The 114851-nt window shown below is 64.7% G+C and carries 94 protein-coding genes, 1 tRNA gene and 4 pseudogenes (2 of these 99 cut by a window edge); 49 read left to right on the top strand and 50 right to left on the bottom strand.

Going from position 1 to position 114851, the window contains the following annotated elements; translation table 11 throughout:
- Both BCCGELA001_RS02625 and BCCGELA001_RS02620 read right to left on the bottom strand, forming a co-directional pair.
- Positions 1 to 2869 (bottom strand): annotated as a pseudogene (locus BCCGELA001_RS02625) (efflux RND transporter permease subunit); it reaches 241 nt to the left of the window's first position.
- Positions 2869 to 3972 (bottom strand): efflux RND transporter periplasmic adaptor subunit, encoded by a 1104-nt coding sequence (locus BCCGELA001_RS02620; RefSeq protein WP_060734559.1) that lies wholly within the window; start codon positions 3970 to 3972, stop codon positions 2869 to 2871. The pseudogene BCCGELA001_RS02625 and the gene BCCGELA001_RS02620 overlap by 1 nt, the downstream one beginning before the upstream one ends.
- A gap of 214 nt (positions 3973 to 4186) precedes the next feature.
- Here BCCGELA001_RS02620 and BCCGELA001_RS02615 point away from each other — a divergent pair, with 214 nt between their 5' ends.
- The 5 genes from BCCGELA001_RS02615 to BCCGELA001_RS02595 all read left to right on the top strand — a co-directional run bounded on the left by BCCGELA001_RS02615 (position 4187) and on the right by BCCGELA001_RS02595 (position 9620).
- Positions 4187 to 4765, top strand: a complete 579-nt coding sequence (locus tag BCCGELA001_RS02615; protein ID WP_008541914.1) for a TetR/AcrR family transcriptional regulator — start codon at positions 4187 to 4189, stop codon at positions 4763 to 4765.
- 32 nt (positions 4766 to 4797) lie between these two features.
- Positions 4798 to 5649 (top strand): alpha/beta fold hydrolase, encoded by an 852-nt coding sequence (locus BCCGELA001_RS02610; protein WP_060734558.1) that lies wholly within the window; start codon positions 4798 to 4800, stop codon positions 5647 to 5649.
- A 390-nt stretch (positions 5650 to 6039) separates the two neighbouring features.
- On the top strand, positions 6040 to 7017 hold the full coding sequence (locus tag BCCGELA001_RS02605; RefSeq protein ID WP_158511594.1) for an AfsR/SARP family transcriptional regulator: 978 nt from the start codon (positions 6040 to 6042) through the stop codon (positions 7015 to 7017).
- 149 nt (positions 7018 to 7166) lie between these two features.
- The gene (locus BCCGELA001_RS02600) at positions 7167 to 9176 is read left to right on the top strand and encodes a caspase family protein (RefSeq protein WP_060734556.1); all 2010 of its coding nucleotides are present in this window, start codon (positions 7167 to 7169) and stop codon (positions 9174 to 9176) included.
- A 105-nt stretch (positions 9177 to 9281) separates the two neighbouring features.
- A complete protein-coding gene (locus BCCGELA001_RS02595; RefSeq protein ID WP_008541895.1) occupies positions 9282 to 9620 on the top strand; it encodes a hypothetical protein in 339 nt (112 codons plus the stop codon).
- 75 nt (positions 9621 to 9695) lie between these two features.
- On the opposite strand, the gene BCCGELA001_RS02590 is transcribed toward BCCGELA001_RS02595, so the two are convergent.
- Positions 9696 to 9785, bottom strand: a tRNA-Ser gene (locus tag BCCGELA001_RS02590).
- A 206-nt stretch (positions 9786 to 9991) separates the two neighbouring features.
- Between BCCGELA001_RS02590 and BCCGELA001_RS02585 the strand changes: the two genes are divergently transcribed.
- Positions 9992 to 10333 (top strand): hypothetical protein, encoded by a 342-nt coding sequence (locus BCCGELA001_RS02585; RefSeq protein WP_008541894.1) that lies wholly within the window; start codon positions 9992 to 9994, stop codon positions 10331 to 10333.
- Between the two features lie 161 nt (positions 10334 to 10494).
- Here BCCGELA001_RS02585 and BCCGELA001_RS02580 read toward each other — a convergent pair whose 3' ends face one another.
- The 5 genes from BCCGELA001_RS02580 to BCCGELA001_RS02560 form a co-directional block, all read right to left on the bottom strand.
- Positions 10495 to 11958, bottom strand: a complete 1464-nt coding sequence (locus BCCGELA001_RS02580) for a trehalose-6-phosphate synthase (RefSeq protein ID WP_060734555.1) — start codon at positions 11956 to 11958, stop codon at positions 10495 to 10497.
- A 243-nt stretch (positions 11959 to 12201) separates the two neighbouring features.
- A complete protein-coding gene (gene otsB / locus BCCGELA001_RS02575; protein ID WP_008541892.1) occupies positions 12202 to 13020 on the bottom strand; it encodes a trehalose-phosphatase in 819 nt (272 codons plus the stop codon).
- A gap of 3 nt (positions 13021 to 13023) precedes the next feature.
- Positions 13024 to 14508: an MFS transporter gene (locus BCCGELA001_RS02570; RefSeq protein WP_008541891.1), complete on the bottom strand. Its 1485-nt coding sequence runs from the start codon at positions 14506 to 14508 to the stop codon at positions 13024 to 13026.
- Positions 14509 to 15008: 500 nt separating this feature from the next.
- Complete coding sequence (locus BCCGELA001_RS02565; RefSeq protein WP_060734554.1) at positions 15009 to 17042, bottom strand: methyl-accepting chemotaxis protein; 2034 nt, start codon at positions 17040 to 17042, stop codon at positions 15009 to 15011.
- Positions 17043 to 17296: 254 nt separating this feature from the next.
- On the bottom strand, positions 17297 to 19336 hold the full coding sequence (locus tag BCCGELA001_RS02560) for a methyl-accepting chemotaxis protein (RefSeq protein ID WP_060734553.1): 2040 nt from the start codon (positions 19334 to 19336) through the stop codon (positions 17297 to 17299).
- 329 nt (positions 19337 to 19665) lie between these two features.
- Here BCCGELA001_RS02560 and BCCGELA001_RS02555 point away from each other — a divergent pair, with 329 nt between their 5' ends.
- The 5 genes from BCCGELA001_RS02555 (at position 19666) to BCCGELA001_RS02535 (ending at position 25161) form a co-directional block, all read left to right on the top strand.
- Positions 19666 to 20151: a (2Fe-2S)-binding protein gene (locus tag BCCGELA001_RS02555; protein WP_008541877.1), complete on the top strand. Its 486-nt coding sequence runs from the start codon at positions 19666 to 19668 to the stop codon at positions 20149 to 20151.
- Positions 20152 to 20233: 82 nt separating this feature from the next.
- A complete protein-coding gene (locus BCCGELA001_RS02550; RefSeq protein ID WP_008541876.1) occupies positions 20234 to 22576 on the top strand; it encodes a xanthine dehydrogenase family protein molybdopterin-binding subunit in 2343 nt (780 codons plus the stop codon).
- Positions 22577 to 22591: 15 nt separating this feature from the next.
- On the top strand, positions 22592 to 23392 hold the full coding sequence (locus BCCGELA001_RS02545) for an FAD binding domain-containing protein (RefSeq protein WP_060734552.1): 801 nt from the start codon (positions 22592 to 22594) through the stop codon (positions 23390 to 23392).
- Positions 23393 to 23590: 198 nt separating this feature from the next.
- Positions 23591 to 24700: a CaiB/BaiF CoA transferase family protein gene (locus BCCGELA001_RS02540; RefSeq protein ID WP_008541824.1), complete on the top strand. Its 1110-nt coding sequence runs from the start codon at positions 23591 to 23593 to the stop codon at positions 24698 to 24700.
- 149 nt (positions 24701 to 24849) lie between these two features.
- Positions 24850 to 25161, top strand: a complete 312-nt coding sequence (locus BCCGELA001_RS02535) for a DUF1272 domain-containing protein (RefSeq protein WP_008541822.1) — start codon at positions 24850 to 24852, stop codon at positions 25159 to 25161.
- Positions 25162 to 25169: 8 nt separating this feature from the next.
- On the opposite strand, the gene BCCGELA001_RS02530 is transcribed toward BCCGELA001_RS02535, so the two are convergent.
- The 11 genes from BCCGELA001_RS02530 to BCCGELA001_RS02480 all read right to left on the bottom strand — a co-directional run bounded on the left by BCCGELA001_RS02530 (position 25170) and on the right by BCCGELA001_RS02480 (position 37758).
- Complete coding sequence (locus tag BCCGELA001_RS02530) at positions 25170 to 26213, bottom strand: uroporphyrinogen decarboxylase family protein (RefSeq protein ID WP_202815398.1); 1044 nt, start codon at positions 26211 to 26213, stop codon at positions 25170 to 25172.
- Positions 26214 to 26249: 36 nt separating this feature from the next.
- Positions 26250 to 27119, bottom strand: coding sequence for a fumarylacetoacetate hydrolase family protein (locus BCCGELA001_RS02525; protein ID WP_008541819.1), 870 nt, complete (start codon positions 27117 to 27119; stop codon positions 26250 to 26252).
- Between the two features lie 3 nt (positions 27120 to 27122).
- The gene (locus BCCGELA001_RS02520) at positions 27123 to 27788 is read right to left on the bottom strand and encodes a polysaccharide deacetylase family protein (protein ID WP_060734551.1); all 666 of its coding nucleotides are present in this window, start codon (positions 27786 to 27788) and stop codon (positions 27123 to 27125) included.
- A 3-nt stretch (positions 27789 to 27791) separates the two neighbouring features.
- Entirely contained in the window at positions 27792 to 28601 is an 810-nt protein-coding gene (locus BCCGELA001_RS02515) for an ABC transporter permease (RefSeq protein WP_060734550.1), read from the bottom strand.
- Positions 28602 to 28608: 7 nt separating this feature from the next.
- Complete coding sequence (locus BCCGELA001_RS02510; protein WP_060734549.1) at positions 28609 to 29415, bottom strand: ABC transporter ATP-binding protein; 807 nt, start codon at positions 29413 to 29415, stop codon at positions 28609 to 28611.
- A complete protein-coding gene (locus BCCGELA001_RS02505; protein WP_008541809.1) occupies positions 29394 to 30149 on the bottom strand; it encodes an ABC transporter permease in 756 nt (251 codons plus the stop codon). The genes BCCGELA001_RS02510 and BCCGELA001_RS02505 overlap by 22 nt, the downstream gene beginning before the upstream one ends.
- A gap of 5 nt (positions 30150 to 30154) precedes the next feature.
- A complete protein-coding gene (locus tag BCCGELA001_RS02500; protein WP_060734548.1) occupies positions 30155 to 31117 on the bottom strand; it encodes an ABC transporter substrate-binding protein in 963 nt (320 codons plus the stop codon).
- Positions 31118 to 31166: 49 nt separating this feature from the next.
- Positions 31167 to 31874, bottom strand: a complete 708-nt coding sequence (locus BCCGELA001_RS02495; protein WP_236840814.1) for a GntR family transcriptional regulator — start codon at positions 31872 to 31874, stop codon at positions 31167 to 31169.
- Between the two features lie 123 nt (positions 31875 to 31997).
- The gene (locus BCCGELA001_RS02490; protein WP_060734546.1) at positions 31998 to 32825 is read right to left on the bottom strand and encodes a hypothetical protein; all 828 of its coding nucleotides are present in this window, start codon (positions 32823 to 32825) and stop codon (positions 31998 to 32000) included.
- A 253-nt stretch (positions 32826 to 33078) separates the two neighbouring features.
- Complete coding sequence (locus BCCGELA001_RS02485; protein ID WP_060734545.1) at positions 33079 to 35526, bottom strand: adenylate/guanylate cyclase domain-containing protein; 2448 nt, start codon at positions 35524 to 35526, stop codon at positions 33079 to 33081.
- 177 nt (positions 35527 to 35703) lie between these two features.
- Positions 35704 to 37758 carry an AsmA family protein gene (locus BCCGELA001_RS02480; RefSeq protein ID WP_060737451.1) on the bottom strand — a complete coding sequence of 685 codons (2055 nt, stop codon included), beginning with the start codon at positions 37756 to 37758 and terminating at the stop codon, positions 35704 to 35706.
- Positions 37759 to 37991: 233 nt separating this feature from the next.
- On the opposite strand from BCCGELA001_RS02480, the gene BCCGELA001_RS02475 reads away from it, so the two are divergent.
- On the top strand, positions 37992 to 38666 hold the full coding sequence (locus tag BCCGELA001_RS02475) for a Crp/Fnr family transcriptional regulator (RefSeq protein ID WP_008541793.1): 675 nt from the start codon (positions 37992 to 37994) through the stop codon (positions 38664 to 38666).
- Positions 38667 to 38669: 3 nt separating this feature from the next.
- Here BCCGELA001_RS02475 and BCCGELA001_RS02470 read toward each other — a convergent pair whose 3' ends face one another.
- The 6 genes from BCCGELA001_RS02470 to BCCGELA001_RS02445 all read right to left on the bottom strand — a co-directional run bounded on the left by BCCGELA001_RS02470 (position 38670) and on the right by BCCGELA001_RS02445 (position 45923).
- The gene (locus BCCGELA001_RS02470; protein WP_063921132.1) at positions 38670 to 39017 is read right to left on the bottom strand and encodes a DUF5615 family PIN-like protein; all 348 of its coding nucleotides are present in this window, start codon (positions 39015 to 39017) and stop codon (positions 38670 to 38672) included.
- A 14-nt stretch (positions 39018 to 39031) separates the two neighbouring features.
- Entirely contained in the window at positions 39032 to 39271 is a 240-nt protein-coding gene (locus BCCGELA001_RS02465) for a DUF433 domain-containing protein (RefSeq protein WP_008541788.1), read from the bottom strand.
- A 67-nt stretch (positions 39272 to 39338) separates the two neighbouring features.
- The gene (locus tag BCCGELA001_RS02460; RefSeq protein ID WP_060734544.1) at positions 39339 to 42491 is read right to left on the bottom strand and encodes an efflux RND transporter permease subunit; all 3153 of its coding nucleotides are present in this window, start codon (positions 42489 to 42491) and stop codon (positions 39339 to 39341) included.
- Positions 42491 to 43420: an efflux RND transporter periplasmic adaptor subunit gene (locus tag BCCGELA001_RS02455; RefSeq protein ID WP_060734543.1), complete on the bottom strand. Its 930-nt coding sequence runs from the start codon at positions 43418 to 43420 to the stop codon at positions 42491 to 42493. Before BCCGELA001_RS02455 ends, BCCGELA001_RS02460 begins: the two co-directional genes overlap by 1 nt.
- A 158-nt stretch (positions 43421 to 43578) precedes the next feature.
- Positions 43579 to 44250, bottom strand: a complete 672-nt coding sequence (locus BCCGELA001_RS02450) for an OmpA family protein (RefSeq protein WP_060734542.1) — start codon at positions 44248 to 44250, stop codon at positions 43579 to 43581.
- Positions 44251 to 44396: 146 nt separating this feature from the next.
- Complete coding sequence (locus BCCGELA001_RS02445; RefSeq protein WP_060734541.1) at positions 44397 to 45923, bottom strand: caspase family protein; 1527 nt, start codon at positions 45921 to 45923, stop codon at positions 44397 to 44399.
- A 392-nt stretch (positions 45924 to 46315) separates the two neighbouring features.
- On the opposite strand from BCCGELA001_RS02445, the gene BCCGELA001_RS02440 reads away from it, so the two are divergent.
- Positions 46316 to 47122, top strand: coding sequence for an N-acyl homoserine lactonase family protein (locus BCCGELA001_RS02440; RefSeq protein ID WP_008541755.1), 807 nt, complete (start codon positions 46316 to 46318; stop codon positions 47120 to 47122).
- A 56-nt stretch (positions 47123 to 47178) separates the two neighbouring features.
- Here BCCGELA001_RS02440 and BCCGELA001_RS02435 read toward each other — a convergent pair whose 3' ends face one another.
- Complete coding sequence (locus BCCGELA001_RS02435) at positions 47179 to 47718, bottom strand: MarR family winged helix-turn-helix transcriptional regulator (protein ID WP_008541754.1); 540 nt, start codon at positions 47716 to 47718, stop codon at positions 47179 to 47181.
- A 109-nt stretch (positions 47719 to 47827) separates the two neighbouring features.
- Here BCCGELA001_RS02435 and BCCGELA001_RS02430 point away from each other — a divergent pair, with 109 nt between their 5' ends.
- The 5 genes from BCCGELA001_RS02430 to fahA all read left to right on the top strand — a co-directional run bounded on the left by BCCGELA001_RS02430 (position 47828) and on the right by fahA (position 53454).
- Entirely contained in the window at positions 47828 to 49441 is a 1614-nt protein-coding gene (locus tag BCCGELA001_RS02430; RefSeq protein WP_008541753.1) for an FAD-dependent oxidoreductase, read from the top strand.
- Positions 49442 to 49449: 8 nt separating this feature from the next.
- A complete protein-coding gene (locus tag BCCGELA001_RS02425; protein ID WP_008541752.1) occupies positions 49450 to 49674 on the top strand; it encodes a DUF2783 domain-containing protein in 225 nt (74 codons plus the stop codon).
- Positions 49675 to 49696: 22 nt separating this feature from the next.
- A complete protein-coding gene (locus BCCGELA001_RS02420; protein WP_060734540.1) occupies positions 49697 to 50653 on the top strand; it encodes an MBL fold metallo-hydrolase in 957 nt (318 codons plus the stop codon).
- A 2-nt stretch (positions 50654 to 50655) separates the two neighbouring features.
- Positions 50656 to 52002, top strand: coding sequence for a homogentisate 1,2-dioxygenase (gene hmgA, locus BCCGELA001_RS02415; RefSeq protein ID WP_060734539.1), 1347 nt, complete (start codon positions 50656 to 50658; stop codon positions 52000 to 52002).
- Between the two features lie 177 nt (positions 52003 to 52179).
- Positions 52180 to 53454, top strand: a complete 1275-nt coding sequence (gene fahA, locus BCCGELA001_RS02410; RefSeq protein WP_060734538.1) for a fumarylacetoacetase — start codon at positions 52180 to 52182, stop codon at positions 53452 to 53454.
- Between the two features lie 24 nt (positions 53455 to 53478).
- Here fahA and BCCGELA001_RS02405 read toward each other — a convergent pair whose 3' ends face one another.
- Together BCCGELA001_RS02405 and BCCGELA001_RS02400 are read right to left on the bottom strand one after the other, a co-directional pair.
- Positions 53479 to 54765: a Spy/CpxP family protein refolding chaperone gene (locus BCCGELA001_RS02405; RefSeq protein ID WP_083543489.1), complete on the bottom strand. Its 1287-nt coding sequence runs from the start codon at positions 54763 to 54765 to the stop codon at positions 53479 to 53481.
- Between the two features lie 155 nt (positions 54766 to 54920).
- Positions 54921 to 56012: a LysM peptidoglycan-binding domain-containing protein gene (locus BCCGELA001_RS02400; RefSeq protein WP_060734537.1), complete on the bottom strand. Its 1092-nt coding sequence runs from the start codon at positions 56010 to 56012 to the stop codon at positions 54921 to 54923.
- A 271-nt stretch (positions 56013 to 56283) separates the two neighbouring features.
- Here BCCGELA001_RS02400 and BCCGELA001_RS02395 point away from each other — a divergent pair, with 271 nt between their 5' ends.
- The 7 genes and pseudogenes from BCCGELA001_RS02395 to BCCGELA001_RS02365 all read left to right on the top strand — a co-directional run bounded on the left by BCCGELA001_RS02395 (position 56284) and on the right by BCCGELA001_RS02365 (position 65924).
- Positions 56284 to 58947, top strand: a complete 2664-nt coding sequence (locus tag BCCGELA001_RS02395) for a bifunctional diguanylate cyclase/phosphodiesterase (protein ID WP_060734536.1) — start codon at positions 56284 to 56286, stop codon at positions 58945 to 58947.
- 200 nt (positions 58948 to 59147) lie between these two features.
- Positions 59148 to 60107, top strand: a complete 960-nt coding sequence (locus tag BCCGELA001_RS02390; protein ID WP_008565224.1) for a helix-turn-helix transcriptional regulator — start codon at positions 59148 to 59150, stop codon at positions 60105 to 60107.
- A gap of 311 nt (positions 60108 to 60418) precedes the next feature.
- The gene (locus BCCGELA001_RS02385) at positions 60419 to 60736 is read left to right on the top strand and encodes a hypothetical protein (RefSeq protein ID WP_236840813.1); all 318 of its coding nucleotides are present in this window, start codon (positions 60419 to 60421) and stop codon (positions 60734 to 60736) included.
- Between the two features lie 107 nt (positions 60737 to 60843).
- Positions 60844 to 62061, top strand: coding sequence for an NAD(P)/FAD-dependent oxidoreductase (locus tag BCCGELA001_RS02380; protein ID WP_060734534.1), 1218 nt, complete (start codon positions 60844 to 60846; stop codon positions 62059 to 62061).
- A 66-nt stretch (positions 62062 to 62127) separates the two neighbouring features.
- Positions 62128 to 63171 (top strand): annotated as a pseudogene (locus BCCGELA001_RS02375) (HlyD family secretion protein).
- Complete coding sequence (locus BCCGELA001_RS02370) at positions 63168 to 64931, top strand: DHA2 family efflux MFS transporter permease subunit (RefSeq protein WP_083543283.1); 1764 nt, start codon at positions 63168 to 63170, stop codon at positions 64929 to 64931. Before BCCGELA001_RS02375 ends, BCCGELA001_RS02370 begins: the two are co-directional and overlap by 4 nt.
- A 36-nt stretch (positions 64932 to 64967) precedes the next feature.
- Positions 64968 to 65924, top strand: coding sequence for an MBL fold metallo-hydrolase (locus BCCGELA001_RS02365; protein ID WP_060734533.1), 957 nt, complete (start codon positions 64968 to 64970; stop codon positions 65922 to 65924).
- Positions 65925 to 66026: 102 nt separating this feature from the next.
- On the opposite strand, the gene BCCGELA001_RS39235 is transcribed toward BCCGELA001_RS02365, so the two are convergent.
- Entirely contained in the window at positions 66027 to 66149 is a 123-nt protein-coding gene (locus BCCGELA001_RS39235) for a hypothetical protein (protein WP_008565198.1), read from the bottom strand.
- Between the two features lie 83 nt (positions 66150 to 66232).
- On the bottom strand, positions 66233 to 66409 hold the full coding sequence (locus BCCGELA001_RS37805) for a hypothetical protein (RefSeq protein ID WP_008565197.1): 177 nt from the start codon (positions 66407 to 66409) through the stop codon (positions 66233 to 66235).
- Between the two features lie 144 nt (positions 66410 to 66553).
- On the opposite strand from BCCGELA001_RS37805, the gene BCCGELA001_RS37800 reads away from it, so the two are divergent.
- The 3 genes from BCCGELA001_RS37800 to BCCGELA001_RS02355 all read left to right on the top strand — a co-directional run bounded on the left by BCCGELA001_RS37800 (position 66554) and on the right by BCCGELA001_RS02355 (position 69252).
- Positions 66554 to 66691, top strand: a complete 138-nt coding sequence (locus BCCGELA001_RS37800) for a hypothetical protein (protein WP_158511593.1) — start codon at positions 66554 to 66556, stop codon at positions 66689 to 66691.
- A gap of 123 nt (positions 66692 to 66814) precedes the next feature.
- Entirely contained in the window at positions 66815 to 67930 is a 1116-nt protein-coding gene (locus BCCGELA001_RS02360; RefSeq protein ID WP_060734532.1) for a lactonase family protein, read from the top strand.
- A gap of 428 nt (positions 67931 to 68358) precedes the next feature.
- Entirely contained in the window at positions 68359 to 69252 is an 894-nt protein-coding gene (locus BCCGELA001_RS02355; protein WP_060737448.1) for an efflux RND transporter periplasmic adaptor subunit, read from the top strand.
- Positions 69253 to 69462: 210 nt separating this feature from the next.
- Here BCCGELA001_RS02355 and BCCGELA001_RS02350 read toward each other — a convergent pair whose 3' ends face one another.
- On the bottom strand, positions 69463 to 70311 hold the full coding sequence (locus BCCGELA001_RS02350; protein ID WP_008565188.1) for a caspase family protein: 849 nt from the start codon (positions 70309 to 70311) through the stop codon (positions 69463 to 69465).
- A gap of 448 nt (positions 70312 to 70759) precedes the next feature.
- On the opposite strand from BCCGELA001_RS02350, the gene BCCGELA001_RS02345 reads away from it, so the two are divergent.
- The 4 genes from BCCGELA001_RS02345 (at position 70760) to BCCGELA001_RS02330 (ending at position 76995) form a co-directional block, all read left to right on the top strand.
- A complete protein-coding gene (locus BCCGELA001_RS02345; protein ID WP_060734531.1) occupies positions 70760 to 72490 on the top strand; it encodes a hypothetical protein in 1731 nt (576 codons plus the stop codon).
- Between the two features lie 138 nt (positions 72491 to 72628).
- Complete coding sequence (locus BCCGELA001_RS02340; protein ID WP_008565183.1) at positions 72629 to 73360, top strand: thermonuclease family protein; 732 nt, start codon at positions 72629 to 72631, stop codon at positions 73358 to 73360.
- Positions 73361 to 73466: 106 nt separating this feature from the next.
- The gene (locus BCCGELA001_RS02335; protein ID WP_060734530.1) at positions 73467 to 74654 is read left to right on the top strand and encodes a pyridoxal-phosphate-dependent aminotransferase family protein; all 1188 of its coding nucleotides are present in this window, start codon (positions 73467 to 73469) and stop codon (positions 74652 to 74654) included.
- Between the two features lie 235 nt (positions 74655 to 74889).
- Positions 74890 to 76995, top strand: coding sequence for a S9 family peptidase (locus BCCGELA001_RS02330; RefSeq protein ID WP_060734529.1), 2106 nt, complete (start codon positions 74890 to 74892; stop codon positions 76993 to 76995).
- A 25-nt stretch (positions 76996 to 77020) separates the two neighbouring features.
- On the opposite strand, the gene BCCGELA001_RS02325 is transcribed toward BCCGELA001_RS02330, so the two are convergent.
- The 5 genes from BCCGELA001_RS02325 to BCCGELA001_RS02305 all read right to left on the bottom strand — a co-directional run bounded on the left by BCCGELA001_RS02325 (position 77021) and on the right by BCCGELA001_RS02305 (position 82251).
- Positions 77021 to 77740 carry a ribonuclease activity regulator RraA gene (locus BCCGELA001_RS02325; protein ID WP_060734528.1) on the bottom strand — a complete coding sequence of 240 codons (720 nt, stop codon included), beginning with the start codon at positions 77738 to 77740 and terminating at the stop codon, positions 77021 to 77023.
- 126 nt (positions 77741 to 77866) lie between these two features.
- On the bottom strand, positions 77867 to 79606 hold the full coding sequence (gene araD, locus BCCGELA001_RS02320) for an L-arabinonate dehydratase (RefSeq protein ID WP_060734527.1): 1740 nt from the start codon (positions 79604 to 79606) through the stop codon (positions 77867 to 77869).
- A complete protein-coding gene (locus BCCGELA001_RS02315; RefSeq protein ID WP_008565178.1) occupies positions 79603 to 80460 on the bottom strand; it encodes an ABC transporter permease in 858 nt (285 codons plus the stop codon). The genes araD and BCCGELA001_RS02315 overlap by 4 nt, the downstream gene beginning before the upstream one ends.
- A 10-nt stretch (positions 80461 to 80470) precedes the next feature.
- Positions 80471 to 81232 carry an ABC transporter ATP-binding protein gene (locus BCCGELA001_RS02310; protein WP_060734526.1) on the bottom strand — a complete coding sequence of 254 codons (762 nt, stop codon included), beginning with the start codon at positions 81230 to 81232 and terminating at the stop codon, positions 80471 to 80473.
- Complete coding sequence (locus BCCGELA001_RS02305; RefSeq protein WP_060734525.1) at positions 81232 to 82251, bottom strand: ABC transporter substrate-binding protein; 1020 nt, start codon at positions 82249 to 82251, stop codon at positions 81232 to 81234. Before BCCGELA001_RS02305 ends, BCCGELA001_RS02310 begins: the two co-directional genes overlap by 1 nt.
- A gap of 94 nt (positions 82252 to 82345) precedes the next feature.
- Between BCCGELA001_RS02305 and BCCGELA001_RS02300 the strand changes: the two genes are divergently transcribed.
- The 3 genes from BCCGELA001_RS02300 (at position 82346) to BCCGELA001_RS02290 (ending at position 87247) form a co-directional block, all read left to right on the top strand.
- Entirely contained in the window at positions 82346 to 83062 is a 717-nt protein-coding gene (locus BCCGELA001_RS02300) for a GntR family transcriptional regulator (RefSeq protein ID WP_060734524.1), read from the top strand.
- Positions 83063 to 83253: 191 nt separating this feature from the next.
- Positions 83254 to 83673, top strand: a complete 420-nt coding sequence (locus BCCGELA001_RS02295; RefSeq protein ID WP_008565149.1) for a response regulator — start codon at positions 83254 to 83256, stop codon at positions 83671 to 83673.
- Complete coding sequence (locus BCCGELA001_RS02290; RefSeq protein ID WP_008565147.1) at positions 83651 to 87247, top strand: PAS domain S-box protein; 3597 nt, start codon at positions 83651 to 83653, stop codon at positions 87245 to 87247. Before BCCGELA001_RS02295 ends, BCCGELA001_RS02290 begins: the two co-directional genes overlap by 23 nt.
- 90 nt (positions 87248 to 87337) lie before the next feature.
- Here BCCGELA001_RS02290 and BCCGELA001_RS02285 read toward each other — a convergent pair whose 3' ends face one another.
- Positions 87338 to 87973, bottom strand: a complete 636-nt coding sequence (locus tag BCCGELA001_RS02285; protein ID WP_008565145.1) for a response regulator transcription factor — start codon at positions 87971 to 87973, stop codon at positions 87338 to 87340.
- Between the two features lie 149 nt (positions 87974 to 88122).
- Here BCCGELA001_RS02285 and BCCGELA001_RS02280 point away from each other — a divergent pair, with 149 nt between their 5' ends.
- Positions 88123 to 88413: a hypothetical protein gene (locus BCCGELA001_RS02280; protein WP_060734523.1), complete on the top strand. Its 291-nt coding sequence runs from the start codon at positions 88123 to 88125 to the stop codon at positions 88411 to 88413.
- A gap of 52 nt (positions 88414 to 88465) precedes the next feature.
- Here the strand turns inward: BCCGELA001_RS02280 and BCCGELA001_RS02275 are convergent, their stop codons facing one another.
- The 7 genes and pseudogenes from BCCGELA001_RS02275 to BCCGELA001_RS02245 form a co-directional block, all read right to left on the bottom strand.
- Positions 88466 to 88969: a response regulator gene (locus tag BCCGELA001_RS02275; protein ID WP_008565133.1), complete on the bottom strand. Its 504-nt coding sequence runs from the start codon at positions 88967 to 88969 to the stop codon at positions 88466 to 88468.
- Between the two features lie 126 nt (positions 88970 to 89095).
- Positions 89096 to 89413, bottom strand: a complete 318-nt coding sequence (locus BCCGELA001_RS02270; protein ID WP_008565131.1) for a hypothetical protein — start codon at positions 89411 to 89413, stop codon at positions 89096 to 89098.
- A gap of 2 nt (positions 89414 to 89415) precedes the next feature.
- A complete protein-coding gene (locus tag BCCGELA001_RS02265; RefSeq protein WP_060734522.1) occupies positions 89416 to 90294 on the bottom strand; it encodes a CheR family methyltransferase in 879 nt (292 codons plus the stop codon).
- Positions 90295 to 90354: 60 nt separating this feature from the next.
- Positions 90355 to 90741 carry a response regulator gene (locus BCCGELA001_RS02260; RefSeq protein ID WP_027577509.1) on the bottom strand — a complete coding sequence of 129 codons (387 nt, stop codon included), beginning with the start codon at positions 90739 to 90741 and terminating at the stop codon, positions 90355 to 90357.
- Between the two features lie 33 nt (positions 90742 to 90774).
- Positions 90775 to 91248, bottom strand: coding sequence for a chemotaxis protein CheW (locus tag BCCGELA001_RS02255; protein ID WP_060734521.1), 474 nt, complete (start codon positions 91246 to 91248; stop codon positions 90775 to 90777).
- Positions 91249 to 91270: 22 nt separating this feature from the next.
- Positions 91271 to 94072 carry a hybrid sensor histidine kinase/response regulator gene (locus BCCGELA001_RS02250; protein ID WP_060734520.1) on the bottom strand — a complete coding sequence of 934 codons (2802 nt, stop codon included), beginning with the start codon at positions 94070 to 94072 and terminating at the stop codon, positions 91271 to 91273.
- 410 nt (positions 94073 to 94482) lie between these two features.
- Positions 94483 to 94904 (bottom strand): annotated as a pseudogene (locus BCCGELA001_RS02245) (response regulator).
- A gap of 867 nt (positions 94905 to 95771) precedes the next feature.
- Here BCCGELA001_RS02245 and BCCGELA001_RS02240 point away from each other — a divergent pair.
- From BCCGELA001_RS02240 to BCCGELA001_RS02230, 3 genes are all read left to right on the top strand, one after another.
- On the top strand, positions 95772 to 96470 hold the full coding sequence (locus BCCGELA001_RS02240; protein ID WP_236840812.1) for a Crp/Fnr family transcriptional regulator: 699 nt from the start codon (positions 95772 to 95774) through the stop codon (positions 96468 to 96470).
- Between the two features lie 150 nt (positions 96471 to 96620).
- Positions 96621 to 96998, top strand: a complete 378-nt coding sequence (locus BCCGELA001_RS02235) for an Hpt domain-containing protein (protein WP_008567226.1) — start codon at positions 96621 to 96623, stop codon at positions 96996 to 96998.
- 154 nt (positions 96999 to 97152) lie between these two features.
- Positions 97153 to 97401 (top strand): hypothetical protein, encoded by a 249-nt coding sequence (locus BCCGELA001_RS02230; RefSeq protein ID WP_060734518.1) that lies wholly within the window; start codon positions 97153 to 97155, stop codon positions 97399 to 97401.
- 49 nt (positions 97402 to 97450) lie between these two features.
- Here BCCGELA001_RS02230 and BCCGELA001_RS02225 read toward each other — a convergent pair whose 3' ends face one another.
- Positions 97451 to 98071: a helix-turn-helix domain-containing protein gene (locus BCCGELA001_RS02225; protein WP_008538718.1), complete on the bottom strand. Its 621-nt coding sequence runs from the start codon at positions 98069 to 98071 to the stop codon at positions 97451 to 97453.
- A gap of 334 nt (positions 98072 to 98405) precedes the next feature.
- Between BCCGELA001_RS02225 and BCCGELA001_RS02220 the strand changes: the two genes are divergently transcribed.
- Positions 98406 to 99569, top strand: coding sequence for a hypothetical protein (locus BCCGELA001_RS02220; RefSeq protein WP_060734517.1), 1164 nt, complete (start codon positions 98406 to 98408; stop codon positions 99567 to 99569).
- Between the two features lie 651 nt (positions 99570 to 100220).
- A complete protein-coding gene (locus BCCGELA001_RS02215) occupies positions 100221 to 101435 on the top strand; it encodes an EAL domain-containing response regulator (protein ID WP_060734516.1) in 1215 nt (404 codons plus the stop codon).
- A gap of 755 nt (positions 101436 to 102190) precedes the next feature.
- On the opposite strand, the gene BCCGELA001_RS02205 is transcribed toward BCCGELA001_RS02215, so the two are convergent.
- A complete protein-coding gene (locus BCCGELA001_RS02205; protein ID WP_060737447.1) occupies positions 102191 to 103051 on the bottom strand; it encodes a DMT family transporter in 861 nt (286 codons plus the stop codon).
- Positions 103052 to 103212: 161 nt separating this feature from the next.
- Here BCCGELA001_RS02205 and BCCGELA001_RS02200 point away from each other — a divergent pair, with 161 nt between their 5' ends.
- Positions 103213 to 104574 (top strand): aminotransferase-like domain-containing protein, encoded by a 1362-nt coding sequence (locus BCCGELA001_RS02200; protein ID WP_442855187.1) that lies wholly within the window; start codon positions 103213 to 103215, stop codon positions 104572 to 104574.
- Here BCCGELA001_RS02200 and BCCGELA001_RS02195 read toward each other — a convergent pair.
- The 4 genes from BCCGELA001_RS02195 to BCCGELA001_RS02180 form a co-directional block, all read right to left on the bottom strand.
- On the bottom strand, positions 104571 to 105185 hold the full coding sequence (locus BCCGELA001_RS02195; protein WP_008538747.1) for a GDYXXLXY domain-containing protein: 615 nt from the start codon (positions 105183 to 105185) through the stop codon (positions 104571 to 104573). The two genes, BCCGELA001_RS02200 and BCCGELA001_RS02195, sit on opposite strands and share 4 nt — an antisense overlap.
- The gene (locus BCCGELA001_RS02190; RefSeq protein WP_060734513.1) at positions 105182 to 106453 is read right to left on the bottom strand and encodes a DUF2157 domain-containing protein; all 1272 of its coding nucleotides are present in this window, start codon (positions 106451 to 106453) and stop codon (positions 105182 to 105184) included. The genes BCCGELA001_RS02195 and BCCGELA001_RS02190 overlap by 4 nt, the downstream gene beginning before the upstream one ends.
- Before the next feature lie 323 nt (positions 106454 to 106776).
- The gene (locus BCCGELA001_RS02185; RefSeq protein WP_008538760.1) at positions 106777 to 107292 is read right to left on the bottom strand and encodes a nuclear transport factor 2 family protein; all 516 of its coding nucleotides are present in this window, start codon (positions 107290 to 107292) and stop codon (positions 106777 to 106779) included.
- An 88-nt stretch (positions 107293 to 107380) separates the two neighbouring features.
- Positions 107381 to 108445, bottom strand: a complete 1065-nt coding sequence (locus BCCGELA001_RS02180) for an aldo/keto reductase (protein WP_144441099.1) — start codon at positions 108443 to 108445, stop codon at positions 107381 to 107383.
- An 88-nt stretch (positions 108446 to 108533) separates the two neighbouring features.
- On the opposite strand from BCCGELA001_RS02180, the gene BCCGELA001_RS02175 reads away from it, so the two are divergent.
- The 7 genes and pseudogenes from BCCGELA001_RS02175 to BCCGELA001_RS02145 form a co-directional block, all read left to right on the top strand.
- Entirely contained in the window at positions 108534 to 109436 is a 903-nt protein-coding gene (locus BCCGELA001_RS02175) for a LysR family transcriptional regulator (protein ID WP_008538773.1), read from the top strand.
- A 394-nt stretch (positions 109437 to 109830) separates the two neighbouring features.
- Entirely contained in the window at positions 109831 to 110511 is a 681-nt protein-coding gene (locus tag BCCGELA001_RS02170) for a hypothetical protein (protein WP_060734512.1), read from the top strand.
- 36 nt (positions 110512 to 110547) lie between these two features.
- A pseudogene (locus BCCGELA001_RS02165) lies at positions 110548 to 110883 on the top strand (LysR substrate-binding domain-containing protein); the annotation flags it as partial.
- A gap of 115 nt (positions 110884 to 110998) precedes the next feature.
- Positions 110999 to 111433, top strand: coding sequence for a MarR family winged helix-turn-helix transcriptional regulator (locus BCCGELA001_RS02160; protein WP_008538797.1), 435 nt, complete (start codon positions 110999 to 111001; stop codon positions 111431 to 111433).
- A gap of 75 nt (positions 111434 to 111508) precedes the next feature.
- On the top strand, positions 111509 to 112018 hold the full coding sequence (locus BCCGELA001_RS02155) for a (2Fe-2S)-binding protein (protein WP_008538798.1): 510 nt from the start codon (positions 111509 to 111511) through the stop codon (positions 112016 to 112018).
- Complete coding sequence (locus BCCGELA001_RS02150) at positions 112015 to 113001, top strand: FAD binding domain-containing protein (RefSeq protein ID WP_060734511.1); 987 nt, start codon at positions 112015 to 112017, stop codon at positions 112999 to 113001. Before BCCGELA001_RS02155 ends, BCCGELA001_RS02150 begins: the two co-directional genes overlap by 4 nt.
- Before the next feature lie 41 nt (positions 113002 to 113042).
- Positions 113043 to 114851: the 5' portion of a xanthine dehydrogenase family protein molybdopterin-binding subunit gene (locus BCCGELA001_RS02145; protein ID WP_202815408.1), read on the top strand. The gene runs 459 nt beyond the window's last position; 1809 of the gene's 2268 nt are visible here — the first part of the coding sequence; it begins with the start codon at positions 113043 to 113045; its stop codon lies beyond the right edge, outside the window.

The raw sequence follows: 114851 nt of genomic DNA, 5'->3' as shown, positions 1-114851 counted from the left end.
TGCGTTGCACCGTGGCCTCGATGATGGCGTGATAATCGTCAAGGCCGGCGGCTAAGTTCTCCTTGATCTGCTCGGTCAAAATCAGGGTGTTGCGCATCAGGATTCCCGCCAGTCCGATCAGGCCCAGGATCGCGTTGAACCCGAACGGTTGGTTGAAGAGGAGCAACATCGGCACGACGCCGACGAGGCCGAGTGGTCCCGTCAGCACGACCATCGCCATCGTCGAGAAGGATCGCACCTGCAGCATGATGACGATCAGCATGGCGGCAATCATGGCGGGAAAAATCGTCGCCAACGCGTCGTTGGCCTTGGTTGCTTCCTCGATCGATCCGCCCAGCTCGATACGATAGCCGGCCGGAAGGGAGGCGATCAGCGGCTGGAGGGCGGTCTTGATGTCCTTGGAAACCTCCGGAGGTTGGGTCGCCTCATTGATGTCAGAGCGAATGGTGACGACCGGCGTGCGATCGCGGCGCTTCATGATCGGCTCTTCGAGTCGGATTTCCGAATGACCGACTTGGTCGAGCGGAATCGCGCGGCCGTCCCTGCTCATCAATGAGAAATCCGCCAGACGCGATGGGTCAAGCCGCTCCCGGCCGGCGCTGCGCGCCACGATTGGGACATTGCGGATGTCCTCGCGAACCTGCGTGACGGTGATGCCGGTGAGCAGGAACTGGAGCTGGCGGCCCACCTCGGCCGGCGACAGGCCTATCAGGTTCAGCCGGTCCTGATCCGGGATGAAGCGGAGCACGGGCGTGCGATCGCCCCAATCCCGATTTGCCTGCCGCGCGTCGTGAACGCCGCGCATGACTTCAAGGGCCTTCTGAGAGATCGCATACAATTGGGCAGGATCCGGCCCCATGATCCGGAACTCCACCGGGAAAGGCGTATAAGGTCCGAATACGAGTTGAGTGACGCGCACATTGGCCTCGGGTGCGAGGCCCTGTGACACGGTCTGCCGGAGCCGGTGCTTCAAAGCCTCGCGCGCCTCCGCGTCAGGCGTCAGCACAACGATCTTCGCGAAGGCCGGATCGGGCAGCTCGGGCGCCATCGCGAAGAAGAAGCGGGGTGCACCCTGACCGACATAGCTCGTGATGATCTTGGCCTCGGGTTGATCGTGCAGCCAACCCTCGAGCTTCTCGACGGCGGCCGTCGTCGTCTCGATGCTGGTGCCTTCCGGCAGGCGAACTTCCACCAGCACTTCCGGGCGATCGGAGGTCGGGAAGAATTGCTGCTTGACCCCACCCATGCCGATAACGGAAAGCGCGAAGGCAACGGCGACGATGCTGCAGGTCAGGAACTTGTGGCGGACGGCGAAGGTGATGAGTCCTCGCAGGCGCCGATAGTTGGGCGTGCCATAGATCGCTTGGTGACCGCCCTCGACCGGCTTGATCGCGGGCAGCATCTTGACGCCAAGATAGGGCGTGAAGATCACCGCGACGATCCAGGAGACGATGAGGGCGAACCCGACGACCCAGAAGATGTTTCCGGCGTATTCCCCGGCCGTCGAGCGCGCGAATCCCACCGGCAGGAAGCCAGCGATCGTAACGAGCGTTCCGGACAGCATCGGCGCGGCGGTGTGGCTCCACGCATAGGCCGCGGCCGAGATGCGGTCCATGCCCTCTTCCATTTTCACCACCATCACCTCGATCGCGATGATGGCGTCGTCGACGAGGAGACCGAGCGCCAGAATCAAAGCGCCGAGCGTAATGCGGTCGAAGAACCGGCCGGTTTCGAGCATGATGAGGAATACGACGGCAAGCGTCAGGGGCACGGCCGCCGCGACGACGATGCCGACGCGCCAGCCGAGGCTCAGCAGGCTCACCAGCAGCACCACGCCGAGCGCCATCGCAAACTTCATCATGAACTCGTCGACCGCCGAGGTGATGTTGACGGCCTGATCGCTGACCTTGGCCAGGCTCATCCCGAGCGGCAATGTTCCGGCGATCGCTGCGGACCTCTCCTCCAGTGCCTTGCCGAGGGCCAGGCCATTCCAGCCTTCCTGCATCACCGCCGCGAGCATGATGGTGGGCTCGCCCTGGTGCCTGATGATGTAGGTGGGCGGATCCTCGTAGCCGCGGCGGACCTCGGCAATGTCGGCCAGCTTCAGCGTCCGCCCGGCGGCGACGATCGGCGTGTCGGCAATCGCCTGGACGCTGTCATAGGCGCCATCGACCCGGATGAAGACCTGCGGTCCCTTGGTGTCGATCGATCCTGCCGGGGTCAACGTGTTCTGCCGCTGCAAGGCGGCAACGATATCCGTTGCCGCTACGCCGAGGGTCGCCAGCTTGGCATAGGAAAACTCGACGAAGATCTGTTCCGGACGCTCGCCGAGGATGTTGATCTTCTTGACGCCGGACACATGGAGGAGGTCCTGACGGATGGTCTCGGCTTGCCTGGCGAGTTCGCGCATCGGCATGCCCTTGGCCTTGAGGGCATAAAGGGCGAAGCTCACGTCTGAATATTCGTCGTTGACGAAGGGACCGAGCACGCCGGAGGGCAGCTTGCGGGCTTCATCTCCGAGCTTCTTGCGAGCCTGATAAAACTCCTCCTGCACGATCGAGGGCGGCGTGCTGTCCTTCAGCGTCACCGTCATGTAAGCATAACCGGGCCGCGTCGTCGTCTCCACCCGATCGTACCAGGTCAGTTCCTGAATCCGCTTCTCCAGGGGTTCGGCGACCTGGTCCTGGATCTCGCGTGCCGTCGCGCCTGGCCAAACCGTCGTGACCGTGAGCGTCTTGATGGTGAAGGATGGGTCCTCGGCCCGACCGAGCTTGAGGAAGGCGTAAGCACCCGCGGCAGCCAACAGCAGGATGAAGAACAGGGTGACGGCCCGCTCGCGAACGGCGAGGGCGGAAAGATTGAAGCTCATCACTTGCCCCTGCTTTCCGACGCGGTCCTGACGCGAGCACCTTCGTGCAGAAGATGAGCGCCGAGGGAAACAATCTGGTCACCGGAGTTCGATCCGGAGATAACGGCCGTCTCGCTGGTCACGCGCAGCAGCTTGACGGGCTGCAAGCGTACGGTCGAGGTCGCGCCGTCGAAGACCCAGACGCCTGTCGATCTGCCGTCATCGAGCACGGCACCCAGCGGCACTTGGACATCCGGCTGACTGTCCTGGCTTGCAAGCCGAATGGTCACCGTCGCGCCGAGTGGTGCAGCCGCGGCGTCGCCATCGAGCACGTAGCGGGCCTCATAGGTGCGGGTCTGGGGATCGGCGGAATCCGACAACTGGCGCAGATGCGCGGTATAGCGGCGCCCGTCGCTGCCATAGAGGCTCGCCTCGGCGAGCGATCCGATCGACGGCCGGGTGGTTTCGGGAAGCGCGACCACCGCTTCGCGAGGACCGGACTGTGCCAGCCGAACCACCGCTTGGCCGGCGGCGACGACTTGGCCGGGCTCACCCAGCGTTTGGGTGACCGTTCCGTCCGCATCGGCAATTAGCACGGAATAGGTCGCCTGGTTCTCCGCGACGCCCGCGTCCGCTTCCGCCGCGGCAAGCTGCGCTTTGGCGGTATCCGATGCGGCCTTCGCCTGCTCGTAGCGCTGCTTTGACGTCCATCCGTCGTTCACGAGATTGGCGTAGCGCCGCTCGTCGGCGTCGGTCTGAACGACAACTGCACGCGCGGCGGCGACCGCGTTGCGCTTGGCCGTGACCGCCAGACGAAGATCGGTTTCGTCGATCCGCATCAACGGCTGTCCGGCCTTGACTTGCTCCCCGACATTGACGAGCCGTTCGACGATCTTCCCCGCGACGCGAAATCCGAGATTGCTTTCCACGCGCGCGCCGACCGTCCCCGTGAAGCCGCGGTCGGATCCGCTGACCCGCGCCGCCGTCACCAGACGGACTATCGGGGGCTCCTGCCGTGGGTCGTTCACCGCGGAGGCTTCATGGGCGGGAATCGCAAGAGCAACGAAGGTTGCCACACCAGCTGGGACCAAAATACCGGCCAGCACCGCAACACCCCTTTTCATGATCGACTCCTTCGAAATTTGGATTTCGTACGACTTCTATATACACTTTAGATTTCGATCGCAATCTAAATTTGGACCGTCACGTGAGCGTGATTACCGAACGCCGGGGAGTTTTGGTCCAGAGGCACCCAAATCCCGCCGTTCCCATTGATAGATTGCAAGTGAACTCTAACTCCGTTATAGAAGTCGAACGAAATCCAAATGGAGCTACACGATGCGAGTGAGTCGCACTCAGGCGGCCGAGAACCGCCAAACCGTTATCAATGTGGCCAGTCGCCTCTTCAGAGAGCGCGGCTTTGATGGCATCGGCCTCAAGGATCTCATGAAGGGGGCCGGGCTCACCCAGGGCGCCTTCTACAAGCAGTTCGCATCAAAAGAGGATCTGGCCGTGGAAGCGTCCAGGCGCGCATTGGAGAGCGCGTCCGGCCGATGGTCCGACGCGGCCGCTCAAAATCCTGATGATCCGCTTGGCGCGGTAATCACGTTCTACCTCAGCGGCGACCATCGCGGAGAGAAGATGGACGGTTGCCCGATCGTGGCACTTGGCTCGGATGCCGCACGGCAGGGCCCCGAGGTGAAGGCGGAATTCGAAGCAGGACTGAAAGCGCACCTCGACGTACTCGACCGCTTTCTCGGCGGAACTGGCGAGGCGGACTCCCGCAGCAAGGCGATGGCCATTCTCGCAACGATGGTCGGCGCGGTGACGCTATCGCGCGTCGTCAACGACCCTGATCTGGCTCAGGCGCTTTTGGATGCCGCGGCCCAACAGGTCCGCGAGGTCGCTGCCGCTTGAAAGCGCGCCCCCTCGAAACACGGAGAGATCGAATGCTCAGCATGACTGAAGCCAAACCAAGCTTGCTGAAAATATCGGACAAGCTAAGCGTGCGTTTTCAAAAGACCGGGAGTGGGCCTCCACTGCTCCTCATACATACGATCCGGACGCAGCTCGAATATTTCCGCAGTCTGGCGCCCCTCCTCGCAAGAGCGTACACGGTCTACGCCATTGATCTCCCAGGTCACGGCCACTCACCAATCGACCCGGACGCCAGCTTCGACGAACCCTACTTCAGGCGAGCCGTCATCAGCTTCATCGAGGAGCTAGACCTCTCCAATTTGACGCTCGTTGGCGAGTCGATCGGCGGAGCATTGGCCCTCACAGCAGCGGCGTCGCTTCCGCAGCGAGTGAAGCAGGTCTACGCAATCAACCCCTACGATTACGAGATCCGCTACGGCGACGGTATTCGACGCGGTAATTGGTTCGCGAACTTCATCATCGGAAGCTTGCAGATCCCCGTGCTCGGCGCGATCAACGCAGCGCTCGAAAACAAGATTGTCCTCGGCAGGATCATGGGTGGCGGATATCACGACCCGCGCAAACTACCAGCCGATCTGCTTGCCGAATTCGACGCGGTCGCTCGTCGCCCGGGATACAAGCGGATGGCGCGCAAGGTGCTGGCAGGCTGGCAATCCTGGAGCAAGGCGCGGGACTATTATGAGCAGATATCGGCGCCCGTGACGCTCGTTTACGGCGATAGCGACTGGTCTCAGCCAAATGAACGCGAGCGCACGCGGTCGCTAATCCCTGCCGCACAGATGTTGACTCTGAAAAGTACCGGCCACTTCTCAGCTGTCGAGAATCCGTCCGAACTGGCTCGTGTGATCCTGGCCACAGGATAACGGTCCGCGCCGGAAAAAAATGGCGGAGGACGAGCAACTGGGATCCAACCTTCTCCGCAATCTAATATTCCAGGCAATCATTTACCTGTGCCGGCACGCTAGGAGAGGGAGCCATGCCAGGACTGCTCGGGAGCGGTGTCGGGGGACGCCGTCCCCGGGGTCAAACTTGGCGCTTTGCGGCCCTCTCATGCCGCCAAGAAGGCCCTTCGAAAGGGTCCCTCCAATCCTGAACCTTCAATTCAAAAGTGATTCGTACTTGGGTCGCGCTGGTTGAATGACATTAACGACGCGTGAGTGACAAGTCCGTAGCTTTCCCGGAATGTGAAAGGGCTCACACGACAATCTTGGCTTCGCGTTACGTTTCAGTCGGGGCGCATGAGGAGGCAGGTCATGGAGAGCACACCAGCCCAGCGTCCGATATGCCGACTGTTCGGTCAACTAGAAGTCTGGGGTCGCCACGGGACCCGCGTCGAGTTTCTCAGCGAACGCTCAAAGCATCTCCTTGCTGTGCTTGCCCTGCAGAAACGGGCACCTGTCAGTCGTGACGTCCTCGTTGCGCGCCTTTGGGGCGATGGACCGGCCGAGCGTCTTCGCCGCAACCTCAGTACGGAAGTGTGGCGCCTTCGTTGCGCGCTTGCGAACGCCGGCGAAAATGCCTCGCAATGGATCAACGCCCGGCCGGAATCGCTCTCCTTATCTGCAAACGAGCAGGTGTGGATCGACATTGAAGCGTTCGATCAGTGCATCAAGGCGTCTTCGCCGCAGTCGAACCCCGCAAGCCCGATTGCGACATCGGAGGCCATCGAGCAACTCTATCGGGGGGATCTTCTCAGCGAACTCAACTACGATTGGTGCTTGACGGACAGGGAGGCCTATCGCGGCCGCTTCCTCGCATGCCTCGAGACCCTGCTGATTGCGGCAAAGCACAGGTCCGATTGGGGAGAAGCCATCCGCATCGCGCGCCGAATCCTGGCCGAGGATTCCTTCCTCGAGCACATCCACCGCGAGATCATGCATTGCTACGACATGATGGGCGATCGGATGGCCGCGCTACGGCACTACGAGAAGCTTCAGCTCGCATTTCGGCATGAGCTCGGAGTCTCGCCAACCCGTGAAACAACAGCGCTATTCCGTCGTCTACGCGACGATGGGGCACAGCAACCGGATACTATCGCTCCGCAGGCCAACGTTGACCGGGACTTTGAGCGTCAGCTTGAACTAATTCAGAAGCACCTCCACCAACTCAGCCAGGAAGTTCGGGCTTTCGCCTCGATCATGCAGGCTGCTCCTCGCCAGAGCCAGCTGCACCAAACTATCGAGATACCGCCGGGCATCGACCTGGCGAGAAAAATTTCTTCCGCATCCTAGTTTGTGAGACCCGAGCACTCCGGTTGTGACCGGCGCGAGACACCAGCGCTCGATGATCGCCCGGTGTCATGGAGCGCGGATGCGAACGAGCCGCAAACCTTGGCCGGTCGCATTATTCGACTCCGAACCACCAATTGCGAGGAACGATCATGCCAAATTACAAAGCATATATCGCTGCCGTCGACCATTATCCAAACCCCGCAAACAACCTCCCGAGTTGTATCAACGACGCGAAGGCGTTCCATCAGAAGATCACCGACGTCTACAAATTTGCAGACGTTCGATTCGACTACGACGAAAAGGCAACCCTGCAGAACGTCGAGGCTGGACTGTCATGGCTGTTCAACGGAGCGAGCCCGGATGATCGGCTCGTGTTCTTCTTCTCCGGCCACGGGTACCAGGTCGCCCAGGGCCAGGATCTGGAAGAAGTGCTGTGTCTGTACGACCAGTTCCTGTTCGACAACGCGCTCAGCCAGAAGTCCCAGGCGGTGCCCCCCGGCGTCTTTACGCTGATATCAGACAGTTGCCATTCAGGCGGCATGTACAAGGTCATGATGACCGACGGTCACATGGATGTCGCCCAGACCAAGGTGCTCAAGGTTCCGCCGATCGTCGAGAATGACAAGGTATTCCTCGATCCGAAGAAGGTCTCTCAGCTGCGCTACCGGCCCTTCGGCGCGTGGCCTGGCGCGGCATCGAGGATCGGCAATCGCCTGGGGTTGACGGTCGGAAAGGAATTCGACGAGGCCGGCCAGTTGCAGATGAATGGGATGCTGCTCTCTGCCTGCCTTGCAGACGAGACCGCATCTGCTTCGACGCCGAAGACCGGCGGCAAGTCGGCCTTCACCTACGCTCTGCTCGAGCAACTCACTGCCCTCGGTCCCCACGTCTCGAACCGGCGGCTCGTCGAAGGAACGACCAAGATGCTGCGGGACCTCGGCTTCCGGCAGACGCCGGTCCTCACCGAACCCACCAATCCCGCCGGTCTGGCCGCCGCGTCATTCCTGCTCTTCCAGGGCCAGGCGGCGCCCCAACCTTCTTCCCCCGACTGGATGACGAGGATCATCCAGGATGTACTCAGCAACCAGAGAAAGGACCCGACCATGATTCACGACAAATCCATCGGCCAGCCTGTTGCAAGCGGCGACGAAAAGTTCTGGGGTGTGCTCGCGAGCCTCGCCTCGGTGGCGGTGCCAGCCATCGTCGATGCGCTGCGAAAGGGTGATTTTCAACCGCAGAAGGACTTCACGGCTATTCCGGGCGGTGAGGAGAAGTTCTGGCGCACCTTGCTCAACGTCGTCTCGACCGCTGTGCCGGCGGTTGTGCAGGCCTTGCGCAAGGGGGGCTATGAACCACAGAAGGATTTCTCGGGTGGTCAGGAGAAGTTCCTTGGGTCCATCCTCGGCATAGCCACCAGTTGCATGCCAACGCTGTTCCGCACGATCTCTGCACAGGGAATCCAGCCGCAGAAGGATTTTGGCGGCGAAGAAAAGTTCTGGGGCGCTATTGCGAGCGCGATCTCGGCGACACTGCCAGTCGTTATTAACGCGCTCAGCAAGCAGGGCACCCCCGTTAAGGGATTCGAGGATGCCCCCGCCGGCGATCAGAAGTTCTTCGGCGCCATCGCAAGCGTTATCGGCACGCTCGGGCCGATCGTCATTCAGGCGCTGAGCAAGAGCGGTGTCGATCCTCAGAAGGACTTCCAGCAGGCCGGCCAAGAAAAATTCCTCGGCGCCCTCATGAGCGTCATCGGTACGGTGGCGCCGGTCGTCATCCAGGCCCTGACGAAAAGCGGCGCCGAGCCGCAGAAGGACTTCGGCGGCGAAGAGAAATTCTGGGGAGCATTCGCCAACATCGTTCAGGCTGCGCTCCCGGCCGTCATCGGCGCGCTGCGCAAGGGCGATTTCCAGGGGGACAAGGACTTCGCCCCAACAGGAGCGGGAGCGGGCGCCGGCGATGACAAGTTCTGGGGTGCGATCGCGCGCGTCGTGGCCTCCGCAATCCCCACGATCGTCGGTGAGCTGACCAAGAGCGGTGCACCAAGCACGATCTCACCGTCATTGGCTCCGAGCCTCGCTCCGAGCGGTTTGGCGATGCCGCACGACCTGGTCGCAAACGTCGTCTCCTCGGCTTTGCCCCAACTGCAGCGGACATACTAGCTAGCGAGAACCCGCGCCTCCTAGCCCCAGGAGGCGCGGCCTAGTTGGGACACCACACGCAGGTTGCCGCCAGTCTAGGCGCCCGCGGATTGTCAGGAGAAGGTCATGGGCGATTTCGTTGACTTTGCGGGAGTTGCCGAGCAACGCGGCGACACCGTTCGACTCGTATCTCTCGGCAATAATGGGGCTCTGCAATTCGCGTCACAAGACGTGAAGCTCGAGAACAATCGGGTCGCAGTGCGCGTAGGCGCCGTGGCCATTGCGATCGAGGAGCCTGGCGACAGCAAGGTCGAGGACCGTCCGCCCGCCGATACGCTTCGCGAAAGTTGCCCAAGTGGCATCACGTGCTGCATCGGATCCGTTCACGTCTGTTGCGACGATTTCCGGGTGCTCGGGACTTGTATAGGTGCATGGGGCTGCGCCCGTGCGCGATTCATCCCCTGATCGAGCCGGCGCAGTTTGGGGCCGCTGGCGCAAACCAACAGCGCGGCTATTCCACGTCGAAGTGCGGCTTTGAGCTGGCGGAGAGAGTGGGATTCGAACCCACGGTACGGTTTCCCGCACACACGCTTTCCAAGCGTGCGCCTTAAGCCACTCGGCCATCTCTCCGGAGCGCCCTCTCTTGAAGGGGCGCCGATGATTTTGCAAGAGACCGCGGGGAAATCGGGTGAATTTTCCGCAAACTATTGTATTTACGAGGGAATATCTGGTGGCGGACGAGCCTCTGAGGGGCCGGTCGGCTGAACCTGCGGCCGGTTTGGGGCGACGATTCACGCGAGGCTGCCAAAGACGCCGGGCGAGGCCGAGAGGATACGATGATCATCCGTCAGACCATCACTGCGCTGAGCCTGATTTCGACCCTTTGTGTTGCGCTCGCGACGCCAGCCCCGGCCCAGGTCTGCACGCGGCAGGGCGTCGATATCAGCTGCGACGACGGCCGGCGGGGCGTACTGTCGGGCAATGCCATCCTCTGGCCGGACGGCACGCGCTCGAGTTCGGCGCCGCATCAGAGCGTGATCATCGGCACCAAGAGCTCGGTGCATGTCGGGCCCGGCGTATTCGTCGGCCAGGGCAAGGGCGTGGTGCCGCTGGATGATCCCAACGCGCCGAACAAGCGGCAATGCGCGATCCTGGACGGCGTGTCGTATTGCTATTGAGCTACCGCGCTTCGCCGTCACAGATCATCGTCATGCCCGAGCTTGTGCCGCCTGCGCGGCCGAAGCCGCTTCGGCGAGGCGAAGGCCCGGGCATCCACGTTCTTGAGGTCCGAGGATTGAGGCGTGGATGGCCGGGACAAGCCCGGCCATGATGCAGGATCTCAGATCAACCGCACGCCTGATATCGCCGATCTCAGCCAGCGCAGGGCCTGCGGCGGCTGGGTTGCGAGCGGAGCGACCGCGGCCTTCTCGGTGCGGCACTTCTCCAGCTCGGCGACGAAGTCGGCCGACCATTGCTGGATGGTGTGGCCGCGCAGCTTCTTCATCATCGCTTCCCAGCGCATCTTGCGCTCGGTGAGCGGCATCGCGGCCGCGACCGCGATCGCGCGCGCCATGCCGTCGATGTCGTGCGGATTGACCAGCAAGGCTGTGTCGAGCTCGTTGGCGGCGCCGGCGAATTTCGACAGCACCAGCACGCCAGGATCGGCCGGGTTTTGCGCGGCGACATATTCCTTGGCGACGAGGTTCATGCCGTCATGCAGCGGCGTCACCACGCCAATCTGCGCGGTGCGATAGAGGCCCGCGAGCACAGCCTGGCTGAAACCCTTGTTGAGATAGCGGATCGGTGTCCAGTCGACCTCGCCGTGGCGGCCGTTGACGTCGGTGACGAGGCGCGCGACCTCGTTCTGCAGATTGCCATAGGCCTCGATGGCGCCGCGCGAGGGGTTCGCGATCTGAAGCAGCGAGATGCTGCGCGCGAATTGCGGCTGCTCGGTCCAGAGCCGGTCGAACGCGCTGATGCGGTTGACGAGACCCTTGGAATAGTCGAGGCGGTCGACGCCGATCGCGAGACGCTCGCCGTTGAGGCTGCGCCGCAGACGCGACACGTCGGGATGCGATGCTGATTTCGCGGCATAGGCTGCGAACTTTTCCGCATCGATGCCGATGGGGAAGACTTCGCAGCGGGTGCGGCCGTGCTGCGACAGCACGACGCCGTCCTCGACCGCAAGGCCGAGCTCGCCGCCGGCATAGCCGAGGAAGTTCTGGCAGTCCTCATTGGTCTGGAAGCCGAGCAGATCATAGGCCAGCATCGCCGTGATCAGCTCGCGATGATTGGGCACGCCCTGCATCACCGCGGCGACGGGCCACGGCGTATGCAGGAAGAAACCGATGGGATCATCGACACCGAGTTCGCGCAGTTCCGCGCCGAGCGCAAGGAAATGATAGTCCTGCACCCAGAACGCGGTCTTGGTTTTTCGAAAGCGCATCAAAGCGCGCGCCATGAAGGCGTTGACCTCGCGATAGCTGACATAATCTTCGCGCGAGACACGGATCAGATCGCTGCGCGAATGCAGCGCCGGCCACAGCGCCGAATTGGCGAAGCCTTCGTAATAGCCGCCATAATGCGCCGCCGGCAGGTCCAGCGTCGCGATCGCACCGGTCCCCAGTGCTTCGATTTCGGCGAACGGTTCCTTCTGATGACCATCACGCACGCGGCCCGAGGAACCCACCCAGATCGCTCCCGAATGTTCCACAACCGGCAACAAGGCTGCCGCAAGGCCGCCCGTCATGGGTTCATTTGGCTTGCCGCGGGCGACGCGATTTGAAACGACGACTAAGTTCACAGGTCGTCCCCTCCTGTTTCATTCCACCCGTTTAACTGCCGTTCATCAATATGGTTCCTGTCATCGTTTCAACCGATTGAAACCAAAATCGGGCACGTGCGTTGGAACTGGTTTTCCTTTCAGGAACCCGCTCATTTCATTGCAAAGTCGGCTTTGGACAATGTGGATGGCGCAGCATGCATCGCAGTGCGCGATGACACTGCGGGCCCAGCATTGTGTCTGCAGGATGGCGCTGCCTTTGTTTCACCTTGGATCGAGCAGGCGCGCAAGGAACGCACGCACATCGCTTGGCGCGTCGAAGTGACCGTTCACGCCCATGGCGCGGCGGCCGACCGAGAAGGCGAGCCCTTTCATATCAGGCATGATCGCGAACACGGTTTCATCGGTGACGTCATCACCGATGAAGATCGGGCGGCGTCCCCTGAAAGGCTCGTGCGTCATCAATTCGCGCACGCCGGTCGCCTTGGTGAAGCCGGAATGCTTGATCTCGCAAACGAACTTGCCGGGCAGCACCTCGATCGGCGCATTGGGCAGCTCTGCACGAATGAACGACACGGCTTCGTAGATCGCCTTCTCCGCATGCGGCGCGAGACGATAGTGCAGCGCCAGAGAATAGCCCTTGTCCTCCAGCAGAATGCCGGGGCTGAGCTTGGCGATCGCGGCAAGCCGCCGCTTCAACTCCTTGTCCAGCGGCGGCGCATGCACGGCATCGGCTTCATTGTCCACCGACAGCCGCATCTCGGCGCCGTGGCCGGCGACGGCGCGAAACACGTCGGGTGCGAAGATCAGGTCGATGTCGTTGAGCGAGCGGCCGCTGACAAGCGCCAGCGCGCCGGAGGTGCGCTCAGTCAAATGCCTCAGCGTTTCCGACAATCCCGGCGGCACCCACACCTCGCGCGGCGTCGGCATCAGGTCGAGCAGCGTGCCGTCGATGTCGAGCAGGATGGCGGTCTCGTCGAGATGCGGCACCAGCGCATGCGGCACGGGCACCGCGTCAGGGGCCTCGTCATCAAGCATGGTGCGCTTCTCGTCCAAAGCCATGTCCGCGAGTTCCGATTTCATAGTCTACTCCATAGTAGCAAGCGGTCGCGCGATTTCTTCGAGTGATTTGCGCTCAGCCGCAACGGCGTAACGCCACGCCACGATCGCCGCCGCGATCATCAAGACAGACCCCAGCAGATAGCCTGCGAACACGCTGGTGCGCGATCCCGTGTCGATCAGTGCGCCGAACAGCGCCGGTCCGATTACGCCGCCGATGCCGGTGCCGACCGCATAGAACACCGCGATCGCCAGCGCACGCACCTCCAGGGGAAAGGTCTCGCTGACGGTGAGATAAGCCGCGCTCGCGGCGGGCGAGGCGAAGAAGAAGATCACCATCCAGGCGATGGTCTGCCCCTGCGCGCTCAGCGCGCCGATCGAGAACAGATAGCCAGACAGCGCCAGCAGCAAGCCCGACACGCCATAGGTGAACATGATCATAGCGCGGCGGCCAAGTGTATCGAACAGGCGGCCGAGCAGCAGCGGCCCGAGGAAATTGCCGGCAGCGAAGGGCAGCAGATACCAGCCGACGTGATCGGAGCGGATGCCGTAGAAATCGGTCAGCACCAGCGCGAAGGTGAAGAAGATGGCGTTGTAGAAGAACGCCTGCGCGCTCATCAGCACAAGGCCGACCAGTGCGCGCTGGCGATAGGCCGAGAACAGCGTGTGGACGACCTCGGGGATCGGCGTGTGATCGCGCATCCTGAGGCGGATCTTCGGAAAGCGCCCCTCGCCCGTGTCCTGGCCATGTCCGACCACCGAGCGCTCGATCTCGTCGACGATGGCATGGGCCTCGTCGGGACGACCATGGATCATCAACCAGCGTGGACTTTCCGGAATCCACATCCGCATCAGCAGCACGAAGAGGCCGAGGATCGCGCCGATCAGATAGGCGAGGCGCCAGCCGAGATCGGGACCGATCGTTGCAGGATCGAGCAGCACGATGGCCGCCACTGCGCCCATCGCAGCGCCGATCCAGAAGCTGCCGTTGATGACGAGATCGGTCCAGCCGCGATAGCGCGCGGGCACCAGCTCCTGGATGGTGGAGTTGATCGCGGTGTATTCGCCGCCGATGCCCGCGCCGGTGAGGAAACGAAACAGCGCGTAGCTCGCGACATCCCATGACAGCGCCGTCGCGGCCGTCGCCGACAGATAAAGCGCAAGCGTGATGAAGAACAGCTTCTTGCGGCCAATGCGGTCGGTGAGCCAGCCGAAGCCGAGCGCGCCGAGCACCGCGCCGGCCAGATAAGCGGAGTTGGCAATGCCGAGATCGAGATTGGAGAAATGCAGCGACGTGCTCTGCTTCAATGCGCCCGAGAGCGCGCCGGCCAGCGTCACCTCGAGCCCGTCCAGGATCCAGGTAATGCCGAGCGCGAGCACGACGCGGGTGTGGAAGCCGCTCCATGGCAGGGCGTCGAGGCGCGAGGGAATGCTGGTCTCGACGATGCGATCAGCGGCCACGGCCGCAATCGCAGGTCCATGATTCAGCGCTCGGCTTTGCTGCAATTCCATCGCGTTGTTGCGTCTGATCAATGGAAGCGGCCCCGCGGCACATGACGTGGACGGGGTCGATCCGATCAAGGGGGTGCGGCATTCCGCCTGCCACCTGCGACAACGTTTGCGATGTGCCCCGGTTCCCAAGAGAACAGCCGTCGAGAACGTCCGTTTCCGACGGAGCTGCAAGGAGTTGGCGCATGGCTCAGGTCAGAAAGACGACACAATCTCGAAGGACACGCGCGTGGTACCGCGTGCCGCGAGACCAGCACGGTGCGCAAGCGAACCGATAAATTTCGGACACCCCTCCGAACTCCGCTGTGGTCCCGGACGAGCGCAGCGAAGATCCGGAATCCTAGCCACAAGCCGACGTTTGGCGAAGACTTGGAGTTACCGCCGTCTGTCCCAACTCCTCCCTGGGAGTATGGGCCCGGATCTGCGCGCGCCTAAGAGGCGCGCTTGTCCGGGACGACAGCGGAGTGTGAGGTGACGGCGGCGCGTTTAACGCGCAGCGCGCCTTACGCCGCCCTGATGTTCGCCATGAAGCGGTCGAGCTCGGCGCGCAGGCGGGTGCTTTCGCTCGACAGCGTCTTGGCCGAATGCAGCACCTCCTCCGAGGCCGAGCCGGTCTCGGCGGCGCCGCGGTTGACCTCGCCGATGTCGGTGGCTGCGGTCTGAGTCCCTTGCGCGACGGTCTGGACGCTGCGCGCGATCTCCTGCGTTGCCGCGCCCTGCTGCTCCACGGCGCTCGCGATCGAGGTCGAGATCGACGAGATCTGGCCGATGGTCGCGCCGATCTCCTTGATGGCGGCAACCGATTCGGCCGTGGCGCCCTGCATGCCCGTGATGTGCGAGGAGATCTCGTCCGTCGCCTTCGCGGTCTGGCTCGCCAGCGACTTCACCTCGCTCGCAACCACTGCAAAGCCGCGGCCGGCCTCACCGGCGCGCGCCGCCTCGATGGTGGCGTTGAGCGCCAACAGATTGGTCTGCTCGGCGATCGCCGTGATCAGCTTGACCACCTCGCCGATCTGCTGCGCCGCATGCGAGAGCTTGCCGATGCGGCCGTCGGTCTCCCTGGCCTGCACCACGGCATTCTCTGCGATGCGGCTGGAATCACGGACCTGGCGGCCGATCTCCTCGACCGAGGCCGAGAGCTCCTCGGTCGCGGTTGCGACCGACTGCATGTTGGAGGAGGCCTGCTCGGAGACGCCGGCAACCTGGCTCGACAGGCTCTGCGTGGTCTCGGCGGTGCGGGTCAGCGTGGATGCCGCCGATTCCAGCTGCACGGCGGAGGCCGAGACGTTGGAGACGATGGCGCCGACCGCGCTCTCGAAATCGTCGGCAAAACGGATCAGCTCGGCGCGGCGGCTGGCCGCCTGCTCCCGGTTCTGGACTTCGCTGGCGGCAGCATCGCGTTCGGCCTTGGCGACGGCCTGAACCTTGAACTCCTCGACCGCGCCGGCCATCTCGCCGATCTCGTCCTTGCGCCCCAAGCCCGGCAGCACGACGTCGAAATTGCCCGAGGCCAGCTCCCGCATCGCCTTGCACATCGCGATCATCGGACGCGAGATGCCGTTGCCGAGCATCCAGGCCAGCACGGCACCGATGGCAAGGCCACCCAGCGCCAACATCAGCATCAACTGCTCGGTCTCCACGATCGTGGCATTGGCACCCGCCTCGATGCGCTGCTGGTCAGCCGTCAGGTCCGAGCGCAGCTCGGCCGAGAGCTTGAGGATGGACGCCGCCGTCTTGGTCATCTCGCCGTTCGACTTGACGATGACTTTCACGTTCTCGGTCAGCTTGGCGAAGGAGGTGCGGTACTGCTTCAGCAGATTGCCGATCTCGGTGACGCGGTCGGTGATCTTCTGGTCGTTGGCGTAGATCGAGACCAGCAAGGTCTCCAGGAACTTGATGCGGGCGATGACGCCGTCGGCGGTCTTCGGCTCCGGCTTGGCAACGAAGGCGCTGACCGAGGTGGAGACCGCGAGATATTGCGAGGTGACGTCTTTGGCGGTGGTCTGGACCGAGGCGAGCCCCGCCAGCGCGGCGCTATCTGCGAGATCGTCGAACTTGAAGCGGATCTTGTTGCCGACGCTGTTGAGCTCGTCGGCCGCGATCTTGTTGTTCTCGCGCGTCAGGATGATGATCTCGCCGAACACCTTCGTGAAGCGCTGGAATTCGGCCTCGAGCTTGCCGACCTGCTCGCGGCGGGCGGCGCCGGTCGTGGCGGCCATCGACTTGCCGATCGCGCTCCTCAGATTCTCTTCCGCCGCCTTGGCCGCGGTTTCGTCGTCGGCCGCGCCCGTCAACGTATAGGCCCGTGCCAGCCCCTGATAGGCAATCAGCTCGCGATCGACCGTCCGGGCGAGATCGGCTTCGGATACGCTGGTCCGGTAGGAGGCCACGGCGCCTGCGATCCGTTCGAAACCGAAAAAGGCGAAAGCCATGCTGACGGCGAGGATGGCGAGCACCGCCACGAAGCCGAGGATGATTTTCGCGCGAAAGCGCAGATTGAGCAGACCAGACTTGCTCGACTTCGACTTGACCGACATTCCCCCACCCCATTCCATTCGCGGAAAACCAGGCGCAGCCCGGAAGCAGCCCGCTTCCCGACTCTGCGGCACGTTACGGGGCAAAGGATAAGCCGTGGTAAATTTGTGGCACCGCGACTGGCGGTAGAGCGAGACGATGAATTGTTAAGGCGCGTTTCCTCGCGATGTTGCAAATGAGGTGGCGCCCCTCGCTCCGCCGTCGTCTCGGACAAGCGGAGTGTGGAGCGATAGCCGCACGCTTAATGCGCAGCGCCTTACGCAGCCCTGATGTTGGCCATGAAACGGTCGAGCTCGGCTCGCAGGCGCGTGCTTTCGCTCGACAGCGTCTTGGCCGAGTTGAGCACCTCCTCCGAGGCCGAGCCGGTCTCGGCGGCGCCGCGGTTGACCTCGCCGATGTCGGTGGCGGCGGTCTGAGTCCCTTGCGCGACGGTCTGGACGCTGCGCGCGATCTCCTGCGTTGCCGCGCCCTGCTGCTCGACGGCGCTGGCGATCGAGGTCGAGATCGACGAGATCTGGCCGATGGTCGCGCCGATCTCCTTGATCGCAGCGACCGATTCGGCCGTGGCGCCCTGCATGCCCGTGATGTGCGAGGAGATCTCGTCCGTCGCCTTCGCGGTCTGGCTCGCCAGCGACTTCACCTCGCTCGCAACCACTGCAAAGCCGCGGCCGGCCTCACCGGCGCGCGCCGCCTCGATGGTGGCGTTGAGCGCCAACAGATTCGTCTGCTCGGCGATCGCCGTGATCAGCTTGACCACCTCGCCGATCTGCTGCGCCGCATGCGAGAGCTTGCCGATGCGGCCGTCGGTCTCCCTGGCCTGCACCACGGCATTCTCTGCAATGCGGCTGGAATCACGGACCTGGCGGCCGATCTCCTCGACCGAGGCCGAAAGCTCTTCGGTCGCGGTTGCGACCGACTGCATGTTGGAGGAGGCCTGCTCGGAGACGCCGGCGACCTGGCTCGACAGGCTCTGCGTGGTCTCGGCGGTGCGGGTCAAGGTCGAGGCCGCCGATTCCAGCTGCACGGCGGAGGCCGAGACGTTGGAGACGATGGCGCCGACCGCGCTCTCGAAATCGTCGGCAAAGCGGATCAGCTCGGCGCGGCGGCTGGCCGCCTGCTCCCGGTTCTGGACTTCGCTGGCGGCAGCATCGCGCTCGGCCTTGGCGACGGCCTGGACCTTGAACTCCTCGACCGCGCCGGCCATCTCGCCGATCTCGTCCTTGCGCCCCAAGCCCGGCAGCACGACGTCGAAATTGCCCGAGGCCAATTCCCGCATCGCCTTGCACATCGCGATCATCGGACGCGAGATGCCGGTCCCCAGCAGGAAGGCGAGAACCGCGCCGAGCAGCGTGCCGCCGACGGCGAGGATCAGCACCAGCTGCTCGGTCTGCCCGATGGTCGCCTCCGATTCCGCATCCAGCCGCTGCTGTTCGGCGACGAGGTCCGCCTTCATGGCGCTGGCACCCTGCAGGATCGCACCGGCCGAGCCGCTCATTTCGGCAACGAGGTCATCCACCGTCTTGGCATTGGCGATCAGCTTCTCGAGCGCTTCCCGATAGGCCGCAAGCAGCGCCTTGGCGTCCTTCAGACCGGCGACGATCTTGTCGTCCATGGAATAGACCGAGCCCAGCGAGTTCTCGACGAATTTCAGCCGCGCCACGGCGCTGCTGGCGGTCGCCTGGTCGGAATTGAGGATGAAATTGTTCGCGGCGGCGCTTGCGGTCTGGAACTGGGCATTGACCTGCTTGGTGCCGAACTCGATCGCCTGCGCTTCGGAATCGGACGCGTTGTTGCCGATGTCGTCGAGCTTGTATTTCAGGAGATTGGCGTTGCGCTGGAGCTGGTTCTGGACCAGCAGCGCGCTGTCGCGCTTGGCTTGCAGGATCTTGGCGAAAGTCGCGGAGAACCTCGAGAACTCCTTGGCGAGCTTGTCGAGGGCTTCCTGCCGTGCCGGCGTCTTGGCGCTCTTGACGGCCTGGTCGATCGCATTCTTCAGGCCGGCTTCCGCCTCCAGCGCGGCCTTGGCGTCGTCCTCCTTGCCGGTCACCACGAAGTAACGGGCGGCGGAGCGATAGGCGATCAGCTCGCGGTCGATGTTGCGGGCGAGGTCGGCCTCGGACACGCTGCTGCGGTAGGACCCCACTCCGGCCGCGACCCGCTCGAAGCCGAAATAGGAGAAGGCCATGCTGCCGGCGGAGATCGCCAGCACCGCTGCGAAGCCCAGTATGATCTTGGCACGGAACCTGAGGGTCGGAAAAAGTGCGCGCTTCGATGGCGACGCGATACGCCCGGACATTCCAACCCCCATTTTCATTTCAGCCGCGATCCGGAGGCGCCCCGCCTCCCGACCTGGATGCGCAAAACTAAGGCAGAATCGATAAAGGGCGGTAAATTTGGCATGCCTGCCCGTCTCAGGGCTTCCATCGGCCAAAGGCCGAACGTGGCCCGTTGGCATTCCACGCCGGCCCGATCGCACTCGCCCCATCCGGCCGCCCGCGCAAATCAAGCGGGCCGGTCTGGATCGATGACTTTTCCATGACCACGGCGACCAAAATCCCAGTTGCAAAGTTCCGGGTCGGTGGTCTCTAATTAGAAGCAATCAAAATCAATCCGGGAGGACTTCACGTGTCTACAGTCAAACTGACGGTCAACGGCAAGGCCGTTGCTGTCGACGTCGAGGATCGCACGCTGCTGGTCCAGCTGCTGCGCGATCACCTCAACCTCACCGGGACCCATGTCGGCTGCGACACCAGCCAGTGCGGGGCCTGCGTCGTCCACATGGACGGCCGCGCGGTGAAATCCTGCACCATGCTGGCGGGGCAGGCCGACGGCGCGAGCGTCACCACGATCGAAGGCATCGCCAAGGGCGACGAGCTGCATCCGATGCAGGCCGCTTTCCGCGACAATCACGGCCTGCAATGCGGCTATTGCACGCCGGGCATGATCATGTCGGCGATCGACATCGTGCAGCGCCATGGTGGCCAGCTCGACGAGACCACCGTCCGCCACGAGCTCGAAGGCAATATCTGCCGCTGCACCGGCTACCACAACATCGTCAAGGCCGTGCTGGATGCGGCCGGTCGCATGAAGGTCGCGCAGGCGGCCGAGTAAAGCGGCCGCCGCAAACAAGAAAACCACCGCCGCTTTCGATGGAAAGCGCGGATCAACGAAATTCCGGTCGGGAGGACCAGACATGGGTGTTGAAGGCATCGGCGCACGCGTCGTGCGCAAGGAAGACAAGCGTTTCATTACCGGCAAGGGCCGCTACGTCGACGACATCAAATTGCAGGGCATGACCCATGCCTATTTCATCCGCAGCCCGCACGCGCACGCCAAGGTGAAGAAGATCGATTCGTCCGCCGCGCTGAACATGCCGGGCGTGGTCGCGGTGCTCACCGGCCAGCAGCTCGTCGACGACAAGGTCGGCAACCTGATCTGCGGCTGGGCCATCACCTCCAAGGACGGCAGCCCGATGAAGATGGGCGCATGGCCGGCGATGGCGCCGGAAACGGTGCGCTTCGTCGGTCAGGCCGTCGCGGTCGTCATCGCCGACAACAAGAATCTGGCGCGTGACGCGGCAGAAGCCGTCGTCATCGACTACGAGGAGCTGGCGGCGGTCGCCGACATGCAGGCCGCCATCAAGGCCGGCGCGCCACAGCTTCACCCCGAAGCCCCCGGCAACCAGGTCTATGACTGGGTGATCGGCGACGAAGCCGCGACCGACGCGGCCTTTGCCAAGGCCGCCAATGTCGTCAAGCTCGACGTCACCAACAACCGCCTTGCGCCGAATGCGATGGAGCCGCGCGCGGCGATCGCCGATTACGACGCGGCGGAGGAGCACTTCACGCTCTACACGACCTCGCAGAACCCGCACGTCGCCCGTCTCGTGCTGTCGGCGTTCTACAACATCGCCCCCGAGCACAAGCTGCGCGTGATCGCGCCCGACGTCGGCGGCGGCTTCGGCTCGAAGATCTTCATCTATCCCGAAGAGATGGTGGCGCTGTGGGCCTCGAAGAAGGTCGGCCGTCCCGTGAAATGGACCAGCGACCGCACCGAGGCCTTCCTCACCGACGCCCATGGCCGCGACCACGTGACCCATGCGGAAATGGCGTTCGACGCCAACAACAAGATCACCGGCTTCAAGGTGAAGACCTACGCCAATTTCGGCGCCTACATGTCGCTGTTCTCGTCCTCGGTGCCGACCTATCTCTACGCGACACTGCTGTCGGGCCAGTACAACATCCCGGCGATCCATGCCGAGGTGATCGGCGTCTACACCAACACCACGCCGGTGGATGCCTATCGCGGCGCCGGACGCCCCGAGGCGAGCTACCTGATCGAGCGTCTGATGGAGACGGCGGCCCGGCAGCTGAACGTCGATCCGGCGCAGCTGCGCCGGACCAACTTCATCACCCAGTTCCCGCACCAGACGCCCGTGATCATGGCCTATGACACCGGCGACTTTAATGCCTCGCTCGATGCGGCGATGAAGGCGATCGACTATGCTGGCTTTGCCGGGCGCAAGGCCAAAGCGAAAGCCGACGGCAAGCTGCGCGGCATCGGTGTCTCCTGCTACATCGAGGCCTGCGGTATCGCGCCGTCCAAGGCGGTCGGCAGCCTGGGCGCTGGCGTCGGCCTGTGGGAATCAGCCGAGGTGCGCGTCAACCCGGTCGGCACCATCGAGATCCTGACGGGCTCGCACAGCCACGGCCAGGGTCACGAGACCACCTTCTGCCAGCTCGTTGCGGACCGCCTCGGCGTTCCCATCAGCCAGGTCTCGATCGTCCATGGCGATACCGACAAGGTGCAGTTCGGCATGGGCACTTATGGCTCGCGCTCGGCCGCGGTCGGTCTCACCGCGATCCTGAAGGCCATGGAGAAGATGGAATCCAAGGCCAAGAAGATCGCGGCGCATGCGCTGGAGGCGTCGGAGGCCGACATCGTCATCGAGAACGGCGAGTTCAAGGTGACGGGCACCGACAAGGCGATCGCCTTCCCGATGGTCGCGCTCGCAGCCTACACCGCGCACAACCTGCCTGACGGGATGGAGCCGGGCCTGAAGGAAAGCGCCTTCTACGATCCCACCAACTTCACCTTCCCGGCCGGCGCCTATATCTGCGAGCTCGAGGTCGATCCTGGCACCGGTAAGACCAGCTTCGTCAACTTCGTCGCGGCCGACGATTTCGGCCGGCTGATCAACCCGATGATCGTCGAGGGCCAGGTCCATGGCGGCCTCGTGCAGGGCATCGGGCAGGCCCTGCTCGAGCACGCGGTCTACGATGCCAACGGTCAGCCGATCACGGCCTCGTTCATGGATTATGCCATGCCGCGCGCCGACGACGTGCCGTCGTTCAACCTCTCCCACACCACCACGCTGTGCCCGGGCAATCCCTTGGGCATCAAGGGGTGCGGCGAGGCCGGCGCGATCGGGGCGTCAGCAGCCGTGATCAACGCGATCACGGATGCGATCGGCAAGAACAATCTGGAAATGCCCGCAACCCCCGACAGGGTGTGGCGCACGATCCACGCGGCTTGAGAGGGAGCAACCAAGATGTACCAGACCACTTATCATCGCGCTTCCTCGGTCGACGAAGCCGTCAGCCTGTTCGGCAAGAGCAGCGAAGCGAAATTCCTTGCCGGCGGCCAGACGCTGCTGCCGGTGATGAAACAGCGGCTCGCGGGTCCCTCTGACGTGATCGACCTCGGCAAGATCAAGGAGCTGCAGGGCGTCGAACTCTCGGGAGACACGCTGACCATCAAGGCCGCCACGACCTATTACGACATCATGACGAATGCCGATGTGAAAAAGTCGATCCCCGCGATCGCCTATCTCACCTCGGTGCTGGGCGATCCCGCGGTGCGCTATCGCGGCACGATCGGCGGCTCCATCGCCAACAACGATCCCGCGGCGGACTTCCCCGCCGCGCTGCTCGCGCTCGGCGCCACCGTGAAGACCAACAAGCGGTCGATTGCGGCGGAGGACTTCTTCCAGGGCCTGTTCACGACAGCGCTGGAAGACGGGGAGATCATCACCGCCGTGTCGTTCCCGGTGCCGGCGAAGGCAGGCTATGAGAAGATGCGGCACCCGGCCTCGCGCTTCGCGCTGACCGGGGTGTTCGTCGCGCAGACCAAGTCGGGCGAGGTTCGCGTCGCCGCCACCGGCGCCTCGCAGAGCGGCGTGATGCGCGTCCCCGCAATCGAAGCCGCGCTGAAGGCAAACTGGTCGCCGTCGGCGATCGACGGCGTCAGTGTTTCGGCGAACGGGCTCTTGGCCGATATCCACGGCACGGCGGAATATCGTGCCAACCTCGTCAAGGTCATGGCGCAGCGCGCGGTGGCTGCCGCGAGCTGATAGCGCCTCGACACAAATTTTCCGCGGCGCGCACTTCGGTGCGCGCCGTTTTATTTTAGCCGTGCGGCATGAAAACCGCTTGCCTCTGTGACGTGAAGGCGAGAAAAGTTAATCAGCCAATTAACTCGCCCAAAGAGGCGTGTCCGAGGCACTCGCCAACCCATCGGCGATCGGCCCGCGACCCGAGGAAACAATAACGTGCTCGATAAATCAGCCCCCACCTCCACAGTCCGTACCTCCGGCCCGCTGTCGGGCTTTCGCATCGTCGAATTCGCCGGCATCGGCCCCGGCCCGTTCGCCTGCATGATGCTGGCCGACATGGGCGCCGACGTCGTCACACTCGATCGCGTGGGCGCGAAGAAGAGCATGAAGTCGGTCGCCGGACGTGGCCGCAAGGTGATCGAGCTCGACCTCAAGGACAAGGCCGCGATCGCCGAGGTGCTCGACCTGCTGGCGAGCGCAGACGCGCTGGTCGAAGGCTTCCGTCCCGGCGTCATGGAGCGACTCGGGCTCGGGCCGGACGTCGTGCTCGCGCGCAATCCGAAGCTGGTCTATGGCCGCATGACCGGCTGGGGCCAGGAAGGTCCGCTCGCCAACGCCGCCGGTCACGACATCAATTACATCTCCATCACCGGCGCGCTCGCCGCGATCGGACCTAAGGAAGCGCCGGTGCCGCCACTCAATCTGGTCGGGGATTTCGGCGGCGGCGCGCTCTATCTCGTCGTCGGCGTGCTCGCCGCGCTCCTGGAAGCGCAGAAGTCCGGCAAAGGCCAGGTGGTCGACGCCGCGATGTGCGACGGCGCGGCCTCGCTGATGTCGTTCTTCTTCGACATGACCACACTCGGGCGCTGGACCGAAGGGCGCAACCAGAACTTCCTCGACGGCGGCGCGCATTTCTACGGCGTCTATGAATGTGCCTGCGGGCACTTCGTGTCGATCGGCTCGATCGAGCCGCAATTCTACGCGCTGTTGCGCGAGCATGCGGGCCTGACCGACGCCGATTTCGACGCGCAGATGAATCCCAAGGCCTGGCCCGCGCTGAAGGAGAAGCTCAAGGCCGTGTTCAAGAGCAAGACGCGCGAGGACTGGTGCAAGATCATGGAAGGCACCGACATCTGCTTCGCGCCCGTCCTGACCATGTCGGAGGCAACACAGCATCCGCACATGGTCGCCCGCAACGTCTTCATCGAGCGTCACGGCGTGAAGCAGCCCGCGCCTGCGCCGCGCTTCTCACGCACGCCCTCGGCGGCGCGCGAGCCGGAAGCGGCCGAGATCGGGGCGGTGACCAAGGCGTGGGCGGGGCGTTAAGATCCCTGCTCGCCTCAACTCGGTCGCCCCACGAGCTTCCCTCGGTTGACGCCTCAAGACATCAAACCCGGCTGAAATCGAGGGAACTACGTCATTCGTGCAGCGGTCGCGATCTGCGATGATTGAAGCCGGCTAGCGGAGATTCGACGATGGCCCTCCAGCTGCGACCGAATTGCGAATATTGCGACCGTGACCTGCCGCCGCACGCGACGGAGGCGCGGATCTGCTCCTATGAATGCACATTCTGCGCGGAGTGCGTGGAGACCAAGCTCTTCAACGTCTGCCCTAACTGCGGTGGCGGGTTTGCACCGCGCCCGATCCGCCCCACGCAGGAATGGCGGCCGGGCGTGTGCACGACCAGGCAGGCGCCGTCGGACAAGCGGGTGCATCTGAAGTACGGCCTCGACGACGTCGCAGCGCATTGCGCGAGGATCAAGGACGTGCCGCCCGAGCAGCGGTAGGTCGTCGGCTAGCCGATCTCGCGCCTGACCTTCGCCGCGGCGTCGCACATAGCCTTCAGCTTCCCGAACGCGGTCGCGCGCGGCATGTATTTCATGCCGCAATCGGGCGCCGGAACCAGGCGCTCGGGCGACACATATTTCAAACCGTTGCGAATGCGGCCGGCGACGGTATCGACGCTCTCGATCGCGGGATCGGCGAGATCGAGCACCCCGAGCATGATCTTCTTCGACGACAGGTCCTTGAGCACGCCAAGATCGAGCTTGGGCTGCGCCGCCTCGATCGAGATCTGGTCGGCGGTGGTGTCGTCGAGCTCGGCCAGGAAGGAATAGCCGGCCGGCTTGTTCGATCCGGGCACGACGGCCGCGTAGCCGAAGCACAGATGCACCACGGTCGGCACGGTGATGCCTTGCAGGGCGCGGTTGATCGCCTTGACTGCATAGCGCTTGGCGAGCTCGGGATTGTTGCGCACCCAGGGCTCGTCGAGCTGGATCACGTCGGCGCCGGCCTTCTGCAGATCGAGCGCCTCGGCGTTGACGGCCTCGGCGAGAGCCATCGCGAGCTCTTCCTCGTCCTTGTAGAACTCGTTCTTGGCTTGCTGGCTCATCGTGAACGGGCCGGGAAGCGTGATCTTCGCCGCGCGCTCCGTGTTCTTGCGCAGAAACTGCATGTCATGCAGCTCGACCGGGCCTTTGCGCCTGACGGGGCCGACGACGCGCGGCACCGGCGTTTGCGTATTGCCGGTGCGCGCCACGATCATCGCGGGATTGTCCCCGTCGATGCCGTCGAGCGCGGTGGCGAAGCGATTGGAGTAGCTCTCGCGGCGGATTTCGCCGTCGGTCACGATGTCGATGCCCGCGCGCTCCATGTCACGGATCGCGACGATGGTGGCATCGTCCTGGGCTTCCTCCAGATGCTCCGCCGGCAGCCGCCACATGTCGTGCAGGCGGGTGCGCGGCACCACCTTCGACAGCATGGCGCGATTCACCAGCCATTCCGGCTGCGGATAGCTGCCGACCACAGTGGTTGGCAGGATGTGGCTTGGCATGGGCATGGGGGTCTCCTTCTTCTTGTTGTTCAACGCGGCAGTTCAGGCCGCGCGCGTTGTCGCGGCCGGTTCCTCGTCCTTGACAGGGTTGCGCAGGATACCGATGCCGGAGATCTCGATTTCGACGACGTCGCCGCCCTTCATCCACAGCGGTGGCGTGCGATAGGCGCCGACCCCGCCGGTCGTGCCGGTCACGATCACGTCGCCAGGCACGAGCTCGGTAAAGGTCGAGCAGTAGGCGATCAGCGCCGGCACGTCGAAGACGAGATCGGAGATCGGCGCCTTCTGCACCTCGACGCCGTTGAGCCGGGTGATCAGCGTCTGCTTGCTGACATCGGTCAATTCGTCGGTCGTGACCATCCACGGCCCGAAGCCGCCGGTGCCGGCAAAATTCTTGCCCGGCGCGAATTGGGAGGTGTGGCGCTGCCAGTCGCGAATGCTGCCGTCATTGTAGCAGGCATAGCCGGCAACGTGGCTGAGCGCGGCTTCACGCGAGATGCGGCGGCCGGCCTTGCCGATGATGACGGCCATCTCGCCCTCGTAGTCGAAGCGCTCGGATTCCAGCGGCCGGATCATCGGCTGACCGTGGCCGACCTGGCTGTTGGCGAACCGGGTGAAGATCATCGGATGCGCCGGCGTCGGATGGCCGCTTTCGGCGAGATGCGTGGCGTAGTTGACGCCGATGCAGAAGATCTTGTCGGGATCGGGCACCGTCGGCATCAGGACGACGTCCTGGAGCGCGTAGTCAACCTTTTCGCCGGCAAGCTTCTTCAGCTCGTCGAGCGAACCCTTCGCCAGCAGCGCCTTCAGCGTCGGATACGCCTTCAGGCGCTTGCCGGCGTCGATGACACCCTTGTCGGTGACGATGCCATAGCTCGCCGTGGCCGCGATGGTGAAGCTTGCAACTTTCATCAGTCAGACACTCTCTTCGATGGAGGAAACATAGTCGTTGAGCGCGAGCGCGATCTCGCCTTGGCGGATCGGAACGCATGGCGGCGGGAAGTCCTGGCGAAAACGAGCGCCGGCCGCGCTGGCACGATCGAGAAAGCGGTCCAGATGCGCCATCGCGCCGGTCGGCAGGTCGTGCAGCACCATCAGCGTCCAGGGCTGCCGGCTGCACTGGTCGAGCGCGCGCTCGGTCCAGCCGTCGGGGTCGTCCCAGTCGCGCGGAATGGAGTTCCACAGCACGCAGCTATGCTGTTTGCGGACGAGATAGTCGACCACGGACGGCTTGAGCAGCCGCTTGTCCAGATTGCCGCCGCCGCCGAACGGCCGAAACCAACGTTGCGGATGCGCGAGGTCGCCGATCGCATCCTGCGTGCGGCCGATCTCAACCTCTGCGGTGTCGCGCCCGAATTGCTCGCCGAGCGGAATGCTGTGCGTAAAGGTGTGATTGCCTATCCAGTGACCCTCACGATGGGCTCGCTCCGCAAGTCCGCGCCGCTCGGGATCGGCAAGCTTCTCGCCGATGACGAAGAAGGTGGTCTTGATGCCGCGCGCGCCGAGACTATCGAGCACGCGCGGCGTCACGTCAGGGTCGGGACCGTTGTCGAAGGTCAGGGTCAGATCGTACACGCGCATGCCTCAGGTCGCCGGCTGCATCGCGCCCTGCGCGACATCGTCATTGGCCTGGCCGCCGCGGGTGCCGGTCTGCCAGATCGCCGCCTTGCGCTCGATCCACCGGATCACGGTGTTGAAGCCGATGGCGAGGAACAGCACGAGCAGCACGCCCGCAAACACATGCGCGCTGTCGAGGATGGTGCGGTAGCGCGAGATCAGATAACCGATGCCGGCCGAGGAGATCAGCATCTCCGACACGACGACGCCGACGATCACCAGAGCGCCGCCGACACGCAGGCCGGACAGCACCGTCGGGATCGCAGCCGGGATGATGACGCGGACCAGCCGCTGGCGCAACGTCGCGCCCATGCTGCGGGCCGCGAGCAGGAGCTGCGGGTCGATGGTCTGGATGCCGGCGGCTGTCGCAAGCATCGTCGGCAGGAAGCCGTAGATCGAAGCGAACGCGATCTTGGATTCCGAGCCGATGCCGAGCCATACCGTGAAAACGGGATAGAGGATCACCAGCGGCACCGCGTAGAGGCTCGACACCATCGGCATGATCAGGATGCGCGGACCGGGCAGGCTGCCGACGATGGCGCCGAGCAGGATGCCGCCGCCGCAGGCAAACGCCATGGAGACCACGATCTCGTAGAGCGTGACCGCAAGCGCATGGCCGTATTCACCCGCGTCTGTCCAGCCCGCCATCAGCGTGGACGACAGCGAGGGCAGGAACAATTCGGCAATGAGCCCGCTGCGGGGCAGCAGCTCCCACAACGCGATCAAGCCGATCACGATCAGATGTCGCAGCGTCTTTGCGCTGATCCAGGTACTCATCCCCGCCTCACGCCGATTTGCGGATATGCCGCCAGATACGATCGCGCAGGCTGCCGAAGGCATCGCCGCTGAGCATCTCGTAGGTGCGCGGCCGCGGCAGCGGCACCTGGAGATGGTCCACGATACGGCCGGGCCGCGCCGACATCACGATCACCTCGTCGGCGAGGTAGACAGCTTCGGTGAGGCTGTGCGTGACGAAGACGACCGTTTTGCCGGTCGCGGCCCAGATCCGCAGCAGCTCGTCGCCCATGGTCATTCGCGTCTGCTCGTCGAGCGCTGCGAACGGCTCGTCCATCAGCAGCACCGGAGGGTCCTGCACCAGGCCGCGCGCGATCGAGACACGCTGCTTCATGCCGCCCGAAAGTTCATGCGGATGACGTTTGCCGAACCCGTCGAGCCCGACCAGCTTGAGCGCATCCTGCGCCTTGGCGCGGCGCTCGGCCTTGGGCACGCCGCGCAGCGCCAGCGGAAACTCGACATTATCCTCGGCCGTCAACCAGGGAAACAAACTGGCCTCCTGGAACACCACGCCGACCCGGTCGGGGTCGGGCTGCGGGATCGGCGCACCGCTGACGGTGATGGTGCCCGCAGTCTGCTGGCGCAGGCCCGCCATCATCATCAGAAGGGTCGACTTGCCGCAGCCGCTGGGGCCGACCAGCACGACGAAGCGGCCGGGCTTGACCTCGAGCGAGACGTCCTCCAGCGCGACGACGTCCTGCGTCCGGGTCTTGAAGACCTGGCCGACATTCTTCACCTCGATCGCGCCGGCGCGCGCGGCGGGCTTCAAAGGGGTCACGTTCGCCAATGGCTGCATCGCGTTTCCACCCATCTGACAAGTTCGTTGAAGGTCATGGCGATCGCGGCCACCATCACGACGCCGGCGAGGAGCTGCTTCATCTGGAAATTCTCGCCCCAGGTCGCGATCTGGTGACCGATGCCGTCGCGCGAGGCGTACATCTCGGCGAGGATGACGCCGGTCAGATTGAAGATCATCGATATCCGCAGGGCTTCCAGCAGCACCGGCAGCATGCTCGGCAGATAGACGCGAAACGCGGTCTGCCAGGGCGTCGCGCCATAGGAGCGCGCCACCGTGAGATGCTCGACCTTGACCGATTCCACCGCCGTTGTGGTCGACATGATCACGATGAAGATGGTGGAGAAGAAGCCGAAGCCGACCTTCTGGGCGAAGCCGACGCCGAACACCAGGATGAACATCGGCAGGAAGATCGATTTCGGGATGCTGAAGGCGAAGAACAGCAACGGCTTGGCGACATCGGCAAAGTAGCGGTTTTCCGCGACCAGGTAGCCGATCAATGCACCGAAGGGCACCGCGAGCGCAAACGCCGTCAGCACCTCGGTCGCGGTGACCACCAGGTCCTTCTGCACCGCCGCGCGCTGCAAGAGGTCGCCGAGCGTCACGAACGTGTCGGATGCCGACGGCAGCAAACGCGGATTGACGATGCCGGTGCGCGACAGCATCTCCCATAGCGCCAGGATCGCGACGATGATCGCGATCCGCGCCAGGTTGACGGCGAGCGTGCTCTGCATCGCGGCTACTTGGTCGGAACCGGCTTGAACTTGGTCGAGATCACCTCCTCGACCGGCACGATGTCCTTGAGCCCGCCGAGCTTGGCAAGATCGAGCGACAGCTGCACGGCGGCACTCACATTCGCCGCGCCCATGTCGCCGCTGGTCTCGAGCTTCATGATCGTGTTGTCGTATTCGAGGCCGGCGATCTCCGGCGGCATTTCGTAGAGCTCGGCGATCAGCTTGACGGTGACGTCACGGTTGGCCCGCATGAACGCGACCGCGCCGTAGAGCGCGTTGACGGCCTTCTGCACCAGCTGAGGCTTGGCGTCGGCGAATTTGTCGAGCACGATCCAGCCCGCGGTGAGGTTAGGCGGAACCGCGGTCGCGTAGTCGAGGATGGTCTTGGCTTCGCCGGATTTCGAGATCTGGAAGCTCAGCGGCGAATAGACCACGGCGGCATCGACATTGCCGGCCAACAAGTTCGGCACCAGGCCGCCGCCGCCGACGGGAACGCGCGTGAAATCGATCTTCTTGTCCTGGATGGTCCACAGCGCGAGCAGGTCGGAGCCGGAGCCGGCTGCGGTGATCGCCACCTTCTTGCCGTTGAGGTCCTTGACGTCGAGCGTGGACTTGGTCGGCACCATCAACTGCCAGCCGAAATTGCCCATCGCGGCATTGGCGACGATGCGCGACATCACGCCTTTCTTGCGCCCGGCGGAGACCAGCGACGGCGGATCGAGAATGATGTCGGCCGCGCCCGCTGCCATGCCCTCGAAGGTCTCCGCGCCGCTACGATAGATCGTCAGCTCGGCCTTGATGCCCTCCTTCTCGAACAGCTTTTGGCGCACCGCCGTCTCGGCGATCGTCGTCGGCCAGTAGGTTTTCGTGGGCAGGCCGACGCGGATGGTGTCGGCGGCGCTCGCAGGGCCGGCCAGGATAGCGGCGGCAACGAGCGACATGAACGCATGACGGCGATTGATCTTCATTCTGTTTCCTCCCGGTCTGTCTTTTTTTATGCCGAATGTCTGGGGATCGTCAGGTCGTGCGGCTCACCTCCGCAATGCGCGAGGCGGCGAGCTCGACGAATTCCTTGGTGGTGCCGAAATGCTCTGACAAGGCGCGAACTGCCGCATCCGCATCGCGCTTCATCACGGCCCCGACGATCGCCTCGTGTTCGGCCTCGACGTCGCGCGGCTTGACCCCGGGCTCGCGGCGGATCGACAGACGGCGATAGCGCTCGCTTTGCTCGTGCAACACGTCGCGGAAGCCAAGCAGCCATGGCGAGCCGCAGGCGTTGACCAGCGCACGATGGAAGATGCGGTGACGGATCACCCATTCCTCGTAATGCACGGTCGGATCGTCGGGGTAATGATACGGGACGGCTTTCAGAGCCGCCCAGGTCGATTTCACCGAGGCGAGCCAGGCTTCATCGCCGCGCTCGATCGACCGTCGCAGCGCGAGCCCTTCGATGTCGATCCGGGTCTGGGTGACGTCGGCGAGATCGGCGAGCGACACCGGGCTGACGCGGAAGCCGCGCTGGTCCGACGCCTGCACGAGTCCATCGGCAACGAGCCGCGACAGCGCCTCGCGGACGGCGGCAAGGCTCACCGAAAACTGCTTGGCGAGGCCGGCGATATGCAGCTTCTGACCCGGCATCAGCCGCGCCGCCAGGATGTCGGCGCGCAGCCGCTCGTGCAGCGCCGAAGTCAGGCTGCGCGGACCGTCGCCCGGGTTGCCGGACATATCAAACTGGAGCGGACCCATTGGGCGATGATCGCAAGGCATCGCCGCTCGGTCAACAAAAAATCGATTTTCGATTTTTAGACCGCGGGTTGTGCCGTGGAGGCGGCCGCACGCTCGTCGGGATCAGCCGCACGCCCAGTCGAACTTCATATCCCTAAAGTCGAGCTGCGCGTTGCCGCCCCCGAAATTGTAGCCGCCAAAATATTCCTCGAACTCGATGTAGAACGGGCTCATCTCCGGCACGGCCTGGCAAGGCCGCATGGTGCCACCGAGATGGTTGGGAGCGTGGTCCTTGGCCCAGTCGTGCTGGCGATAATTGTCGCCGTTCACCACCTCGCCGGCGAAATAATAGTACGATTGATAGCCGGTCGGCGGGTTCTTGCGGGTGTGCTCGTCCTGCGGGCCCTTGCCGGCATTGGGATCGTTCGCGCGGGGCGTCATGGCGATCGCGCGGGTCTCGCGGAGATCGGCGCGCGGCGGCGCGGCGAACATCTTCCGGGCGTAAGGCGCGGCGGCCTCGTAGAACGCACTGGCGCCGCCGACGTCGAGCCAACGCGGCCGTTCGGCGGTGGCGAGCGCAAGCGGCGCGGGCGGCGGCGCGAAAGGTCCCTCATATTCGACCCTGGTCAGCAGCAGCGCGGCATATTCGTAGTCGAGAATATCGGTCATCCGCGACAGGCGCGGATGTGCAGGCATCGCCATCACGGCCTCGCGAACTTCGGGATCGTCGGGCGCGCCACCGTCATTGTGATCGGGCGCGGTGGCAAAGAACGACACCGCGACGATGTCAGGGCCATGCACGCGGTAATCCTCCGGCAACAGAAGCGTGAAGCCGTGCATCAGCGGATACCCGCTGACCGGATCGAACGGCCATTGTTCGCTCCTGATGCCCGGCGGCAGCCCATACACCCAGCCCTGGTCGCGCGCCCGGTCCACGGGACGATCCAGCATCTGCAAATCATGAGCACGCGAAGGCAAGGCCACGGGTGGTCTCCATACGGACTTAAGGCCTCGCCGTTGAGGCGAGGGTTGGTCGCGGGGAGACGGGATGTGGTTCGGATAGGGACGTGGGAGAGATGCCCCTCTCCCGGTGTTTTGCCCGACGTGTCAAACGACACGAGTGCTCGCGCGGCGCTCGCGTAAGTCATTGATCCCACAGCACTCGCCTACTGTGCATGGGGTTGTTTTCGTACGTTGCGTTTGACTACCCCCGCCGCCTCGCCGCGGAAGCGTCGACGACATTGTCCACCTCCTCGCGCCAGCTCAAGATCTCCATCGCGAGCACGGGGTGGTTGAAGCCCTTGAGCTGGAGATCGTCGAGGGCGCGCGCTTCCACCCACGGCTCCACCATGCCGTAGACGCGGCGGCTGACCACGACTTGGCCGGCCTTGGCCTCGCCGCAGAGGCGGGAGGCGAGGTTGGTGACGCTGCCGATCGCGGCATATTCCAGCCGCTGCTCGAAGCCGACCTGGCCGAGCGTGGCATAGCCGAGCGCGATGCCGATGCCGAACCCCAGGCTGTGGCCGCGATTGCGCCAGCGCTCGGTCAGGGGGCCGATGGTGTCGCGCATCTCCATTGCCATCTTCACGGCGCGCTTGGTGTGGTCCTCGAACTGGATCGGCGCGTTGAACAGCACCATCACGCCGTCGCCGGCATATTTGTCGAGCGTGCCCTCGTATTTGAAGATCAGCTTGCCGAGCGCGGCGTGATATTCGCGCAGCACGTTCATCGCCTCTTCCGGCTCGGTCGCTTCCGTGAAGGCGGTGAAGCCGCGCAGATCGCAGAACACCACGGTGACCTCGCGGCGCTGGCTGGTCAGCAGCCCCTCGGGGCTGTCGGAGGAGGCGATCAGCTGCGCCACCTGCGGCGCCAGGAAGCGCTCGAGCTTGCGGATGCGCTCGATCTCACCGAGCTGGGTCCTGACGCGCTCCTCCAGCGACTTGTTCCAGTCCTTGAGCTGCTCGGTCTGCTGCTTGAGCTTGTCGGCCTGGGCACGCACGGTCTCGTTCGCGGCCTCGAGCTCGCGGCCCTTGTGGTCGACCTCGGTGAACAGGCGCGCATTGCGCATCGCCAGCACCGCCTGGTTGGCGAAGGTGCGCATCAGGCCGATGATGCTGGGCGCGAACGCGCCGCCGGCACGGCGCAGCACCACCAGCGAGCCCAGCGTGCCCTGCTGGTCGATCAGCGGCACCACCAGCACCGAATGGAAGCCGGCATTGACGGCGACGTCGCGCAGCGGCTGCTCGGCCGCCTCGTCGAGATCGGCCAGCGCGATCGGCGCGCCGCTCGCTGCAGCGTCGCTCAGGATGTTCGCGCCTTCCGCGATGGTGACGTGGGCCCCCTCGGCCGATTTGTCGATGCCGTTGGCCTCGACCAGATTGAAGCAGTGCCGTTGCGCGTCATGGCCGTAGATCAGCACGGCATCGGCATGGGTGATCTCGATGGCGCGGGACGCGATCGTCGGCAGCACGGCGTTGAGATCGAGCGAGGAAGCGACCGCGCGGCCGACCTCTTCCAGCACCTTGAGCTCGTGGATCGACTGCGCGAGATCGCGGGTGCGCTCCTCGACCTTGGTCTCGAGGTTCGAATAGGTCTCCTGGATCTGGTCGGCCATGCGGTTGAACTGGCCGGCGAGGTCCTCCAACTCGTCCGAGGTGTGCACGTCGATGCGGTGGCTGAAATCGCCCTCGCCGAGCTTGTGCGCGCCGTCGCGCAGCGCCGTGATCGGGATGATCATGCGGCGTGCCAGCAGCGTGCCGGCAAGGATCGCGACCATCAGGCCCATGCCGATCAGCAGCGCGATCCGCACCAGCTGGTCGCGGATCGGCATCAGGGCCTGCGTGGTCGGCTGCTCGAACAACACGCTCCAGCCGAGCTTCGGCACCGTGCTCGCCGCGCTCATCACCGAATGGCCGTTGAAGTCGGTGCCCGAGGTGTCGGGCTCGCCGCCGGGTGCGATCAAGGCCGCGACCTGCGGCAGCTTCGATAGGTCCTTGCCGACTTCAGGCCCTCTCGAGGACGTCGCCAGCACGCGGCCGCGCGGATCGACCACATAGGCAAAGGCCGCCTTGCCGACCTGGGCGTCGGACAAGAGATCGGAGAGGAAGCTGAGATCAATCTCGGCGACGGTGACGCCGGCGTTGAAACCGGAATGCGCCACCGAGATCGCCATGTACGGTGTCTGGTCGGCGAACCAGGCCGGCGCGTAGCTGACGCCGCGCGCGACCGCGTCGGTGAAGCGCATGTCGCGCGAGAGGTCGGAATTGCTGCCGGTCGTGGTCGACTGGCGCGAGACGCGCAGCACCTCGCGGCCGTCGCCGTTGAGCTGGAACAGCTGGTTGACGACCGAGACCTGGTGCAGCAGCGAGGCGTAGTCGGCGCGGCGCTTCTCGAGCGTGTCCTGGCTCGCCCGCGTCACCCAGCTGATCTGGCGCTCGAGCTCCGAGATCGACTGCTCGATGCGACGGGCGGCGCCCTGCGCCCTGTCCTCGAGCCCGTCGGTCAGCTGCGTCCGGGTGGCGCGGTAGGAGATCCAGGTCTCCATCGCGCCGTTGACGGCGAGCACGAACACAACCAGGCCGACGAGGGAGACGACGTATTTGGCGAACAGGCCCCCGCGCAGAGATCGTGTCTTGTCGTTCGCTCCTGCCATCCCGATCCTCTCGCGCCGCCACTGACGCTGCGCGCTATGGGCCGTACGGCCCTTTCGAGCCTTCTACCACAGTTTGGGCCGGGGGATTGTCAAGCGCCGGCCGGGCCGCCGTCGTGGTTACCCGGTGTGAGGCGATGCAAAGGAAGGGCCGCGAGGGATCAACGCGGGGCTTGCCGATCACCGATTGAAGAGCTGCCGCAGGACGTCGTTCATTGGCTGACTGTCCTGCTGCGCCATCGATGCGTCGTCCTGAGCCGGGGGCGCCGGAGAGGCCTGCGGGGCCGGCGCCGATGGCGGTGCCGGCAGGCTGCGGCTGCGGCCCGTCCCAGTGCCGGGGCTGGCGCCTGCCCCCGTTCCGCTGGAAAGGCCCTGCTGGATCAGATTGCCGAGGGCCTCGCCCAGAGGGCCGCCTAGCAAATTGTTCTGTCCCGGCTGCTGACCTTGCGGATTGGCGCTGCCGGCGCCCGGTGCGGGGGTGCCGCCGAGACCGAGGTTGCCCAGAATGTTGTCGAGGCCAGCACCGTCAGGGCCGAACAGGCCCTTGCCCATCTCGCGGAGCTTGGCATAGGCGGCGTCCGGATTATCCAGCATGCCGGCCATGTCAGGATAGATCCGCGGTTGCGACCAGCTGCCCTGGATCATCACAGGAATGCCGAAGCCGACCGGATCGGAGGTGCGGCCCTGGCCTTCGGTCGTCATCACGAGCTTCGGCTCGACGCGAAAACCCATCATCTTGGTATCGAGCGCGATGGTGCCGGCGCCGGTCACCCGCACCAGTGGCCCGATCAGATTGAGATCGGTCGTCACTGCCTGGCCCTTGTCGATACGGAAGGAGGCCGAGAGCTGCGACAGGTCCGTGCTCTGCTCCGGGCTCGGGTTCTGGTTTTCCTGCCAGCCGGACAGCGTGCTCGTCGTCAGCGAGCGGATCATCTGCGCGACGTTGATGCCGCGGATCGCGCCGTCCTGGAAATTGACGAAGGCCGTGCCCTGCATGTTCGCCATCAGCGCGCGCTGGCTGGTGCCGGCGCTGCGCAACGCGAGCTTGGCCTGCAGCTTGCCGTCGATGCGGTCGAATTCGGCAAGTCCTTGAAGCAACGGCAGCGCGCGCACGCCAACGAGGTCGGAATGCATGGCAAAGCTCGGCGCACCCGTGGTCGCGTCGAGGATCACTTCGCCCGAAATCTGGCCGCCATAGGCGCCGAGATTGGCGGTGCCCGCCTTCAGCACGCCGCCGGCGAGCTTGGCCTCGAGCGCGAGCGGCGCGATGCGCGCATCGCCGATCACGGCCTCGTTCGCGGAGATCCGCACCTGCGCATCGACATAATTGAGCCCGGAGACGTCGATCGGCGCATTGCTCCAGGGCTGGCCGGACGTCCCCTGCGGCGATTTCGCCAGCGGGATCGCGAGCCGCTGGAAGTCGAGATCGACCTTGACCAGAGGCTTGCTGGCGATGTCGACCGACGCCCAGCCGTTGAACGTTCCATCGCCGAGCCTGCCGTTCACGCCGTTGATCATCACGACGTCGCCGTTCATCCGCATCTCGGCATGTCCCGCGAGCTGGGACTTCAGCACGCTGGGCATGTCGATGGCGAAATCAACTGGAATCGCCTGCCGCTCGCCCGGCGCGGCCGGCGTCGTAGCCTTGATGTCGAACTTGGTCGGGTGCTCACCGACGCGCGCGGTGCCGGCGATGTTCACCTTGCGGTCTCGGCCGACGACGGCATCGGCATTGATGGCGCTGATGCGGCCCTCGATGCGGTCGCGCACGCGCGCAAATGCGACCTCGCCGTCGATGATCTTGATCTGGTCGATGATCGCACCACCGGTGTCGATCGTGCGCGGCCTCGCTGCGGTGCCGGCATTCGGCAGGCGCTCACGCAGCAACGGCTGGTAGAGCACGGGATGGGTGACGACGAGCTCGCTGATCTCAGGACGGCCCGACCATACGCTGGAGAGCGACATGTCGGCCTGCACGCTGTCAACCGTCAGGCGCGTGAGGCCGTTGCGGTCCTTCGGGTCTTGCAGCGTGAGATCGTTCAGGGTGACCTTCAGCGTCGGCCACAGGCTGATTTTCGTGGTGCCGTCGACCGACAGGCGATAGCCCGTTGCGCTCTCGACCCGCGAGGCAATCGTCGAGGTCAGGAAGCCGGAGGGGATCCCGATCACCAGCAGGATTGCGATCACGACGATGACGACGGCCAGTGCCGCGCCGACGAACCTCAGTGCTCTCATCTCGACTTCCCAGCGGCGGACAATGGGCTGCAACCCGGCAGATTGCCCGTCTTTTACTCGTGAGTTTATCCCGGGACGGGAAGCGGCTCCAAGCGCGCAAAAATAGTCTTGGGGTGCTGCAAAGTTATGTGACTTATGACACACTTCCCCGGCGTGGTTTTAAGCGATCCTGATGTTGATGGTTCCAAGCGATTTGCCAAGGGCATTCACGACCAAATTGACAGGACATTGAAATGAGCAAGCAGGCCGAATTTGCGGTCATCCTGAAGATGAATGCGATGTTCGCGGATCTCGGCGCGGACGAGCTCCAGCGATTGTCCAGCCTCTGCCACACCCAGCATCTGGGCAATGGCGAGGTGCTGTTCCAGAAGGGCGATCCCGGCAACGCGCTGTTCGGCGTGCGCCGCGGCCAGGTCCGCATCGAGACCGGCGCCTCCGACGGCAGCCGGCTGACGCTGAACTTCATGGGCCCGGGCGACCTGTTCGGCGAGGTCGCGGTGCTGGACGGCCAGAGTCGCACGGCCGATGCGACCGCGGGCGAGACCAGCGAGCTGTTCGTGCTGCGGCGCGAGGATTTCCTCGGCTTCCTCGAGCGCGAGCCGAAGGTCGCGATCAAGATCATCGCGCTGCTGTGCCAGCGCATCCGTTGGCAGAGCGAGCGCATGGAAGAATCCATGCTGCAACCGCTGCCGGTGCGTCTGGCCCGGCGGCTCTGCGCGCTCGCCGCCGATTTCGGTTCCGAGGTGCACATCTCGCAGGAGCAACTCGGCGTCTTCGTCGGCGCCGCCCGCGAAAGCGTCAACCGCCAGCTTCAGGCCTGGCGCAAGGAGGCGATTCTGGATCTCCAACGCGGCCGCATCCTGCTGCGCAACATGACCAAGCTGACGGCGATCGCGCGGAACGAGTAGCGATCAACCGACCGGAAGCCTGCGCCGGCGGACGCGATCCCGATCGACGGTGACGATGCTGCTCTGAATCTCGTCCTCGGTCAGCACGGATAAGACCTCTGCCAATCGGAAGCGGACGGCCGCTTCTGCCCAGTCACCGCCTCGGAATAGAATGAGGCTTGGGCCGTCGCTGCCTGCAGTCGCAATGAGCCGCGGATAGTCTAGGTCTGCCGTAATGATGGTGCGCGCTTCCCGCCTGGAATAATCGACAATGTCAACGTCACTGGCAGCGTGGAGCCCGATCGCGGAAGCATGGACGGCGTCATGCCCCGACTCCGCGAGCCAGCGCGATAGCGCTGGCGAGAGCGGCATATCGATCAAGAATTTCACTTCGCCGGAACTGCAGGGTGCAGCTCGACAGCCTCATCCTCTGCTAGGAAAGCGGCATAACGCAGCGCTTCATCGATGTCTTCGCGTTCGAGATAGGGATATTCATTGAGGACTGACTCGCGGGTCTCACCGGCCGCCAATAAGCCGAGCAGCCGCGCGACCGGAAACCGCAGCCCGCGAATGCAGGGCTTACCGGTGCAGACCGCAGGATCGATCGTGATGCGCGTGAAGTTCATAAACACAATATAGCTCGCACGGCCGGCTTTCGCCAGTGCGAGATCCGCCGCCGTCTTGCCTCAGATCCTACTCCGCCGCGGGCCGCGCGACGTTCGTCGGCGCGGCGTTCGCCGGCGTTGTGCCCGCCGTTGCGTGATGGCCATCAATCTCGGCATCTTCGCTGTGCACGATCAGGCGCTTGGCGAAGCGCCAGATCAGGGCGCCGAGATCGTCCATCACCATGAACATCGCGGGCACGAACACCAGTGACAGGATGGTCGAGAAGATCAGGCCGCCGATCACCGCGAGCGCCATCGGCGAGCGGAACTCGCCGCCGGCGCCGACCGCGAGCGCGCTTGGGATCATGCCCGCTGCCATCGCGATCGTGGTCATCACGATCGGGCGGGCGCGTTTCATGCCGGCATCGATCATGGCCTCCTCACGAGGCTTGCCGGCCTTGATGGCCTCGATGGCGAACTCCACCAGCATGATCGCGTTCTTGGTGACGATGCCCATCAGCATCAGGATGCCGATCCACACCGGCGTCGTGAGCTGCTTGCCGGTGAGGAGCAGAGCCGCGATCGCGCCGCCGATCGAGAGCGGCAGCGAGAACAGGATGGTGATCGGCTGGAGGAAGGTGCCGAACAGCAGCACCAGCACGGCATAGACCATCATCAGGCCCGCCGTGATCGCTGTCGCGAAGCCGTCAGACAGTTCGTTGAGGCTTTCGGCATCGCCGGAGGGCGAGACCTTCACGCCCTTCGGCCGGCTCTTCATCACCGGCAGGTCGTTGATTTTCTTGGTGGCGTCGCCGAGCGCGGCAGAGCCGACGAGATCGGCGGCGACGGTCGCTTGCCGTTCACGATCGTAGCGGTTGATGCTGGTCGGTCCCTGGTCGAGCTTGACGTCTGCGATGACCGAGAGCGGCACGCCGCCCTTCTCACCGCGCTCGCCCAGCGGCACGCGGAGCTGCTCGAGCGTCTTGAGATTGCCGCGCGCGGCATCCTCGAGCTGGACACGGATCGGCACCAGGCGATCGCCGACGTCGAACTTGGCGAGTGCGGGACCGACGTCGCCGATGGTGGCGACGCGGATGGTCTGCGACAGGCTTTCGGTCGAGACTCCAAGCCGCGCGGCGAGATCGGCTCTCGGCTCGATCCGCAGCTCGGGCCGCTCCAGCGTAGTTTCCGAGATCACGTTGGAGATGGTCGGAATCCGCTTCATCTGCGTGGCGAGCTCGCTCGCGAAATTGTTGACGATGTTGGCGTCGACGCCGGTCACGACCAGCGAGATGGCGCGCAGGCCGTTCTCGTCGAGGAACCAGAAGCGGATGTCGGGAATGTTCTCCAGCTCCTGGCTGATCGAGAATTCGAGCTCGCGCTGGGTAATGTCGCGGTCGTCCTTGGGCGTGTAGTTGATGATCAGAGATGCGCGCCGGACCTCCTGGGTCCCCGGCGGAACTCGCCCGCCGTCGACGAAGATGCTCTTCACCTCGGGTCGCTTGCGCAGGCGCGCGACGATGTCCTCGGTGACCTTTTCGGTGTAGGCGAGCTGAGTGCCCGGCGGCAGCTCGAGAGCGAGCAGCGAGCGGGCACTGTCCTGCGCCGGCAGGAAGCCCTGCGGCAGCAGCGTGATGCTCCAGATCGAGGCGGCGAAGACGCCGAGGCCGACCAGCACCGTGATGAAATAGTGTTTCACCGACCAGGCCACGATCCCATGGTAGGCTCGCAGCACGCGGCCTGGTGGCGGCTCTTCGTGTTGGCCGTGTTTGAGGAAATAGGCGGCGAGCACAGGCGTGACGAAGCGCGCCGCGAGCAGCGAGAAGAACACTTGCACCGAGACGGTGATGCCGAATTGCTTGAAGAACTGTCCGGCGATGCCCGACATGAAGCTCGCGGGCGCGAAGATTGCGATGATCGTCAGCGAAATCGCGATCACCGCGAGGCCGATCTCGTCAGCGGCTTCGAGTGCGGCGCGATAGGGCGACTTGCCCATGTTCATGTGCCGGACGATGTTTTCGATCTCGACGATGGCGTCGTCGACGAGGATGCCCGTCGACAGCGTGATGGCGAGGAAGCTGACGAGGTTCAGCGAGAAGCCAAGCAGGTCCATCGCCCAGAATGCCGGGAAGATCGACAGCGGCAGCGAGACCGCGGCGATGATCGTGGCGCGCAGGTCGCGCAGGAACAATAGCACGATGATGACGGCGAGGATGGCGCCTTCGAACAGGGTCGAAATCGCCGCGTGATAATTGCCGTTGGTGTATTCGACCGAGGTGTCGATCACCTTCAGGTCGACGTCGGGATAGGCGGCCTTGAGCGCGTCGATGCGCTTCTGCACGGCCTCGGCCACCTTCACGTCGCTGGCGCCCTTGGAGCGCTTGATGCCGAGCGCGACGATGGGCTCGCCGTTGAAGCGGGCGAAGGTGCGGCGGTCGGCGATGGTGTCGGTGACGGTACCGAGATCGTCGAGCCGGACCTCACCGCCACCGAACAGCGGGATCATCGTGCCGGCAAGGTCGCCCAGCGTCTTGGCGCCTGCGAGCGTGCGGATCGCCTGGTCGTTCTTGCCGATCTCGGCACGGCCGCCGGCGACGTCGACATTGGTGCCGCGCAGGCTCTGGCTGACATTGACCGCGGTCAGGCCCATTGCCTGCAACCGGTCCGGGTCAAGCGAGACCAGGATCTCGCGCTCGACACCGCCGATACGCTCGACCTGGGCGACGCCGCGGACGCCTTGCAGCGCGCGCTTGACCACGTCGTCGACGAAATAGGAGAGCTGCTCCGGCGTCTTGCCGGGCGAAATCGCGGCATAGGTGACGATCGGCAGGCCGATCACGTCGACGCGCTGGATCAGCGGCTCGGTGACGTTCTGCGGCAAATTGGAGCGCACGCGCGTCACGGCATCCTTGATGTCGTTGAGCGCGCGGTCGGTGTTGGTCTCCAGCGCGAACTGGATCGTGGTGACCGACACGCCGTCGGTGATCGAGGAGGTGATGTGCCGCACGCCCTCGACGCCGGAGACGGCGTCTTCGACCGTCTTGGTGACCTGCGATTCAAGTTCGGCGGGCGCCGCGCCGAATTGCGAGACTACGACCGAGATCACGGGAATGTCGGCCGACGGCAGCCGCGTCACCGCGAGCTTGGTGAAGGAGACCCAGCCGAGAACCAGGAGGATGATCGAGAAGACGACCGACGGCAGCGGATTGCGGATCGACCATGCCGAGATATTGAGAGCCATCAGCGTACCCGCGTGCGATCGAGTTCATCGGCGAACATGGTTTTGATATGGTCGCCGTCATGGAGAGAAGAGCCGGCATCGGCGACGACGATTTCGCCGACCTCGAGCCCTTCCAGAATTTCCGTGGCCGTGTCGGACGACAGCCCGACCCGTACCTTGCGCGTCTCGACGACATTGCCCTTGACGACCTGCACGGTGAGATGGTCGATCGCGGTCTTGGGGATCGAGACGCCGCAGCTGCGCTTGGCGTCGATCGAGGCCCGGGCGAATACGCCGACCTTCAGCGAGGGATTGTTGGTGACGCTGATGCGGACGCGCCCGAGCTGGGTCGTGCGGTCGATTTCGGGGGCAACCAGCCGGACCCGCCCAATCAAATCGGGTGCGTCGTCGCGGCTGATGCGCACGGTCGCGCCGGGATTGAGCTTGGTCATGTGCACCGCCGGGACCTGGGCATCGAGTTCGATCTCGTTGTTGACGGCGATGCGAAACATCGGGCCGGCCTGAGGGGAAGCCGGCGCTCCGACGATGGTGCGGACCTCGGTGATGAGACCCGGCGCGGGCGCCTTCAACGAAATCGGGCCTTGCGGGCCGGGTCGCTGCGGCTGGCCCGGAATCTGCGGCGGCGGGGTCAGACGCGCTAGCTCCTGGTTGTCGGTGACGACCGCACCCTCGGTGACGAGGAGATCCGTAACCCTGGATCCTTCCTGGTCGGCGACCACGACCGCCTCGCGACGCGGCACGAAAAATCCCGTCACGCGCACGAGGTCGGAGAAGCAGGCATTGGTCGACTTCGTCACAATGACGAGCGCCTCGCCCGGCGTCTCCTTCGGCTCGGGGCGACGCCGATGCTCGAAAAGATAATAGCCGATGCCGACTGCAACGACGAACACCACGGTTCCGGCAGGCTTGAGATATTCGGTGAATTTCATCGCCGGATCATCCTGGCCTGGCTCACGGCCATCCGCGCGAGGCCCATCGAGAGCGTTTCCCTGAAATAAAGCGGCGTCCCGCACGGCTGCGGGACGCGCTTTTGAAGCGAGATTTTACACCGCATCACGACTCGTCACTGCAAAGGATTGCGTCGTGCTCACTTCGATGCGGTGGTCTTGTTTTCCATGTTGACGACCTGCACGCGGCGATTGACCTCCGCCAGCGGCTGGCTGGGGTTCTTCAGCTTGCTCTTGCCATAGCCGACGGTGACGAGATCGGTGGCCGAGATGCTGTACTTGTCGACGAGGTAGCGCTTGATCGAATCCGCGCGACGCTCCGACAGGTCCTGGTTGTAGGCTTCGCCGCCGGCAGCGTCGGTGTGACCCGCGACCACGAAGGTCGAACCCTTCAGGTCGGGGCTGGTCAACGCGCGGCCAAGCGCCTGCACGGAGGGCATCGACTTCGCGCTGATATTGGCGGAATTGTAGTCGAACGTAATCTCGAGATCGATGTTCGGCTTGTCCTTGGCAGCCAAGGCGATCTCCTCGCGCTCGGTCGACGACAGCGAGCGCGTCGAGCGGCCACGGACGGACTGGATCAGCTTGGTCTCGGTCGCGCTCGGCGCGGGCTCGGCCGGCGGGGCGATCGAGAGCCCGCGGGTCAGGGGCTTCTTCGCCGGCGGAGCGAGCGCGCGGAGGATCTCATCCTCGGTGACGTTCTTGCTGTTGCTTTCGTCGCCCGCGAAGGCGGACGAGGCCGGCAGCGACAGAGCGGCGCCGATGATGATGATGGACAGGATCGCGGTCAGTCCCCTTGCAGCCAATCTCATAGCCAGTCCCTCCTGCGCAGCCAGATCGCGTGTTTCCAAATTCCTGCAAGCGGCCCTCGAAAAGCGCCGCCTGTAGCATCCGCCCCATTAGTCTTCCGTGGGCAGCTTAAGGTTCGAAAGCCCCAATCACCTCAGCCCAAAAAAAATCAACGGACTCCGTAACTTGCGAATTCCTGAACGATGTTCGGGTCCATCGCTTTGGCATTGGCAATGTCCAGCGCCCCTTCCTGGGCGGAACCGTTGCGCTGCTTGGCGAGGCCGCGCCCGTAGAGCGAGGAGGTCAGGCGCGGATTGATCTTCAGGGCCGCGTCGAAATCGGCGATGGCGTTCTTGACCGCTCCCGACTTCAGATTGACGAGCCCCCGGCTGTCCAGCGCGTCGACGAAGTTCGGCCGCAGCCGCAGCGCCTCGTTGCAATCTTTCAGCGCGGCCTGGAGATCGCCGACCACGGTGCGAGTCCAGCACCGGTTGTTCAACGCCTCGACGTCCTTCGAATTGATCCGGAGCGTATCGTCGAAATCCTTGATCGCGAGGTTGTAGGCGCCCTTGCTGGCATAGACCTGTCCACGCCGGTATAGCGCGTTCACGTCGTCAGGATTGGCGGCGATCTTGGCCGTCAGGCTCTTGATCGTGGGGTCGTCGGCCAGCACGGCCGCGCTCGGCCCGCTGTCCGCGCTCGGCGCCGGAGCGGGATCAACCGGCTTCACGGGCGGCGGCGGAGGCGGCAGGGCAGCCTCGACCTGCGGCTTCGGCGAAGGGGCTGGCACGGGCGCCGGCGGAGGTGCAGGCGCCGCAACCGTGTCGGCCGGCTTCGGCGGCGGAGGCGGTGTCGGCGGCGCGGGTGGAGCCGGCGGCGGATTGTTGGCGACAACGGCCGGCGGCGCGGGCGGCGGCGGCGGATTTGACGGGCGCGATCCGCCGGCCCCCGGAATGAACGAGAAATCTTCGGCCAAGGAAGAGGATATCCACGGCACCTGCTCGCCGCGCGAGGCACGGGTGACGCCCATCTTGGTACGGTTCAGCGTCTCCTCGGCCATCAGGTCGGGGACGCGGATTTCCTTCAATAGTTCCTGGACGAACAGGCTGCGGTCGCCACCAGCGTCCGAGACCACCGAGGCCAGTGCCGCCGAATACATCACCAGCGTGCCGTTCGGCGCGATGACCGGCGTCAGGCCGGCCGAGAAGCTGCGGAACCGGCGTTCAAACGGGTTGCGCCTGGAGGCATCGATCAACGCGATCTTGACGCCGGCACCGCGGGTGTTGAGCTCGCCGAGCACCGTCTCCAGGCTGAAACCGTCGCGGCGCACGTCGGATTCGGTCCAGATCTGCGCATCGACCGGCAGCATGTAGCTTTGACGGGCCGACTGGATGCCGAAACCGCTGAAGAATACCAGCGCCACCGAGCCCGGCTTGATCTTGCTGTAGAGCTTGTCGAAGGCGCGGCGCATGGCGTCGCCGGTCAGATTTTCGCCGATCTCGACCGAAAAGCCGTCGCGCTTGAGCTCGTCGGCGACGGCGCGCGCATCGTTGATCGGTTCCTTCAGCGGGGCGTCCGCATCCGGATATTTGGCGTTGCCGATGACCAACGCAAAGCGCTCGCCGGCCGCAAGCGATGGGGCAGTCGGGACGAGCGAGATGAGCAAGAGCAGCAGAAGAAAGAAGCGAATTTTCATAATCAGCGCGGTCCAGCCAAAAAGGCGCCGTTCCCAGCTTGCGCCGCGGCGACCTTAACTTACGCTCCATTCATTATCAAACCGGGGGTGGGGGGCGTCAACCGCTTGGAGATTCGACTTTATTGCGACGATCGACCGCAAGACAGGGGCACGTTGCGAAGGCAATGAAGAAGCTGTCATGGTTGTACTCAATGGATCGGCTCGATCCTGTCGGCGGATGTTGGGGCAGCCAGGGCGTCAGAGATGTGATTGGTCTCACATTGCAGGAGTATGGCCTTCGCAACCTTGTGGTCTTCGCAACCTCAGGTGTTTGACCTTTGCGTCGGACAATGGCTTGGTGCGCCGGCTCGTCCCCGAAGGTCCATTCAAAAGAAAAAGCAAAGAGCAGAGTCATGGGAAACGCCTACGAGATCTACGCGCTGCGCTATGCGACGATGTCGCCCCGCACCCCCCACATGAACTTCCTCGTGCCCGATCCGCATGACAGCGCGGCGCAGGATCTCGATTATTTCGTCTGGCTGATCCGCGGGCACGGCCGCGACATCCTGGTCGATACCGGGTTCAACGCCGAGGAGGCAAGTGCGCGAGCCCGCAAGCTGACGCTCAATCCGGTCGATGCACTGGAGCGGTTTGGCGTCGCCGCGTCCGCGATCCGCGACGTCATCGTGACGCATCTGCATTACGACCATGCCGGCAATCTCGATCGCTTCCCGCAGGCGCGCTTCCATCTTCAGGAGCGCGAGATGGCCTACGCGACGGGGCGCTGCATGTGCAACGGCCTGCTCCGCCATCCGTTCTCGGTCGAGCACGTCACGCTGATGGTGCGCCATGTCTATGGCGAGCGCGTCACCTTCTATTCCGGCGACGGCGAGGTCGCCCCCGGCGTGACCGTGCATCGCGTCGGCGGCCATTCCGACGGCTTGCAGGTGGTCAGGGTGGAGACTTCACGCGGGCCGGTCGTGCTGGCCTCCGATGCCGCGCATTACTACGCCAATCTCCAGCGCAAGAGTCCCTTCCCGATCGTCTACAATGTCGGCGACATGGCGCAGGGCTGGGAGACGATCGAGCGCCTCGCTGGTCACCCCGACCGATTCATTCCCGGGCATGATCCGATGGTGACGGAGATCTATCCGCGCGCCAGCGACAAGGTCGATGCCTGGGCGCTACACCTGCCGCCGTCGCGGTCGTTTGCGGAATGATGCGATAGCGTCATTCCGGGGCGTCGCATCGCGGCGAGCCCGGAATGACGAAAGCGCTAGTACGCCTGCTTGGCGTCGGCCTCTTCGCTGGTCTGGATCAGGTCGAGGCTCTGCTCGATCTTGCCGAGGAGGGCCGAGAGCTGCTTGCGCTCCTGTGCGGAGAGGCAGGCGAGGATCTCGTCTTCCCGCCGAAGCAATTGCGGAAACAGCTCCTCATAGAGCGCGCGGCCCTTCTTCGTCAGCTGCAGGCGGAATTCGCGGCGGTCGGCTTCGTTCTCGACCCGCTCGATCAGCTCCCCGTTGAGCAGCGCGGTCACCGCACGGCTGATGGTCGATTTGTGCGTGCGGGTGCATTGCGAGATGAATTGCGCGCTACAGGCATCGTTGCGGAAGCCTAGCGTGGCGATCACGCGCCATGCCGGAATGTCGAGGCCGTGGCGCTCCTGATATTCGACCGCGAGCGCGGAACTCACCTCCGCCGCGAGCCGGTTGAGGCGGAACGGCACGAATCTGAACAAATCGAGCCGGGGCTTTGCTTTCGGCAATGCCTGGTCGGCCCCGCGTGTCTTCAGCGCAGTGTCTGTCGTCCTCGCCAAAAGAGCGCTCCGAATTCCAGTTGACGACCGGCCGGCTCCGGTCCAAAATAGTTGCACGTGAGACTATCTAGCAGATCAGTCCGCTTCTGACCAGAGCCGAGGTTCGTCTATGGCCCAGGCCAAATCCCAGTTCGGCTATCGACGCCACCCCGATCAGGATCGTCCGGGCCAGAACCCGGCCGCACATCCGGTCGTGGTCGTCGGCGCCGGTCCGGTCGGACTGTCGCTGGCGATCGATCTTGCCCAGCGCGGCCAGCGTGTCGTGCTGCTGGACGATGCCGACCGCATCGGCGAAGGCTCGCGCGCGATCTGCTTCTCGAAGCGGTCGCTGGAATATTGGGACCGGCTCGGCGTCGGCGACCGCATGGTCGAGAAGGGCGTGGTGTGGAGCGTCGGCCGCATCTTCCACGGCGAACAGCAGCTCTACCAGTTCAATCTGCTGCCGGAGGACGGCCACAAGCGGCCGGCCTTCATCAATCTCCAGCAATATTACGCCGAAGCCTATCTGGTCGACCGTATCCAGGATCTGCCTGCGATTGATCTGCGCTGGCGCAACAAGGTGACGGCGCTGGAGCAGCGCAACGATGCCGTTGCGCTCACGATCGAGACGCCCGAGGGGGCCTATCGCTTGCACGCGCAATATGTCATCGCCTGCGACGGCGCGCGGTCCTCGCTGCGGCAGATGGTTGGTGCCGAGTTCGCCGGACAGGTGTTCGAGGACCAGTTCCTGATCGCTGACGTCAAGATGACGGCGGAATTCCCGACCGAGCGCTGGTTCTGGTTCGATCCGCCGTTCCATGCGGGACGCTCGGCGCTTCTGCACCGGCAGCCCGACGACGTTTGGCGCATCGATCTCCAGCTCAATCGCTATGCCGACCCCGTCGTCGAGAAGAAGCCGGAGAACGTGCGGCCGCGAATTGCGCGCATGCTCGGCCACGACAAGTTCGAGTTCGAGTGGATCTCGCTGTATAAATTCCAGTGCCGGCGGATGGACCGCTTCATCCATGGTCGCGTCGTCTTCGCGGGCGATTCCGCGCATCAGGTCTCGCCCTTCGGTGCGCGCGGCGCGAACTCGGGTCTCGAGGACGCCGAGAACCTGTCCTGGAAGCTCGACCGCGTGCTGCGCGGCACGTCGCCCGCGAGCCTCCTCGAGAGCTATCACGTCGAGCGGAGCCTGGCGGCAGACGAGAACATCCGCGAGTCCACCCGTTCGACCGATTTCATGGCACCGAACTCGCATCAGGAGGCGCGGCTGCGCAAGGCGGTGCTGTCGCTGGCCAAGGAGACCGAGTTCGGCAAGCGCATGGTCAATGGCGGCCGGCTTTCGGTGCCATGCAGCTATGACTCGCCTTTGTCTTCACTCGATGCGGATGCCTGGCGCGGTGGACCATCGCCCGGCTGTTCCATGCTCGACGCGCCCGCTGCAACGCCGGCCGGCGAGCAAATCTATCTGACGGATGCCTTCCGCAAGAGCGGAACGGACTTTACCTTGCTGTCGTTCAGCAACGGCGCGCCGATCGATGCGCCCGATGGCGTCAAGCGAATCCACATCGGTGGTGAGGGTGGGCTTGCCGATCCCTCAGGCCTGGTTGCAAAGCGCTACGGCGCCGAACCCGGCGCCGCCTATCTGCTCAGGCCCGACGGTTATGTCGCGGCGCGCTTCCACCGTCCAACGCGGGCGACGATCGCGGCAGCCCTGGCGCGCGCCGAAGGCTTGTATTGAGGTTTCACATGCCGCTCTCCACCAGCTCCAACTTTGCGCGGCCGGACGATGCGTTCCGCGCCATCGTCGAAGCGCATCGCGGCCTCACCGAGGAGCAAAGCGCCGATTTCGACGCGGCGCTGGTGCTGATTCTCGCCAACCATATCGGCGACATCGACGTGCTGCGCGAGGCGATCACCCTCGCCAAGAGGCGCATGGTCGATGGCCAGCAGCAACAACAGCAACAACAATAACCCCTGATTTAAGGATGAACTGATGGCGAAGAACTTCGCATCCACCGGTGATCTCTCCGAGAAGAAGATCACCTTCTCCGAGATCGGCACCGATCTCTACGCCTTCACCGCGGAAGGCGATCCGAACACGGCGGTCATCGTCGGCGATGACGGCTGCCTCGTATTCGACGCGCAGGCGACGCCCGCGATGGCGAACAAGGTGATCGAGCGTGTGCGCACCGTCACCGACAAGCCGATCAAATATGTCGTGCTGTCGCACTATCACGCCGTTCGCGTACTCGGCGCCTCCGCCTACAAGGCGCAGGGCATCGTCGCTTCGCAAGAGACGTACCGGCTGATCGAGGAACGCGGCAAGCAGGATTGGGATTCCGAATACGGCCGCTTCCCGCGTCTGTTCCAGGACGCGCAGAGCATCCCCGGCCTGACCTGGCCGACGCTGACCTTCGAAGGCGAGATGTCGATCTATCTCGGCAAGCGCGAGGTGCGCCTGATGCAGTTAGGGGCCGGCCACACCTCCGGCGACATCGTCGCCTGGGTGCCCGATGCCGAGGTGATGTTCTCCGGCGACCTCATCGAATATCACTCGGCCTGCTATTGCGGCGATGCTCACTTGCGCGAATGGCCGACGACCCTGAACGAGATCCGCAACTACAATCCCAAGGCGATCGCACCAGGCCGCGGCGATGCGCTCAAGGGCACCGCCACGGTGCGCGAAGCCATCGCGATGACGCGCGACTTCGTCACCTCGCTCTATGGTGCCGCCGAAATCTCAGTCGCGAAGGGGCGTACGCTGAAGGAATCGATGGCCGCGACCCGCGAAGTCATGGACCCGAAATTCTCGAGCTTCGCCATCTACGAGCACTGCCTGCCGTTCAACGTCTCGCGCGCCTACGACGAAGCGTCGGGGATCGACGATCCCGTGATCTGGACCGACAAGCGCGATCAGGAAATGTGGGCCGCCTTGCAAGGAGGAGGATAGTCATGAACATCAATACCTCGCCTGATCAGATCGTTCGCAGCTCCGCACAGGTGACGCCCGGCTACATGTCCGGCTTCGGCAACAGTTTCGAGACCGAGGCGCTGCCGGGCGCGCTGCCGATCGGGCGCAACTCGCCGCAGCGCTGCGCCTACGGTCTGTATGCCGAGCAGCTCTCCGGCTCGCCCTTCACGGCGCCGCGCGGCACGAATGAACGCTCCTGGCTCTACCGCATCCGCCCCTCGGTGAAGCATTCCGGGCGCTTCGAGAAGGTCGATGCCGGCCTCTGGCGCTCGGCACCATGTCATGAATATGATCTGCCGATCGCGCAGCTGCGCTGGGATCCGACGCCGCTGCCGAAGGAGGATGTGACCTTCCTCCAGGGCGTGCAGACGATGACGACCGCCGGTGACGTCAATACCCAGGCCGGCATGGCCGCGCATGTGTACCTCATCACCAAGTCTATGGTTGACCAGCATTTCTACAATGCCGATGGCGAGCTGATGTTCGTGCTCCAGCAGGGCAATCTTCGCCTCGTCACCGAGTTCGGCCGCATCGACGCCGAGCCCGGCGAGATCGTGGTGATCCCGCGCGGCGTCAAATTCCGCGCCGAGATTCCGAACGGACCGGCGCGCGGCTATCTCTGCGAGAATTACGGCGGCGCTTTCACGCTGCCGGAGCGCGGGCCGATCGGCGCCAATTGCCTCGCCAATGCACGCGACTTCCTCACGCCGCTCGCGAACTACGAGGACAAGGACACGCCGACCGAGCTGTTCGTGAAATGGGGCGGCTCGCTGTTCAAGACGCAGCTCCCCCATTCACCGATCGACGTCGTCGCCTGGCACGGCAATTACGCGCCGTATAAATACGATCTGCGCACATTCTCTCCCGTGGGCGCAATCGGCTTTGACCATCCCGATCCCTCGATCTTCACGGTGCTGACCTCGCCGTCCGAGACCGCGGGCACCGCGAATATCGACTTCGTCATCTTCCCCGAGCGCTGGATGGTCGCCGACAACACCTTTCGTCCGCCCTGGTATCACATGAACATCATGAGCGAGTTCATGGGGCTGATCTACGGCGTCTACGACGCCAAGCCGCAAGGCTTCGTCCCCGGCGGCATCTCCTTGCACAATTGCATGCTGCCGCACGGTCCGGATCGCGACGCCTTCGAGCATGCCAGCAACGGCGAATTGAAGCCGGTGAAGCTGACGGGCACCATGGCCTTCATGTTCGAGACGCGCTACCCGCAACGCGTCACCGCGCATGCCGCGAAGTCGTCGACGCTTCAGGACGATTACGCGGATTGCTGGAAGGGCCTGGAGAAGCGGTTCGACCCGAACAGGCCGTAGCTTTCTTCCCCTCTCCCCTTGTGGGAGAGGGTGGCTCGCCGTGAAGCGGCGAGACGGGTGAGGGGTCTCTCTCCGCGTGTGACTCTCTTACTTCTGCATTCGCGGAGAGAAACCCCTCATCCGGCGCTTCGCGCACCTTCTCCCACAAGGGGAGAAGGAAGATAGGACCGAGCCAAAGTGACAACGCACCCCAACGATCCCAGCCTCCGCTCCTTCATCGAGGTCGATCCCGCCTCCGACTTCCCGATCCAGAACCTGCCCTATGGCGTGTTCTCGACGGCGGCCAATCCGACGCCGCGCGTCGGTGTCGCGATTGGAAATTACGTGCTCGATCTCTGGGCGCTCGAGCAGGATTCCCGGCTCGACGTTGGTCCGCTCGGCGTCTTCTCCGCGCCCTCGCTCAACCCGTTCATGGCGCTCGGGCCGAAAGTGTGGACGAAGACGCGGGCGCGGATCAGCGAACTCTTGCGTCACGATCATCCGGAGCTGCGCGACAACGAAGAGCTGCGCAAGCAGGCCCTGGTCCCGATGCGGGATGCGAGGCTGCATCTGCCGTTCACCGTCTCCGGCTACACCGACTTCTATTCCTCCAAGGAGCACGCCACCAATGTCGGCGTGATGTTCCGTGGCAAGGACAACGCGCTGCAGCCGAACTGGCTGCATATGCCGATCGCCTATAACGGCCGCGCCTCCACCGTCGTGGTCTCCGGCACGACGGTGAAGCGGCCGCGCGGCCAGCTGAAGCCGCCGAACGTCGATCTCCCGAGCTTTGCACCGTGCAAGCGGCTCGACTTCGAGCTGGAGATGGGTGTCGTGGTCGGCCAGCCCTCCCCGATGGGCGGCATGCTGAGCGAGCAACAGGCCGAGGAGATGATCTTCGGCTTCGTGCTGCTCAACGACTGGAGCGCGCGCGACATCCAGCAATGGGAATATGTGCCGCTCGGCCCGTTCCTTGCGAAAGCGTTCGCGACCTCGATCAGCCCGTGGGTGGTGACGCGCGAGGCGCTGGAGCCGTTTCGCCTCAAAGGGCCGGAGCAGGAGCCGGCGCCGCTCGATTATCTCAGGCAGACGAAGCCGCAGAACTACGACATCGCGCTCGACGTGTCCTTGCGCGCCGCGGGCGCAAATGCGCCGGCCGGCATCAGCCGCACCAATTTCAAATACATGTACTGGTCCTCGGTGCAGCAGCTGATGCACCACGCCTCCTCGGGCTGTGCCATGAATATCGGCGACCTCCTGGGCAGCGGCACCATCTCCGGGCCCGCGAAGGAGCAGCGCGGCAGTCTTCTGGAGATCAGCTGGAACGGCACCGAGCCGGTCGAGCTGCCCGGTGCCACCAAGCGCTCGTTCCTCGAGGACGGCGACAGCCTCGTCATGCGCGGCTGGTGTCAGGGCAATGGTTATCGGGTGGGGTTCGGTGAGGTCGAGGGGACGATCTTGGCAGCGGAGTAGAGCTTGACACACTCAGACCGATCTTCACGATCGCGCGGCCGCTAACGCGCCGCGCTTCGGCCCGATCGCCTCGAAGCCGGCCTTCTGCTCGTCGCTCAGATCGGCCTGGAAATCATCGAGCGCATCGCTGACGCCGCCGACTGCCTGCAGCATCGTCTCCAGCCGTGTCTTCACCGAAGCAAGGCGGCCCTGCGGTGTCTCCGCAGTCTTCGCGGGACAGGCACTCAGCGTCTCCAAGGTGCGCAGGGTGGTGTCCTGGAGCACGTCGAGGCGGGCGCGGGCGACCTCGTCGAGCTTGAGCGTGGAGGCGATGTCGGCGGGCCATTGCTGCTGCACGAGCTGCTCGTATTGACGCTGCGCCTTTTCGTCGTAGCGGGGATCATAGTCTGGGGCGCAGGCAGCGGCGGCCGCCTGCATGTCCTTCTGCGCATCCTTGCGCTGGACCGCGGCAAGCGCGGCGCGGCGCTCGTTGGCGAGCGCATCGAGCCTGGCTTTCTGGTCGTCGGTGAGGAGACCGACGAATTTCGCAAGCGGCGCCGCGACCGCGTCCGTTGCCTTGATCATGGCCTCGAGGCGCCCGCGCATCAGGCCGAGACGTTCGGAAGCGGTGGCCGGAGCCTGCTCCGGACATGCTGCGCGGATGGTATCGCGCGCAGCGTTCCAAGCCGATGCAAGCTCGTCGAGCGCGGTGCGCTGCAATTCGTTCGGCTGCACGGTGCCGGCGATGCGTTCGACGGGCAAGCCGCCGGTGTCGCTGGCGTCGCAGAGAGCCTCGGCAGACGGGATTTTCCGCGCGCGCCGGCCTTGCGGGGCGGTGTAAGCGGCAAGCTCGGTGGCGGCGTAAGGCGCGAAGATCGCGGCATAGATGTCGCCATAGCCATACAGCGAGAAGCTGGTGGTATCGCCCAAGATGACTGCGGTTGTGAGATCGTCATGCGCGAACGGCCAGAACACCGGGCCGACCCAGCCATAGCTACCGTCGGGATGGCGCCACCAGCCCTGCGGACGCCTTCCGCCCTGCCAGCCCGACAGCGCAGCCTGCGCCGTGAGCGCGGCACGCATGACATAAGGATTGGCCGGCTGGCCGCGCTCGGCACCGCGAGGATCCTGCGACCTCAGCGCGGCGGAGCGGTAGCGGCTTCCGCGCACCGCCATGCGGGAATGACGCAAGCGCGCCATGCCGAGCACGTGACCAACGGCAAAACGCGCGACCCCGACGGGGCCGCCGCGAATTCCGAACTGAGCTTCGGCTTTATTCGGCAGCAGCACTGCCACAAACAGGAGAGCGGCGCCGGTCAGCGCCAGTCCCATGCGTCCCGACACGAAAGCTGACCTGAGCACCTCGGCCTCCTCCCAGCGCCAAGCGCGCACTGCGCCGCATCACGATGACGCGTGGAGGGACCGAATGTTCCATGGCGACACAGGGCAAAGCGTCGCGGGCGATGTTGCCTCGCTGCTTTCGGCCCTCACTGCGCCTTTTGCGGCACGACGAAGGTCTGGCCGGGATAGATCAGGTTGGGGTTCTGGATCTTGTCGCGATTGGCATTGAAAATCACGGCGTAGCGGGCGCCGTCGCCATAAGCGAGCCGGCTGAGCGCCCACAAACTGTCGCCGCGCGAGATCACACGGTTGCCGCCCGCCTCTGCCGGTCCAGCGCTGATCGCATCCGCAGGCGACGCCGATGCGACGGTGGTGTGGGCCGGTGTCCGCGCCATGGCCCTCGGCTTCGACGCGCCGGTCAATCTGGGCCGCGCCGCAGGGCCGTCGGGGGCGGAGGCCAGGCGCGGCGAAGCCGACGGCAAGGACGCTACGACATCCGACTTGTCGCCAGGCGTCTCGGCCTGTTTCGCTTCCTGACGCGCGGCCGGCGCCGGGCGTGCCGGCGGCGATGCGACCTCGGCGATGGTCACAGGCATGGAGCGGCTGGATTGCGTGACGGTTCCGTCCGTCGATTTCGCCCGCAGGCTCAGCTCGTAGGAGCCGGCCGGAAGCTGCGGCGGCGTCATCACGAACTGACCGGACGCATCGGCCACGACCGAGTCGAGCGGCTTGCCGTCGCGCAGCAACTCGACCTTGGAACCCGGCGCCGCCCGCCCGGCGATCACCGCCGCCTCGCCATGATCGTCGATGCGCGCGACGTCGAAACGGGGACCGGCATCGGCCACAGGCGGCGCTGGCTTGACCGGCGCGAGATCTGCCAGCGCCGCGACCTGCTTCTGCGTCTCGGCCAGCGCGTCGGCCTTCGGCTCGGGCGCCGGTGCCGGCGACGCGGCTGGTGACGTCGGCGCGTTGGAAACAAGCTTCTGCTGTTCCGGTTTGGGTTGCGACCTGGTTTCGGCCTTGGTTTCGGCCTTGGTTTCGGTCTTGGCTTCCGCTTGGGGCTCGACCTTGGCTTCGGTCTTGGCTTCGGTCTTGGCCTCCGGCTTGGCCGCGATGGCGACCTCGGTCTTCGCCCCCGACGGCAGCAGGCGGCGCAGCTCGGTGGGGCCGATCACCAGCACGGTGCCGATCACCGCGAGCAGACAGAGTGCAATGAAGGCCTTGGACGCGGTCATCATCGGAAGAACCTTAATCAGAACCTTGGGTCGCAAATCAGCCGGATGCGCAAATTGCGCCGATTTGGCTGCGGCAGCAAGACGATCGTTGGACTGATACGGCCGGACAAGCCCCCCAAGAACGTCGCCGTGAAAGGCCTCGCCGGACCGGCGGATCCGCCGGTCACGCCAGGGAACAACCCTCTGATTTCGCTCCGATTCATACTCTCCTAACCTTCGCCGGTAACGGCGTCTTGTTGGTTTTGCTGCATCTTGCGTCCGACGGGAGGGCTGGATGGGCACATCGATACGATGGACCGCGCGGATGCGCGCGTTGCTACGCCGCTGGCGCGGGGCGCCGCTGACATGGCTGATCGTTGGCGGCTTCGTGCTGATGGCCGCGACTGCCATCGCCACCGCGCTCACCGTCGACCGCTTCCGGCAGAATGCGATCGAGAGTGGCCGCGACAGCCTGGAAAACTCCGTCCGGCTGCTGGCCCGGCATTTTGACCGCGAGTTCGAGGACTTTGCGGTGCTGCAGAAGAGCATCATCGCCGAGCTCGAAAGCCATGGCATCGAATCCGCCGAAATCTTCCGCAGCGAGATGGGCACACTCGCCATGCACGAGGTGCTGCGCGCAAAGGCCAGTGGCTGGTCCGACGTCGCCGGCGCCAACGTGTTCGATTCGAACGGCATCCTGATCAATTCGTCACGGCGCTGGCCGGTCGCCGATGTTTCGGTCGCCGACCGCGGCTATTTCAATCGCCTGAAGAACGATCCGGCCGCGCAGGAAGAGATCGAGGTGGTCCAGGGCCGGTTCGGCAACGGACCGGCAATCGTGTTCGCGCGGCGCGTCTCCGGCCCGCATGGCGAATTCCTCGGGCTCGTCTCGCGTGCGATCGCACCGGGGCAGCTCGAATCCTTCTTCGCCTCGACCGGGCTCGGCGAGGAATCCTCGATCGCAATGCACCACCAGAACGGTCAGCTGCTCGCGCGCGTTCCGCATGTCGAGGCGATGATCGGGCAGAACTACCGCAAGGGCACGCCGGAGCAGATGGCGGTGTTCGAGCGCACCTTCGTCACGACGCAGCTCGCAAGTCCGATCGACGGAAAGGACCGCATCGTCGCCGCGCGCCTCCTCACCGGCGAGCCGCTGGTGGTCGTCGCGACCAAATCACTCGATGCGACGCTGGCCACATGGCGCACCCAGACCAAGTTCTTCGTCACCGTTGCCGTGCTGTCGATCGGCCTGCTGGTGCTCACGCTCTATCTGATCTTCCGTCAGATGACGCATCGGCTGTCCCTGGAGAAGCAGCGGCTCGACACTGCGATGAACACCATGACGCAGGGTCTCCTGATGTTCGATCAGGACGAGCGGATGATCGTCTGCAACCGGCGCTACATCCAGATGTACGCCTTGTCGGGTGAGGTGGTGAAGCCCGGCGCCTATTTCCGCGACGTGATCCAGCACCGTCACGATACCGGCTCCTTCCACGGCGACGTCGCATCCTATTGCGACCGCGTCCTTGACAATGTCGGGCGCACCCAAAGCACCATCGTCGAGACGACCGACGGCCGCCTGATCGAGATCAAGAGCCAGCCGAGCGCAGCCGGCGGCTGGCTCGCGACCCATGACGACGTCACCGAGCGCATTCGCGCCGACGAGCGCATCGCGCACATGGCGCATTACGACGCACTGACCGACCTGCCCAACCGCGTGCTGATGCGCGGCCATCTGGAGCGGCGCGTCGCCGAGCTCGGCCAAGGCAAGCCGTTCGCGATCCTCTATATCGACGTCGACGAGTTCAAGGGCGTCAACGATTCGCTCGGACACGAGGTCGGCGACGAGCTGTTGCGCCAGGTCGCGAATCGCCTCCGCGCCTGCGTCAGCGGCAACGATATGGTCGCGCGGCTAGGCGGCGACGAATTCGCCGTCATCAAGGCTGGCACCAACGATCCGGCCGAGCTGACGGCACTGGCGGAAACCGTTCTTGCGGCGCTGCGCACGCCCGTGCATTACAAGGGCCAGGAAATCCCGACCGATGCCAGCATCGGCATCGCGATCGCGCCCGACCATGGCGACAATATCGACGATCTGCTCAAGCGCGCCGATCTGGCGATGTACGCGGCAAAGTCCGAAGGACGCCGAACCTTCCGTATCTTCTCCCCGGAATACGACGCCAAGGCGCGGCAGCGGCGGCAGCTCGAGCTCGATTTGCGCCAGGCACTTGCGCGCGGCGAGTTCGAGGTACACTACCAGCCGCTGGTCGACCTCGCGGCCGATGTGGTGACCGGCTGCGAGGCACTGCTGCGCTGGCGCCACCCCGAGCGCGGCATGGTCTCGCCCGCGGATTTCATCCCTGTCGCCGAAGACATCGGCCTGATCGGCGAGATCGGCGAATGGGTGCTGAAGCAGGCCTGCCTGGAAGCTGCGAGCTGGCCCGGCCAGATCCACATCGCGGTAAATGTGTCGCCGGTGCAATTCCGCTCCCGGACGCTGGCGCTCAAGGTCGCGGCCGCGCTCGCGGAGTCCGGCCTTGCGCCGAACCGTCTCGAGCTCGAGATCACCGAGACCGTGCTGATCCGCGACGACGAGGAGGCGCTGACGATCCTCCAGCAGCTGCGCGAGCTCGGCGTGCGCATCGCGCTCGACGATTTCGGCACCGGCTATTCCTCGCTGAGCTATCTGCACCGCTTCCCGTTCGACAAGATCAAGATCGACCGCAGCTTCATCAACGACATCGGTCGGTCCGAAGATTCCTCTCCGATCGTGCAGGCCGTGGTGCACATGGCCGCCGCCCGCCACATGGCGACGACAGCCGAAGGCGTCGAGACCGAAGCCCAGCGCGCGGTGCTGCGTCAGCTCGGATGCAGCCAGATGCAGGGCTGGCTGTTCAGCCCGGCCGTGCCCGCGGCGAAACTGAAGCAGCTCTTGTCGGCCCAAGCGGCAGCTGCTTAGGGGGCTGACCGCCCCTTGTCACGAAATGTCCCGCCTCCATCCGGTCGTGCGTTTGCGAAAACGCGCGCCGGCTTGGCGCAGGATCAGGCAAAGCATGGCTGCTTCAGGCAATACGCCACGTCCTGCAACCCATAGAACGCACCCAGTCCGTAGAAACACGGGCGACTGATCCAAAGCTCGACACGATCAGGAGAACCGCAATGACCGGGAACACCGCTCCCATGCGCGATCCCTCGCAGCAGGGCCTGCCACCCCCACCTCATGCACAGCCGGAGGACAGCTCGCACTCCGACCGGCGCGTCGCCGGCGCGGAGATGGCGCGCGTGCTCAGGACCGAGCCGTTTCGCGTGGCGCTGGACGCCACTGGCGCCGGCATCGCGCACTGGAAGCACGATCCGCTGCACGACGTGGTCGAGCCCATGAGCCACCACGTGATCATGGCCTATAACGGCGTGATGCAGCGCATGGAGCGGCGTTCGGGACGATCAGTTGCGATCGGCACGTTTCGTCCCGGCGTGCTGATCATCATTCCGGAAGGATCGAGCTCCAGATGGGACATTCCGAAACCCGTCGACGTGGTTCAGCTCTATCTTCCCGATGCGACGCTCAAGCGCGTTGCCGACGAAGCCGGAACCGCGCCGGCCGACCTGCTCGAACGAACGGCGTACCCCGACCCCATCACGTCGCGACTGCTGCTGAGCGCGGCGGACGCGATTGAAGGTCATGGTGCGCTGGATGATCTGTTTCGGCATCAGCTGACGGATCTTCTGGCCACGCGCATTCTGGCTGCACATACGGGCACGCCGGCGACGTTACAGCCGAGCATGGGCGGGCTGGCACCGAAGATCCTGCTCCGCGCGATCGAACGTTTGCGCTCGGACAGCGATGCCGACGTTTCGCTTGATGCGCTGGCGTCGGATGCGGGTCTGTCGCGCTTCCACTTCTGTCGCGCCTTCAAGGAAAGCACCGGCCTGTCCCCGCATTCCTGGCTGCGCCAGCACCGGCTCGAGCAGACCATGAAGATGCTGCGCGACAGCGACGACACGGTCGTCTCGATCGCAGCCGCTCTCGGCTATTCCTCGCAAACGGCCTTCGCTGCGGCATTCCGCAAATTGACCGGCGAGACGCCGAGCGACTGGCGCAGGCGCCACACGCGATAGCGACGATCGTTCGAAGCGCAAGCTAAGTCCTTCTCGACGACGCGGGACGCGTTGATGGCGCGTGCCCGCGCCGTAACTGTCAATCCCACCACCCACCCTCATCTTCCGCTGCGAACGCCGGAGCGCATCGCCCGGTGGCCGGCACTTCCGCGCCAACTACTCACGGCAGCAATCGGCGACAGCCCGAGCGATTGGCGCAGGCGCCGGCGGTGACAGCAATCGCGCTGGAATCACGGCAATCGCTCTGGCGCAGCGGCAGATCCGATCGACTAGACCATCATCATGCCCAGACCGATCGAGGGAGACCGAAGATGAGCTGGAAAGAGATGACCCGGAAAGAGACGAGCTGGAAGAACTTCATCGGCCAGCGGGTGATCGCGTCGCGCCGCCGAGGCCTTGCGACCGCAACGTTGTACGGACTCTCGCTCGCCGTCCGCTTCACGTCCGCAACGGGCGAGGAGGTGGTGATTCCGGCGCATGCCATGAACCCGACCTACCCGCTGGTCTCCATCATGAATCGGAATGGCTCCGGCCTTCCGTATCAGGACTGGGGCTCGCGGAATCAATCGGTCGTCTTCCGTCAAGGCTGGCCATCGAGCTCGCCGCTGTCGCGCTGTATCGCGCCTTAGGGCCGACGATCGACCTCACTTCGTGCCGTCGCCGGACGCTGCCCCTGAGCGGGGCTGCGACGGCTCCCGCTTGGATTTTCGAAACGCAGAGATCAAGGAGTAAACTCATGCGAATAGTCATCATCGGCGCCGGCTTTGCCGGCATGTACGCCGCGCTGTCCGCAGCGCGCCTGCGTGAGATTCAGGGCGTGACGCCAGACCAGCTCGAGATCGCGCTGGTTGCCCCCGAGCCGACGCTCGTGGTTCGCCCGCGGCTCTATGAGCCGAAGCCCGAAACCCTGACGGCGCCGCTGCTCGACGTGCTCGCGGCCATCGACGTCAACTATGTGCAAGGCAGCGCCGAGACGGTCGACACCAAGTCCTGCATGGTGAAGATCGCCACCGTGAAGGGCACGAAAAAGACGCTCTCCTACGATCGCCTCGTCGTGACCACCGGCAGCCGGCTGTTTCGCCCGAACATCCCGGGGCTTGCCGAGCACGGCTTCAGCGTCGATTCCCTCGCGGACGCGATCACGCTCGACAAGCACCTGCACGGCCTCGCCAGGCGGCCGGCCACCAACGGGCGCAACACCGTCGTCGTCGCCGGCGGCGGCTTCACCGGCATCGAGGCCGCCACGGAAATGCCGGCACGGCTTCGCGACATTCTCGGCGCGAATGCCAATACCCGCGTCATCATCGTCGAACGCAACGATGCGATCGCGCCAGACATGGGCGCAGGCCCGCGCCCCGTCATCGAGGACGCCCTTCACAGACTTGGCGTGGAAACCCGCGTCGGCGCCGGTGTCGCCTCGCTCGACGAGTCCGGCGTCACGCTCTCCAGCGGCGAACACATCGAGACCGAGACGGTGATCTGGGCGGCGGGCATTCGGGCGGCGCCTCTGACCGCGCAGATTCCCGCCGAGCGTGACAAGTTCGGCCGGCTGCTGGTCGACCGCTGCCTGCAGGTGTCGGGCGTTCAGGGCGTCTTCGCCGCCGGCGATGCGGCACGTGCCGCCTGCGACGACGAGGGCAATTACGCGCTGATGTCGTGCCAGCACGCCACGCGGATGGGCGCCTTCGCCGGCAACAATGCCGCGGCCGAGCTGCTCGGCCTCGCGACGAGGCCCTATCACCAGAAGGGCTACGTCACCTGCCTCGACCTCGGCGACGCCGGCGCGCTGTTCACGCGCGGCTGGGAGCGCGAGGTGACGATGGTCGGCGACGTCGCCAAGAAGACCAAGCAGGAGATCAACACCGTCTGGATCTATCCGCCCAGAGCCGAGCGCGCCGCCGCGCTCGCCTCGGCCGATCCGGAGCGTGTGACCGACGTGTCCGGCTTCCTCTAGGCCCAGCACGCGATACGGGCCGCGCTTCGTCGCCGAAGCGCGGCCCGCTTGCCGTCATGCCGTCGAATGCAGGAGGGTATCGTGGTGCATCTGAACAAGAAGGCGATCGGCCTGTCGCTGTGCCTCGCCGCCGTCGCGGTCGTGGCCGCGGGTTTCACCTATGCTCGGTCCGGCGAGACCTCGACCGACAACGCCTATATTCGTGGCGACGTGACCTCGCTCGCGCCAAAGGTTGCGGGCTACGTCACCGCGGTGGAGATCCAGGACAACCAGGCTGTCCGGGCTGGTGACGTCCTGTTCCGGATCGATGATCGGGACCACCGCGCGCGACTCGCACAGGCCGCCGCCAATGTCGAAGCGGCGCGGGCCCGGCTGACCAATGTCGATGCGGAGATCCAGCTTCAGCATGCCCTGATCCGGCAGGCCGAAGCCCAGTGACTCGCGAGCGCGGCCGAGAAGAACCTGGCTCGCAAGGCTTCCGACCGCCGCCGCGAGCTCATCCGCACCAACGCCGTCAGCCAGGCCCAGGTCGATGAGAGCGACGCCGCATTGTCGAAAGCCGAGGCGGCCGTCTCCGCAGCGGAGGCAACGATCGAGGCCCAGCGGCAGCGCATCTCCGTCCTCGCCAGCCAGCGCGAAGCCGCCGTCGCTGCGTTGGCGCAGGCACAGGCCGCACGAGAGCTCGCTCAAATCGATCTCGACAACACCGTCGTCCACGCGCCGGTCGATGGCGTCATCGGCAACCGTCAGGTCCGTGTCGGCCGTCTGGTTGCGCCAGGCACTGCCCTGCTCGACATCGTTCCGGTCAGGGACGTCTGGGTCGTGGCAAACTTCAAGGAGACCCAGATCGAGCAAATCCGTCCGGGTCAACGCGTACGCATCGTCGTCGACGGTTACAGGCACACGGCGCTCGACGGCATCGTGGACAGCTTTGCGCCGGGCAGCGGATCCGCCTTCAGCATGCTCCCGTCGGACAATGCGACCGGCAACTTCGTTCGGGTCGTTCAGCGCGTCCCCGTGAAGATCCGCTTCATCAACAATGAGCTGCCCGGCCGCCTGGTCCCAGGGCTGTCGGCGCGCGTCGACGTCGATCAGGGAAGCGGCTCATGACGGCGATCGTCGCCGCCGCGCCTCCCCGCGAACGGTCCGCGGCGGGAGCCCTGTTCGTCGCAGGGATCGTGCTGGCCACGCTGACGGAGGCGATCGCAAGCACGGTTCTGTCACTCGGGCGCGGCTACATCATCGGCGACGTCCATGTCACGCCCGACGAATTCGCCTGGCTCGACGTCGGTTACATGGCTTTGAAGCTGATCGGATTCATGACGGCGCCCATGCTGGTGCACCGTGTCGATCCCCGCCGCCTGATCATCGGCTCGACCCTGGTGATGGGCGTCGCATGTGGCTTGACGATCGTGACTGCGCGGCTGGATCTGCTGATCGCGCTCCGCGTGATTCAGGGTCTCGCTGGCGGCATCCTGCTCGTCACGGGTCAGGCAACGATCTTCGATGCCTATCCGCGGTCCCGGCAACCGATCCTTCAGGCCTTGTTTGCGATGGGATCGGTCGTCGCTCCCGCGACGATTGCTCCGGCCCTGCAAGGCTGGCTGATCGACAGCCGGTCCTGGACGTGGATCTTCTTCAGCGTCGTTCCGCTGGCGCTGACGGCTGCCGGCCTGCTGCTGATCGCCGACGGCCCGAAGCCCGTCATGCGTCAGCGCCGCCCGATCGACTGGATCGGCATCGGGCTGATCTCGGTCGCGCTCTTCTGTTTCTCCTACGTCCTCAACCAAGGCAGCCGATGGGACTGGTTCGAGGAGCCCCGCATCCTCTGGCTCACGGTGATCGGAGCGGCCGCGCTGCTGGCGTCTCTCGGCCGACAGGTACTGGCCAGCGGCCAAGGCCTGCTCGACTTCTCCTTGTTCGAGTGTGAGGATTTCTGCTTCGCGTTCGTCGTCAGCTTCGTTGCGGGCGCCGCATTGTTCGGCAGCGCGTTCCTGATCCCATTTTTTGCGGTGTCGGTCCTGGGGTTCAGGCCGACCGACGCCGGTCTGCTGCTGCTGCCGAGCGGCGCATGCTTCGTCGTCACGCTGCTGGCGGCCGCCTTCCTCATGCAGGTCCGCCGCGTTGCTCCCGTCGCCACGGTGCCCTTTGGCATCCTGATGATCACGGTTGCGATGTGGATGTTGTCGGGCTCGACCAGCGAGAGCGGTGCCCATGACATGATGGCCGCCATCCTCCTGCGCGGCCTCGGACTCGGCTTTCTGTTCCTGTCGATCACCCTGATCGCCTTCGGCAACCTGGGCGAACACAACCGCGCCTTCGGCATCGGCCTCTTCAATACCAGCAGGCAACTCGGCGGCCTCATCGGCGTCGCGGGCCTCGAGACCCTGATCGAGCACCACACCGCCGGCAATTTGACGGTGCTCGGCGCCAATCTGACCGCCGGCGTTCCCGCAATCAGCGAACGATTGGCCTCGACGGCCGCGATGCTCAGCGCGAGGGGAATGGAAGCGCTGGCCGGCCGCGCCGCCACGAGCCTGCTGGACGGCGCTCTCATCCGCCAGTCGACGGTGATCGCCTTCGACACCGCGTTCAATGCCGTTGCCCTGCTCTTCGTGTTCGCCGTGCCCGTGTTGGTCACCGTGAAGCTCGGGCTGCACCGATACGCTCAGGCACGCGTTGCGCAGTCGCAGCAGATCGACGCGCTACGGATCATCGACCCCGTCGCATGCTCAGGCGCATGCCTTGGCAGCAATTGCTCTACAGCGACGGCAATCGCTCTGGCGCAGCGGCAAGCCCGATCCGGTAGATCATCACGCGAAGGTCGAGCGCTCGACTCGGCCGAGCCAAGCTACGTCAGCAATCTCTGAACATCCCACCAGCGCGCAAAACAGAGGAGCACCAAGATGAATCAGGCGATCCGCAACACCCAGGAGAAGACGAACATGAACTTGCACAAACCCGTACAGTCTAGCAGACCGGGCCCCGAAGAGCTGGTCCCGTCGCGCTATGCGCTGAAGATCGGCGAGATCGACGTCATGGTGATTAGCGACGGCGTGCTGACGCTGCCGGGCGCGATGCTGGCCCACAACGCCGACCCGGCGGTCCGCGCGGCCTGGCTGAAGGACATGTTCCTGCCGCCGGACGCGTTCGATTGGGCGCTGAACGTGGTCGTGGTGCGCAGCGGCGGGCAGACCATCCTCGTCGATGCCGGACTGGGATCCGATCCGGACTTGCATCTGCCGCGAGCCGGGCAGCTGAGCAAGCGACTGGAGGCCGCTGGCATCGATCTCGGCTCGGTGACCGACGTGGTGCTGACGCACATGCACATGGACCACATTGGCGGGCTGCTCGTCGACGAGGTGAAGGATGGGCTGCGTCCCGACTTGCGGATCCACGTCGCAGCTGCCGAGGTCAAGTTCTGGGAGGACCCCGATTTCTCCCACGTCTCGATGCCGCCGGGATTTCCGGACGCGCTGCGGGCGACTGCCAAGCGGTTCGCGAAGGAGTACCACAACCAGCTGCGCACCTTCGAGGAGGAGCATGAGGTGGCGCCGGGCGTGGTGGTCACGCGCACCGGCGGCCATACCCCCGGGCACAGCATCGTCCGCCTGGCATCGGGCGGCGACCGGCTGACATTCGCCGGCGATGCCGTGTTCACCGTCGGATTCGATCACCCCGACTGGCACAACGGCTTCGAGCATGATCCCGAAGAGGCCGCGCGCGTTCGCGTCCGTCTCCTGCGCGAGCTGGCCGCGAGCCGCGAATTGCTGGTGGCCACCCACATGCCCTTCCCTTCGATTGGACATGTCGCAGTGGACGGCGATTCGTTCCGTTGGATCCCGGCGTTCTGGGACTACTGACCGCTGGACCGGTCCGCCTCACGTGAGAGCGTGATCCGATCGTGACCTGAAGCGCGATGACGATCGTCCCGATCTCATCGCGCTTTGCGGCGCCGCAAGAATTTACATCAGGCGTTTTGCGGCGCGTACTTCGGCGATTTCGGCGTCGGGATGGCTGACAATGGTGGCGAACATGATGCCGCTGATGATGAGCGACCAGGCGGTGTTCCAATAGATCCAAAACACGTGCCAGCCTCCGTTTCGTCTCTACCGCCCGCGGATTCAGGTAACGGCAAGGCGACGCTGCCGTTCCCGACGCGACTACAGTGCTACTTTTGTTTGGTCGGCGGCGCGGCGCGATCGGTTTGACCGGTGTGGCGCTTTGCCACGACGTCCGCGTCGTTCTCACCCTCATGCGGGCGCGGCGGCGGCTTTGGCTGGCCTTTCTGACCGCCATGCTTGCCGCCCATGTCGGGCTTGCCTTCGAGATCGTTTTCACTGGGCATGATGCTTCAATGCACTGGCGCGGCATTGGTTTCGCAGTTGCGCGTGAGACAGCTTCGCCTGTGAACGAGGTCATAGGATCGCCGCGGTTTGCGGTGCACGATGACGGCAGGGACATCTCTATTTCGGCCGGCGGACGGGGCCCGATGCGCAGACGATTGATCACCTGGACCATCCTGACCTGCGCCCTGCTCGCAGTCGCCGTATGGTCCGTGCTCGGTCCGCCCAACCAACCGCCCGGCCCGCATCTGCCCTCCCGCGGCGTGACGACAGCGGCGCGGTAGCGATCCAGCGACCGATACAATTTCGGCATCGATCAATTCCAACTGGAATTTGGTGCGGCGGTGCGCCTCCCGCTATCCTCAACGGCAAAACGACAATGCCGCACTGGCGCCGAGGAGGAGACCATGTCGAGACCGCCCCTGCGCATCGCATCACGCACAGCGATCGCCACCACCCTTACCCTTCTCGCCCTCATTCCTGGAGTCCGCGCCGGCATGGCCGAAACCTTCGCTTATGTCGGCAACGCCGACAGCAACGAGATCAGCGTGTTCAAGATGGCCGAGAGCGGCGAGATGACACCGGTCCAGACGGCTGCGTTCCCCGGCGTGGAAAAGCCCGGCTCCTCGACGCCGCTCGCGATCACGCCCGAAAAACGCGTGCTGATCGCCGGCATCCGCTCGCAGCCATATCTCGCGGTGAGTTTTGCGATCGATCCCAAAACCGGGCGGCTCAGTCATGTCGGTAACGGGCCGCTCGCCGACAGCATGGCCAATATCGCGGTCGATCGCAGCGGCAAGTTCCTGTTCAGCGCGTCCTATGGCGGCAACAAGGTCGCGCTGAATCCGCTTCAGGCAAATGGCGTCGCAGCCGAACCGAAGCAGGTAGTTGCGACCGGGCTGAACGCGCACGCGTTCCTGCCTGCGCCTGATAACCGATTCGTGTTCGCGACCAATCTCGGCTCCGACCAGGTGCTGAGCTTCGCGTTCGATCCGATTGCGGGCACGCTCACGCCGAACGATCCGCCGGCGATCAAGATGCCGGAGAAATCGGGACCGCGGCACTTCGTATTCCACCCGAGCGGCAGGTTCGTCTATCTCGTCCACGAGCTGAACGGCGACGTGGCCGCGTTCAGTTATGAGGCCAGGAGCGGCGTCTGGACCGAGATCCAGCGCACCACCGCACTGCCGGAGGGCTTTGCTGGCAAGCCCTGGGCCGCCGACATCCACATCACCCCGGACGGGCGCTTCCTCTATGCCTCGGAACGCACCACGAACACGCTCGCCGCCTACAGGATCGATGCAGGCAGCGGCAAGCTGACCACGATCGGCAGCGTGCCGACCGAGAAGCAGCCGCGCGGCTTCAACATCGATCCCTCCGGGCGCTACCTCGCCGCGGTCGGCGAGCTTTCCGACGGCATGACGGTCTACGCGATTGATCAGAGCAGCGGCGCGCTCACCAAGCTGAAATCCTATCCCACCGGCAAGAAGCCGAACTGGGTCGAATTCCTGAGCCTGCCGTGACGGGGCGTCGACCGGCCTACGTAATGATCCGCAATTTCGAAAGGCCGGCCTGGCGCCATATCGTTCGCCATGGACCGTCAGATCGTTTTCAAGTGCCCCCGGACCGGCATGAACGTGCAGCATCGGCTGGGCGACGAGCCGGCCGATCGCACGCATGTTTCCGTGTCCTGTCCGGCCTGTACCGGACTGCATCTGCTCGACCGTTCCACGGGCCAGCCACTCGGCGATCGCCGGAACTGACCGCCGGCGAGTATCTGCCGTCGCTCTCCTGGCAGGCAGCGAACCTGATCTCCAATCCCGCGACTAATCAAGGACTTGCCGCAACGGCGCGCGCCGGCGCGGCATCCTGTCAAAAGGCAACAGCGCCGTGGTCCGGCCCGTTGCCATCTGCTATCGATTGAAGGGCTTGAACCCCTGTGGAATTTTCGATGCGTCATTTACCCCGTGCCGTTGCCCGAAGCCTGTTTCCCGCAGCCATCGCCGGAATGTTCGCCCTCGGCCCATATCCGGCCGGCGCCGCCGAGGACGATGCTCCCAAGGGGCCGGCGGTCACGGTGCTGAAGGTCGCGAAATCCTGCTTCTCCGATATCGTCGAGGCGACCGGCTCGATCATCGCACGCGAGGAAAGCTCGGTACGGCCCGAACGTCCCGGCCTGAAGGTGACGGAGGTACTGGCAGAAGCCGGCCAGACCACCACCGCCGGCCAGGTGCTGGCGCGGCTGGCGCTGCCGGAAGGCGGCACGCTTCAGGTCACCGCGCCGGTGGCAGGCGTGATCGCCACCTCGACCGCACAGATCGGCAATTTCGCATCGGCCAAGGGCGAGGCCCTGTTCACGATCGTGGCGCGCAGCGAATACGACCTGGTCGGCCTGGTCGCGACCACCGACATGCGCAAGCTCGCGGTCAACCAGCAGGCGACCGTGCGCATCGCCGGCTCCGGCGACATCGACGGCAAGATTCGCCGCATCGGGCCGACCGTCGAGCAGAACATCCAGCAGGGCATGGTCTATATCGGCATCTCCTCGCAGAAGCGCCTGTTGCTCAACGCGAGCGGGCGCGCGCTGATCAAGACCGGGCAGAGCTGCAACGTCGCGGTGCCGCTGACATCAGTGCAATATTCCTCGGCCGGCACCGTGGTGCAGGTGATCCGCCGCAATCGCGTCGAGACCAAACGCGTCGAGGTCGGATTGATGTCGGGCGGCAATATCGAGATTCGCGACGGCCTCAACGAGGGCGACGTCGTCGTGGCGCGCGCGGGCGCGCTGCTGCGCGAGGGCGATCCGGTGCGCCCGGTGATGGCAAGCGCGGAAGCGGCGAAGTAGCATTCACCATCGTCATTGCGAGCGAAGCGAAGCAATCCAGATTCTTTCCGCGGAGGGATTCTGGATTGCTTCGTCGCAAGAGCTCCTCGCAATGACGTTGCAGGCGCAGCGCGCCCCAAATAATCGGCCCCGGCTCAGCGTCGCATCATTGCATGATGCGCCGCGTCCGGGGCACGAGACTTCGCAGTATGTCGTAAGACCTAAGAAAAACTAGCCGCCGGCTTCGCCGAAACGAACATCCTCGAGCAGTGACGAGGAGATGGTCGGGACCTGATCGCCTTCGCTGGCACGCGAGATGGCGAGGCGGGTCTTGTTGAAGACGCTCTCGGCGCTGCCCTGCGCATTGAGGTTGTTGAGGAACTCGCTGACCAGCACGCTGTGCTCGCCCTTGCCGTCGTCGACGACCTTGCCGGGCGAGGCCGAGGAGAGGATCAGCGCATTGTCGGGCGCGCTGATCGGCGCGAGGCCGTGGCTGTAGGAGCGGAAGCGGCGCTCGAAGGGATTGCGGCGGGAGGCGTCGACCACGACGAGCTTGGCCTTGGCGCCCTGCTCCTTCATCATGTCGAGCACACCATCGATGGAGACGCCCTGGCGGCGGACGTCGCTTTCCTTCCAGATCACGGCATCGACCGGCAGCATGTAGCTCTCGCGGCCGGCCTGCACGCCGTAGCCGCCGAAGAACAGCATGACAACGGTGTCCTGCTTGATGCGGGACTTCAGGCGGTTGACGGCCCGGACCATGTCGTCCTTGGTCGCATCTTCCACCATGTCGACGTCAAAGCCGTTCTTGCGCAGGGACGAGGACAGCGCGCGGGCGTCGTTGATCGACTGCGTCAGCGGCGCGTTGGCGTCGGGGTAATGTCCATTGCCGATGACCAGCGCCAGGCGCGAGGTCTGGCCGATCGAGCCGGTGATCTGGTCGGTCGAGACGGCCTTGGCAGCATCGATCGCGCGCATGTTCAGAGCAGCATGGGCGCCGATCACCAGCGAGACCGTGCCGATGAGGGCCGCGGCAAGGGCGATCGTGCGTCGGGAAATGTCGAGCTGCCTTACATTCATCTCGCTTCATTCCTGTCAGTGCCAAAGACCAGCCAAGCGCGCGCACACTGTTTGAGTAGCGCGATAGCGTCTTTAGGTTTGAGGGATTGGCCGGGGAAGTGCCCCCGAATTGCGCGCAATTTGCGGCGCCGCACCAAATAAACCCTTAACCGGATATAGGTGCCCCGGCAATAGATTGCTCAAAATTTGATCTAAGTCACTGAAGGTATTAGTTAATCCTCCAAGCCAGCTTCCTGCATTTTCCGTTCCCCGTGGCCTTCCGGAGACCGATCATGCAGCCTCCATGCCGCCTTTTTCCGTGATGGCGATCACATTTGTATTTCCTGCGAATCCGGGTAGCTTTTTCAAAGACTTGCAGGGGGTGGCGTGTGGCTGTCAGCGCGCTGGCCGGCCCTTGGCCAAGCCTCCAGTGAAACGACCCGCCAAAGTCCCTGCGACCAGGTATTTCATGAGCTTTCAATATTTCGCCGGCGCCGCCTGCCGGGCGCTGACGGCGCGGAAGGACGGTCCCTCGCTTTACGACGTGTGCGATCCCGTCTTGTCGGGCTCTGTCGGCGGCGATCCGCACCTGGCCAAATTCTACAAGACCGCCCTCGGCAACCCCGCGCTGCGGGTGCTGCTGCGGCGGGCCGGGCTGCCCGAGCTGCGCGACGAAGCCAGGCTGATGGCGTTGCGCCAGGCGCTCGCCCGTGCGCGGGACGAGGCGGAGCCGGACTGGTCAGCCGTCGGCCAGCCCGTGGCCGACCTCGTTGACAGCATCTCGCTCGACCATCCGAGGCCGCCGCCGGCCATGTTCGTCGGCGCGGCGCCGGATCAGTCGCGGATCGACCGCGTGATCCGCGACTGTGCGCAGCATCTGCTCGGCTCGTACCGCCGAAACGGTTTTCTGCCCACCTACGCCGCCTTCAACCTGATCGGCGATCCTGATTTCCGCGGACGCGAGCTGATCATGGCGCTCACGGGGCTGAACGCCCGCGGCTACAAGAACTCCTCGCTGCTGTTCAACCTCGCCCGCGTCTTCATCGCCCGCTCGAAGGCGGCCGCCGTTGTCAATCCGCCCTGGCGAGGGATCGCCGAGCCGATGTGGGAGCCGGTGCAGATCCGCCACCGCTCGGCCTATTACGACGCGTTCTTTATCGAGGCGCTGCTGAGTTATGTCGAGACCGGGCTCGCCTCGTCCGCCGACAAGACCGCGGCGGAGCGCGCGATCGCCGACATGGTGGATTTCTGCGTCAATATCAGCCGCGAGGAGGTCGAGGGCTTGGGTGGCGCGCGGTTCAATGTCATCACCGCGCTCGCGCCGGCGCCACATCCGCGCTTCTCGCGCTTCTTCGCCCAGATCAAGCAGGATCTCGGCTTCGGCATCTACGTGCCCGATTGCGACACCACGGCCTGCTCGATCTCCGCAGCGACGCAGGCCGGCTGCACCGATGCGATCATCGACCAGCCGCTGTTGGATTTCTACGCGGGGTACCAGGTGCAGGCCGGCGTCAACGCGCCGCGCGTGACGGTGCCGCTCAACGACAACATCGAGTACGAGGGTGGCGTCGCGACCTGGATCGACAATCTCGCGGGCGAGCGTCCCTACGGCAACGATCTCGATCCGACGCTCAATCTGGACATTCTCGAAGTCAGCTTCCGCAATCTGGCGCGCTGGAAAGTTCTGGAGACACCGGCGCGGCTCGCCACCGTGCATCGCATCATCGGCTTCCAGAAGCGCCTGGCGGCCAGCGGCGCCTTCGCCAATCCGCGCTCGCACATCTACTATCTGCCGGAGCTCTACAGTGCCTATTTCGGCCGCTGCTATGCCGCGTTCCTGTCGCTGCCGCTGGCGGCCCAGGCCGCGATCGATCCCGCCGGCGATTTCGATTTCATCCGCCACCGCGTGCTGTCCTACGTCAAGGGCGAGCTGATGGCCGCCGAGATGAACGTGTTCGACGCGGCGCTGGCGCTGATCGCGCTCGGCCATCTCGGCGCCGATCCGCGCGCCTTCGCACCCGCGCTGAACGTGATCGTCGCGAGCCTCGGCGAAGGCGGCCGTCGCGGTCCGTTCCGCGCCTATGAATGGAACAAGATGAAGACGCCGACGCGGATCCTGGTGGGTGGGCCCGAGGTGACGTCGGCATTCGTTCTGATGGGCCTCGCAATAGCGAGGCGGCGAATGGTGAATGGCGAGTAGCGAAGGATCGTGTCCCTATTCGCGCCCCCGAGATGACGGGAAGTTGAAAGCCTAACCGTTAGGCATAAGCTGGCCGGGCGGACAAAAGCCGACCACAATTGCGACGTCTATCGAGATTTTCTTCACACGCGGACCGGCATGTTGCGAAAAATCCTGATTGCGCTGTCCTTGCTCGGCTTGTCGCTGCCCTCACTGGCCGAGGCCGCCGACATCGCTGGTATGGCAAAGGTGCGCGCCGGCGATGCCGTGGTGATCGGGAACGCGCGGATCCGGCTCGGCGGCATCGACGCGCCCGCGGTCGACCAGCTCTGCCTCAACACCAAGTCCGAGCGCTGGACCTGCGGCGTCGCCGCGCGCGACGAGCTCGCCAAATATGCCGAAGGCAAGAACTGGGTCTGCCACACGAGGTCGATCGACCGGCGCGGCCGCACCGTGGCGCGGTGCGAGGTCGGCGGCGAGGACATCCAGAAATGGCTGGTGCGCAACGGCTGGGCACTGGCCTACACCCGCATCTCCAAGGACTACGAGCCCGACGAGGCTGCCGCGCGTGAAGCAAAAGCCGGAATGTGGCAGGGTGCCTTCATCGCTCCCTGGGACTGGCGCGTGCGCAACAAGAAGACCACCATCCTGGGCGCCACCAAGCCGCCGGACGGAGCTCATGCCGTGCTGCTCGCCTCGGCCTCCGGACCGGTCGCGCCCTCGCCCGACTGCACCATCAAGGGCAACGTCAACACATCAGGCGAATGCATCTACCACCAGCCGACCAGCCGCTGGTACACCCAGATCAAGATGAAGATCAGCAAGGGCACCCGCTGGTTCTGCTCGGTCGAAGAAGCAGAGGCCGCCGGTTGCCGCGAGACGAAGCGATAGCCCACTCCAGACCTGCGTTTTGTGCGCTTTTCTTGCGTGCTCGCGGCGCGTAAAACGGGACGCAGCAACCTATCAGCCTGTCCACCAGCAACAAGGACCAACAGCAATGACCGTTCGCGCGGGCCGGGAATTTCTGGCCATCCCCGGGCCCACCACGATGCCCGACGAGGTGCTGCGGGCAATGCACCGTCCGGCAATCGACATCTACTCCAAGCAGATGACCGATTTGACCGAGAGCCTGCTCAGCGACATCTCGAAGCTTTTTGCGACCAAGGGCAAGTCCTACATCTACATCGCCAACGGGCACGGCGCCTGGGAAGCGGCGCTCAGCAACGTGCTGTCGCGCGGCGACAAGGTACTGGTGCTGGAGAGCGGGCGCTTTGCGATCGGCTGGGGCAACGCCGCAGCGCTGATGGGCGCCGAGGTCGAGGTGCTCAAGGGCGACTGGCGCCGCGCGGTGCGGCCGCACGAGGTCGAGGAGCGCCTGCGCCGCGACAAGGAGCACACGATCAAGGCCGTCGTGGTGGTCCAGGTCGACACTGCCTCCGGCGTGCAGAACGACATCGAGGCGATCGGCAAGGCGATCAAAGCGAGCGGCCATCCCGCGCTGTACATGGTCGACACCGTCGCCTCACTCGGCTGCATGCCGTTCGAGATGGACAAATGGGGCATCGATGTCGCGATGTCCGGCTCGCAAAAGGGTCTGATGACGCCGCCCGGCCTCGGCTTCGTCGCCGCCAATGCGCGTGCGATCGAGGTGCACAAGACCGCCAACATGGCGACGCCCTATTGGAGCTGGAGCGAGCGCGAGGGCACCGAGCACTATCGCAAATATGCCGGCACCGCGCCGGTGCATCTGTTGTTCGCGCTGCGCCAGGCCGTCGACCTCCTACACGAGGAGGGGCTGGAGAATGCCTTCCGCCGCCACAGCCTGCTCGGCGAGGCCGCACGCCGTGCAGTCAGCGCATGGTCGGAAGGCCAGGTGCTCGGCTTCAACGTCGCCGAAGCCAGCGAGCGCTCCAACACCGTGACCACGGTCACCATGAGCAACGGCCACGACCCGGCCGTGCTGCAGCGCTATTGCAAGGAAAAGTGCGGCGTCGTGCTCGGCACCGGCATCGGCGACCTCTCGGGCCAGGCCTTCCGCATCGCCCATATGGGTCATGTGAATGCGCCGATGCTGCTCGGCACGCTCGGCGTGATCGAGATCGGGCTCAACGCGCTGAAGATCCCGCACGGCAAGGGCGGACTGGAAGCGGCCGTGGCGTATCTCGGTGAAGAGGTGGCGGTGTAAAGCGCAAGCCACAAACGGCGCTGTCGTCCCGGACACGGAGCAGCTCTGGCAACGCGCAGCGTTGTCAGCGCGGAGCTTTGATCCGGCACCCACGGCCACAAGACGTGTTCGGGGCGCGGCAGCGCCGGCATTTCGTGGAATCGGGACGATATAAGGTGGACGTGCCTTCTCTTCCCATTCTTACGGGAACGCGAGAAGGACCGCTGCGCGAATACGCATACGACGAGGACCGCGAGTGACACAAGCCAAGACGCCTTCCCAGCCCCCCGTCGCCCCGCGCCGGCCGCATTCCTTCACGCGGCATGGCATCACAGTGACCGACGATTATGCCTGGCTGAAGGACGAGAAATGGCAGGAGGTGCTGCGCGATCCCGCTGTGCTCGATCCCGACATCCGCAACTATCTCGATGAGGAGAACGTCTACACCGAGAGCCTGCTCGGCCACACTGCCAATCTGCAGAAGACGCTGGTGCGGGAGATGCGGGGGCGGATCAAGGAGGACGATTCCAGCGTTCCCTCGCCCGACGGCCCCTTCGCCTATTTCCGCAGGTTTCGCAAAGGCGGCCAGCACGAGCTGTTCGGCCGCATGCCGCGCGACGGCGGCGAGGGCCAGATCGTGCTCGATGGCGACGCACTCGCCAAGGACCACAAATACTTCAAGTTCGGCGGCAGCCGGCACTCGCACGATCACAAGCTGCAGGCCTGGAGCGCCGACACCAAGGGCTCCGAATATTTCTCGCTCCGCGTGCGCGACTGGGCAAGCGGCAAAGATTTGGATGACGTCGTCGAGGAGACCGACGGCGGCATCGTCTGGGCCGCGGACTGCAAGAGCTTCTTCTATGTGAAGCTCGACGACAACCATCGCCCCATGCAGGTGTGGCTGCATAGACTCGGTACGAAACAAGCTGACGATGCGCTCGTGTACGAAGAGCAGGATGCCGGCTGGTTCACCCATCTGCACGAGAGCACCAGCGGCCGCTTCTGCGTGATCGCCGGCGGCGACCACGAAACCTCCGAGCAGCGGCTGATCGATCTCGCCAACCCCGAGGCGCCGCCGCGCCTTGTGGCGGCGCGCGAGGAAGGCGTGCAATATTCGCTGGCCGACCGCGGCGACGAGCTCTTCATCCTCACCAATGCCGACGACGCCATCGACTTCAAGATCGTCACGGCGCCGCTTGCCGCACCCGAGCGCAAGAATTGGCGCGATTTGATCCCGTATCGTCCGGGCATCTACATCATCGACCTCGATCTCTACGCCGGCCATCTGGTGCGGCTGGAGCGCGCCAATGCGCTGCCGTCGATCGTGATCCGCGATCTCGCGACGAAGGAAGAGCACGCCATCGCCTTCGACGAGGCCGCCTATTCGCTGGATACGATGGGCTCCTTCGAATTCGAGACGACTACCCTGCGCTTTGCGTATTCCTCGATGACGACACCGTCGGAAGTCTACGACTACGACATGGTCAAGCGCACGCGCACCTTGCGCAAGCGCCAGGAAATTCCGTCCGGCCACGACGCGGCCGACTATGTCACGACGCGCATCATGGCGAAGGCGCAGGACGGCGCCGATGTACCCGTGTCGATCCTTCATCGCCGCGGGCTGAAGCTCGACGGCTCGGCGCCGCTCCTGCTCTACGGCTACGGCTCCTACGGAATGGCGATGCCCGCCTCGTTCAACGCCAACCGCCTGTCGCTGGTCGATCGCGGCTTCGTCTATGCCATCGCCCATATTCGCGGCGGCGCCGACAAGGGCTGGGGTTGGTATCTCGACGGCAAGCGCGAGAAGAAGACGAACTCGTTCGACGATTTCTCAGCCAGCGCCCGTGCGTTGATCGCGGCAAGATACACCGGCGCGAAGCGCATCATCGGCCACGGCGGCTCGGCCGGCGGCATGCTGATGGGTGCAGTCGCCAACCGCGCCGGCGAATTGTTCGCCGGCATCGTCGCCGAAGTACCGTTCGTCGATGTGCTCAACACCATGCTCGACGACACGCTGCCGCTGACGCCGCCCGAATGGCCGGAATGGGGCAACCCGATCGAAAGCGAGAAGGATTTCCGCACCATCCTGTCCTACTCGCCTTACGACAATGTCGCGGCCAAGGACTATCCGGCGATCCTGGCGATGGGCGGGCTTACTGATCCCAGGGTCACCTACTGGGAGCCCGCCAAATGGATCGCGCGCCTGCGCGCCACCATGCGCGGCGGCGGCCCGGTGCTGCTGCGCACCAACATGGGCGCCGGTCACGGCGGCGCATCGGGGCGGTTCGACCGGCTGGATGAAGTCGCGATCGTCTATGCGTTCGCGCTGTGGGCGGCGGGAATGGCGGAGGCTGGGGTGTAGCCACACCCTCCGCCGTCGTCTCGACCTAGCGACCGTTCTTCTTCCGCCACTCCGCGAAGTCGGTGAGCGTCTGCGGGTCGGTGGCGGGATAGAGACCGAAAATGCCGCGGCCCTTGCCGACTTCCTCGGTGACGAAGTCCTCGAACGCGGTCATCTCGAAGGTTTCGTTGGCGATCTCGTCCGCGAGATGCGCGGGGATCACGATGACGCCGTCGGCATCCCCCAAAATGACGTCGCCGGGAAACACCGGCGCATCACCGCAGCCGATCGGGACGTTGATCTCGATGGCCTGATGCAACGTGAGATTCGTCGGCGCCGAGGGGCGGTGGTGGTAGGCGGGAATGCCGAGCTTGGCGATCTCGGCGGAATCGCGAAAGCCGCCGTCGGTGACGACGCCGGCAACGCCCCGCTTCATCAGCCGCGTTACCAGGATCGCGCCGGCCGAGGCCGCGCGCGCATCCTTGCGGCTATCCATCACCAGCACCGCGCCCGGCGGACAGTCCTCGACCGCCTTGCGTTGCGGATGCGAGCGGTCCTTGAAGACCTCGATGGTGTTGAGGTCTTCGCGCGCCGGCATGTAGCGCAGCGTAAAGGCCTCCCCGACCATGGTCGGCTGGTCCGGTCCGACGGGATGCACGTCCTGGATCATCTGGATGCGCAGGCCGCGCTTGAACAAGGCGGTCGCGACCGTGGCGGTGGAAACGGATTTGAGCTTGTTGCGGGTGGCTTCGGAAAGTTTGGTCATCGTGGGCTCTCTCTGGTCGTCATCCGGGCGCGCGTAGCGCGAACCCGGAATCCATCAGGCCGCACGTTCTGCTGCACGATGGATTCCGGGCTCATCGCTTCGCGATGCCCGGGAATGACGGGGACATCAATAAATCGACGGCTCGCCGATCGGCGCGCCGAAATCGGTCTCGAGGAAGTCGAAGTCGCAGCCGTCATTGGCCTGCTTGATGTGCTTGGTGAACATCCAGCCATAGCCGCGCTCGAAGCGGCGCTCGGGCTGCTTCCAGGCGGCACGGCGTTCTTCCAGTTCGGCCTCTGATACATCGAGATTGATGGTGCGGGCAGCGACGTCGAGCGTGATGCGGTCGCCGTTCTGCACCAGCGCCAGCGGGCCGCCGATATAGGATTCGGGCGAGACGTGCAGAATGCAGGCGCCGTAGCTGGTGCCGCTCATGCGCGCATCGGAGATGCGCACCATGTCACGCACGCCCTGCTTCACGAGTTTGGTCGGGATCGGCAGCATGCCCCATTCCGGCATGCCGGGCCCTCCTTGCGGCCCTGCATTGCGCAGGATCAGGACATGGTCCTCGGTGACATCCAGGTTGAGATCGTCGACCGCCTTCTTCATCGAGGGATAATCGTCGAACACCAGCGCCGGTCCCGTGTGCTTGAGGAAGCGGGGCGCGCAGGCGGAGGGCTTGATGACACAGCCGTCGGGGGCGAGATTGCCCTTGAGCACGGCGAGCGCGCCTTCCTTGTAGATGGGATTGTCGACCGAGCGGATCACATCGGCGTTGTGCACCTCGGCGCCATCGATGTTCTCGCCCAGCGTCTTGCCGGTGACGGTGATGCAGTCGAGATGCAGATGTTGCTTGATCTCACCCATCAGCGCCGGCAAGCCGCCGGCATAGAAGAAATCCTCCATCAGATAGGCGTCGCCGCTGGGGCGGACGTTGGCGATCACGGGCACCTTGCGGCTCGCGATCTCGAAATCGTCGAGACCGATGTCCTGGCCGGCGCGGCGGGCCTGCGCGATCAGATGGATGATCGCATTGGTGGAGCAACCCATCGCCATCGCCACCGCAATGGCATTCTCGAAGGCCTTGCGGGTCTGGATCGTCTTCGGCGTCAAATCCTCCCACACCATCTCGACGATGCGGCGGCCGCATTCGGAGGCCATGCGGATGTGGTTGGCGTCCGCGGCCGGGATAGAGGAAGCGCCGGGCAGCGTCATGCCGATCGCCTCCGCGATCGCAGTCATGGTGGAGGCGGTGCCCATGGTCATGCAGGTGCCGTAGCTGCGGGCAATGCCGGCCTCGATGTCGAGCCAGTCCTTGTCGGAAATTTTCCCGGCGCGACGCTCGTCCCAATATTTCCAGCCGTCCGAGCCCGAGCCGAGCGTCTTGCCTTTCCAATTGCCACGCAGCATGGGACCTGCCGGCAGATAGATCGCCGGAATGTTCATCGAAGTCGCGCCCAGCAGCAGCGCCGGCGTGGTCTTGTCGCAGCCGCCCATCAGCACCACGCCATCGACGGGATGGCTGCGCAGGAGCTCCTCGGCGTCCATCGCCAGCAGGTTGCGGTAGAGCATGGTGGTGGGCTTGAGCAGGGATTCCGACAGCGACAGCGCCGGCAGCTCGATCGGGAGGCCGCCGGCCATCAGGATGCCGCGCTTGACGTCGTCGACCCGCGACTTGAAGTGCATGTGGCAGGGCTGCGCATCCGACCAGGTATTGAGGATCGCGATAACAGGGCGATCCTTCCACTCTTCCGGCGCGTAGCCCATCTGCATGGTGCGCGAGCGGTGGCCGAACGAGCGCAGATCGTCCGGCGCGAACCAGCGCGCGCTGCGGAGCTGGTCGGGCGTTTTCTTCTTATTGGTCATGATTGGGTGCCCCATTTCTGGACGGTGTTCCGCTCGATCGCGCGGAAGATCAGGTTCTCGACAAAGAGCCCGATGATGATCACGGTCAAGAGGCCTGCGAACACGGCGGGTATGTCGAGCAGATTGCGGTTCTCGAAGATGAACCAGCCGAGCCCGCCCTGGCCCGAGGACACACCGAACACCAGCTCGGCCGCTATCAGCGTGCGCCAGGCGAAGGCCCAGCCGATCTTGAGACCGGTGAGGATCGAGCCGAAGGCTGCTGGGATCAGGATCTTGGCGACGTAGGGCAGCCCGCGCAGGCCGTAATTGCGGCCGACCATGCGCAGCGTGTTGGACACGCTCTTGAAGCCGGAATGGGTGTTGAGCGCGACCGGCCACAGCACCGAATGGATCAGCACGAAGACGAGGCTGCCATTGCCGAGGCCGAACCAGATCAAGGCAAGCGGCAGCAGCGCGATCGCCGGCAAAGGGTTGAACATCGCCGTCACCGTCTCCAGGAAGTCGGTGCCGATGCGGGTGGAGATCGCGAGCACGGTGAAGATCGCGGCCAGGACGATGCCGGCCGAATAGCCCATGAACAGCACTTTCAGCGACGTCCACGCGCGCATCGGGATCGTGCCGTCTTTGACGCGATCGAACAGCGTCGCGAAGGTATCGTGCAAGGTCGGAAACAGCAGGGGATTGTCGAGGAAGACGCCGTAGACCTCCCAGACCGCCGCAAGGAACAGGATGATGACGGACTTGCGGACGAAACCGTCGTTCCACAGCAGCTCGGCAACGCTCAGCTTGCGTTCGACTTCGCCTTCGGCGACAGCCGACGGCGCGTCACGCAGCAGGATTCTCGCTTCACCCATGGTGGCTCCCTCAGTGCGCGGTCGCTTCGGCTGCGAACAGGAGATCGTGGATGTCCTTCTCGAGCCGTCCGGCGCTGCCGTCCTCGTTCGAGACCTTGTCGACGTCGATCACCTCGGCCTTGACCCGGCCGGGATGCGGCGACAGCAGCAGGATGCGGTTGCCGATGCGGATCGCTTCCGCGATCGAATGGGTCACGAACATCACGGTGAATTTGGTCTCGCTCCAGAGCTGGAGCAGCTCGTCCTGGCAGGTCCGGCGCGTCAGCGCGTCGAGCGCCGCGAACGGCTCGTCCATCAGCAGGATGTCCGGCTCCATCGCCATGCCGCGCGCGATCGCGACGCGCTGCTTCATGCCGCCGGAGAGCGTGTGGGGATAGGCCTCGACCACGCGCGTGAGCCCGACCTTCTCGATATAGGCCCGCGCCTTGGCCTCGGCGTCCTTGCGCGACAGCTTTCTCGCCGTGAGCAGCGGAAACATCACGTTGGCGAGCACGCTCTTCCAGGGCAGGAGCTGATCGAACTCCTGGAAGATCATCATGCGGTCGGCGCCGGGGCCGTGGATCTCGCGGCCGCCGATGGTCATGCGGCCTTCGCTCGGGCTCATGTAGCCGCCGACCGCCTTGAGCAGGGTCGACTTGCCGCAGCCGGACGGACCGAGCAGCACGAAGCGGTCGGACTTGTCGACGGTGAACGACACTCTTTCCGTGGCGGTGACGACGGCGCTGGAGGTCTTGTAGCGCAGCGTCACCTCATTGACGTCGAGCAGCGCCATCAATTGCCCTTCAGGTCGTGCGCGACTGGTAGATAGTAGTCGGTCCAGGCCTTGGGCTGATTCTTCAGCGTGCCGGTCTTGTAGAGATGGGCTGCGAATTTCATCGTGCCCTGCGGCTCGAGATTCCACTCCATCATGCCGGGCTCCTTGAGCAGGTCGAGCAGCTCCTCGACCGAGGTCTTGTCGCCGGTGATCTCCTTGTAGATCTCGACCGCCTGCCTGGTGTCGCTGCGGATCAGGTCCTGCGCTTCCCTGGTCGCGTCGCGCACGGCCTGGATGATCTTTGGATTGGCGTCGGCGAACTTCGTCGTGGTGAAGAATTGCGCCTGGCTGAGCGGGCCGCCCATCACGTCCGGCGACGACAGCACGACATGCGCGCCGGGCACGTTCTTCAGCTCCAGAAAGGTGAAGGGCGGGATCGAAAAGTGGTTGTGCACCTCGTGCTTCGGGTTGGACAGCGCGGCATAGGCGTCGGGATGGCCGAGCTGCACCGTGTTGGCGTCGAGCTTCGACCATTGGTCGGCGCCAAAGGCCTCGGCGGCCGCGATCTGGAGCACGATCGCCTGGGTCGAGACCTTGACGGTCGGCACCGCGATCTTGTCGCCGGGACCGAAATCCTTGATCGACTTGATATTGGCGTCACGGCTGATCAGCGTCATCGGCTGCGCCGAGGTCGCGACAATGCCCTTCACGCCGCCGCGGGTCCGATCCCACAGCAGAAGGAGGTTGCCGGTGCCGGTGTTGAGAATGTCGACGCCGCCGGCGAGCAGCGCGTCGGTCTGTGCGCCGCCGCCGGAGAAGGTGATCCACTTGGTGGTGACGCCGGCGACACCGAGGGAAGCGGCATGCTTCTCGATCAGCTTCAGCTTCTCCATGATGTGGCTCGGCATGTAGAAGATGCCGGGCTGGCGCGACAGCGCGATCTCGGATTTCTGCTGGGCGTGCGCGGCGGATGTCGACAGGGCGGTCGCGGCGAGCAGGACGGCAGCCGCAAGCCTGCTGCGAAGATGCGTGATCATTGTTGTGGGTTTCCTCCGGTCATCGTCGAGCTGCGTTGACGCTGCTGATGCACTAATATATTAGTGCATCAAAGGCAAGCCCGCGGGACCCGCCATGGAATCATCCCACCCCGCGCCGCGCGCGGCGCCACGACCAGCCGCCCGGCTCGATCGCGGCCGCCAGGCCGCGCCTCAGGTGTTCGAGCGGCTGCGCAATGCGATCATCGCCCTGGAATTGCCGCCTGGTTCTCCGCTGTCACGCGCCGCGCTCGCCGGCCAGTTCGGCGTCAGCTCCACGCCGGTGCGCGATGCGTTGATGCGGCTGGAGGAAGAAGGTCTGGTCGACGTGTTCCCGCAGCATGCGACCGTGGTTAGCCGGATCGACGTCGATCGCGCGCAACAGGCGCATTTCCTGCGCCAGGCGCTAGAGCAGGAAATCGTCCGCCTGCTCGCAACCGGTCACGAAGCATCCCTGATCGTTCGCCTGGATCAGGCCATTGCCTTGCAACAGCAATTCGCCAAAGCCGGGGACTTCGAGTCCTTCATGGCCGGCGACAACGATTTCCACGCCCAGCTCTATACGGCCGCCGGCAAGCAGGATCTGTGGGCGCTGGTGCGCAGCCGCAGCGGGCACAGCGATCGTTTGCGCCGGCTCCACCTGCCCTCGCCCGGCAAGGCCCAGAACATCGTGCGCCATCACAAGCTGATCACGCGCGCGATCGAGGCCAAAGACCCCGAGGCTGCGCAGCAGCACCTGCGCGAGCATCTGTCAGGCACCCTCAGCGAGCTCGACAAGATCCGGAGCCTTCACCCCGAATATCTGACCGATTGAGCGGGAACCCAGGATGGTTCGCCCTATGCACGTGTCCATGCATAGGATACCGACGACAGTCGGCTAGTTCGAACGGAACGGGCGCTCGCGAGGTGCTTGCGACGCGGAGAGAATTCGCGCAACAATTTCGCATTTGCTGCTTTGATTTGCGGTCGCTGGGACACTCCCATGCGACCCCGGAGATTTCAGACGTGGCCAACATCCTGATCGTGGATGACGACCCGGCCGTGCAGGCCACGATCCGGCTGCTCCTGGAGAGGGCTGGTCATCGCGTCACCGTCGCCGGCGATGGCCGCAAGGGACTTGCGCTGTTCGAGGTCGGCCAGTTCGACCTGCTGTTTCTCGACATCTTCATGCCCGGCATGGACGGGCTCGAGACGATGCGCCGCATTCGCGCGCTGGCTCCGGCTATCCCCATCATCGTCATTTCCGGCCGCTCGATCACGCCGGACGCCTATGCGGAGCCGGATTTCCTGAGGATGGCGACCAAGCTCGGCGCAGTGGCAAGCCTGCAAAAACCGTTTCGTCCCGGCGCTTTGCTCGCCGCGGTCGATGGCTGCCTGAAGACGGCGTGGCCGGAGGCACCCGATGTCAGCACCGGCAGCCGATGACAAGGATATCCGTTCCGTCTCGAGCCAGGGCTGGCGGGGTGGCCATTCGCGGCGCGGTGCGAATTTTCACATGACGCTCGCAACGCGGCTTGCCATCGCGATGATCCTGCTCGTGGCGGTGACGGTGGCCGCAGTCGGATGGTTGGGCTACCGCAACACCACCCAGGCCGTCATTCCACGCGTCCTGGAACGGGTCGAGGCGCAGTCTCGCCTGCTGGCGACCAATCTCGAATCCTATGTTGCCGGAGCACGCGGCGATCTCATCGGCTATCGCGCCGCAGCGGCGATCAATGGCCTCATCCGTGCTCACGACAATGGAGGCATCGACCCGACCGATGGGGTCTCGGAGCAAACCTGGCGCCAGCGCATCGCAGCGCGGCTCGCTGCGGAGATCGAGGCCAAGCCCATCTACGGCCAGTTCCGGATCATTGGTGTCGATGACGACCAGCGAGAGTTGGTTCGAGTCGACCGCTCCGGATCAAACGGAACGGCACGCATCGCGCCCGACAGCGAGCTGGAGAGCAAGAGCGACCGCCCCTATTTTCAGCAGACGATACGGCTCGCACCCGGCGAGATCTATGTGTCTTCCGTCGATCGCGCCACGCGGCAGGGAGGCACTGAGGTGCTCCATGCTCCGACGCTGAGGGCAGCGATGCCGCTGTTCGCACAGGACGGCAAGCCGTTCGGCATCATCATTGCCAACATCGACATGCGACCGGCCCTCGATCGTGTCCGCTCGACAGTCACTTCAGGCGGAGAGGTCTACGTCGTTGACTCGCGCGGCAATTATCTCGTCCATCCCGACCGCGCGCGTGAATTTGCGTTACATGAAAGCTCCAACGACTGGCGCAAGGACTTCCCGTTCTTCGCGGCCCTAGCCGGTACGCTGGAAGGTGCCACGCGACTCATGACCGACGATACCGGCCGGCCAAGCGGCGCAGCGATTGCGCCCGCTCTGCTCGCGGGCAAGGAATGGGTCGCGATTGTCGAAACGATACCGGCGCCTGTGTTTAGCCTCGTGCCCGCAGCAATCCAGAAGACATCTCTGCTGGTTGGTCTGTTGGCCGTGCTCGCAGCGGCTTTGCTCGCGGTCCTGGTGGCGCGGTCGCTGACGCGTCCGATCGGACGTCTGACCCGGGCGGTCGAAGCCATCGGCAGCGGGCGGGCGGCGGACATCCCCGTCGATGCCAGCGGCGAGACGGGGGTGCTGGCGCGGGCCTTTGCCCAGATGGTTGAGGAGACCCGGGCGAAGACGGCCGCGCTCGAACGCGAAGTCGAGGAGCATCGCCGGACCGAGGTCGCGCGAAGCCACCACGCAGCGCGCGAGCGCTTGTTCAGCGCCGCGATCGAATCGTCCGACGATGCGATCGTGATGCAATCGCTCGATGCCATCATCACGGGCTGGAATCCCGCCGCCGAACGCCTCTATGGCTATTCGGCCGACGAGGCGATCGGGAAGTCCACCGCGATTATCGTCCCGCCCGATCGCCGCGAGCAGGGCAAGGACTATCGGCGGCGGATCGCCCGGGGCGAGCCGATCGAGCGTTTCGAGACGGTGCGCCTGCGCAAGGACGGCACGGCGGTCGAGATCTCCCTGAGCTTGTCGCCGATCAAGGGGCCGTCGGGCGAGATCGTCGGTGCCTCCGGAACCGCGCGCAGCCTCACCGAGGCGCGGCGGGCCGAGCGGGTGCTGCAGCAGCAGCTCGAGGAGCGGCGGCAGATCTTCGAGACCTCACAGGACCTGATCCTGGTGATGGATGCGCGAGGTCATGTCGCGCAGATCAGCCCGAGCAGCCAGACCATTCTCGGCTACAGCCCCGAAGAGATGATCGGCCGTAGCGGCGCCGATTTCGTCCATCCCGATCATCTGGAGCAGTCCCGCGAGGACATGCGCGCGCTGCGGCGCGGCGCCCGCCCCAAGCTCGCCGACACCCGCTGCTTCCACAAGAATGGGCACGCGGTCTGGCTGTCCTGGCTGGGCAACTGGTCCGAGCCGGCCAAGCGCTTCTTCTTCGTCGGGCGCGATATGACGGAAGCGCGGCTCGCGCAAGAATCGCTGCGCGAGAGCGAGCGGCTCGCGCGCAACATCGTCGAGACCTCGCTCGACGCCTTCGTCCAGACCGACCAGACCGGCAGCATCCTGAACTGGAATTCGCAGGCCGAACAGCTCTTCGGCTGGCGCCGCGACGAGGTGCTCGGCAAGAGCACGATCGACCTGATCGTCGCCGAGAGCGAACGCGAGAGGGTGAGGACGGGCCTGAAGCGTTTCCTCGAAAACGAGGATGACAGGACCCTGAATCGCCGCCGCGAGCTGATGTGCTGTCGCCGCGACGGCAAGGAGTTCAGGGCCGAGCTGAGCGTCACCGCGCTGAAGCGCCGCGAAGGCTTGCTGTTCAACGTCTTCTACCGCGATCTCACCGACAAGATGGCGGCCGAGGAGCGCATCCGCCATGCCGAGAAGATGGAGGCGGTCGGCCAGCTCACCGGCGGCGTGGCGCACGATTTCAACAACATCCTCACCGTCATCACCGGAACGATCGAAATTCTCGCGGAGGCGGTCGAGAAGGAGCCGCAGCTCGCGGCCATCACCAAGATGATCGACGAGGCCGCCGGGCGCGGTGCCGAGCTGACCCAGCATTTGCTCGCCTTTGCGCGCAAGCAGCCGCTCCAGCCGCGCGAGATCGACATCAACTCACTGATCGTCGACACCGCGAAACTGCTGCGTCCGACGCTGGGCGAGCAGATCCAGATCGAATCCGTGTTCGAGGACGAGAACTGCGTCGCGATCGTCGATCCCAACCAGCTCACCACCGCGATCCTCAACCTCGCACTCAACGCCCGCGACGCCATGCCCGGCGGCGGAAAGCTGATCGTCGAGACGGGCGGCGCCTATCTCGACGAGGTCTATGCCAGCGTCAACGACGTCCGGCCCGGGCATTACGTGCTGATCGCCGTGAGCGACACCGGCACCGGAATTCCGGCGACCATGCTGCCCAGGGTGTTCGACCCCTTCTTCACCTCGAAGGGGCCCGGCAAGGGCACCGGACTCGGGCTTTCGATGGTCTACGGCTTCATCAAGCAGTCCGCAGGGCACATCAAGATCTACAGCGAAGAAGGCCACGGCACCACGATCAAGATGTACCTGCCGCCGGGCAAGACGCCGACGGCGGTCGGCGAGGGCGTGATCGCGGCGACGATCGAGGGCGGACGCGAGACCATCCTGGTGGTCGAGGACGACCGGCTGGTGCGTGACTACGTGCTGGCTCAGCTGCATTCGCTGGGATACGTCACCTTGCAGGCTGCGAACGCCGCGGAGGCGCTCGCGATCGTCGCCGCCGGCAAGCCGTTCGACCTCTTGTTCACCGACGTCATCATGCCCGGCAAGATGAATGGACGTCAGCTCGCCGACGAACTGATGAAGACGCGCCCCGATCTCAAGGTCGTCTACACGTCAGGCTATACCGAGAATGCGATCATCCATCACGGCCGACTGGATTCGGGCGTTCTGCTGCTGGCCAAGCCCTATCGCAAATCGGATCTGGCGCGGATCATCCGGAGGGCGCTGCAAGCCTGAACCGCCGTAGCCCGGATGAGCGAAGCGACATCCGGGACGCTGCAGCAGCATTCCCGGAGATCGCTTCGCTCACCCGGGCTACGAAAATCCTTACGATGCGCGCTGGGCCGCAGTCATCACGATGCGGATCAGGTCGGCGGCATTGCGCGCGCCGAGCTTCTTCATGATGTTGGCGCGGTGGTCCTCGATGGTGCGCGGGCTGATGCCGAGCGTGCGGCCGGCTTCCTTGTTGGATGCACCGGAGGCAAACTGCTCGAGCACCTCGCGCTCCCTGCGCGTCAACGGCTCGCGACCCGGGAAATGCAGCGAGCCGAACTTCGGCGACGCATTCTCCGCCTGCCTGCGTGCATAGGCGCCGATCGCCTCGTCGAGCCGGCCGACGATCTCGCTGCCGCGGAACGGCTTCTCGATGAAGTCGAGCGCCCCGCTCTTGATGGCGCCCACCGCCATCGCGATGTCGCCCTGCCCGGAGATCATGAAGATCGGCGCCGGATAGTCCTCGCCTTGCAATTCCTTGAGAATGTCGAGACCCGACTTTCCGGGAATGTGAACGTCGAGCAGGATCGCGGCCGGCGTGCGGTTTCGCGCGACGGAGAGCAGCGCTGCACCGTCCGCAAAACAGATCACGTCATAGCCCGCCGCCTTCAACACCATCGATAGGGTGTCGCGAACAGCAGGGTCATCGTCGACCACGAAGATTTCACCACGAGAGGTTTGCTCGGCCATGTGCCACATCCAGTTGGCATTACGGACTCGCGTCCGCACCAATCGTTATGGCGCTCGGCGCGGATTCGGCCCACCCGTATTTGTACGGGACATGGACTTAACGCACAAGTAGCGGCAGCGCGCCTAATTGCGGGGGACGGAGAATATCCATGCTAAATTTCACCGATACGCCCGCTCTAGTCGCAGTGCCCGCAGTCGAGAGCCGCGAGTTGATTGCGGCCGACCTTCGCTTGCTGATCGCACAGATCGAGACCAGCATGCGCCGGATCGCCGCAGCCATGGACCAAGAACACGCCGGCGGTCCCGAAAGTTCCTCGGACGTCGTCATACTCGACGACGTCACGCCCCATTATGCCACCGCAAGCGCGGCCCTCGCCGCGTGCCGGGCGGGCCTCCGTCAGGCTCTGCAATTCCTCCCGGAATCCGGCAGCGCTATGTAGATCGCGATCGACACGGCCGCGGCCACCCTCGATCGCATGGCAGCTCCGTGCCTCAGGCGCGGTGCCGCTCCACGATCGCATCGGTGGCGACCCCACCCCAGGTGTGAATCGCCGGCAAACCCATCGCGGTCTTGCCGAGATTGGCGAGGCTGATGCGCAGCGCCGCGAGGTCCAGCGGCTTCGGCAGGCTCTGGAGTTCGATCCCGACCGAGCGGGCGAAGCTGCGGGCGGCGCTGCGGCGCTTGCCGTCCATGCCGCTGATGACGATCACCTTGCCGGCGAACTTCGCCTTCGCCATCTCGTGCAACACGTCGACGCCGTCGCCATCCTCCAGCACGAGATCGAGCGTCACGCAATCGAAGCGCGCGGCACGCAGCTTCTCGATCGCCTCCGCCACCGACGGCGCCACGGTGACTTCGTGGCCAGCCTGCTTGGCGGCAACCGTGATGAGGCTGCGCTGCGTGGCGTCGTCATCGACCACCAGGAGCTGAAGCGCACGCCGCTCGGCGACGTCGGGCAGGTTTGACGGGATGGGAGAGAGAGAGCTTCTGGGCATTGCCGTATCCTAAGATTGAGACCAGCAACGGTTGCATGGTTCGCGCTTAAGCGGCGTAAAGCCGCTACGGCAAATTCGTTCGGATGTTTCAGCAAATATAAAGCAACGTCGCCGCAACCATTTCGATCAGGCGGCCTCGTCGCGGCCGCCGGCGGCGCCGCGCTTCTTCCTGTTCTTGCCGCGCAGGAACTGGATGTCCATCTCGGCGCCGTTGACGCGCACCAGCTCGCAGCGCCGATAGGCAAGGCCCGTGGACGACAGCAGCAGGAAGAACTCCTTCAGGTTCAGTCCCTGGATCGAGCCTTCCACCGTGAGGATGGCGTCGGTGTCGGAGATCGCGTTGAGCTTGCAGTCACGACGCCAGGTACCATCGATGGCCATGATGCAGACGTCATAGCCGCGACTGAACGTCACCCGTTCTGCGCCCTTGCCATCCTCGGCCATCGTCAGCGTCCTGCCATGACCGCCATGCGCGGCGCCGCGCCGGCGAGAGCCGGCTTGGCGGCCGCGGCACGCGGGTCGTTCGGCTTGTAGAGACCGCGCCGCTCCGGAATCGGCCTGAACGTGTCGGTCAGTCCGACCACGGTTTCGGCTGCGCCGAGCACCAGGAAGCCATCGGGCTCGATCTGGCGCGCGAGACGGTTGAAAATGTTGATCTTGGTGTCCTGGTCGAAATAGATCAGCACGTTGCGGCAGAAGATGACGTCGAATGTGCCGAGCTGGGCGAAATCGTGCAGCAGGTTGAGCTGCCGGTGCTGGATCATCGCGCGCAATTCGGGATTGATCTGCCAGGTCTCGCCGGTCTGCTTGAAATATTTGACCAGCAACTGGATCGGCAGGCCACGCTGCACCTCGAACTGGCTGTAAATGCCGGCCTTGGCCTTCTCCAGCACCTCCTGCGACAGGTCGGTCGCGATGATCTCGACGCGCCAGCCGGTGAGAGCCGCGCCCATCTCCTTCAGGCACATCGCCAGCGAATAGGGCTCCTGCCCGGTCGAGCCGGCGGCGCACCAGATGCGCACGCTGCGGCGAGCGGCGCGCGCCTTGATGATTTCGGGCATGATGGTGTCGCGGAAATGATCGAACGGGACCTTGTCGCGGAAGAAGAACGTCTCGTTGGTGGTCATGGCCTCGACCACGTCGGTAATCAGCGTGCGCGAACCGCCTTGCAGCTTCTGCACGAGCTCGGTGATGCCGGAGAGCCCGGCCTTGCGGGCCAGCGGCAGCAGGCGGCTTTCGATCAGATATTGCTTGTCTGCGGACAGGTCGAGCCCGGAATTGTCCTTCAGGAACTTACGCAGATACTCATACTCGGTCGGGGTCACGGATGGCCTCTTCGAAGCTGTACTGGAACACTCTGGCCGAAGCAGTTCGGCCAGACACACTCAGACCATGGCTTGTCCGACCGGGATCAAACCAACCTCAGCGAATTTGTCGGCGATGATGTCCTTGTCGAAGGGCTTCATGATGTACTCGTTGGCGCCGCCGCTGAGCGCCTGGGCGATATGAGCCACGTTGTTCTCGGTGGTGCAGAACACCACCTTGGGCTGGTCGCCGCCGGGCAGGCGGCGCATGTGGCCCATGAACTCGAAGCCGTCCATCACGGGCATGTTCCAGTCGAGCAGCACCGCATCGGGCAGCTTGCGCTGGCAGATTTCCAGTGCCTTCGAGCCATCCTCGGCCTCGGTGACCTCGAATTCGAGGCCCTCCAGGATCCGGCGCGCGATCTTGCGCACGACGCTGGAATCATCGACCACCAAACACGTTTTCATTTCGGTTCTCCGGCTTCGATGTTTTTCAATGGCTCACGCAGCCATTTGCACTTTGGTTTCGAGTTCGAGGACGCGATCAACGTCGAGGACGACCATGAGCTGGCCGTCGAGGCGATGGACGCCGCCGGCGAGCTTGGCCATGCGGGGATCGAGATTGACGGGGTTCTCCTCCATGCCGGCCTCGGGCAGGCGCAGGACTTCACCGATCTGGTCGATCAGCAGGCCGTAGGATTCGCCGCGCAGGTCGACGCCGACCGCCATCGGCACCTTGCCATCCTCGGCCTTGGGCAGGCCGAGGCGTGCGCGCATGTCGACCACGGTGACGATGCGGCCGCGCAGATTGAGCACGCCCGCGATCTCGCGCGAGGACAGGGGCACGCGGGTGACGCGCTCGGGCATGAACACGTCCTGGACGCGGGAGATCGGCAGGCCGAACAGCTGGCCGCCGATCATCGCGGTGACGTATTCGACCATGGCGCCTTCGCCCACTTGCGTCTTCTTGCTCATCTCGTCTCTCCTCAGGTCCTGCTTAGGCTGCCGCGCGGCTCAGCTCGGAGGCGCCGGCGGCACCCGCGGTCTGCTCCTTCAGCGCCGCGATCAGACCGGGACGGTCGAACTTGGCGACGTAGTCGTGGAAGCCGGCCTGACGGCCGCGCTCGATCGCCGCCGGCGACACCAGGGCGGAGAGGCCGATGATCGGCATCGAGCCGAGATTGTTGTCGGAGCGGATCACTTCCGCGAACTCGAACCCGTTCATGTCGGGCATCTCGATGTCGGTCAGCACCACGTCGAAGCTCTGCGCGCGCAGCGCAGCTAAGCCCTCCTGCGCGGTCGGCGCGGTGCGGACGCGGTAGCCGGCCGCCTTCAGCACGGGGGCCAGCATGTTGCGGAAGAACGCGCTGTCGTCGACCAAAAGCACCGATTGCGAGTGCAGCGACGGCTTCATCTCCTTGCGGGTGAACCAGTCGGCGAACGCCATCGGCAGGAAGTGGCCGACATCGATCACCTCGGTGGCTTGGCCCTTGATCACGGCCGAGCCGAGAATGCCGGAGGCGGAGCCGCCGACCTCGATGTTGAGCCGCTCCTCGACGATGTCGATGATCTCGTCGACGACGAGGCCCATGGAGCGGCCGTCATCGGCGAACACCAGGATCGGCTGGGCGCCCTGGCTGGCGATGGTGACGCCCTCCATAGCGACCAGCGGCATCAGCTGCTCGCGGTACTGCACCATGTAGCGGCCGTTACTGAGCTCGATCTTGTCGGCGGGCAGCTCTTCGAGGCGCGTGACCAGCCCGAGCGGGACCGCCTTGGGCTGGGACGAGCCGGCGCGGAAGACGAGCAGCGAGGTGGTCTGCTCGCCCGCGCCGATGTGATGCGCCCCGTTCTCGTCGCCCATGTCATGGGCCGAGGAGCCGGCGGCGCCGAGCGCCTTGGCAATGCCGTTGGGATCGATGATCATGATCACAGCGCCATCGCCCAGGATGGTGTTGCCCGAGAACATGTCGATGTGACGCAGCTTGGTCGACATCGGCTTGACCACGATCTCCTCGGTGTGGAACACGCCGTCGACGACGATGCCGAAGGTCTGGCTGCCGACCTGGGTCACCACGATGAAGCCGTTCTCGGGATCGGAGGCCGCGCCGTCGTCGATCTTGAGCAGCTTCTTCAGGTGGATCAGCGGCAGCAGCTTGTTGCGCAGGCGGAGCACCGCGGTGTCCTTGATGCGCTCGATGCGGTGCTCGGAGTTGGCGCGGGCACGCACCAGCTCGACCACCGAGAGCTGCGGGATCGCGAAACGGTCGCCGGCCGCTTCGACGATCAGCGCCGAGACGATGGCGAGCGTCAGCGGGATCTTGATGGTGACGGACGAGCCCTCGCCGGCCACGGACTTGATGTCGATGGTGCCGCCGATCTGGTCGATATTGGTGCGGACCACGTCCATGCCGACGCCGCGCCCCGACACCGAGGTGATGGCGGCGGCGGTGGAGAAGCCGGGCGCGAAGATGAACTTGTGGATCTGGGCCTCGCTCATCTTCTCGAGCTCGGCCTCGGTGACGAGACCTGAGGAGAGCGCCTTGGCCTTGATCTTCTCGGTGTTGAGGCCTCTTCCGTTGTCGGCGATGCAGATGATGATGTGGCCGCCCTCGTGATAGGCGGACAGGCGGATGGTGCCCTGCTCGCCCTTGCCGCTGGCGAGGCGCTCGGCCGGGGTCTCCAGGCCATGATCGGCGGAGTTGCGCACCATGTGGGTGAGCGGGTCCTTGATCAAATCGAGCACCTGGCGGTCGAGCTCGGTGTCGGCGCCGTGCATCTCCAATTCGATCTGCTTGCCGAGTTCGCTCGACAGGTCGCGGACGATGCGGGGCAGCTTCTGCCAGGCATTGCCGATCGGCTGCATGCGCGTCTTCATGACGCCCTCCTGCAACTCGGCGGTGACGTTGGACAGGCGCTGCAGCGGCACCTTGAACTCGGTGTCCTCGTTGCGGCGGGAGATCTCCAGCAGCTGGTTGCGGGTCAGGACCAGCTCGGAGACCATGGTCATCAGGTGCTCCAGCGTGTCCACGTTGACGCGGATCGACTGGTTGGCGATGCTGGCCCCTTCGCCGGCAATCTCGTCGGCCATCGACTTCTTCGGCGCGGCCTTCTCCTTGGCGGCAGGCTTTGCGGCGTCCTTCGCAGCTTCCTTGGCAGCCGGGGCTTCAGCAGCCGGCGCGGGCTCGGCCTTAGCAATGGCTGCCGGGGCCGGCGCTTCGATCGCGGTCTCGCGGAAGGCGCGCTCGAGCTCGTCGAGCGAGACTTCGCCCGGACGCAGCGGACGCTCCAGGGTCTGCTCGATCAGCGTGCCCATGGTCATCTCTTTTGCGGGTGCAGGCGCAGCGGCAATTGGCGCTTCGGGCGCCAGCGGCGGCGCATCGGCAACGGGAGCAGCGGCACTTCCAGCGGCCATTGCCGCCATGCCTTGCTCGACCATCGCTTCCAGCTTGTCGATGAGGTCGCGGTCGTTACCCTCGGGCTCGGCTTCGGTCGCCTCCAGGCCAGCGAGGATTTCCTTGATGCGATCGATCGAGGACAGGATCACCGTCACCGCCTGCCCGGTCACCGGCATGCCGTCACGGAATTTGCCCATCAGCGTCTCGCCGGCATGCGCCAGCGCTTCAAGCCTGGGCAGGCCGAGGAAGCCGCAGGTGCCCTTGATGGTGTGGACGAGGCGGAAGATGTTATCCAGGATCTTGGCGTTGTTCGGCTCCTGCTCGAACTTCACCAGCTGATTGTCGACGGTGTCCAGGCTCTCGCTGGTCTCCGTCAAAAACTCCCGCAACAGATCATCCATGAGCTACGCCCTACTGAAATCGACTTCGACGCCCGAGCCTCGCTTGGAATCGACGGAAGCCCTCATCCTGGATCGTTAGACATCCCCTTTCACAGTCTCGTTAATTTCAGCCTCCGTGCTAATACGGACATTGAAGAGAAGTTTGCCATTCGGCTGCATGCAATGGCGCTTTTCGGCAAGACCGGCGCCTCGACGCGATGCGGGGAGGCGTGAGGCGAACGCACCGATGAGAACGCGACGGCGCGCGCGAGAAAGTCCTGCATGTGAAGGACGATAGGCACGGCCTACGCGAAGCCGACCAGAGACGGCCGCAATCGCGAACGAGACCGCGACTTTCATTTCGTGCGGGGCCGAGTTCGAGAAAGTTCGTGCTTTCGGTAAACGAACGGTTACCCGTGGTCCGCGCCGCGCTAACTTAGCCGTGGGGGCAAGCTCATCCAGGCATCGGGGCGATACTCCACCAGGCAATCGTTGATGGCGGCGAGCAGTGCATGCGGCGTGAAGGGCTTGCGCAGGCAGCGCGCGGCACCGATCTCCAGCGCCATCCTGAGGAAATCAGGTGCGGGCAAATTCAGGTTCGCGAAGGCGTAACCGGACATCGCGATCAGCGGAATGGCGGGCGCCCGGTCGTGGAAGATCCGGATCGATTCGAACCCGCGCATATGCGGCATGAAGATATCGATGATCATCAGATCGAACTGCTCGTGTGCGAGAGCCCGCAACCCGGCTTCACCTCCCTCGGCGATCGTCACCCGAAATGGTTGCGCTGGAGATAGATCTCGATGGCCATGCACACCATCGGGTCGTCGTCGACAACGAGAATATGGCGCATACCCTCCCCTCCCGTTTGAGCCTCCCGTTCCGGCAATTCAATCATCGAGCCGTTGGGCACGCCTTTCTCCTTTGGTTTCGATCAATGAAGGGATGGTCGCCAATATCAGTGGAGCCGCCGGGAAACGGAGACGATGGACGCGACACACACACGGCGCCATGGTTCGGAGCAATGCTGGAACGCTGAAAGCATTCCTCCAATGTACGAACATGTGCGGGGTGGCGGCGTCCGATAACAGCACGACGCAACGACTCCGGCAGGAAGGCCCCCTACCGCTTTTTCCTGCGCGCCTGTGCAGGGCGGGTTGCCCAGAACTCAAGAGCGAATCAGCGGGCGATTCTAACTTCCGCCGCAAATGTCGCAGCCTTTCTGCCCTCTAACAGGTATATGGGCAGGTCACAATTGTTAAAATATGATCCATAGTTGCACAACTTATGACGAGCCGGTCTGACGCCCGACGGCGCCGGATTGATCGGCATGGCGGCCGCAGCCCGCTATTGCTGCAATTGCTGAATGTCTCATTGGAGTCTGCGTGCGCCGGCCAGAAACGTCAGGAAGGCTGTCTTGAGCCCGGGCGCCGCCGCGCAGACTGTCTGCTTGTAAGATGGATCGGTGTTAGTCGACCTCATCTGGCCAGACGGAGGTGATCGAGATCGCAATGCTGGCCGTGGAGGACGCGAAGCATTGGGGCCCGCACTACATGCGGACGTGCACACATGTCGCAGCACGACGAACATCCAACGAGCCGCGCTCGGACATATTGTCCCAATTGCCAATATATCCCGACGGGAACATGATGGAATTTGCTCGCAGGGAGCGCTTTCAACGCCGCGCCGGTACAGGAGACGGGAGTCAGCTTTGGAAACGATGGTGCGTCCAGCCAACGGTTTCCTCTCTGCGCTGTCGGCAGACGACTATGACCTGATCCGCCCGTATCTGCGCACGGTCGATCTGCCCCACGACGCGGTGCTGGTCGAGGCCGGCGAGACGCTCAAACGTGCCTATTTTCTCCACCGCGGCGTCATCTCACTGGTGGTGAAGCTCGCCAAGGGCGAGCATGTGCAGGTCGCGATGATCGGCCGCGACAGCCTGCTCGGGACGCTCTCGACCATGGGCGACGCCTGCGCGCTGAACACGGCCGTCGTGCTGGTTCCCGGCTCAGCCTCAGTGATGGATCTCGACCGGCTGCGCGATGCGGCCGAGCAGAGCAGCAGCTTGCGGTCCTTGCTCACGCGCCATGGCCTGGCGGTCTACGCTCAAGTCCAGCAGACCGCGGGCTGCAATGCCGCCCATCCGGTCGAGTCGCGCTTGTCGCGCTGCCTGCTCCACACCCATGATCTGTCGGGCGACTCCCGCCTGCTGCTGACCCAGGAGGCCATGGCCCAGATGATCGGGGCGCGGCGCAACAGCGTATCGCTGGTCGCCAACACCTTGCAGCAGGCCAATTTCATCCATTACAGCCGCGGACACATCCAGCTCATGAATTTGGACGGCCTGCGCCAGACCGCGTGCGAATGCTACGCCACCGTGAAGGCGCAATACGAGCGGCTGCTCGGCCAGCGCTGAGCCGCAGGCGTGGTAAACCTGAGGCTAACGCCCACCCGCAAACACGAACCGTCCTGCTTGCGGAACTGAAATTCGAATGACTTAGACACGACCTGCCTCGCACCGATATCGGCCCGCGCGGCATCGAACCTTGATCGGGGCAGGCTAGCCATGTTTGAAGTGACCGTCGCGCCGGCGCAGAAGGTGCTCGATTGCACCCCGCTGCGCGACCCGAACGCCTACGCGGCGCTGGTGCGCGAGATCGGCGAGGACGGAGCCTGCGAGGTGCGCGCCGTGTTCTGGAGCGAGACCTGCGCGCGGCTGCAATTATTCCGCACGCTTTCGCGCGAGCAGCACCACGCCAGGATCGCGCGCGAGGCACATTCGCTGAAAAGCGCGGCCGGCACGTTCGGCTATGCCAGGCTGGCGGCGCTGGCGCTGCGGCTGGAGAAGTCTGCGGAGACGCTTCACGACGCCGACCTCCGCGATCTCCTGGACCAGATGGATGCCGCCTACGCCGCGGCGCGCGCGCAGGAGCCGGAAGGATAGATACTTGCTCGGCGCGTTTTCGCCACGCGAACCGGCATCCTCGAAAGCGCTCCAACCACCCGCGCGGGTATACCCGCCGTACTTCTACGGCTTGGGATATTCACAGATGGCTAATCATAGGTGGCGATAGTCGCGGAAAACCAGGAGGGTTTTCATGTTCACCTATGAGACTGCGGACCAGAAGGAAGTCCGTCGCTTCCGCATCGCTCAGTTCAACGGCCGGATGGCGACGGTGAAGTCTGGCGAGTCGACGGTGACTGGCTTCGTGCGCTCGGTGCTGGAGCAGGAATCGAGCATGCCTCCCCGCTGGACCATCACGATCATCCCGAACGCGCCGAAGGACGAGCCCAAGCCGCTGCGCCCCGCATCGCGCGCGCGTCCCTTTGCCGAGGACTATTTCTGAGTCCAGCGACTTTGGCCCGGGCCGCCCGGGCACAATGCAATCATCAATCTCAGTCGATCGAATGCAGCAGCGCCGCGCGGACGAGATCCGCGGTGTTGCGGGCACCGAGCTTGCGCATCGCCTCGGCGCGGTGGCTTTCGAACGTGCGCGGACTGATCTGCATCCGAAGCGCGCCCTGCTTGTTCGAATAGCCTTCACTGATCAGCCTCAGCACCTCGCGCTCGCGCTTGGTGAGCCGCTTCTGACCGGACAGGCCGAGCAGTTCGGCGCTGGGCACGCGGTGCGGCACGCGGGCAGCCCGCGCCTCAGTGTCGTCGGCCCCGGATGGGACCGGCAGGCTGCTGCCCTTGTGAGGCCCGGCAAGCTGCTTGACGAGGCCGCAGACACGCTCGGTCTGCGCCAGCGCATTCTCCACCACGCGCTGCAAATAAGCGCGATCGCCGGTGACGGGCGCGAACTGATCGCTGTGATGCTTGATCTCGCCCATGTAGAGCAGCAGCGCCGTCAGGGGACCGTTGAGCTCGCGGGCGATGGCGGCGGCCATTTCGTCGGCAGCCTTGGCGCGGGCCGCATTCAAGCGGACGAAATCGAGCTCTTCGACTGGAGCAGTGCTGCTTTCGTACCATTCCGACGGCCGCGAATCGGCGGCCGTATCATTCTGTGACCCCATGTCACTCGTTTACCGGAACCAGGCCCGGTCTGTAGTTAACTTTTTGCTCCGTAAGACTACGGTGATTTCGGCAGTTTTAAGCTAAATGCACGGCATAGGCACAATTTGTGCTTGCGCGAAGCTGCCGCCGGCCCCGCGGGGGTTGAGATTTCCGTTCAAATTCTGGGCCAACAGGCGCGACATTCGTTAACCGCCGCCGCCGCCCACGGCCGCCCCCCGGATTTTACGGATTAATTAACGGCGACTTGCTTCTCTAAGGGAGTTGAGAGCGCGCAAATGCCTCCACGCATGGGCCTTCTTGGCCTGCGGGAAACGCTGCGGAAGATTGCGTGCCATGAACGAGATCGATCGGCTGTCGGAATTCCTGCAGAGGCTGACGCCGCTGTCGCGCAGCTGTCTGCTCAGTGAATTGGAGCGGCTCGAGCTGTGCGGCATCGACATGCCGGGCTCGACCGACGTCCAGTCCCGCCTGCGCGCCGAGTTTCGCAAGGACGGATCGACCCAGGCGCGCGCCACCAGCCCGTCGCGCTATTTCTTCGCACCGCTCGAGCTGCTCCTGATCGACGGCGCGCCCGAGCATGCCAATATGGGACGGATCTCGCGCAACACCCTCACCCCAATCTGGGAGTGGATCTGCCGCGACCTGCTGCCGACCATGGCGCGCGACTACGTCAAGGCGATCAACGACCAGGTCGCCGCCAACAACCCGAAGGAAGTGCAGAAAATCGCGTCGACCTTCCAGGTCAAGGTCATCAAGGTCCTCGAGAACACCCTCGCCTCGCCGGAGAGCGCCGAGATCGCGCGCGGCAAGCTCGCGCAGTACACGGCATCGCGCAGCGCCTTCGACGATGTGAGGAAGATGCAGCAGGTGCTGCGCGCCGGCAACGCACTGCCGAAGTTCAACGAAAAACTGCCCGAGAAGATCGCCAAATTCAACGACGGCCAGGTCACCCAGATCACCGCGCAGCTCGATGCCTTCAAGAAAGCCCATCCCGAGGCGCTGCCTTTCGCGCTGGCGCTGGTGGCTCGGCGCCTGAAGACGCCCTGGCAACTGGTCCGGCTCGCCACCAAGGCCGCCGCGAGCAAGAGCGCCGCGGACGTCGCCGCCGCCCCCTATGCCTGTGTCGTTCACATGGTGCTCGACCGGCTCGACGACAGGCGTCTCGCGCTCCGGGTCGCGCTCCGGCACAATCGCGTGCTGGTCGCGCGCGATCTGCTCGCGGAGATCTACGACACCGAATATGCGCTCAAGGTCCGCATCGACGGTATCGAGCAGTCCGAATGGGGCGTCCGCCTCCAGCAATTGATGGCCGCGATCCAGGCGCTGGTGTCCGCCGAGGTCAGCCGCTTCCCCGCCAATGTCGGCCACATTCTCGGATCGCGCCGGCTGCGCAGCCACGATACGCTAGGCGGCAAGCTGACCCAGCTCGCCTGGAAGGGACGCGACGCGATGCAGGACGGTGCAGCGGCGTTTCGCAAATTGATCGGGCAGACCTGATAATCGCGCAGCCTCTCTTGCGCGACGCATTGGCTTCAATGCGCGCGCGGCAGACACAGGAAGCGATCGAAAAATCGCCCCGACAGCACGAATCTCAACCACCAATACATCACTCGCCGCGTCGTCATCGCTGTAATCCTCGACAGCCCACCACCGGCTGTGTCGAGCAATAGCGCAGGCGCAGCAATGCACATGTGATGTGCTTCACATTCGTGCGCCCAACGACGCACGCCGTGTCGCAGAATTGTCGCGAGCGAAAGAGACATATGCGCGCGCCCTGAATGAGCGCTTTTGCTCTCACATCGTGCGGCCAAGAGGCAGTCGGCACCGCGCAACACCAAAAAAGCCGCCGGAAATTAATCCTCAAACGGCCTCGTCATGGCAGCAAAGAGACACGCAATCGCATCGCTCGATGCATGATGCTGCAAGCCCGCGCGCGCGTCGATCCCGCGCACGAAATTACGCATGCGCCGGCTGTCGTTGCGCATGCGGTGCCCGAGTATGCAAATTCTTTTCGAAGAATCTTCCGACAAATTAGCTCGAATTGCAGAGCTTAACGTTACTCAAATAATTCAACAACGACGTGAAGCTCTCCTTATTTGAACCCACGCTCCGCGTTTAAGAAACCGTCACGGAACGGGAGTGGTGTTGATGAACGATGGGATTGTTGAACTCGTCGGACGAAGGCCTGTGACCTTCGGACGACGAAAGGTGACGCCGCGCGCCTGCGTGGCCGACAGCAAGCGTCACTTGCGCGCTTTTCTCAGCGAGGTGCTCGAGGATCTTGGCTTCGTCACCAGCGAATGCGCCAGCGCGGACGAGCTGCAGAGCGTGCTCGCCACCGAATTGCCGGACCTGATCCTGCTCGGCGTCGCCACCGACGGCATCGAGCCGGGCAGATTCCTGGAGATATTGGTGCGCGAGGGCTTTGCCGGAAAAGTTCTCGCGGTCGGCGCCCGTGAATCGATCATCGTCAGGGCGGTGCGGCAGGTCGGCGAGGAATATGGCCTCGCGATGCTGCCGCCGCTGACCACGCCCTTTGCCGCGGAGACGCTGCGCGAACGTGTCGCGATGCTGCTGCCGGAGGAGCCGGCGCCGAGCCCGGCCGTGCATGTCGGCGAAGCCCTGCACGCCGGCTGGCTGGAGCTCTGGTACCAGCCGAAGATCGACGCGCGCACGCTGGTCCGCAGCGGCGCCGAGGCGCTGGTGCGCATGCGCCATCCGACCTGGGGCGTGGTGCCGCCGGCCTATTTCATTCCCGAGGAGCACGATCCGCATCTGCGTGACCTCTCGGAGTTCGTGATCGACCGCGCCATACAGGACTGGCACTATCTGCTGGAGCAGCAGAGTCCGGTCGATCTCTCGATCAACCTGCCGGCGTCCTACCTGAAGGAGCCGCAGGCGGTGCGCGATCTCTGCCGCCGCGTGCCGACGCATCCGGCCTTCGGTGGGCTGACGGTCGAGATCGACAGCGAGGAGGCGATCGGCGAGCTCGATCTTCTGACCGAGGTCGCGCGCGAAGTCGGCCTGCACAATATCGGCCTGTCGATCGACAATCTCGGCGCCAACTGGCCGTCGCTGATGGGTCTGGACAAGATTCCCTTCGTCAAGCTGAAGGCGGACCGGCAGTTCGTCACGGGCAGCGGCGGTGACCGGCTGAAGCGCACGGTGTGCCGCCACATCGTCGAACTGGCGCAAGGATACGGCGCGCGGGCGGTCGCCCAGGGCGTCGAAAGCCGCGCCGATCTCGTTGCCGCGAACGAGCTCGGCTTCGATCTCGTGCAGGGCTTCCTGTTCGGCAAGCCGATGCCGCTGAAGAAGTTCGCACGGAGCACGCTGACACGGACCGTGATGGGGAGCGCGTGAGGGGCGGCCTCACGCGAACCGTCGCGCGGCGACCACGAGCGTGGTCACCGCGATCACCTTTGAGGCAAAGCTGGTGCTCCTAGCGACAGACCCAGACGCCGTTGACCAGCACCCGGGCGCAGGTCGGCGCCGCTACGGCCGCTCCTGCGGCTGCTGCACCGACGGCCGCTCCACCGACGACGGCACGGCGCGTCGTCCGGCGCGCGACGCCAGCGACGCTCGCTGGGGTCGCCGGTCGCCCGACGCGAGCCTCTGCGCTCTGAATCGACCATGAAAGACCATCCTCTGGCGACCACTGCACCGAGCTCGTCGCTGCGCAGAGAATAACAGCGCCGGCCAACCAAAGATGAGTTCCGTGTCGCATGACGTCCTCCTTCGCTCCAGTTTGTGAACAAGCCATTTCGCGTTTCGAATCTTGCCCGCGCCCGTTAGAGGTAGCGAGAGCGGGTCGACGATTAATGTTCATGACGCCACGCCCAAGCTACACTGATGTCGAGAGTTCGATCGGCCATGGACACTCCGCATGATGGGCTGACGTCTGTCAGACGAGCGACGATGCCGGTCACGCCCCGTCAGTAAAAAGAGCAGAAGCTACCGGCCAAGCCGGTATTGTACCGTCACTGCGAAATAGGCGCGCGATGCGCCAAGGAGATAACTGACTTCGTCCAATGGCACACCGCGCGCTGGAACAGACGTTGATCTAGATCAACACGGGTGGCCCGAAATGCTTGGTCGGGGATTGCTCTGCATCGGGCTCACGCAAATCGGCGCGCGAAGAACACGCAGACGACCACGAGCGCGGTCGCCGCGATCATGCTCCAGGCGACCGGCTCGTGCAGCAGGAAGCCGGCGAGCGCCAGACCGAAGAACGGCTGCAGCTGCTGCAGCTGGCCGACGCGCGCAATGCCGCCGATCGCAAGCCCGCGATACCAGAAGATGAAGCCGACGAACATGCTGAACACGGAGACATAGGCGAGCCCGATCCAGGCCGGCGTTCCGATGCCGCTCCATGTCGGCGGCAAGGTCCAGACCGCGACCGGCACCATCAGCGGCAGCGCGAGCAGCAGCGCCCAGGAGATCACCTGCCAGCCGCCGAGGCGACGCGACAGCGCGGCACCCTCGGCATAGCCGAGCCCGCAGAGAACGATCGCGGCCACCATCAGAAGGTCGCCGGCGAGCGAGGCGGCGCCGCCGTTCGACAGGGCGAAACCCGCCACCGTGGCGCTGCCGAGGACCGCGAAGAGCCAGAACAGGGGTTTCGGCCGCTCGCCGCCGCGCAGCACGGCAAAGATCGCGGTCGCCAGCGGCAACAGGCCGATGAAGACGATCGAACGGGCCGAGGTGATGTGCTGTAGCGCCAGCGCGGTGAGCAAGGGGAAGCCGACCACGACACCCAGCGAGACGATGGTGAGCGAGGCGAGATCCCCGCGCTGCGGCCGCGCCTGACGGAGCAGGCCGAGCACGATGATGCCGATCAGCGCCGCAATGACCGCGCGCGCGGATGTCAGGAACAGCGCCGAGAACCCGCCGACCGCCACGCGCGTCGCCGGAAGCGAACCACTGAAGATGATGACGCCGAGAAGCCCGTTGCCCCAGCCGCTGGCTGCAGATTGCATGTCCGTCCCGCTTGTCGAACGGCGATCCTCGCCGTTCAGCGATGGCAAGGCCAGCGACAATCCCGTACAATCCAACAAAACTGTATGGGTATGGAAGGCAATACAACTTGGACGGCGGGACACAAACGAAGGGACGGGGCGGAACGCGGACCGTGGACGTGATGAGCGCGATCCGCGCCAAGGTCGCCGGACGCGCGCTCAATGCCGGCGACCGCCTGCCGTCGATCCGCAGCCTTGCGGCAACGATGGGAGTTTCGCCGTCCACCATCGTCGAGGCCTATGACCGCCTCGCCGCGGAAGGGCTGATCCGCGCCCGCCGTGGCTCGGGCTTCTACGTCGCGCCGGCGATCATGCCGCCGCTTGCGCTGGCCGAGGTCGGGCCGCGCCGCGACCGGGCGGTCGATCCGTTCTGGGTTTCGCGGCAGTCGCTCGATGCCGATGCGGCCGTGCCGAAGCCCGGCTGCGGCTGGCTGCCGCCGGAGTGGATGCCGGAAGCAGCGCTGCGACGCGCCGTCCGCGCGCTGGCCCGCACCGACGTGGGCGTGCTCACCAATTATGGCAGCACGCGCGGCGCCATGGCGCTGCGCCGGCTGCTGCTCGCGCGCCTCACCGAAGATGCGATCGAGGCATCGACCGACCAATTGATGCTGACTGCCTCGGGCACGCAGGCGACCGATTTGATCTGCCGCTTCCTGCTGCGTCCCGGCGACACGGTGCTGGTCGACGATCCCTGCTACTTCAATTTCCGTGCGCTGCTGCGGGCGCATCAGGCGAAGATCGTCAGCGTGCCCTACACGCCGACGGGCCCGGACCTGACCCGCTTCGAGCAGATCCTCGGCAGCGAGCGGCCGCGGCTCTACATCACCAATTCGGCCCTGCACAATCCGACCGGCGCGACGCTGTCGCTCCAGACGGCGCACCGGCTGCTGACCGCGGCCGCCGCGCATGATCTCACCATCATCGAGGACGACATTTTCGGCGACTTCGAGCCGGAGCGCTCGCCGCGCCTGGCCGCGCTGGATGGGCTCAATCGCGTGATCCGCACCGGCAGCTTTTCCAAGACGCTGTCGGCCTCGGTGCGCTGCGGCTACATCGCCGGGCGTGCCGACTGGATCGAGCATCTCGTCGATCTCCAGGTCGCCTCCAATTTCGGCGGCCCGAGCCCGGTCGCGACCGAGATCATCACGAAAGTCCTGGCCGGCGGCAGCTATCGCAAGCACATGGACGAGCTCCGCCAAAAGCTCACGCGCACACGCCGCGACGTCGCGCGAAAGCTTCAGGCGCTGGGCGTCGAACCCTGGCTGATGCCGCGCGGCGGCTTCTTCCTGTGGTGCCGCCTTGCGGGCGGTCAGGATGCCACCGCCGTCGCGCGTGCTGCACTCGAAGAGGACGTGGTGCTGGCGCCGGGCAACGTCTTCAGCGTAGCGCAGACGGCGCCGGACCTCATGCGGTTCAACGTGGCGCATATGAACGATGCGCGCGTCTGGGATGTGTTGCGGCGGGCGCTGAAAGCGAGCGCCTAATACAACGGCTCCTCATAGACGGGCTCACCGTCGAGCAGCAGGCGCTTGATGGCGGTGCGTCCCGAGGGCAGCACGGCGGCGACGATGCGCAGCTTCTGCTGGTTGCGGGCGTCTTCGAGCTTCTTGCCCTCGCCTTCGGGCACGAAATAGCTTTCGAGTCCGTATTTGATCGGCAGCTTGTCGCAGAAGCGGCGGCGGTCTTCGCCGCAGGACCCACCGTAACTGCCGACGCGGCCGCGGATCAGTACCTGGGGCGCGGTGACGGCGACGGGCTCGGCGTGCACCGAGATGGCCTCGTAAAGGCCATTGGCATTAGGCGCGAGCTTGACGAAGACGTCGGGATGGCGCGCGTCGGCGGGCTTTCCGGCGAGCGCGCCGGCCGGCACTTGCGAGATGTCGTAACTGAGCACGACGTAATCGCCGCGCAGGAGATCGCGGGGATCGACCGGCTGCGTCTGCAGGGTGATCTCGGTGCCCCCGCGCAGGATCTGCATGCGGTCGGCGACCATCAGAACCAGCAGCGCGCATTGAACCAGGACCGCGACGGCGAACAGCACGGTTTTCGGAATGCGCTGCCAGAGTTTTACGAGGGACGTGGCCAGCCCGATCATCGCGCGGCCCTCGGCAGCATGCGGTTGAGCGCGGTCGCGAAGGCGACGGCGGCGATCCCGGCCGCAGCTAGGAAGGCCGAGCGGTGCAGCAGCGAGCCCTTCACGGCCCAGGTGATGCCGGCGACAACGCCGGCGATGCCGAGCCAGCCGGCAATGATGCGCGGGCGCACATCGTCGAGCATGCCTGAAACGACGAGGCACAACATGGCGCAGAGCAGCGCGGCATAGGCAAGCCAGGGCTCGCCGGCCTCGGCAGCCGGCCAGAGCGGCGCGGCGAGCAGCACGAGCCCGATCGCGCCTGCCGCAAGGACTTCACCGACGCGCCTGGTGATCCCTGCGGATGCGAGCGCCAGCACCACGCCCGCGATCCCGCACAGGATCGCCCAGATCGGCTGAGCGGACACCGTCTTGGTGCGGATGCGGAGGATGTCGTCGGCGGTGGTCACCTCGAGGAAGGCCACGGCGGCCAGCGCAAGCGCGCCGTAGACCGACAGAACGCTGCCGAGACGGAGCGCGCGCGGCGACGGCGCGGCGGCGAGCGCAAGCCCGGCACCAAACACCAGGGCCGCACCGTTCGCGAGCAGGAACGACGGCTCGGCGCCGTCGAACTCGAAGCGCAGCGAGGTCGCGATCCACCAGGGCAGCAGCGCCAGCGAGACGAGATGGGCCGCGACGCGCGAATTCCATGCGAAGGCCGTCGCGGCCGCGATGAGCCAGACCGCGATGAACGGCAGATGCAGCGCGTCCGGCGTGTCGGTGGTCCGCATGCAGGTCCAGATGCTGGCAGCCACGAGCCCGACCGCGAGCGCACCGCGCGAGCCGGTCAGCAGCGCGCCGGCAAAGGCGCCGATCGACCACAGCAGCATGCCGCCGGCAAAATCCTCGCCGAGATGATACATCTGGCCGACCAGCGCGATGCCCGCGCCGAACACGATGGCGCCGATGCTGGCACAGAGATCGGCGAGCAGGTCGCGCCCCCTCGCGGCGAACCACGCGCCGAGACCGCCCGCGACGACCATGCCGGCGAGCAGGATCGAAAACCGTAACAGCCGCGCGATCTCGGTCCAGTGCGCCGCGACGAAGGCGAGGAACGCCGCCGCGATCAAGAGGCCGCCGACGATGGCGACGACGACAGCGATGTTGATGCCGGGCGGAAGCGGCGGCAACGCATTGCGGATGGAGGCGGCAGAAGCCGGCGCGATCACGCCATCGGCCTCCCATCGCGCAAGATCGGCTTCGAGGCGCTGGCGGTAGGTCTTGTCGAACATCGTTTTGAAATCACCTAGCGCCCGCCGGATGGCGGGACCTTGCTAGGTCGGATCGTGCGGGACGTGGGTTCAAGAGGGCGCCTGCGGGCGTTTTTGCGGGGCTTGGACAATATGAAGGTCGAAAACAACCCCATGCACAGTAGACGAGTCCAGCAATATCAATGGCTTACGCAAGCACCTCAACGGGCATGCGTCGGGCACCATCCGAGCGGGCCAGGTCGGGTGATGCGGTGTCTGGATCGGCCCGCGGAAGCGTCCGGCAATGCGGCGACTTTGCCATGAATAGAGCGGCCGCATCGCCATCACGCAGCGCGCAGCCGGCGCTATTGCGCCGGCGAGGGGATGCGCCGCAGGACATCGTCATAGGGTGCGAGGTCGAGATAGGCCGTCACCTCCGCCGCCTTGCCGTCCTGCATGCGCATGATCCACGAATAGCTGTTCGCATAAGGGTTGCCGTCGCGCGCCACGCCGCTGCCCTCCCAATGCGCGATGACGTGGTCGCCATCGGCAAAGATCCTCACGCTTGTCGGACGCACCGGCGTTGACAACCGGCTCGCGAACGGGCGCACCGCGCGCTCCACGAACACATCGCGGCCTCGGAATTCGCCGGCGCTGGGGCCCGATCCCTTGATGCGCCAGACCGCGTCGTCGTGCAGCAGGTCGTTGAAGAAGCTGGTTCCTCCCGCCGCCCAGCGATGGAACGCATCGGTCACGATGCGCTTGTTGTCGTCCTGCAGCGAATTGGCCTGTCCGCAGGGTGCTGCCGTCGTCAGGGTGGAGGCCGTGACGATGACCGCGTAGACGCACGATGCAAGTGCGCGGTTGAGCATATTTGCCATTGGTGTCTCCCTTTCTGGTGCAAATGTCGTCTGCCCCGAAGTGATGCACGCACGATCGGCGATGATCGCCGACTTGTTGTTGCTCGCTCTATTCGCGCCGGGCGACGGTGGCGCCGCCGAAGATGAGTTGCTCGACCATCGGACGGCGCAGGAAGCGGCCCGGAAAGATCGGCTCCGGCGCGGTCGCCTGGTCGAGGCGCGCCATCTGCTCAGGCGAAAGTGAGATCGAGACGGCGCCGAAATTGTCTTCGGCCTGCTCCAGCGTGCGGGCGCCGATCACCGGGGAGGCGACCGCAGGATTCGCCAACGTCCAGGCAATGGCCACCTGCGAGGACGTCGCGCCGAGCTCGGCGGCGATGGTGCGCACCACGTCCGCCGCGTCCAGCGATCGCGCATTGAGAAGGCCGGATGACGCGATGATCGAGGCGCGCGTCGCTCCGACACCTCGCTCCTGGGAATCCCTGAGATCGGCCCGGGTGTACTTGCCGGTGAGCACGCCACCGCCGAGAGGCGACCAGGGCAACACGCCAAGGCCGAGGGCGGCTGCCAGCGGAATGAGTTCGTGTTCGACGGTGCGCTCGACCAGATTATATTCGATTTGCAGGGCCACGAAGGGCGACCAGCCGCGCAGCTCTGCAAGAGTCTGCAACTGTGAGATGCGCCAGGCCGGCGTGTTGCAAATGCCGACATACTGGACCTTCCCGCTGCGCACGAGATCGTCCAGGGCGCGCATCACCTCATCCGGCTGTGTCGTCGCATCCCAGCCATGGAGGTACAGCAGGTCGATGCGGTCGGTCTCGAGCTGACGCAGGCTCTGCTCCAGCGAACGCACCATGTTGAGCCGGTGGTTGCCGCCGGAATTGGGATTGCCGGAATCGCGCGCCATGGTGAACTTGGTCGCGAGCACGAGACGATCGCGCTTGTCGCGGGCGAACTCGCCGACGAGGCGCTCGGACGCGCCATTGGTGTAGTTCACCGCCGTGTCGATGAAATTGCCGCCGCGATCGACATAGAGATCGAAGATCCGCCGAGCCTCATCGGGATCGGCGCCCCATCCCCATTCGGTCCCGAAGGTCATCGTGCCCAGCGCGAGTGGCGATATGCGCAGGCCGGAGCGGCCAAGCAGGCGGTATTGATCAAGTGCTGTCATCATTGCCTCCATCGATGGCCGGGAGATAGCGCTCGGCGACAAATAAGAGAAGTTGGCCAATGATTACCGGGGTGTTAAGTTCAACTAACCAATGGCCACCGACTTGAACCTTGTCGCCGTTTTCATCGCGGTCGCGGATGCCAGGAGCTTTCGCGGCGCCGCCGATCGGCTGGGCGTGACCCGGTCCGCCGTGAGCCAGGCCATCCGGCGCATGGAAGACCGGCTGGGCGTGGCGCTGGTCCAGCGCACGACCCGCAGCGTCAGCCTCACCGAAGCCGGCCTGCGCCTGCATGAGCGCGTGGCACCGGCGGTCGCCGAAGTCGAACAGGCGATCAATGGCGCGCGGGACCGTGACGCGCAGCCGACCGGGCAGCTACGCCTCGCCGTGTCGTCGATCGCCGAGCGATTCATTCGCGGCCCGCTGCTGGCCGAATTCACGCAGGCCCATCCCGGCGTGCAGGTCGACGTCACCGTGACCGACGAGGAATTCGACATCGTCGCCGAGGGCTACGACGCCGGCGTCCGGCTCGGCGAGGTGATCGAGCAGGACATGATCGCCGTGCCGGTTTCAGGCGATCAGCGCCAGCTCGTCGTGGCCGCTCCGGCCTATCTGCAGCGCTTCGGCACCCCGTCTCATCCGCGCGAACTTGCGCAGCATTGCTGCATCGGCTGGCGGCCGGCGCCGCACGTCGCCCCGTACCGCTGGGAATTTGCGGAAGACGGACGCGAGTTCGATGTCGCAGTCGAGCCGCGGATCACGACCAACGACATGTGGGTGATGGTGCGGACCGCCTGCGCCGGCGGCGGCCTGACATTCGGCATGGAGGAGACGTTTCGGCCCTATATCGAACGAGGCGAACTGGTGTCGGTGCTGGAGGACTATTGCCCGTATTTCCGCGGGTTTTTCCTGTACTTCCCGGATCGGCGGAATCTTCCGCCGAAGCTGCGGGTGTTGATTGATCACGTTCGGTATCGGGGGAGTGGGAAGGGTTAGCGGCGGCACGAGCAGATATTACTAAGCGGCGTTTGTCGGCGCTAACGCACGCTGTCATCGAAACCCCGGTGGGCAGAGGACGTTGCTCTCGCACGAGTCGATGGACTGTATTGTCGTTTCTTTCGACGACATGGAGGGATCGTTTGATAGCAATGAAGAAGATGGGAGCCTCAACGATCACACGGTTGAGCAATTAAGCAAACTAAGCATCTAGTCGTTGATTGACGGGACAAGGAAATGGGGTACAATTCTTGCGGCCTTAAGCACAGGCCAGTGTGCCCACCGCTCGCGAAGCTTAGCAGTGCTTTTGAATTTCGATCATGAACCGTTCCCGATTGGGCGGACTGATTGGCAGTGGGCACCTAGTCGGATCCGTGCACGTAAGGAATGGATCATGACTATCAAAAATCAACTCGACGAATTCCGTATTTTTGCAAAGCGCCTCTCGCGCAAGCTCCAAATTCCACATCATAATGCTCTGGACATCATAGCGATGCAGCAAGGGCATGCGCACTGGAAAGCCCTTATGAAGGCCTGGGACCAGGGCTGGCGTCCGGCTCCTTGGGACGTCATCGATATCAAGGAGTCCAGCGTTATCGAGTCCCCGATCAGGGGCTTCGGTAAGGTCAAAACGACCGAAGGTGATGTCGCCGGCGAACCGTACACTCTCAGCGTCTACTTCGACGAAGTTCTTATCGGCGGTAACGGCTGGGGAATCCATCTTGGACATGCCCCCTCCGAACCTGCCGAAATCGAAACGTACACAAAGCCCAATCCTCTCGATGACAAGGCGTTCTTTTCTCAAGTCATGAAGATCGCAATGGCGGCTGCTGACGAAGTGCGAGAGGCAATAGCGAAAGACTGGGGCCCTGCTTCGATGCAGCCCGAAGAGGACGGAAGCGCAAAGCATCCGCTTTTCGGCGGCGTTTCGTCTGAATGGCACTGCTTGCATTGCGACACGCATTCAACCGGGCCCCAGATGGCAGCCAACATGTGGCACTGCCCGAAATGCAACGCGTCTCCGCTCGATATACACCCGGCGGCGGTCCCGAAAGAGCCGGTCCCGCCTTCATAATCCTGCCCCGCGCTCCTGCGGCAAGCCCGGCCGCAGCATTGCTGCATCGGCTGGCGCCCGGCGCCGCACGTCGCCCCCTACCGCTGGGAATTCGCCGAGGACGGCCGCGAGTTCGACGTCGCGGTGGAGCCGCGGATCACGACCAACGACATGTGGGTGATGGTGCGGACCGCCTGCGCCGGCGGCGGCCTGACGTTCGGGATGGAGGAGACGTTTCGGCCGTACATCGAGCGCGGCGAATTGGTGCCGGTGCTGGAGGAGTATTGCCCATGTTTCCGCGTTTTTTTGTACTTTCCGGACCGGCGCAATCTTCCACCGAAGCTGCGCGCGCTGATTGATCACGTGCGTTATCGGGCGGGTGGGAAGAGTTAGCGGAATGGAGTCGGTCTGACCGACGCTCTGCCGGGGGCGCATCCCTGCATCGACAATTCCTTGTTTCGAACATCCATCTCTGGCCCCGACCTGCCGAACATGTTTTGCTGCGGCCATGCCTGAACCAACCCGAGATCAAGTCGAGCAACTGACGCGCGCGTTCGGACGTTTCACGCGCCGGTTCAAGGTGGCCGAGGCGGTCGCGGCGGCCGACAACGCGCTCAACGCGCTCGATGCCCAGACCCTGATGTTCATCGCGGAGCATCCGGGTTGCGGCATGGGCGATGTCGCGCGCTATCTCAATGTCGCGATGACGACGATGTCCTCTGCCGTGGATCGGCTGGTGAAGAAAGATCTGGTCGAGCGTCGCCGCCCCGAGGACAATCGCCGCGCGGTCGCCCTGAGCGCGAACGACAGGGGGCGCCAGGTGGTTGACGACCAGATCGAAGGCTACCGGCAGGCTTGCCGGACCATGCTGCGGGCGCTGGAGACCTCCGAACAGGACGAACTGATCCGTCTGACCGAAAAGATTGCCGACAACGAAACTTGAATAGTACGAATTTCGTATTATCTTGGTGATGACTGCCCGAGCTTGAGGAAAGCTTGGCCCAGAGATGGAGGCGTCATGGCTATCGTCGTCAACGGCATCGCACATCCTCCACCCGACGATCCCAGGGTTTCCCTGCTGGATCTGCTCCGGGAGCGTCTCGGCCTGACCGGGACGAAGCTGGGCTGTAACCAGGGCGGTTGCGGCGCATGCACCGTCATCATCGATGGCGAGCGGGTGCTGTCGTGCCTGACGCTGGCCGTGCAGGCCGACGGCCGCGAGGTGCGTACCATCGAGGGCCTGGCCTCTGAAGATGGAGAGCTGCATCCGTTGCAGCATGCCTTCATCGAACACGACGGCTTCCAGTGCGGGTATTGCACGCCGGGCCAGATCTGCTCGGCGATCGCCATGATCGAGGAATTGCGTCGCGGCGATCCCAGCTACGTCACCGCCGATCTCAGTGAAGGGCCATCAGGCGCGCGGCGCCAGGAGATCCGCGAGCGCATGAGCGGCAATCTGTGCCGCTGCGGCGCTCACAACGGGATCATCGATGCCATCGAGACGCTGATCGACGGAGAAGCGGCATGAGAGCCTTTGCCTATCAGCGCGTTGCCGACCAGGACGCGGCGCTGTCCGCCGCAGCCGCGGGACCCGCCCGCTACCTCGGTGGCGGCACCAATCTCGTCGATCTGATGCGACAGAACATCGAGGCGCCCCAGGCGCTGGTCGATGTCTCGCGCCTGCCGGCCGAGATCATCGAACTGCCGGACGGTGGCCTCAAGATCGGCGCGGCGGTGCGCAACAGCGCGCTGGCTGCGCACCCCGCCGTTCGTGCGCGCTATCCGATGCTGTCGCGCGCGCTGCTCGCCGGAGCCTCCGCGCAGATCCGCAACATGGCGACCGTCGGGGGCAACATCCTCCAGCGCACGCGGTGCGCCTATTTCTACGATGCGGCGGGCTCGCGCTGTAACAAGCGCAAGCAGCATGCCGGCTGCGACGCCATCGGCGGCTTCAACCGCTATCACGCGATTCTCGGCGCATCGCCGCACTGTATCGCGACCCATCCCTCGGACATGTGCGTCGCGCTTGCGGCGCTCGATGCGACGGTTCACCTCGTCGGCAGCGGCGGCGAGCGCAGCGTGCCCCTGACCGATTTCCATCGCCTGCCGGGCGAGACGCCGCAGATCGAAACGGTGCTGCATCCCGGCGAACTCATCACTGCGATCGAGCTCGCGCCAAGCGCGGCGGCCATGTGCTCGACCTATCGCAAGGTGCGCGATCGTTCGAGTTACGCATTCGCGCTGATCTCGGTCGCCGCCGGTGTCGATGTCGTCGACGGCAAGATCCGGGATATCAGGATCGCGCTCGGCGGCGTCGCCGCCAAGCCATGGCGCGCGCGGCGGGCTGAGAAAATGCTGCTGGGTGAGGCGCCGACGCCGGATCGCTTTCGTGCATCGGCCGATGCCGAACTGGCGGCGGCCAGCTCATTTGACGGCAATGCCTTCAAGGTCGAACTCGCGAAGCGGACCATCGTGGCCGTGCTCGCCCAGCTGACGGGAGCGGACGCATGAGCAAGCTGCAGAATGCGATCGTCGGCGGCGTCCGCGCCGCGATGGGCTACGTTCCCGGCAGCTGGTTGCCGGGCGGCACGCCGGATCCGCTGATCGACAAGCGCGTCAACCTCGGGACGCAGCAGTCGCGCATCGACGGTCCCGACAAGGTGAAGGGCGCCGCACGCTTCGCGGCCGAAGTCCCCATGGAAGGGCTGCTCTATGCGGCCTTCGTCCACTCCACGATCGCGCGCGGGCGCATCGTCGAACTCGACGTCGCTGCCGCCGAGGCGGCGGACGGCGTCGCGCTGGTCATGACCCACCGCAACGCCCCGAAAATGGCGCTGCCACCGCCGATCGGCCTGACCAATCTGAAAGCGGCCGGCAACAACATCCTGCCGGTGATGCAGGACGCGGAGATCCGCTGGAACGGCCAGACGGTGGCGGTGGTGCTTGCGGAGACGCAGGAACAGGCGAACTTCGCGGCGTCGCTGATCGTCGTCCGCTACGAGGCGGCTGCTGCGCGGACGGACTTCGAGGCCGGCAAGGCGGTTGCGCGTACGCCGGATTCCCTGATGATCGAGCGTAACCGGCTGAAGAAGGGCGATGCGGATACCGCATTCAAGACGGCGGCCACTGTCGTCGACGCGGTCTATCGCACGCCCTGGCACAGTCACAGCCCCATGGAGCCTCATGCCGCAACCATCCGTTGGGACGGTGACCGGCTGATCGTGCACGACGCCACGCAGATGTTGAACGGCACGGCCGGTTCGCTGGCGAAGGTGTTCGACATCAAGGAGACGCAGGTCTTCGTCAGCTCGCCTTTCGTCGGCGGCGGCTTTGGCGGCAAAGCCCTATGGGATCATCAGATCCTCGGCGCCGCGGCGGCGAAACTCGCGCAGCGGCCGGTCCGGCTGGTGCTGTCGCGCGCCAGCATGCAGCGTCTCGTCGGCGGCCGTTCGCAGACCGAGCAACGCGTGGCGCTCGCGGCCGACCGCGACGGCACGCTGCTGGCGCTTCTTCATCACGGCTATTCGGTCAAGCCCGCGCACAGCGTGACCGACGAGGCGTTCACGCTGACCAGCCGGTCGCTTTACGCGGCACGAAGCTTCGACGTCGTGCAGCACGCCATCGACCTCGATCTGCTCGCCAATACGTTCATGCGCGCGCCGGGCGAGGCGCCAGGGACTTTCGCAATCGAGAGCGCGATGGACGAGCTGGCGCATGAACTCAAGATCGACCCGATCGAGCTGCGGCGCCGCAACATCGGTCACGCGGATCCGGTCAGCGGCGCGCCGCATTCGCAGAGCGACCTGATGCTGGCCTACGACCTCGGTGCCAAACGCTTCGGCTGGGAGCGGCGTACGCCCACGCCGCGTTCGCGCAAGGAAGGCGAGTGGCTGGTCGGCATGGGATGCGCGTCCGGCTCGTTCCCCTACGTGCGGATGCCGGGCATGTCGGCCCGGATCACGATCGACGGCGATGGTCGCGCGACCGTGGCGAGTGCCGCGCACGAGATGGGCATGGGCACCGCAACCGTGCAGCGGCAGCACGCGGCCGATCGTCTCGGACTGCCACTCGACAGCGTCACGGTGCGGATCGGCGACACCAGTCTGCCGTTCGGCAGCTTTGCCGGCGGTTCGTCGCAAACGGCGTCGCTTGGCGCAGCGATCAATGCGGCGAGCACGAAGCTCGCCGGCGAACTGCTGCGCCTCGCCGGCAACGACACGCCGCTCGCCGGCCTGCGGGCGAACGAGATCGAGTTCGCCGAAGCAGGCTTGCGCAAGATCGGCGATCCGTCGCGGCATGAAAGCTTCGCGTCGATCCTCAAGCGTGCCGCGCGCAGCGACATCAGCGTCGTCGGCGAAAGC

The sequence above is a fragment of the Bradyrhizobium sp. CCGE-LA001 genome, from assembly GCF_000296215.2.
In the GTDB taxonomy this organism is placed as follows: Bacteria; Pseudomonadota; Alphaproteobacteria; order Rhizobiales; family Xanthobacteraceae; genus Bradyrhizobium.
This window is presented reverse-complemented; position numbering and strand designations above follow the sequence as displayed.

Coding starts and splice junctions, on each gene's coding strand:
- BCCGELA001_RS02620 (WP_060734559.1), bottom strand. CDS start 3,972: ATGAAAAGGGGTGTTGCGGTGCTGGCCGGTATTTTGGTCCCAGCTGGT.
- BCCGELA001_RS02615 (WP_008541914.1), top strand. CDS start 4,187: ATGCGAGTGAGTCGCACTCAGGCGGCCGAGAACCGCCAAACCGTTATC.
- BCCGELA001_RS02610 (WP_060734558.1), top strand. CDS start 4,798: ATGCTCAGCATGACTGAAGCCAAACCAAGCTTGCTGAAAATATCGGAC.
- BCCGELA001_RS02605 (WP_158511594.1), top strand. CDS start 6,040: ATGGAGAGCACACCAGCCCAGCGTCCGATATGCCGACTGTTCGGTCAA.
- BCCGELA001_RS02600 (WP_060734556.1), top strand. CDS start 7,167: ATGCCAAATTACAAAGCATATATCGCTGCCGTCGACCATTATCCAAAC.
- BCCGELA001_RS02595 (WP_008541895.1), top strand. CDS start 9,282: ATGGGCGATTTCGTTGACTTTGCGGGAGTTGCCGAGCAACGCGGCGAC.
- BCCGELA001_RS02585 (WP_008541894.1), top strand. CDS start 9,992: ATGATCATCCGTCAGACCATCACTGCGCTGAGCCTGATTTCGACCCTT.
- otsB (WP_008541892.1), bottom strand. CDS start 13,020: ATGAAATCGGAACTCGCGGACATGGCTTTGGACGAGAAGCGCACCATG.
- BCCGELA001_RS02570 (WP_008541891.1), bottom strand. CDS start 14,508: ATGGAATTGCAGCAAAGCCGAGCGCTGAATCATGGACCTGCGATTGCG.
- BCCGELA001_RS02565 (WP_060734554.1), bottom strand. CDS start 17,042: ATGTCGGTCAAGTCGAAGTCGAGCAAGTCTGGTCTGCTCAATCTGCGC.
- BCCGELA001_RS02560 (WP_060734553.1), bottom strand. CDS start 19,336: ATGTCCGGGCGTATCGCGTCGCCATCGAAGCGCGCACTTTTTCCGACC.
- BCCGELA001_RS02550 (WP_008541876.1), top strand. CDS start 20,234: ATGGGTGTTGAAGGCATCGGCGCACGCGTCGTGCGCAAGGAAGACAAG.
- BCCGELA001_RS02545 (WP_060734552.1), top strand. CDS start 22,592: ATGTACCAGACCACTTATCATCGCGCTTCCTCGGTCGACGAAGCCGTC.
- BCCGELA001_RS02535 (WP_008541822.1), top strand. CDS start 24,850: ATGGCCCTCCAGCTGCGACCGAATTGCGAATATTGCGACCGTGACCTG.
- BCCGELA001_RS02530 (WP_202815398.1), bottom strand. CDS start 26,213: ATGCCCATGCCAAGCCACATCCTGCCAACCACTGTGGTCGGCAGCTAT.
- BCCGELA001_RS02525 (WP_008541819.1), bottom strand. CDS start 27,119: ATGAAAGTTGCAAGCTTCACCATCGCGGCCACGGCGAGCTATGGCATC.
- BCCGELA001_RS02520 (WP_060734551.1), bottom strand. CDS start 27,788: ATGCGCGTGTACGATCTGACCCTGACCTTCGACAACGGTCCCGACCCT.
- BCCGELA001_RS02515 (WP_060734550.1), bottom strand. CDS start 28,601: ATGAGTACCTGGATCAGCGCAAAGACGCTGCGACATCTGATCGTGATC.
- BCCGELA001_RS02510 (WP_060734549.1), bottom strand. CDS start 29,415: ATGCAGCCATTGGCGAACGTGACCCCTTTGAAGCCCGCCGCGCGCGCC.
- BCCGELA001_RS02505 (WP_008541809.1), bottom strand. CDS start 30,149: ATGCAGAGCACGCTCGCCGTCAACCTGGCGCGGATCGCGATCATCGTC.
- BCCGELA001_RS02500 (WP_060734548.1), bottom strand. CDS start 31,117: ATGAAGATCAATCGCCGTCATGCGTTCATGTCGCTCGTTGCCGCCGCT.
- BCCGELA001_RS02495 (WP_236840814.1), bottom strand. CDS start 31,874: ATGTCCGGCAACCCGGGCGACGGTCCGCGCAGCCTGACTTCGGCGCTG.
- BCCGELA001_RS02490 (WP_060734546.1), bottom strand. CDS start 32,825: ATGCTGGATCGTCCCGTGGACCGGGCGCGCGACCAGGGCTGGGTGTAT.
- BCCGELA001_RS02485 (WP_060734545.1), bottom strand. CDS start 35,526: ATGGCAGGAGCGAACGACAAGACACGATCTCTGCGCGGGGGCCTGTTC.
- BCCGELA001_RS02480 (WP_060737451.1), bottom strand. CDS start 37,758: ATGAGAGCACTGAGGTTCGTCGGCGCGGCACTGGCCGTCGTCATCGTC.
- BCCGELA001_RS02475 (WP_008541793.1), top strand. CDS start 37,992: ATGAGCAAGCAGGCCGAATTTGCGGTCATCCTGAAGATGAATGCGATG.
- BCCGELA001_RS02470 (WP_063921132.1), bottom strand. CDS start 39,017: ATGCCGCTCTCGCCAGCGCTATCGCGCTGGCTCGCGGAGTCGGGGCAT.
- BCCGELA001_RS02465 (WP_008541788.1), bottom strand. CDS start 39,271: ATGAACTTCACGCGCATCACGATCGATCCTGCGGTCTGCACCGGTAAG.
- BCCGELA001_RS02460 (WP_060734544.1), bottom strand. CDS start 42,491: ATGGCTCTCAATATCTCGGCATGGTCGATCCGCAATCCGCTGCCGTCG.
- BCCGELA001_RS02455 (WP_060734543.1), bottom strand. CDS start 43,420: ATGAAATTCACCGAATATCTCAAGCCTGCCGGAACCGTGGTGTTCGTC.
- BCCGELA001_RS02450 (WP_060734542.1), bottom strand. CDS start 44,250: ATGAGATTGGCTGCAAGGGGACTGACCGCGATCCTGTCCATCATCATC.
- BCCGELA001_RS02445 (WP_060734541.1), bottom strand. CDS start 45,923: ATGAAAATTCGCTTCTTTCTTCTGCTGCTCTTGCTCATCTCGCTCGTC.
- BCCGELA001_RS02440 (WP_008541755.1), top strand. CDS start 46,316: ATGGGAAACGCCTACGAGATCTACGCGCTGCGCTATGCGACGATGTCG.
- BCCGELA001_RS02430 (WP_008541753.1), top strand. CDS start 47,828: ATGGCCCAGGCCAAATCCCAGTTCGGCTATCGACGCCACCCCGATCAG.
- BCCGELA001_RS02425 (WP_008541752.1), top strand. CDS start 49,450: ATGCCGCTCTCCACCAGCTCCAACTTTGCGCGGCCGGACGATGCGTTC.
- BCCGELA001_RS02420 (WP_060734540.1), top strand. CDS start 49,697: ATGGCGAAGAACTTCGCATCCACCGGTGATCTCTCCGAGAAGAAGATC.
- hmgA (WP_060734539.1), top strand. CDS start 50,656: ATGAACATCAATACCTCGCCTGATCAGATCGTTCGCAGCTCCGCACAG.
- BCCGELA001_RS02405 (WP_083543489.1), bottom strand. CDS start 54,765: ATGGGACTGGCGCTGACCGGCGCCGCTCTCCTGTTTGTGGCAGTGCTG.
- BCCGELA001_RS02400 (WP_060734537.1), bottom strand. CDS start 56,012: ATGATGACCGCGTCCAAGGCCTTCATTGCACTCTGTCTGCTCGCGGTG.
- BCCGELA001_RS02395 (WP_060734536.1), top strand. CDS start 56,284: ATGGGCACATCGATACGATGGACCGCGCGGATGCGCGCGTTGCTACGC.
- BCCGELA001_RS02390 (WP_008565224.1), top strand. CDS start 59,148: ATGACCGGGAACACCGCTCCCATGCGCGATCCCTCGCAGCAGGGCCTG.
- BCCGELA001_RS02385 (WP_236840813.1), top strand. CDS start 60,419: ATGAGCTGGAAAGAGATGACCCGGAAAGAGACGAGCTGGAAGAACTTC.
- BCCGELA001_RS02380 (WP_060734534.1), top strand. CDS start 60,844: ATGCGAATAGTCATCATCGGCGCCGGCTTTGCCGGCATGTACGCCGCG.
- BCCGELA001_RS02370 (WP_083543283.1), top strand. CDS start 63,168: ATGACGGCGATCGTCGCCGCCGCGCCTCCCCGCGAACGGTCCGCGGCG.
- BCCGELA001_RS02365 (WP_060734533.1), top strand. CDS start 64,968: ATGAATCAGGCGATCCGCAACACCCAGGAGAAGACGAACATGAACTTG.
- BCCGELA001_RS37805 (WP_008565197.1), bottom strand. CDS start 66,409: ATGCCCAGTGAAAACGATCTCGAAGGCAAGCCCGACATGGGCGGCAAG.
- BCCGELA001_RS37800 (WP_158511593.1), top strand. CDS start 66,554: ATGCGCAGACGATTGATCACCTGGACCATCCTGACCTGCGCCCTGCTC.
- BCCGELA001_RS02360 (WP_060734532.1), top strand. CDS start 66,815: ATGTCGAGACCGCCCCTGCGCATCGCATCACGCACAGCGATCGCCACC.
- BCCGELA001_RS02355 (WP_060737448.1), top strand. CDS start 68,359: ATGCGTCATTTACCCCGTGCCGTTGCCCGAAGCCTGTTTCCCGCAGCC.
- BCCGELA001_RS02350 (WP_008565188.1), bottom strand. CDS start 70,311: ATGAATGTAAGGCAGCTCGACATTTCCCGACGCACGATCGCCCTTGCC.
- BCCGELA001_RS02345 (WP_060734531.1), top strand. CDS start 70,760: ATGAGCTTTCAATATTTCGCCGGCGCCGCCTGCCGGGCGCTGACGGCG.
- BCCGELA001_RS02340 (WP_008565183.1), top strand. CDS start 72,629: ATGTTGCGAAAAATCCTGATTGCGCTGTCCTTGCTCGGCTTGTCGCTG.
- BCCGELA001_RS02335 (WP_060734530.1), top strand. CDS start 73,467: ATGACCGTTCGCGCGGGCCGGGAATTTCTGGCCATCCCCGGGCCCACC.
- BCCGELA001_RS02325 (WP_060734528.1), bottom strand. CDS start 77,740: ATGACCAAACTTTCCGAAGCCACCCGCAACAAGCTCAAATCCGTTTCC.
- araD (WP_060734527.1), bottom strand. CDS start 79,606: ATGACCAATAAGAAGAAAACGCCCGACCAGCTCCGCAGCGCGCGCTGG.
- BCCGELA001_RS02315 (WP_008565178.1), bottom strand. CDS start 80,460: ATGGGTGAAGCGAGAATCCTGCTGCGTGACGCGCCGTCGGCTGTCGCC.
- BCCGELA001_RS02310 (WP_060734526.1), bottom strand. CDS start 81,232: ATGGCGCTGCTCGACGTCAATGAGGTGACGCTGCGCTACAAGACCTCC.
- BCCGELA001_RS02305 (WP_060734525.1), bottom strand. CDS start 82,251: ATGATCACGCATCTTCGCAGCAGGCTTGCGGCTGCCGTCCTGCTCGCC.
- BCCGELA001_RS02300 (WP_060734524.1), top strand. CDS start 82,346: ATGGAATCATCCCACCCCGCGCCGCGCGCGGCGCCACGACCAGCCGCC.
- BCCGELA001_RS02290 (WP_008565147.1), top strand. CDS start 83,651: ATGTCAGCACCGGCAGCCGATGACAAGGATATCCGTTCCGTCTCGAGC.
- BCCGELA001_RS02285 (WP_008565145.1), bottom strand. CDS start 87,973: ATGGCCGAGCAAACCTCTCGTGGTGAAATCTTCGTGGTCGACGATGAC.
- BCCGELA001_RS02280 (WP_060734523.1), top strand. CDS start 88,123: ATGCTAAATTTCACCGATACGCCCGCTCTAGTCGCAGTGCCCGCAGTC.
- BCCGELA001_RS02275 (WP_008565133.1), bottom strand. CDS start 88,969: ATGCCCAGAAGCTCTCTCTCTCCCATCCCGTCAAACCTGCCCGACGTC.
- BCCGELA001_RS02270 (WP_008565131.1), bottom strand. CDS start 89,413: ATGGCCGAGGATGGCAAGGGCGCAGAACGGGTGACGTTCAGTCGCGGC.
- BCCGELA001_RS02260 (WP_027577509.1), bottom strand. CDS start 90,741: ATGAAAACGTGTTTGGTGGTCGATGATTCCAGCGTCGTGCGCAAGATC.
- BCCGELA001_RS02255 (WP_060734521.1), bottom strand. CDS start 91,248: ATGAGCAAGAAGACGCAAGTGGGCGAAGGCGCCATGGTCGAATACGTC.
- BCCGELA001_RS02250 (WP_060734520.1), bottom strand. CDS start 94,072: ATGGATGATCTGTTGCGGGAGTTTTTGACGGAGACCAGCGAGAGCCTG.
- BCCGELA001_RS02240 (WP_236840812.1), top strand. CDS start 95,772: ATGGTGCGTCCAGCCAACGGTTTCCTCTCTGCGCTGTCGGCAGACGAC.
- BCCGELA001_RS02235 (WP_008567226.1), top strand. CDS start 96,621: ATGTTTGAAGTGACCGTCGCGCCGGCGCAGAAGGTGCTCGATTGCACC.
- BCCGELA001_RS02230 (WP_060734518.1), top strand. CDS start 97,153: ATGTTCACCTATGAGACTGCGGACCAGAAGGAAGTCCGTCGCTTCCGC.
- BCCGELA001_RS02225 (WP_008538718.1), bottom strand. CDS start 98,071: ATGGGGTCACAGAATGATACGGCCGCCGATTCGCGGCCGTCGGAATGG.
- BCCGELA001_RS02220 (WP_060734517.1), top strand. CDS start 98,406: ATGAACGAGATCGATCGGCTGTCGGAATTCCTGCAGAGGCTGACGCCG.
- BCCGELA001_RS02215 (WP_060734516.1), top strand. CDS start 100,221: ATGAACGATGGGATTGTTGAACTCGTCGGACGAAGGCCTGTGACCTTC.
- BCCGELA001_RS02205 (WP_060737447.1), bottom strand. CDS start 103,051: ATGCAATCTGCAGCCAGCGGCTGGGGCAACGGGCTTCTCGGCGTCATC.
- BCCGELA001_RS02200 (WP_442855187.1), top strand. CDS start 103,213: ATGAGCGCGATCCGCGCCAAGGTCGCCGGACGCGCGCTCAATGCCGGC.
- BCCGELA001_RS02195 (WP_008538747.1), bottom strand. CDS start 105,185: ATGATCGGGCTGGCCACGTCCCTCGTAAAACTCTGGCAGCGCATTCCG.
- BCCGELA001_RS02190 (WP_060734513.1), bottom strand. CDS start 106,453: ATGTTCGACAAGACCTACCGCCAGCGCCTCGAAGCCGATCTTGCGCGA.
- BCCGELA001_RS02185 (WP_008538760.1), bottom strand. CDS start 107,292: ATGGCAAATATGCTCAACCGCGCACTTGCATCGTGCGTCTACGCGGTC.
- BCCGELA001_RS02180 (WP_144441099.1), bottom strand. CDS start 108,445: ATGATGACAGCACTTGATCAATACCGCCTGCTTGGCCGCTCCGGCCTG.
- BCCGELA001_RS02175 (WP_008538773.1), top strand. CDS start 108,534: ATGGCCACCGACTTGAACCTTGTCGCCGTTTTCATCGCGGTCGCGGAT.
- BCCGELA001_RS02170 (WP_060734512.1), top strand. CDS start 109,831: ATGACTATCAAAAATCAACTCGACGAATTCCGTATTTTTGCAAAGCGC.
- BCCGELA001_RS02160 (WP_008538797.1), top strand. CDS start 110,999: ATGCCTGAACCAACCCGAGATCAAGTCGAGCAACTGACGCGCGCGTTC.
- BCCGELA001_RS02155 (WP_008538798.1), top strand. CDS start 111,509: ATGGCTATCGTCGTCAACGGCATCGCACATCCTCCACCCGACGATCCC.
- BCCGELA001_RS02150 (WP_060734511.1), top strand. CDS start 112,015: ATGAGAGCCTTTGCCTATCAGCGCGTTGCCGACCAGGACGCGGCGCTG.